Raw genomic sequence first — 115,343 nt, 5'->3', positions numbered from 1 at the left:
GTGATTAATATCTTTTAAAACGGAAGTGGGACAGAAAGGTTCAATTAGTAACATTATTTCAATTCAGCCATCATTTCCGTAACAAAAACAAAGCAGCTTATAACGTAGCTCCTCTGTAATATGAGATTCTGAAACGTGCGGAATAACTTATCTTCGACAAGCATGGGTTGTAAGATTTGAATAGACAACAATAAAAAGTTCCCTGTCAACCCCTGCTCGTTTAAGTGTTCAAGGGATCACTTAAATGCTTAATGATAGCAGGACTTGTCCCGCCAAAGTTTACAAAAGTTGATGTATTGGTTCAGATGAGCGACGAACAAATGATGAACAACCCACCCCTACAGCACTTGTTGTCCAAAAGACGCCGGAACCCTTCTTGGTAGTAATCTCAACATTCGGTAAACGTAAATTCAAATACTTCGAAAACCACTGTAAGCTAACCTTCAAATGTTCCAAGCATGTTTCAGTACTAAAAATTAGTAAGAGCCTTTATATACTGCGCCTGTGCAGCCAAATCAAACCCGGCAAAATATTTTTCAGTTGTAGTAATACTTTGATGGCCGAGGGTCTGACTTGCAAGTTTTAGAGGTGCACCACTTCTCACCAGGATGGTGGCAAACGAATGTCGGGCAACATACGAGGTTAGCGCTAATTCAAAGCCAAGAGCTTTTCCTATTTTTTTGGTCAATCATTTGTAACATCAGTAAACTGTTTTATTTTCTTCCTTACAACTTCTTCCTGATCTGATTTGTCAACTATACCAAACAGGTATTCGTCCCGATCCAAAGTTTTCGTACCCCATTTCCTGATTATGTCATCTATATAAGGATTACGTATGACTGTAATTATAACGGGGTTTCCTCTTGTAGCTCTCTTCGTTTTTTCCCGTTTAAAAGTAATGTACTTTGCATGAACATCTCTTTGTTTAAGCTGTCCAATATCCATCATATTCATCCCGTTGCATAAATAACTGAATATCCAAAAATCCCTGGCTCTTTCCATCCCGATACCTTCGGTAACTTCATAGTCGAAAATTTGTTTTACCTGTTGGATATCCAATGCTTTTTTAACATTCAGTCCGGTAGGAAGAACATATTTCCTTCTTCCAAATGGATAAATATTTTCATTAAGAATTCCCTTTGCTTTTCCCAGGTTTATTACCGCCCTTAAAGTTCCGAGATATATTCCAACCGTTGTTATAGATTTACCCCTTGACAACATCCAGTTTTCAAAACCTTGTAAGAACTCAGGTGTGATATCCTCAAACTTTAGAAAGCTTTTATATTTTTTTAGAGAACTAATAGATGTCTTGTAACTGTCTATCGTTCCAAACTGCTTATTCATTTTTAATTGTTCAATATATAGGTCATATAGCTTCTCGACACTCTGGTAATGTGCTTTCTCGTTGAAAAAGTCAAATTCAAACTGGATAAAAGAAAAAGGCCGAATATGATCGCAACATTTTTGTGCCGCCGATTCTATTACCCCGATTTCATTTTTAATTTTTCTTAAAGGACCCTTTGCTTCTGCACTATTAATTACTTCCCACTCCCTGTCATCAGCATCTTAAGTGGTATAATAATATTTCCTAACTCCTTTGAAGGAAATTCTTAATTTTAAGGAGTATCTATTATTTTTTTTAGATTTGTGTGGTCAGGTACTACCTTTACACCGACTTTCTCTAGTTTTAAATATTACTTATTTGTAATTCTTCAATACCAAAAAAGAGACCATTTTTGCCAAAATGACTGCGACTAACCACAAGCAAGTTAAATAATTAATTTTTATAAAACAATATGAACCACAGAATTACTAATAAAACGACCTAACTGAAAGCAACTGAAACTGACAGTTTGGCGCTCATAATCAGGTGATCCTAGGTTCAAATCCTAGTGGCCCACTTCAAATAAGCACTTAGAAATTAAAAATCTAAGTGCTTATTTTTTTAAGGCATCTCTACGCGAATTTCTCCTTTTTACTGTTGTGGCTTCCGATGATAGTTCCCGTTTGGTGTTTAATTGTTACTCTAATTGTGCTCTTGAGGGGCGATAAAACTTTATCGGGTAATGACAGCGCCAATGAGGGCAGAATTACAAATATTAACTTTCGAGCGTTTACAATCCCGGTACACCTGTCATCAAAACCTTTCAGGGCAATTCGTTCTCCACTGGTGATCTCGATATTTAAGGCTCGCTTCCATAGCCACTCGTTACCATAGCGAAAGTTGATGTCCTTGCTGTAAATAATATTTTGCCTTTATATATCAAAGAGTTGTCAAAGCCAAATTTCATTTTGTCCATATCATTCAAATCCTGTGAAATTGCTCCTATTTTTTCTGCGTGAACATCTTTTAGCCGTGAAGTACTCTTTTCCGCGTTGTTTTGGAAAGTATTCATAGCTATCATAGGAATGCCTCCTTTTTCTTGTTTTTTCTTTTTCCCGGGCACCCAATTTCTGTTTTCTTTCCACTATTTCCCTTTCTATTTTTTCAATTATATTGTTGATGCATATGCTGATTTTGTCGCATTTACCACTCTAGAATGTCTTAATATCCTCTACGACACAACAATTGGAGGAGTAATTTTGCCCTAGCCTTGTTACAAAGCAACAAACCAAAAATTAAGAACTCAAAAAACCAGAACATGAATAACAACATTTTTCCCTGCCTGTGGTTTGACGGTAAGGCCAAAGAAGCAGCGGATTTTTATTGCACTATTTTCGGCAATTCAAAAATTACTACCGATACACCAATGGTGGTGCAGTTTGAGATTGAGGGTAAAAAGCTGATGGGCCTGAACGGCGGACCTATGTTTACCATTAACCCCTCCATCTCACTGTTTGTTACCTGCCACACAAATGAAGAAATAGACCGAATTTATAAAAAGCTTTTCGAAGGCGGCAGTGCTATGATGCCTTTAGATAAATATCCATGGAGTGAGAAGTATGCATGGGTCGTTGATAAATTCGGCATGACATGGCAACTGATGCTTGGTAATTTACCTGAAGACGCACAGAAGGTGGTCGCTTCTTTCCTGTTTGTCGGCCAACAATATGGTAAAGCACAAGATGCAATGAAACATTATACGTCTATATTTCCAAATTCTGCTATTTATCATTTAGAAACGTATAAAGCAGGTGAAGAACAGCCGGAAGGCAACTTGAAATTTGGACATTTTGCTCTGAATGGTGAAATGTTTGCAACGATGGATGGCGCCGGTAATCATAATTTTCAATTTAATGAAGGTGTTTCTTTGATGGTAGAATGTGAAACACAGCAAGAGATTGATCACTATTGGACTAAACTTACTGAAGGTGGGGCGGAATCAAGATGCGGATGGCTTAAAGATAAGTTCGGCATATCCTGGCAAATCGTACCCCAAGTCTTAAGTAACCTTATGAAGGACCCTGCAAAAGCGCAAAGAGTTATGGCAGAAGTGATGAAAATGAAAAAGCTGGACATACCAACTTTGGCAAATGCATAAAATGTAAACACTAAAACGGAGACATAGACATTAGATATAATAGCGTCTCAACTGTTTGAACTTTTATACAGGGAACGCTGGAAACATGCTGCAGCTAAGCCTTTTCTATTTCAACGTTCCCTGGTTAATGGTGCTTGTTAATTTGGAAAGCACAACCACCAACAAGATGCCCACAAAGCTTGTAGTCATCAAGCTGTTCCTTTATAAGGAGAACAATAAGATTTCTACTTCAACTTTACAAATTGTTGATACAAATTCATGTCGCCGTTTTGTACTTTAATAAAATATACTCCCTCTGCTAAAGACGAAATATCAATTTGTATAACATTGTTTGTGCTAGTTTGCATTGTTTTTATAACCGCTCCGCTATTAGATATAATTGATATGGTTGACTTTTTGTTTCGCATTCCTGTTAGACTGATAATTAAAATATCTCTGGCAGGATTAGGTTGAAGTCGTAACGTTTTCATTCCAACTATCTGCACGCCAGATGGTTTTCTACCATTAGAAATTGTTGCATTAGTTACGGTTATAGATATTGGGTCAGATACAGCAGAGAGACCTTTTGCATCATAAGCCTTTGCTACTATTTTGTATGTTCCTGGTTGTACATTTACCCAGTTATAAGCGTATGGATAAATGTATTCTGTTCTCAATAAGGACGTTCCATTATAAAACTCTACTTTACGTATCCGGTCATTTGCGTCATGCGCTTGAGCAACCAAACCGATAGTTGCAGGTCCGGTATAAGTTGTATCGTTTACAGGACTTACAATACTTACTACCGGAGCTACATTTGTATCTACGACTGAAACCTTGATATTGTTGGATGTTGTTACATTGCCACTATTGTCGTAAGCTTTTGCAGTAAGGGTGTAATTGCCTAAGGGAACATTATCCCATAAAAACCCATAAGGAGATACAGTTTCAGTATGAAGCAGAGTTGAGTCATTATAAAATCGCACTTTAATTATTTTACCGTCTTCATCTGTTGCTGTAGCATTGAGTTTAATTCTTGCTGGGGCAGCATATTTTGTAATATTGTAAGGGATGGAGAGACTTACAGTTGGAGGTTTATTTTTGTTTTCATTATCGAGTAAGTACCTAGCAACAATTCCGACAGAGGTGCTGTTTCCTCCGGAGTCTACAACTCCTCCAAAGCCTACACCATATAATGATTTTCCTGAAATGGCTATAGCATTGATTGAGTTGTATCCTGTACTTGCTTTCGTAACCTTTTTTCCGTACTCTCCAAAAGTGCTGTCTAAACTTCCATTTGTGTCTAACCTAAGAAGCGCAAAGTTCCCATCAGAATTTCCTGCGATTACAATCTTTCCATCATCTTGAAAAGCTACACTATTCGCTACATCATTTGACCCAAGTTGTTGTGAACTAAACCTATAATCACTAAAATTAATGACGGTCCCGTCAGTATTATAGCGGGCAAAGACAAAATCATTGTTATAATCCTCCTCAGTTGCGTGATAGACATAACCTACTGCTACAATCTTTCCATCATTTTGTATAGCGACAGATCTAGGATAACCATACTCAAACATACCAGATTTAGTAACTTCAATTCCATCATTTGAAAAAGTACTATCAAGGGTGCCATCCGCATTATAGCGGACAAGGACGAATGCAGCAAAACTAGCAGCATCATAAATGACAACATTGTAAAATTCTTCCCATGACACAGAGCCTGCCACTACAATCTTTCCATCACTTTGTATAGCTATTGCCGCTGAAGTAGCATTTACATCGTCTGCACGCGAATTTGGTAGAATGGGAGTTGTTTGCTTTCCAACCTGCGAGAAAGTAGAATCAATGGTGCCATCAGTGTTATACCGGGCGAGCGCAAAAACCTCACCTTCATCTGTGACGGCAGAACCTGCCACCACTATCTTTCCATTGCTTTGCACGGCTCCACACGAAACCCCGGCAGAGAAAAATGTTAAGCTTGATTTTGAAAATGTAGAATCACGGCTACCATCAGTATTATAACGGTCAAGAAAATTAGAGTCTTGGCGACCATAGACAATAATCTTTCCATCATTTTGTCTAGCGATAGGGTTTAAACTAACATTGCCACTGATGGACCCAATTGTCTTCCCATCGCCTGAGAAGGTAGTATCAAGGGTGCCATCAGTATTATACTTGGCAAGTGCGAGGTTTTCCCCAGTTTTGCCTATCACCTCAATTTTTTCATCTCCTTGTATCACTACCTGGGAATAACCGGTAGGAGTTCCGCCAAAACTTGTTCGAACTATTCCGCTATCACCAAAGGAAGCGGCAAGCCTGCCGGCTTGCGAATAACTAACTTTTAAGATGATAAAAAAAGGCGCAATTATTAGTATAAACTTTTTCATATGGAAAAGATTTAGAAAATATCGATTATTCTTAATGAGCCTTGAATATGTAATAAACTTATTTCCTCTATTCTATGCCATAAAGTTTGATAGTTAATAGCAGCTTTTTTATGACCGAAGCGAGAATGTATGATGATTTCGGTCAAAGTGCCTTATCCTCTAGATATTTATAACAGTTGAAAAAAACTATTGGGAGAGTGTTGACCTAACAATAGGGATAGTAGGTATAAGCTAAATCATTAGTAGTCATGCAAGTGAAAGCTTTAATAAATAAAGAATTTCACGAGCGACTTTTTATTTGGGAACTTTGATAGCAGTTAAAGATGCTGCCGACAATGCGGTGTAATCCTATCCTTTAGTTAACACTTCATTCATTGTTTAATACTGCCCTTTTTTAAGCACACTACTTTCCCAGCCAGTCTTTAAACTCAACCACTTTATCCAAACTTACAAATACATCTTCTTTCATGACCGGTATAAGATCCAATTTTATTTTACCCTTTGGAAATACGTGAATGTTGGCAATACCATTTAACCTGACTATCATCTGCCGGTTAACTCGATAATATTCTTTTGGGTTTAGCATCATTGACAGCCTGTCTAAGCTGTGATCTATGGGAAAGCGCTGGTTGTCTTTCGTGACCAGGAAAGTGATTTTTTCTGCACTGTAGAAATAATTGATTTCATTGGTTTCTATGGTTTTTAAACGAGAACCAATAGAAACCAGAAACCGGTCTTTGTACCCGGGTTCTTTCTTATGCAATGATTTCAATAACATCTCAACACTCTGATTTTCTTCATGAGGTTGCGCATGAATCCGCTTGTATTTTTCAATTGCCTGCACCAACTCATCATAATTCAAAGGCTTCATCAGGTAGTCAACACTATTGACCTTAAATGCCTGAATGGTGTATTCATCATACGCGGTTGTGAAAATTACCGGAATTTGAAGGTTAATATTTTCAAAGATGCTAAAGCTTTGACCATCTTCAAGATGAATATCCATAAAGACAAGGTCTGGGTCAGGATTATTTTTGAACCAGTCAATGGCTTCACTCACCGATGGAAGTTCAGCCAACACATCAATATCTGCATCATATCTTTTTAACATCCCCTGCAGCCTTTGTGCGGTTAAATGCTCATCTTCTACAATAACAACTTTCATTTCTTATGATTTTAATAATGGGATTGTTGCCCTGAAGTAGTCATCTGTTTTTTCAATAATTATTTTTTTATCAGTTACCATGGCATAACGGCTCCTGATATTTTCAAGTCCAATTCCTGTCGATGTTTCATTTTGGTCTCTTGTATTAATATTATTTTCCACCACAAGATTTTCTTCAACGGTTTTCACGGTTATTGTCAAAGGATGTGAAGCAGACATTTTGTTGTGCTTTACTGCATTTTCTATTAGCAATTGTAATGTCAGCGGTGGTAATTTATAGTTCTCAATGTCTATATTGATTTCCCGTATTAACTGCACTTTTTGCTCGAACCGGATTTGCAATAAAAAGAAATATGCATCAAGAAATTCCAATTCCTTTTTTAATGTTACCAGTTCGAGTTCTTTTTGGTCCAAAATATACCTGTAAGCGCGCGATAATTGAATAATAAATCGTTCTGACAATTCTGCATTGACGTGTACAAGAGAAGACAAAACGCTAAGGCTATTAAATAAAAAGTGAGGGTTTACCTGGCTTCTGAGAGCCTGTAAACGTACCTGCGCAAATTCCTTTTGTAGCTGCTCTGCCTGTGCCGCTTTTTGCTGCGCAAGTTTATAAAAATTAAGTCCTGATTGAAAAACAAAAATAAACACCGTTGCTATCATGAAAAGCCCGATATATTGTCTGAAAACCCATGTGTCGGTAGGAAAGGATTCGACATGGCGAACAGGAGCTTCGATTTTTTGAACTACAAAAATCAGCCACCAATAAGTAAAAAACCATATAACAGGCAATTCGAGAAAGTAGCGGATAGGATTGGTTTGATATCCTTTTATGAAAAAGTTAATGACCTGGATAACAGCGTACGCAATTATGGTAATGCCGCCAATTCGGAGTGGAGTAAAAAACAGTTCCCGCAGCAGTATCTGCCTTGTCATTTCATCATTGATATAAGCAAACAACAAGGGAAAAACAATACTGATGCTCAACATGACAATTAATGTCAGCTTCAGTGTAGAAACAGGTTTATATGACAGCGACAGATTATTCATTTTATAACAAAGGATAAAGTATTGTACTTGTTTCTCCGTGTGAAATGATTTGCATCGGTCGTTCAGGCAACAAGTAACTGTATCGTTCTTTTAGTGTCATCAATTGTTTTTCACTGTTGCCTTCTATTTGTGACTTTGCCTGGCAACAGTAGTTTATAAGTAAATCATTGTCTTCTGTGCTTAATTCTACGACAAGTGGTTTTGCTGCAGACATAGCGTTGTTGGCAATAATGTATTCCAAAGCAATCATCAACGAATGTGGTGGCAATTCTTTATTCAACTCCGTTTCATTTACCTGCACTTTAAATTGTAGCTTTTTGCCAAATCTTTGCTCCACCAGGTATTTATATCCTTCAAAAAACTCCATCTCCTTCTTCAGCGGCACCTTTTCTTTGTCCTTTTGCTCCAGTAGATAACGATAACTTTTCGACAATTTCCCAATAAATTCTTCAGCTTTATCAGCGTCAGTATACACAAGTGAAGTCAATATGCTAAGGCTGTTAAAAAGGAAATGCGGATTTAACTGGTTCTTCAATCCTTCAAACTGAGATTGCGTATATTCTCTTTGCCATTGTACCAGCTCAAGCTGCTTCTGCTGCAGGTATTGAAAAATGCGGAAGCTGGTGACCATCGCATAAATAACAAGCAGGAAAGTCATGCTCATCATTTGCAATTGTCTCAACTTGGGGTTAAGGGTAGCCGGGCTTTCAGCAACGACTGTATACTTAATGAACAAGAACCTAAAAATTTCCTGAACGATAAAACCAGCGATAGAGACAAACAGGATTTCCTGCAAAAAACGACTGATTGAGTTAGGGGCAGAAGCGTACTTTTTATTGAAGTAATTTACGGTGTAATAAACAAGGTAAAAAAGGGCAATAGTTTGTAAAATAATCGGCCACGCTTCCGTAAGGTATTGTCGCACAGCCACAAGTGGTAGCAATCGACCGTTGTTTATATAAACAAGGGTTTCGCCGAGAATGGTATTAACAGCAAGCCCTGCTAAGGGTATAGCTACATGTTTACTTTTATAGAAGGGTCTGGCTGTCATTTTAACGGGTGAAATAGTAAATATAAGTAACAACAGTGGTCTCTAAAGTAAGCGAATGGAGAATAGTATGTTCCAGGTTGGGTATTGGGTTATTTTTTATAGGTGGTAATACAATTATGGTTTCTTTAAATATTCGGTCATACGTTTTAATCCATTCTTCTGTTGGGTTAAACAAATAATGCTTCCACCAGTTCAGGTATTCGCCTGCTAGTAGAACAGGGTAAATAAAAAGAGAAGCGGTCACCATCCATTTTATTCTAAAAACCCATCCAATCACTGGCACTGCCATAATAACGCCATTAACAAAACATTCCAGTAATCTTTCTTTAATGGTATAGTTTCTTACATTATTAAAAGGATAAAAATTAACGAGAGTAGTAGCCTGATGAAACAAAAGCAGAACGAGTTGAAATACGATGACGATTATTTCCATAAACACTTAATTTTTTATCATTTATTATATGTATGCTGAAGCTTGAGTTTTGCCTGCAAATTAGAGTAACTAAAAAAATCGAGGGTTGGTTTTACTGATGAATGACGGTTTTCGCCCGATGAAAGACTAATAGTAAAAAGGCCTATAAAAGTTGTCTTTTATAACAATCGTCCGTCATTAAGAATTGTAGCTGAATAATAATTATAGTAAAATCGGTAAACGCTTCCAGGCTTTCGTCACCTCTAATCGGCACTCTTCTCCCTCTTTCAGTCATTCGTCTTTAATCATTTTCAAACGTTTTTGTTTTTATATCTCTTTGTTTCATCAAAATTAAAAATCAAAACAAACAGATATGAAACGCTTAACAACCTTTCTTGCCGCTGTTCTTTTGCTTGTTGCAACAGCTACAAAAGCCCAGGAAAATTTGACTCAGTTAAAAACTTCTACTACCGTTTTATCAGGCAATGTTACTGATGAAAATAGCAACGCGCTTACTTATGCTACCATTAGTCTTTTCAAGTTACAAGACTCTTCATTGGTAAAAACCACCATGACAGACTCTGTTGGAAATTATGGTTTTAAAAATGTTGCACCCGGCAAGTATTTGATTTCAGCAACAATGACAGGATATAATGAGCTAAAAAAATCAATAGCTGTAACTGACAACGCGGCCGAAATAAATGTGCCTTCAATAGTATTAAATGCAAATGCCAAAGCTTTAAAAGCAGTTACGGTTACAGCAAAGAAACCTTTTATCGAACGTAAGATAGACCGGACTGTACTCAATGTAGAAAACAGTACAATTTCTGCAGGTTCAACAGTTATGGAAGTTTTGGAAAAAGCTCCCGGAATTATTGTAGACAAAGATGGCAACATCTCAATGAATGGGAAAAGTGGCGTGTTAGTTATGATAGATGGTAAGCCAACCTATATGAGCAATAATGAACTCGCGCAGTTATTAAAAACGATGCAAAGCAACCAGGTAGAAAGCATTGAATTTATTACCAATCCATCTGCCAAATATGATGCCGCGGGTAATTCAGGTATCATTAATATTAAAACCAAAAAGAGTAAAACGGTAGGCACTAATGGTACAGCAACCATCGGTGGCGGATATGGAAATGATTATAAAAACAATACAGGCTTAACCTTAAATCATCGTAACGACAGGCTGAATGTTTTTGGCAACTATAACTATGGCAACAATCATACAGGCAGAACATTAAATATAAATAGAGTAACCCGCCTTTACAATCAAAACACTTATTTTTCCCAAAAACAGGTTGAAGACAGAAACTACAGCAACAACAACTTTAAAGCTGGTGCGGATTTCTTCATTAATTCGAAAAACACTTTGGGAATCCTGGTTAATGGTTATATAAACAATGGAAAGAACTTTTCTAAAAACCTTACTAAAATTGGCAATACAGAGAAGGGAACCGATTCGACAATTGATGTAATCGGCGACAACAACGGACATTACAGAAATATGGCTTATAACATTAATTATAAAGGGGTTTTAGACAGTTTAGGACAAGAGCTTACTATAGATGCAGATTATTCTCATAATACTTCGAGAGACTTTACTACTTATGATAACTATTTTCTTGACAATGCTGGTGAGACTTTTAAAGCTCCTTATTTAAACCGGAATACAACTCCATCTACAATTAATATTAAATCTATTAAAGCTGATTATGTTTACCCTGTTTCAAAAACTATAAAGGTGGAAGCAGGCTTAAAAAGCAGCATTGTTCGTACAGATAACGACCTGAACTTCGAAGAGCTTGAAAACGATAGCTGGAAAAATAATATCACCCGCAGCAACCATTTTGTTTATGATGAAACAATTCATGCAGGCTATCTAAATGCAAACAAGCAATTTAAAACCACTTCAATTCAATTTGGCGTTCGTGCAGAAAAAACCATTTCAAAAGGCAACTCTATTACAGAAAATAAAATCGTAAAAAGAAACTACTTCGATTTATTTCCGAGCTTATTTATCAACCAATCATTCAACGACAAACATAGCGCAACATTCTCTTACAGTCGCCGTATCGACCGTCCGAGTTATGATGCTTTAAATCCATTTGTTTACTATCTTGACCAGTACACTTTTCAAAAAGGTAATCCATTCCTTAATCCTCAATACACTCATTCTTTTGAACTTACCTACATGTTTAAAAGAAAATATACTGCTACTTTTGGCTATAGCTTGACCAAGGACATCATTACAGATGTTATCTTACCAGACACTTTAAGAAAGGGTCTTTATCAAACTTCTGCCAATGTAAAAAACGCAAACTTTTATAACCTTACCATTAATGCCCCTGTTACAATAAGCAAATGGTGGAGTGCTAATAATACAATTACTGCTTTCAACAACCAATATCATACAACAGGTCTTGAAGGGCTTGAATTGAAAGCGAACAAAACAAGCTTTTATTTCAGCAGCAATCACAACTTTACATTGCCCAAAGCATTTGCCGCTGAAGTATCAGGAAATTACAGGTCTTCCATGGTTTATGGAACATTGAATATAGGAAGTGAATATGGCGTAGACTTTGGATTAAATAAATCATTAGCAAACAAAAAGGCTAACATTAAATTTTCGGGGAGTGATATATTTAACACAAGACAACAAAAAATACACAGCACGCTAAGCAATGTAAATTATAACCTTTTACAAAAGCCTGAGACCCGCGTTTTCCGCCTGACTTTTACTTATCGTTTAGGAAGCAGCACTATTAAAGAAGCAAGAAATCGTTCAACTGGTTTAGAAAGTGAGCAAAGTAGAATTAAAAAATAAATGTTTCTGGTTTTGGTTTTGCCCCTTCAACAGGTGTACCTGTTAAGGGGTTTTTTATTAGAAGACAGATATATTTTATTAACTACCTTTTGACCGTAATAAACACATATTTTTTAATAAAAAAATAAGTATGCTTAAAAAAAGAGCGGAGATATTTTCTTTGTTATTGATCTTTTAACAACCATTTTTAAAAAATATAATTCTAGATGAATTACCTGATTTATATTTCATTTTGCAAAGTCGATCAAACGAACTTTTAAATATGCCGAAATTATTATTAGAATACAAAGGTGTGCCAGCAGTTTTAAACCATCGGTTTAAGAAAATTGACAACATTACATTTATCACTGTTTATACAACTGGCCAAAATGACTATAACCGGAAAGACTTTGAAGACTTAGAGCAAGCTATTGATTTTAATCCTGAAAGGGCAATTCTTAAATTAATGTTCGTTTATTTAAAATCTGTGAACAACGGTATTAATTATGTAATTTATCAGTCAGTCAATTTTGCAAACAATAAACTATTTATAAGCGATGTGTCAGAACTGTTGCACAAGGGGTTTAAATTTACTGTTGATTTTGGACTTGAATCTTTTCGCTTAAAAAAAATTAAATTATCTGTTGCTGCAACAAAGACCGGGGGTTATGAAATAAGTTATGTAAGACGCAAAACCATTAAAACAGACATAGGTAAAACGTATGAGTTGCTCGACTCTTTTTACGAGACGTTTCCACGTTTTGAAGACATTTTCCTGGAAACTCTTTTTATGTTAGATATAATGTCAACCAATTACCTGGTTGCAAACAAAGAGGAATTGGAGGCATACTTTTTACAAGGCAAAATAAGCATTGGTAAAAACAGAAAGGTCAGCATAGCGAAAACTAACTCTCAGTTAGCTGACATTAATGAACAATCGGAACAACAAATTGAACTATCTAACTTAATTGGTCTAAATACAATAAAACTCGAAATTCAAGAGCTAAAGAGTTTAGCTCAATTTAGAAAAAAAAGAATTGAATTCAAGTTACCTGTTACGCCTTCAACATTGCACCTTGTTTTTACGGGAAATCCCGGAACAGGCAAAACAACAGTAGCCAGGCTTTTAGGACAAATTTATTACGACATAGGTCTTTTGTCTTCAAACAAAGTAGTTGAAGTAAGCAGAGCTGATCTTGTTGGACAATATGTGGGACATACAGCGCCAAAAACACAAAGAGTTTTTGAAAGTGCCTTAGGAGGTATTCTTTTTATTGACGAAGCATATTCTCTTTTTAAAACCGGCAGTGATTTCGGTAACGAAGCAGTTGAAACCCTTTTAAAACTAATGGAAGATAACAGAGAAAAAATTGTAGTTATAATTGCTGGCTATCCTAAACAAATTGACGAATTGCTTTCTTCGAATCCCGGGCTAAAGTCAAGATTTTCCAAAACGTTGCACTTTCCAGATTATTCAAAAGAAGAGCTGAGTCAAATATTTCAAAAAATGTCAGCTGATTATCATAATCGATTATCTAAAGGCGCAAAACATAAAATAGAGTTCTTAATTGATAAGTATTACGAATCGGGCCTTTTCAACTCCAATGCAAGATCTGTAAGAAATATATTCGAGGAAACAATTAAAAGACAGTCATTCAGGGTTTCACAAATTGAAAATCTTACGCAAGATGAAATAACATGTTTTATTGATAAGGATATACCAGACAAGTTGCAATAGAAACAAGAGTATAGCATGATTTTGAATAAAGACGTGAGAATTTTATATAGGTTGCAAGATTAAATCAGTTATAGGCATAATGAAAGAACCTTTATAGCTCGCCGGTATTTAAATAAAAATATTTAATATTATTAAATATTTTTATCTTGTAATAGGGTTAGTCTTTTTAATATTTTATATGATAAATGTAACTAAACCGTTCTTACCTCCCAAAGAGGAGTATGACGAGTATTTAAAAGGTATTTGGAGTAGAGAATGGCTTACCAATAACGGTCCGTTGCTAAATGAGCTTGAACTACAACTAAAAAAATTTTTAGATGTACCGCATTTATTTTATGTTACTAATGGTACAATAGCTCTTCAGCTAGCAATCAAAGTTTTAGGACTAAAAGGCGAAATTATTACTACTCCTTTTTCTTTTGTAGCTACCAGCAGCAGTATTGTTTGGGAAGGATGTAAGCCTGTGTTTGTTGACATCGACCCTGCTACTTATAATATAAACCCCGCTTTAATTGAGGATGCAATTACCCCGCAAACGAGCGCCATTCTTGCAACTCATGTTTTTGGAAATCCTTGTGAGATAAAAGACATAGAAGCCATTGCTGACAAACATAATTTGAAGGTCATTTTCGATGGCGCACATGCATTTGGTTCAAGTTATAAAAATAGATCAGTATTTCATTATGGGGACATAAGCACCCTCAGTTTTCATGCCACTAAATTATTTCATACGATAGAAGGGGGAGCAATAGTTACTCATGATGCAGTTGTGGCCAAGGAAATTGCACACATGCGTAATTTTGGGTTTGCCGGACCGGATAATTTTCACGGTTTGGGAATAAATGGTAAAAACTGTGAGTTTCATGCTGCAATGGGCTTGTGCAACTTAAAATACATTAATCAAATTCTTGAACGCCGCCAACAGCTTTGGGAGCGGTATAATTATATGCTACTTTCTCTAAAAGTAGGTAAACCTATTCGTAATCCTTTGCCTGGCTTTAATTTCGCATATTATCCCGTTCTTTTTGAAAGTGAAGCAGTTCTGTTAAAAAATATCAGAGCTCTCCAGGGCATTTATGTTCACCCCAGAAGGTATTTTTACCCTTCCTTAGAAACTTTAAATTATATTCTTCCTAAACAAGAAGTAAAAATATCATCGGATGTGGCATCAAGAGTCTTATGTTTGCCCCTTTACCATGATTTATCAATGGAGGAAGTTGATATGATTTGCAGAGCATTATTACGCTCACAAAATTATTAATACTAATATAATAGCGATCCGCAAGTTAAAAGTTTAAACTGACTATTTCAGTAGCATAAATAAGCGAGACCTTCACTTCCTAAAATAAAACTTTACCAATATTTGAAAAACAATTAAAGCTTTTGTATATTAATAACTTGAATAGATTAAATGAATTGAATTTCTTTTTTTCAGATTGAATTGACAGAAATATGGATATAATTATTATGAAATTTTTTCTGTAAATAAATCCGTGGTGCTAGCTTTTCTGATAAAAATTTATTTAATATGAAAAAATTTAAAAGAGGGGTACTTATATTTTCGGGATTTAACCAAAGAGCCATAATTTCATTTTGTAGGATTTGTGATTTAAACAATATAAATATAAATATCATTGCCTCAAATGAAACAGATTGTATATTAAAGACTGTTTATAAAAGTAAGGTTATTTATATAAGGAAATCAAAGACATTTTCTTTAGAAGAATTTCAGGTTTTTAAAGAATTAGTTTTGAGTGAGGAAACACTAATAATACCTTCCACCGAGTATTTAAATCGTTTTTTAATAAACTACAGAAGTGATATTGAAGATTTAGGTTTTATTGTGCCGCTGTGCAAAAAGGAATTGTACGAAGAAGTTTCAAATAAATACAGCTTCGGCAAATTATGCAATCAAAATAATATTAAAACTCCCATCGAGTTGACTCTATCCAATAAGTTTTCAGTTCCGTTTGTGGCAAAACCTAAAAGCTATACTGCAAAGTCGGGTTCGATTCACAAGCCATCGCTGGTTTATAACTCAAACGTATTTTATAAAAACAGAGATAAATTCGATTCTGACGATTTTTACTTCCAGGAATTTATCGGAGGTAATAGTTACTACTTATTATTTTATTTCCCACGAAAAGGAGATGTTTCTACCTACTCGCAGGAGAATTTAATACAACAATCTAACGGACGTTCAATAATTGCTGCTAAATCGTCAGATATTCATGAAAATAAGATAGCTGGTGATTTTATTGAGTTATTTGTAAAAAGAGGCTTTACAGGTTTGGTAATGGTAGAAGTAAAATTTAGTAATGACCAATTCTATATGATAGAAGCAAACCCCAGGCTGTGGGGCCCATCCCAACTTATACTAGATGCACAGATGGATTTGTTTCACAAATTTCTTTATGACTATGGGTTAATAGAGAATAATTTTAAATTTGAATATAGACCTAATATAAAATACTTTTGGTCAGGTGGAATTATTGAAGATCAAGTTCAAAAAAATAAAATAGCTTTTCATAACTATTCAAAAAAGGAATTTTTTGATGAATATTATTCATTAATTGCAAATGATATTTACGCGCGTCCAGATACTTTCGAAATTTTTGAGCATGAAAAGGAAATAAGTAAAAATGGAAAATAAAATCGATAAATTAAGACAACTTTATGCTAATACAAGCAAACATTCAAACTATCAAATTTTAGCGAGAAACTTAAAAAGGCTGATTGGCAATAACGATATTGTTGTTAAATCCCGTTTTGAAGAAGAGCGTTTGAATTATATCTTGTCGCTAGTGCATCCAGAGGGTAAAAAAATACTTGATGTTGGAGGTAATACTGGGTTTTTTTCATTTGAGATGATTAATAAAGGGGCATCATCTGTTGTTTTCTATGAAGGAAATAAAGAACATGCAGAATTTGTTAAAGAAGCATCGTCACTTTTGAAATATGACGACAAAATTACTGTCTTTGACAGATACCTGTCTTTTGAAAGTGAGCTGGAAAATGAATGGTTCGACATTATCCTGCTTTTAAACGTTCTTCATCATGTAGGTGACGATTACGGTGATAAAAGCCTATCAATAGATAAAGCAAAAGAAGAAATTTTAAATACTTTAAATTATTTAGCATCAAAAACAAAATACTTGTTCTTTCAATTAGGGTTTTGTTGGAGAGGAGATAGAGAAAAGCTTTTGTTTAAGGATGGTACAAAAAAAGAAATGATAGATTTTGTAGTTAATGGTACTAATGATGTTTGGGAGATTGTAGATATTGCCGTACCAGAATCAGTAGATGGGAAAATTAGTTATCAGAGTTTAAGTAATAGTAACATAGTAAGAAATGATTCATTAGGAGAATTCTTAAATAGACCCATTTTTACGTTACAGACAAAATTGCATAATTAGAAACATTCGTAAGTCAACAGCTGAAAAAGTCTCAATCTCCGTATAAGTAACTATAGGTACTTTGACATTTTAAAAGATTTTAAAGATTAGTATTTGAAATTTTAAGTCAATTTGAATGAATTAAGTGAACTACTCTAAAAAGAATTTCTTACACGAAAGCTAAAAAAATGCATGCAGTTCCTCTAGTGAGTATTATATGTATAACCTATAATCATGAAAAATATATTTCACTCGCCATTGAAGGCTTTCTAATGCAAAAGACTTCATTCCCTTTTGAAATTTTAATTCATGATGATTGTTCGACTGATAGTACGGCTTCTATTATAAAGTCTTATGCAGATAAATACCCTGATTTAATTAGACCTATTTATCAAACAGTCAACCAGTTTTCTTTAGGAAAAAAAATAGCACCCATTGTATTTCCTTATTGTAGAGGGAAATATCTCGCTCTGTGTGAGGGCGATGATTATTGGATTGACCCGAATAAATTACAAAAGCAGGTTGATTTTCTTGAAGGACATCCAGATTACGTAATGTGCTTTACCAATGGTTGCATAGTTGACTCTTCTGGGGTTGTAATACAGGAAAAACAGCTTAGAGGAGAAACCAAGGACACTTATACTTTTGAGGATGCTCCCTTTCAGGCACCTACTCATACACGTGTTTTTAGAAAATTTGATTACAAAACCTTACCCGAATCATTTAAAAAAGCGAGAGGATTGGATACATATTTAGCTGTTTGGCAATCGCAGTTTGGCAAAGTAAAATTTCTAGATTATGTATCGAGTACTTATCGACATCATAGCGGCGGGATATTCAGTTCGCTCTCAAATACCGAAAAGATAATACACATTACTCAAACCCGCTATGTTTTGTTGGAGTTATTTCCTGGACATGATAACATTCAAAAGGAACTGGTGAAGGTTCTTAATGGAGGAGGTGATCATATAAAGTCACTAAACGACTTTAGTTTTTATACTAAAACATATTTTGAAATTTTAAAGAAAGTTCAAATAAAGTATTCATTTTTATTAACTGCTCACTTTGTATCAGGTCTATTTAAATGCTGCCTTTTTGTTGTCACAGGTAATTTACCTTCAAAGGGATTAAGACGAGTTAGACGATAATAAATACAAACGTTAGTATTTTCCCATGTGGTGTTTTATTTAATCTTTCTGCTGCATTTCCATTGGGTTCCTGGATGTTATATGTGTAGTAGATTTGCTTTAGTTTAAAAAATTCCCGCTTCTATAAATTAAGCAAACGTTGTTTTAACACCACTCATTAAGGCTAATTGTATTTCATTTGGACATCAGAAGAAAATGCAATTGATCGTCAAAAAAGAGGGGCTGAGATAGAAATGCCACCGTGATTTTTACCATTTCGAAAAACCAAGAGTGAATATTATTAAAGTCTACTACTTCTTACAACATCAATGCAGTAATAACATAATCTAATGCCAGTATTGCAACGCAGCTTACCACAACCGCTTTTGTGGATGCTTTGCCGATTTCAAGCGATCCTCCTTTAACAAAGTAACCGTTGTAACAGCTTATGGCAGAGATGGAAAATGAAAAAGCAACTGCTTTTACGATAGCAACTGTAACGGTAAAACCTTCAAATCCATTTATCAATCCTTGTTTATAAATGTTAATAGGAACAATGTCTGCCAGCGTTCCGGCAATTATACCTCCTATCAGAGAAAGACTGATTGATATAATAATTAAAGCAGGAACCATAAGAACAGAGGCAACGATTTTTGGCAAAACAAGGTAAGCTTTTGTATTAATACCCATTATTTCTAGCGCATCTATCTGTTCTGTTACCCGCATATTTCCCAATTCTGAAGCTATTCTAGAACCAACTACCCCTGCAAGTACAATACTTATAACCGTTGGAGAAAGTTCTAAGATGACTGAGTCTCTTACCACGCCGGCAATAATTGTTTTCGGCACCAGCGGACTTACTAACTGATAAGCCGTTTGTATGGTCATTACCATTCCTAAAAAGATTGATATAATAGCTACGATAGGCAATGAGCCTAAGCCTATGGAAGTGCATTCAACCATAAACTGTTTCCAATAAAGCTTCGCATTTTCGGGTTTTGTAAAAGAACCATAGAGCATTAGAATTATGGAACCAAGGGTGTTAAAAAAATTGCCAAACATAAAAGTTGGATTTTTATTTCACAAGTTTATTGAAGGTGTAAATGACTGTTCATTTTTTCATTAACAGCATTTGAAAAAAAGATTTAGGCGACAATGGATCAATATTAAAAGAGGCTGTCCTGATACATAGGAGACAGCCTCTTTTATTACTTCAAAATAATTGGATTACGTGTAGTTATAGGCTCAAAATACTTCACACCGATTTCAGCATATTCACATTACTTCTTGGTTAATTTATAATTATTTTTCTTCATTTCCTACTATCGCTTAAAATCTATCCTCATTTGGCTCGAATAGTCCTATATAAAAAAGCCGCCCCAACGAAATCAGGACGGCTTTTTTAATTTATATATCAATAGTGAATTAAGCCTCTACTATCAAGCTTGATTTTGTTTCTCCCTGCATTAATTCTACACTTCTGTTGATAAAAGAAGTAAGTGCATTTCCTTTTAATAATCCCTGGCCTAATAAAGCAAGGTCCGCCAAGTTGCGAACTTGTTTCTCCTGCATCTGCGTGTTGTTTTCCTGTAGTAGGGTTTGATAAATCTTATGATTGCCGTTTACAGTTAGTGTAACCTCATCGGGCATATTAGCATACCAGCTTGCCATTCCTCCACCCATAGCGCCCATGTCCTTCATACGGCGCATAAATTCGGGTCTTGTAGCAACAACAGGAGGTGCATCAGCACTTAAGCCTTTCACCTCTACCGTAACATGCAATTCTGGTATTTGAACCCCAAATAGATTTTTTAGTTTTTCTTCTTCATCTTTATTTAAAACACTTGACTGCTCCTCATTCTTATCAATGAGATTATCAGTAATATCAGCATCTACACGAGTAAACTGTACATTTTCCCATTTCATTTCCATCTGGTTAATGAATGCAGCATCTACCAAAGTCTCCATCTTAACAACTTTATATCCTTTTGCCTGTGCTGCCTGCACATAAGCATCTTGCTGTATGGGGTCAGTCGTATAAATTATTACCAGTTTGCCATCTTTATTTTTTTGTAAACCTTCTGCTGCTGTACGGTATTCTTCGAGGGTATAAAATTTCTTTGCACCTTCATTTACGGCAGCATCTTCCATTATCAAAAACTTATTTGCTTTTTCCAGAAACTTATCGTCTGTCATCATGCCATACTTAACAAATAAGCCTAAGCTTTCCCATTTTTCCTCAAAAGAGTTTCTTTCGTTTCTAAATATTTCTTCAAGCTTATCAGCAACCTTACGTGTTATGTGAGCGTTTATCTTTTTAACATTGGGATCACCTTGCAAATAGCTGCGACTTACATTCAAAGGGATGTCAGGGCTATCAATTACACCGTGCAGTAACATTAAAAACTCCGGTACTACGTCTTTTACCTCGTCTGTTACAAATACCTGGTTGCTGTACAGTTGTATTTTGTCTTTCTGTATTTCATAGCTCTGCTTGATTTTTGGAAAATACAAAATACCGGTGAGGTTAAACGGATAATCTACATTAAGATGTATCCAGAATAGCGGTGTTTCGCTAAAAGGATATAATTCTTTATAAAAGTTTTCGTAATCTTCTTTGGTTAATTCTGAGGGCTTTTTGGTCCAGGCGGGAGAAGTATTATTAATAGGTTTTTCTTCCTCTTTTTCTTGGTCTTTTTTGTCTTCTGCAGAAGCGCCTTTATCAATAAAATAAATAGGAATGGGCAGAAACCGGCAGAATTTTTCAAGAATTGCTTTTATTCTGGAGGCGTCTAAAAACTCCTTGCTTTCTTCATTTATATGTAGTACTATTTTAGTTCCCCTGTCAGGTTTTTCTATTGAATACAATTCAAATTCGGGACTTCCGTCACAACTCCAGTAAGTTGCAGGCTCATCTTTATAACTTTTTGTGTAAACTTCCACCCTTTCACTTACCATGAAAGCGCTATAGAAACCCAAGCCGAATTTTCCAATAATATTTTCTTCGTTCTGACCTTTATATTTCTTTACAAATTCTTCAGCACCACTAAAAGCAACCTGGTTAAGGTATTTGTCAACCTCTTCCTGTGTCATACCAACTCCACGATCAATAATGCTTATTGTCTTTTCTTTTGCATCCAGTTCAACATCAATACGCAAATCACCTATATTGCCCTTAGCCTCACCTATTGATGTAAGTGTTTTTAGCTTTTGGCTGGCATCTACAGCGTTACTTACCAATTCACGAATAAAGATTTCATGATCGCTGTATAAAAATTTTTTGATGATGGGGAAAATATTCTCAGTATGTACTCTTATCTGACCTTTTTGCATATAGAAAGTTTTTATCACTTTTGTCAAATAAAATACCAAATAGAGTTGTACTGACAGGTTGACAAGCTTTACAATATTCTATTTTTATCTTATAAAGCGCTTATAAAAACTCTTGCTACAGAGATTAAACAAAAACATCGCACAATGTAATTACTACAAAGTGCGATGTGAATTAAAAAAAGTGAAGTAAAAGAAAGTGATAGAAAAATCTGGAAACATGTTTTTTGTTTCCAAATAAATAACACTTGCTACGCTGAAAACTTGTTTTTTGGGTAGGCAAAATAACCTCTGTTTCCTAATTTGCTTTCCTGTTTTTCTTCTTCCTTATGTTGATTAAATTTAGAAGAATGATTTTCAGGCCATGCTACATATCCTGCTTTTCTATAAGTGGTTTGTGTACCGATATCAAATACAAGCGGAGCATGATAAACCGGGTAAAAATTCTTTAAGACCCGTTCTCTTATTTTGCGAATAATATTATAATTGTTGTTCATTTTTTTAAATTTTAATTGTGTAACTAAACAGTTTTTATTTTAGCCGCCAGGAATGTTGTTCCAAATCCCAGCACGGCTATAAGGGCAAATGACAATCGTAAGCCAGCAGTTTGGGCAATAAAACCGATAAGTGGAGGCCCGATTAAAAAACCTAAAAATCCGATGGTGGATACAGCAGCTAACGCCGTACTAGCTGACATGGTAGTTGATTTGCCCGCAAGGCCATATACAATAGGTACCACTGAAGAGACACCAAAACCTACGAGTAAAAAACCGGTAGTTGCTGATATAAGATTAGGAAATATAACTGCTACCAGTAATCCTGTTGTGATGATACTACCACTTAATTGCAGCATACGCTTTACGCCAAACCGTGTTACGAGCCAATCGCCGGCAAAACGACCCGTAGCCATAGTTGCGGTAAATGCAACATATCCTATGGTTGTAAATCGAGCAGGTGTCTCTACAACTTTTTGAAAATACACTCCGCTCCAGTCTGCCATAGCACCTTCGCAGACCATGCAGGAAAAGGCGATAAGTCCGAGTATTAAAATTCCTCTGTCAGGTTTTACAAATATTGGCTTCGCGTCTTCTTTACTTGTCTCATTGGGTAAGGTGCTTTTATAGGATGATAGCACTATCAAACTTGCTACAGCGCAAATGATTGAAAAGTGTACTAGTGGAGTAAGGCCAACTGATACAAAGAAGCTGCCTAGTACTGCACCCGTAAAACCTGCAAGGCTCCACAAGCCGTGAAAAGAAGCCATAATTGATCTGCCATATATGCTTTCAACACCTACTGCTTGTGTATTCATAGCAATATTGATCATGTTTGCCCATAACCCAAATAGAAATAGGGCAAGAATCAATTGAAAAGCGCTTGTTGTGCTTGCCAGCAGCACCAGTGTAAGCGGGTATAGCACCGAGGCAAGAAGCATGACTGACCTGGTGCCAAATTTTGAGGATAACCAGGCTGACAGAGGCAGGCTTAAAAGCTGCCCTACTGGCAATGCAAAGAGTACCATACCTAAGCCGGCCTCTGATAGATGCAGAGCTGTTTTAATATCAGGTATCCGGCTTGCCCATGTAGCAAAGGTTAATCCTGCCAAAAAGAAAAACGCACTGACTGCTATTCTATATATCCTTGGTTGTATTGTTAACGTTGTATTCATAATTATTTTTTTGTTCTGAATATTTCTACCTCATTTTCACACTTTATGCTATGTTCAAACTATCGTTCAACTGCTAATAACGCAGGGGAATGTGAAGCTGAAATAAAAAATTTCTTATGGCATGCTCAATATCGATAGGTTGTAATACTGATATAAAAACAGTATTGCAATTCATAATAGCAGAAATCGAATGATCATTTTAAAGATCGAGTTTTAAAATCTCTCAGAACTCTTTCTGTTGCTTACAATCATTGCGGGAAGAAAAAATTACATATCGGATATAACAAAAATAAGACCTATTGGAAGAGTAAGGGTTTAATTAATAGTATTATTAACAATTTATTAATATGTCATTTTTTGGATAATTAATAAAAAAGTACTAACAAACGTTCGGGAGTTGAAGGGTAATTATAGCAACGATAGTAAAGATGTTTAGACAGTCCGCAAGATGTAGGTGTCTGCAGCATTAATTGTAAACAATCTAAAGAACTTGAAAATAAGCAACCAAATTTCTGTTAGGAGGAACAATAAAATTTTGAAACGTAAAGGTTGACTTTTAAGGAGTTACGATACAAATAAAAAAAACAGAATCATCCAATAGCAAAATCGATTAGCCTTTTTTGCAAATTCTGCCTTCGACAACAGAATTAATTATGCAAGTGATTTCTTCAATAAGAGAATACGGTAATAAGCAAAACGACGAGGATCTTATAGCGATGTGGGCCGGACAATCCTCGACAAAAGCACTTACAAAAGGGCTCCTCCGAAAATTTTTCGTACACTGATTGATCAGGCACAAAAAATTAATTTCTATTCAAATATTTCTTTGCCCTCTTTGACAACTTTATCTTTTAGATCTGCTGATTTTTTTACAAATTCGTCTGCTGATTTTTTAGTTTTTTTCCAAAGCTTTTTGCCTTTTTTTGATAGGTTTTCCCTTGTTTTTGATCCTTCATCCGGTGCAATCATAAGACCGGTAACTGTGCCAGCAGCAAAACCGGCAAAAAAAGCAATTAAGATTTTAGATGAATTATTCATAATGTAAGGATTAAAGTTTAGTAGTCTTAAAAAACTTCGCTATTACTTTTATACGTAGGTATAGCAAATATACTTCGATTATGAAGGAAAAAAAAGTACTTGTCTATAAAAGAAAGGTATTAAAAAGAAAATAGGGCTTAAGCTTTAGATTATTAAAAATATAAGATTTTGCTTATAACTATTTAAACTTAACCTTACTATTTCTTGCTGCATCGATGCAAGGGCTTTTAAATCTAAAAAATTAAGACGGTTTGTAACCTTCTACAAAAACCGGTTCTCCATTCATGTTTCCTTCTAAGGCTTCAAGATATGCCTCGGCAGCTTTGGCAGCGTTTGGCCATGGTGTGGCATCCATGCCCAGTTTAGCAGCAGTTTCTGCAATCCATGGCGGATGTACGATAACTATCCGTCGGCCGTCTGTTAAATCGAGTGCTGCTGCCTTCGCAAATCCTTCCAGGCCCGCATTAACCGTTGTAATTATTGAAGTTTGTGGCCACGGTGTGTAAGCAAGCATACCGCCTGTTATTACAAATACACCATTAGGTCGCACATTTGATAATCCTTTACGTACCATGTTTACCTGCCCTAAAAGTTTGCTGTTTATTGAAAGTTGAATTTGCTCATTAGTGAGCTTATCAAGCGGAGCTGCTGCAGCATCTCCTGCGGCACAAATAATAGCATCAACTTCACCTAAACTGCTGTAAAAATTTTCAATAGATGAAGAGTCCATTATATTAACGCCAGGTTTAGTGGAGCGGGAAACTTCAACAACCTCGTGCCCTTTATCTTTCAGTAGTTGTGTTACTGCTTTACCAATCGTTCCGGAAGAGCCTACTACTACAACTTTCATATTTTAGGTTTTTGTCAGTTAAAAGAATCCTCGTAAAGATAAGTGAAACTATTAACCTGTATACGTAGCTTTTGTAAATTCAGTGTTGGTATTTGTTGCTCTAAAAACTTACTTCACTTCCTGCATATCTACCAATCTTTTATAAATTCCTCCTCGAGCCAATAATTCTGTATGCGTTCCTCGTTCGGCAATTTCACCTTTTTGCATAACAATAATTTCATCAGCATGACGAATTGTGCTTAGCCTATGGGCAATGACGATGGAAGTGCGATTCTGCATCATATTATTTATTGCATCCTGTACCAGCTTTTCACTTTCAGTATCGAGGGACGAAGTGGCTTCATCTAAAATTAAGATCGGTGGATTTTTGAGAACAGCTCTTGCAATGGTTAGTCTTTGCCTTTCTCCGCCGCTAAGTTTACCACCTCTGTCTCCTATGTTCGTTTTATATGCCACTTCTTTTTGTTGTATATAATTATGGGCATTAGCAATTTTGGCTGCTGTTTCAATTTGATCGTCGGTAGCGTTTTCCATTCCTAAAGCTATATTAGCTGCTATGGTATCATTAAATAAAATGGGCTCCTGTGTTACAATTCCCATTTGTTTTCTTACAGAATACAATGAATAATCTTTGATATTTATTCCATCGATTAATATTTCCCCAGCTGTAACATCATGAAAGCGTGGAATGAGATCAGCTAAAGTGCTTTTGCCGGCACCTGAAGAGCCAACCAGTGCAATTGTCTTTCCTTTTTCAATTCTAAGATTAATATTATGTAATACTATTTTATCTTCATAAGAAAAACTGACGTTCTTAAACTCTATAGCTTTACTAAAAGATGTAAGTTTTAATCCGTTTACATTTTCATCTACTTTTACGGGCGCATTCAGTATTTCCTCTATTCTCGTAATAGCTGCACTTCCCCGTTGCATGTTATAAAACGAAGAAGAAAGCGCCTTGGCAGGATTGATTATTTGAGTAAAGATGCCAACATACATTATAAATGCTTCAGCTTTAAGACCCGATTGACCACCCAGAACTAAACGGCCGCCAAACCATAGAATACCACATAAAACCATGACGCCCAAGACTTCGCTTAAAGGAGAGGCTAGGTCACGGCGATACTGCATTCGATTGCGCAAATGAAACAGATCATTATTGGTTGTATTAAATTTTGTTTGCAACAGCTTTTCCGCATTAAAGGCTTTAATCACCCGTAACCCACCGAGCGTTTCGTCTAACACTGATAAAGCCTCGCCCAACATAATTGCTGCTGCATTAGACTGTTTTTTTAGTGACCGGCTAACACGGCCTATTATTATGCCTGTAAGCGGAAGAAAAATTAATAGGAACAACGAAAGCTGGGGACTGATGAAAATAAGGGTTCCCAGAATGATGAGTATATTCAAAGGATCTTTTATAAATCCTTCCATTGTGCCCACGACAGAACCTTCCAGTTCACCTATGTCATTTGTCATCCGGCTCATAACATCACCTTTTCTTTGTTCTGTAAAAAAACCAATTGGCAATTGAAGTAATTTATCATACAATTCTTCTCTCAATCTTGTCATTATCGAATTTTTCATTGGAGCCAATACATAGAAAGAAAGATACAGGAACAAATTTTTTAGTAACACTGATACAATGACAACGAGGCATATTATGGCGAGTGCTAAAACAGGGCCGCGACTTCCGTTTGAAACTATTATATTACTTATTTGATAGTTAACATAATTAATAACGTCGGCAGAGCCATGTATGGCTGCCGGTTTTTGCAGTACCAGTTTTTCGGTAGAGAATATTAACCGTAAGAAAAAAGGAAGCGTACCTAATGAAATCAGTGAAAAAATGATTGACAGAATTGTAAATAGAAAGTACAGAATAATGTTTCCCTTAAAAAAACGCAGATATTTAAAAAGACGCGAATATTTTCTCATTAGTGTTATAAATCGTTCAAATAGCTACAAAGTAACTAATTTTACAGCCATAAACAGTAGAATAGATGCAGGAAGGAAAACGACAAAAACAGGTGGCCGCAGTAATTCAACAAGAGTTGAACGATATATTTATGCGGCTGGGACTAAATATGATAGACGGAGGAATGGTCTCTATTTCAACAGTTAAAATTACTCCCGACTTATTGGAGGCAAGAATATATATAAGTTTGTTTAAGGTACAGGATACTCAGGCAGCACTAAAAAAAATACAGGCACAAGCGTGGGAAATCAAAAAGGAACTGAGCGAGAGGGTAAAACACCAATTGAGAAGAATACCTCTTTTGCAGTTTTACCTGGATGATACGCTGGACTATGTTTTTAAAATGGAAGATATTTTTAAAAAGCTACATAACGAGGAAGAAGAAAATAAGAAACCTGATTAATTAAATCTTTTTGCCTGTTACCGGAAACTTCCCGATAGATGACAATTTTATTTGCCTGGAGATATTTTAAGGGGAAAAAGACAACAAACGCCATCAACCTCATTGCCTGGATAAGTATTCTGGCCATTGCAGTTGGTGCGGCTGCGCTGATATTAGTGTTAAGTGTGTTTAATGGTTTTGAAGACCTTGTAAAAGGTTTATATGCCGATTTTTATACTGATATCAGAATAGCACCTGCAAAAGGAAAATTTCTTACCCTTTCAACTGCACAGTTGCAGCGCATTAAACGGACCGATGGCGTAAGACAGATAAGCACAATTGCAGAAGAAAAAGCTGTGTTGGTAAATGATGAATTCCAAAGTATAATATACTTAAAAGGAGTTGATGATCAATATACACAGGTCAGCGGTTTAAGCAAACACATGTTTAAAGGCAAATTCGACAGGGGCACAACTGATCGTCCATTACTTATTTTGGGGGCAGGTATTGAAAATGCCGTTGGAGTTGAACCCGGCATGAATGTTACTCCTCTTACTGTTTATCTGCCCAATTTTAAAGCTAAAAACTTCTCTGGCTTAGACGCATTAAATTCATACAATGCAAATGTTAGTGGCAGTTTTATCCTTCAGCAAGACTTTGATAACAAGTATGCCATAACAAATATCGATTTCGTAAAGTACATGCTTGACCTTCGGCCTGATCAGTTTAGTGCAGTTGAGGTTGCCTTAGATAGTACTGCCGAAGCAGACGTTGTAAAAGAAAGCTTACAGAAGTTGATGGGAAGCACTGTAAAGGTAGAATCACGATATCAGCAAAATCAAAGTCTTTATACTGTAATGCAGGTAGAGAAGTGGGTTATATATGGTATTTTGTCACTCATACTTGTTGTAGCAGCTTTTAATATGATTGGAGCCCTCACAATGCTGGTTCTCGAGAAGCAAAAAGACATTGCTGTGCTAAAGGCAATGGGTGCAGATAACGGCTATATTCAACGAATTTTTTTAAATGAAGGTTTTGTCCTGGCGGCATTTGGAGGCACAGCAGGTATGATTTTGGCTATATTATTGTGTGTGTTGCAGATGAAATACAAACTTTTAAAATTATCAGGAGGAAGTTTTATAATTGATTATTATCCGGTAAAGATGGTTTTTTCTGACTTTGTTCTTGTTATCGGCACTATTGTATTTATTTCCACATTAGCTGCCTGGATACCATCAAAAAAAGCAAGTTTACAACAGTATTCATTAAAAAGTTAGCTGATAAATGCAGCGCTTTTTTGTTTTTTTTTAATATTAATAATTATTGCGGTTTAGTTGAATAATTGACTGAAATGCATAAAATGTTGAATATTATGAGCAGCCAAAAAAGCTTTTTTCTTGTCAAAGACAAAATAATTTTGAAAGTTTTGCCATCATTTTTTCTAGAAAACTTGTCTGAGAATTACATATTATAATTAAAAAGCACTTTATTTGCCATGATTTAGAGTAGCTACCATCACCCAAAAATGAAGCTAATGGAAAGAATTATTGCCGGTGGGTTAATAGCTTTTCTGATAACATTTACTGTTATACCTGCTATAATAACTGTCGCCAAAGTAAAAAAGCTATATGATGAACCGGACGATAAGCGAAAACTACATAAAGAACCGATACCTTCATTAGGAGGATTGGGAATGTTTATAGGATTCATTTTCAGCATTCTGTTAACTGTTAGTTTTTCATCAGAAGCTCCCGAGTTTCAATATTATTTTGCTGCGTTTCTTATTATATTTTTCTTAGGAATGAAGGATGATATTATAATTATATCACCCATAAAAAAATTCTTAGGTCAAATTATTGCTGCTGGTATTCTTATATATAAAGCAAAGCTTGTTATAACGAATATGCATGGTCTGTTTGGTATTTACCAGATTAATACAGCATTTAGTTATATACTAACCGCATTTTCTTTGGTAGTAATTATCAACGCTTTTAATTTAATTGATGGTGTCGATGGTCTCGCGGGCAGTCTTGGTCTTATTTCGTCAGCGGTATTTGGTACGTTCTTTTTGATAAACGGAAATATTCCTTACGCTGTACTGTCGTTTACTTTTGCGGGAAGCCTGGTAGCTTTTTTAATTTATAACTTTCACCCGGCAAAGATTTTTATGGGCGACACAGGTTCTCTTATAATTGGCCTCATAAATAGCATACTTGTCATAAAATTCATCGAAACCGGAAGCACCTATTCTTTTTATCCTGTTACCGCTTCTCCTGCTATTGGCTTTGGTATCTTGCTAATACCCCTGTTAGATACTTTGCGTGTGTTTTCTATAAGAATAATGAATGGAAATTCGCCCTTTAAGCCTGACAGAAATCATATACATCATTTATTATTAAATAATGGCTATAATCATAAAACCGTAACTTTTACGTGTATTATTGTCACAATCCTGATAACCGGCCTCTCTTTTATCTTTCAAAAGATTGGTATTGGTTTTTTAATTGCCGGACAAACTTTGTTATTTTTCTCTCTTGTATATTTCTTGAAAATTAAAACTTCAACATACAAATTTCATGTGGTAAAAGGAGAAGCCAAATCACCTGTACCGCAGGAAGAAAAAGTAAGGTTGCTGCCTGTATATGATAAGGCAGCTGTGGTTGAGGAAGATTAAAAACCTCAAAAAAATGTAAAAGTGGTATCCTAAACACTTTTTATATCTATCGAAGATTCAACTTAGTATTGGTCTATTGCTTAGATTTGCCATGAAAATTTTGTTGAAATGACTGAAGAACTGGAATTGATAATTGATGATGCTGAATCATCTATGAAAAAGGCGATAGGTTTTCTGGAAGCTGAACTGGTAAAAATACGCGCCGGAAAAGCAAACCCAAATATGCTCGATGGTATCATGGTAGAATATTACGGTTCTCCAACACCTATAAGCCAAGTTGCTAACATAAATATTATGGATGCCCGTACAATCAGCATTCAGCCTTGGGAGAAAAAAACACTTCAGTTGATAGAAAAAGCGATTATGGCTGCTAATATTGGCATGAATCCACAAAATGACGGTCAGAACATCCGTCTTTTTTTACCACCACTGACTGAAGAGAGAAGAAGGGAGCTTGTAAAAAGATCAGCAGCAGAAGCTGAACAATCGAAAATTGCCATACGAAACATCAGACGCGAAGCAATAGAAGAAGTAAAGAGGCTTCAGAAAGAAGGCCTTAGCGAAGATATTGTAAAAGATTCCGAAAAAGAGATACAAGATGTTACTGACCGGTATATTGTACTGGTCGATAAATTATTGGCCGCTAAGGAAAAAGATGTAATGTCTATATAAATTTAAAATCCAATTCTGAGAAGCCCAATGATAATAATTGAATAGAAATCACACAATGTGTATTTATTGTCAGTTTCTTATTTTAGCTACTTGTTGATTTCTCTATCTATTGAATATATTTGTAAGTCCATATATAGTTTATATATGGACTTAATTTATTACAAAGTTTTAAATGTCACATTCTGAAACATATCAAATCAAGCTTCCGCAGTTTGAAGGACCTTTTGATCTCTTGTTATTTTTTATAGAAAGAGACGAATTAGATATTTATAATATTCCTATTACCAGGATTACAAATGATTTTCTTACCTATATCCATTCGCAGGATTCGCTAAATATCGAATTAAGTAGCGAGTTTATTCTTTTTGTGTCAACGCTCATGAGAATAAAAGCCCGGCTGTTGTTGCCAAGAAAGGAAATTGATGCGCATGGAAATGAAATAGATCCGAGGCAGGAGTTGATAGATAAAATTTTGGAATACAAAAGATTTAAACAGGCTGCAGCCCAGATGGCGGAAATGGAAGAACTTAGAATGTTGATGGTTAAAAGAGGTAACCTTCAAAAAGAATTGAACCTGGTAGGAGAGTTGTCAGGAGAAGGAACAGAGATACAAAATATTACTTTGTTTAAACTCATGAAGTCTTTTGAAAAAGTAATGCAGAAAGTGCATGACCGGCAAAATAAACCTGTGCATACTGTAGTAAGATACGATTATACGATGGAACAGAGCCGGGAATTTGTATTTAACATGGCAAGTAAAGAAAAGACAGTTTCATTTGAAAGGATTTTTGAAGAGTGCGACGATCGTATTCATGCTATTTTTATTTTCTTATCGATGCTTGAGTTAATTCAGCTGCATTTTATGAGCATCATGGTCGGAGAAGGAAAAAATAATTTTATAGTAGAATGGAATGAAAACAGGGTAGGACTTCCAGGTGAATTTGAAAGTCCTCCTTTTTCCACTATTTTAAATTAGCCAAGTAAAGTAACATTTAACCCTTTTTGCTTAAAACCTTACTGACGGACATTTTATATCTTTTGATTTGTCAATTAATCCTTGTTTAACAATTGACATTTCATAGGCGCCACGGCTTTGGTTATAGTTTCTTAACGCAGACGAAGTAGCATCGTAACTAAATGTAAACTTATAACCACTTTTTTGAACGCCTACGACAGGTATAAAAGCATCACTTACGCGATAATATCCCCCCAATATTAACTGGGTGTTTCCATTTCCACTAAGGTCGCGTTGAGCAGTACCTCCAGCTACAACTTCCAATGCAGTGGTCATCCTGCTTACGTATATATTCGGATTTACAATCCAGGCATCACTGGTTCTGAAGCTGCCGTTGAGAAAGGTCGTCAACCGTGTAGCAACACGGGTATCAACCAGTCCATCTGTAAAAAACGATTCTTTTGGTCTGTTAATGTTTGAAGCACTAAAACCGATATTGAAATAGGTATTTGCATTTGGATAGTAAGCGTAGTTTACGCCAGCCTGTAAAGTAAAATAGTTTACCTGGTTGGTTGCAAAAGGCTCTCCACTGGGTGCCGATATGTCAAAGAACTTCCCGTTCCACTGATTATCAAAAGTAAGTTTTGTAAAGTCAATTCTCTTATTAACGTACCCGATGTTAAAACCCGCACTTACAAGGCTTCCTAAACCAATAGCCTGGTGATAGGCAATCGATCCAAATGCTCGGGTAGTGGTTAAATCCCCTGATCCGGCCACGTCTCTTAATAATGCACCTCCAATTCCTACCCATCCATTTTCAAACCTCTCCCCAAAAAACTGGCCATCGCCAAAAACGCTAAATGTTTTATATGGATTGCCAATATTCGCCCACTGGTTTCTGTAATTTAGACCAAAGCGGTGATCCCCCTCGGGAATAAAACCAGTATTTGCAGGATTGACCAATAAAGGTGAGTTGAAATACTGTGAAAAATGTAAATCCTGGGCTGTTGTACTAATCTGCCATCCAAAGCATATCATTAAAAGTAGGCAATAGTTTAATTTCTTTTTCATTCTCTTCTGTTTTCATTCATCTTAATAATGTTATATCACCTTTTTTCTCATATTTTGTATTGTCAGAATATTGAACTGATAAAATATAGTGGTAAACTTCTTTAGGTTGCATGCTTCCCTTATAAGTTCCGTCCCAGCCCGCTGTTCTGTCATTTGTTTCAAAAACCATCTGGCCCCATCGGTTGTAAATCCTCCACGTCATTTTACTTATACCAAATCCCCGCACAAAGACTTTATCGTTGATTCCATCTCCGTTAGGAGTAAAAGCATTAGGTACATCAAGTAGGGGTATTACACGAGCCACAATGTTTTGGCAGGTGGTATCCTCGCAACCAAAATTATTTATTGCAATAAGGCACGAATTAAACGTTCCTGTCAGGTTATATATGTGTGAGACAGTGGCTTGTGACGTAGTTGCCAAAGTTTCGCCATCACCAAAATCCCATACATATCGTGTTGCTGCGATTGAACTATTTGCAAAAGCCACCGGCGTATTTTCCTGTGGAGGATTTGGTGTAAAGGTATATGCGGCAGTTGGCTTATCACTAACGATTATTGCGGTACCCGTTGTGTCTATCTTATTGCATGTTCCGGAGTCAACTGCTTCTAATTTAATTTTGTACGTTCCCGGAACAGAATATAAATGTGTAGGGCTAACCTCTGTCGAAGTTCCTCCGTCTCCAAAGTCCCAATAAAACTGCTGGCCACCTTCGGAAAGATTATTAAATACTGCATTGTATGGAGCGCATCCACTTGCAGGAGTCTCAAATTGCGCTTTTAAATTTGAAGCTATTCTTAAAGCAATTTCAATAGAGTCAGGTGCATTACAAAAAGAGGTATCTGTTAATACTAATTTTACGTTATACACCCCCACTCCCGGAAATGCGTGGGTAACAGGATTAGTACCGGCAGCGACAGGTGGGGTATTATCTCCAAAATACCACGTAAAAGAGGTGTTGGTAAAGGGTCTGCCGGAAGGCGTTACAAATGAAGTATTTAAAAACTGGTAGTTGGCAGACTCGCAGGGCAATAATTTCTTAGGTGTAAAACCGAGTGAAACTTTATCGGTTCTAACCCTGATGTGCGTATATGCCGAATCTGCAATATTGCATTTTGAGCTATCAATCGAAATAAGTCTAACCTGGTAATTTCCCACTTTATTATAAGTATGACTTGTAGTCGGGTCCATTGTTTTTACTTCAGCAGACCCATCTCCAAAATCCCAAATATACATTTTGCCAAGCGCAAGGGTGTCAGCAAAGTCTACCGTTAAGGGTACACAGCCTGAAGTGTCTCGCACTACACCATTAATAGAAGCCCTTACACTACCGGCAACACCGGCAAGGTTAAAGGCTATTTTAACTGCAGCAAGGTTACATTCTGCCGAACCATTTGAGGGCGACCATACTCCCGGGGTAGTAGGGAAAGAAACATCACGCCCACAATTGGCACACAATGCCTGGTAAATAACTCCATTTCGATCGAAGCGGCTTGTTCCTCCATCTACATGTTCACCAAAGCCTCCACTTTGCCCAAAAAAACTACCATACAACTGGGCTGTGGCATTTCTTTCTAGTACAAAAAAATAAAAGTCACTGTTATCGGTTCTGGATTGTATTGCGTCTGGTGTAACAGATAATCCGCTTGTTCCGGCAGATGCATATCCTCCTCTCGTATCCACCGATCCTCCCCAACCTGACACATAAACATTCTCACACCTGTCTACCAAAAAGGCAATAGGTGAAATATTTGGTTCCTTACTGCCACTGCCAAAGACAGTAGAATATTCATAAGCCGACAAATCAGGTTTTAGCTTTGCAATAAATTGCTTGCCTTTGCTCTGAGAGAAAGCTGCATTGACCACTGGCCAACTGTCACTCGTAGTTGTTCCCATGATATAAGGGAAGCTAAATTTATCGAACTGAATGCCATAAAGCATATCAACACCTTGGGTTCCTATGTAAGTCGTTTTTAGCAAAGTCCTGCCGTCGGGCGATATAATAGAAACAAAACCATCTGTGCCTCCACCCTGGTATGTCGGGTGTAATACATTTGTTTTGTCACCGGGCAAATTTGTGCTGTCTGTATTGCCACCGACATAAATATTATTATCAGTAGGGTTTATGGCTAATACAAAAGCAGCATCATTTCCACTTCCTCCTAAAAAGGTACTGAAAAGAATATTGCTAAGATCAGGAGTTAGTTTTATGATAACACCATCTTGTTTACCGGCAAAAGTTTTTTGAAAAGCCCCGGCGCTTACCGGAAAATCTGGAGACTGAGTATTAGAGGCAACAAGAATGTCGCCGCTATTATCAATTATTACTTCACTTCTTGCATCGTCACCGTAATTTCTGCGAATACTTTGAATGGTTGCGCTTAATGGATACTTGGGCCTGATGTTTACCCCGTCCCATTCACTGCCACCTATTTTTCTTGAACCTACTAATGCAGAACCTGCCGCATTTAGCTTAGTGAGAATGATATCATATTTTCCTCCCGGCCGGTCAGTAACAGTTGTAGGATAGTTTGCTGAATTTGTGCGTCCGGCTATTACTAATTCACCCTGGCCATCAACCACAAGGCTGTGCGGTTGTTCATTTCCACTTCCACCGAGATATGTGGCATAAGTGCGATTATCACCATTAGGGGTGAATTTTATAATACCAATATCATAGCCGCCAATTCCTTCATCATCATTTGTTCCACTATTATAAGTAGTATTGAATGCGCCGGGGTTTGTGGGAAAACCTGCCGCAAATACAATTCCGCCTGCATAAAAACTACCATCAGGACCATAGGTAGCAGTATATCCCCAATTGTCAGCATTGCTGCCACTGAACGTTGAAAAAATCAGTGTAGGATCTATAATTAAATCAGAAGATTTTGAATAACCGTTTATTGCAAATTGAACTGTTTTTCCGGCTACTTTAAACCGGCAGCCTACTTCTTTTTTAACACCAGCTACTACCTGGTAGGCGTATGGCGCAAGTTCACGTGTTTCACCTACAGATGTTTTAATAACCAATTGTTCGTTTTTTACCTGCAAACCATCCACACCATCATACTTCATTGCCAAACGGGAAAGATCTGCACCGGCATGAACAACAATATCATACTTCAGTTTTTGCTCATTTGTATAATACCTGATGTCAATGCCCGGGTATATATTTTGATAAGTGATTGCCTGGTATATACGACAATTGCCTTTCCATTTAGAAGGATCGTTGCCGATGATATAATTATTATAGGTGCTAAGTGGCTTATCGGCAACAATGACAGGAGTTTGAGCATTTATAAACTGCACATCGTATACATGTGAGTGCACAGTTATTCTATCTTTATCGTTAGAAGGAATAATTGACCTCGCCTCCATTTTCTTAGTAGATTCATAAGAAACACCGTGATAAAAAGCCATTTTCTGAAGATCTTCAGGATTACTCTGCAAAACTCTAAAACCTTTTTCTTTCAGGAAGAAAGCCCCGTTATTCATAACCCCTTTAAATTTCACGCTTTCATCCCACTGCCCTTTATTTTCTACAAACTCAAGGTTTGCATATTGACAGTAAGATGATATACTGCTAAAAAGCAAAGCAGTGATAGTTACAATTGAAACAGGTCTTTTCAATTCGGTTTGAAATTTTTTTAAAAGTTACAAATAATCTACGAGATAAAGCTATGTACCGGATAAATGATTTTTTGTTAAAACTAGCTGAACAGGACATTAAGATATCTTACTCCAGACTGTTTTACCTTTCTGAACAAGGAGATAATTTTTTAAATTTAAATTATAGTGAGATGAAAGACTTTCATCAGCAGTAAGTAGAACTTCAGACTCTTTTTTTGCAACTTCCAATATTTCTTTATCGTTAACTAAATTGGCCAGTTTGAAAAGTAAAGCGCCACTTTGCCTTGTGCCCTCAATATCTCCCGGGCCTCTCAGTTCCAAATCCTTTTCTGCAATTTTAAACCCATCATTTGTGGCACACATTGTTTTTATTCTTTCACGCGAATCGTTGTTTAATTTGCTTGTTAGTAGTATGCAAAAACTTTTTTCACTTCCCCGACCTACTCTGCCTCTTAGCTGGTGTAATTGAGACAAACCAAATTTTTCTGCATTTTCGATAACCATGATAGAAGCGTTTGGTACATTCACGCCTACTTCTATTACCGTTGTGCTGACCATTATTTGTGTATCCCCTTTTACAAAGCGATGCATGTTGCTTGCTTTTATATCAGCAGGTTGCCGGCCATGTACCATGCTTATCCAATACTTTGGCTCGGGAAAAAAGGCTTTTACATGTTCATAGCCATCCATCAGGTTTTCATAATCGAGTTTCTCACTCTCTTCTATCAAAGGAAAAATAATGTATGCCTGTCGTCCTTTATCAATTTCATTGCGTATAAAGTCAATAACCTTTACCCTATGCATTTCGTTTCTATGTACTGTTGTTACCGGTTTTCTTCCAGGTGGCAGCTCATCCATAACACTATAATCCAAATCTCCATAAGCCGTCATAGCAAGGGTTCGGGGTATAGGAGTAGCTGTCATTACCAGCACATGCGGATGAATCTCTGCTTTTGCCCATAGCCTGGCCCTTTGAGCTACACCAAACCGATGCTGCTCATCAATGATAGACAGGCCAAGGTTTTTAAATATCACTGGGTCTTCGATAAGGGCATGTGTACCAATTATCATATGCAAAGACCCTTCTGCCAGCTCACGCAGTATTCCTTTTCGCTCTGCCGTTTTGGTACTTCCCGTTAACAGACGAAGGTTAACCGGCATATCTTGTAATAACTCGCTTAATCCTTTATAATGTTGATGGGCCAAAATTTCGGTAGGCGCCATTAAGCAACTCTGATAGCCGTTGTCTGCAGCCAGTAACATGGTCAGTAATGCTACAATCGTTTTGCCGCTGCCCACGTCTCCTTGCAGTAGCCTGTTCATTTGCCTTCCACGGCCGGTATCTGCACGTATTTCTTTTATTACTCTTTTTTGAGCACCTGTTAATTCAAAAGGTAAATAATGGCTATAAAAAGTATTGAACAATTCTCCTACTTTTTCAAATACAACTCCTTTGCTGCTTTTATGCCTGCTCAATCTTGTTAAACCTAAACGTACTTGTGAAATGAAAAACTCCTCAAACTTTAACCGATATAGGGCTGCGTCGTAATCTTGTTTTTTTTTAGGAAAATGGATAGAACAGTATGCATCAAATCTGCCCATTAATTTCAATTTTGAAATAATTGGCTCAGGTATATTTTCCTGGATTTCTTTCGGAGAAATCATTTCCATTAATGATGCAGTTAGTTTGCCTATCTGTCTTCCATTAAGGCCTTTTGCTTTCAGTTTTTCTGTGGTCGGGTAAACAGGTTCTAAAAAGTCTTTTCCTTCTGCCATCGAAGGCGACCACAATTCTATTTCGGGATGTGTTATTTGTGGTTTTCCATTAAAAAAACCTGCTTTTCCAAAAACAAGATAAGGCCTGCCAGAATGAATATTTTTTTCTATCCAGTTTATTCCCTGGAACCAGCAAAGCTCGAGAGTCCCGGTTTTGTCTTTTAACCGGGCAACTAATCTTTTACTTCTTTTCTCACCTAATATAACCAGGTCATCCACCGTACCTGCTACCTGAATGTAGTCTGTAGTTGCGGAAATGTCTGCTATGGTATTGATAGTAGTTTTATCAATATGTCGCAGGGGAAAATGCTCCAGTAAATCTCCGAAGGTAAAAAGCGCTAGTTCTTTTTTTAGCAAATCAGCTTTGAGCGGACCTACACCTTTAAGGTATTCAATAGGGTTATCTAATATGGAAGGAGAGGGAATAATACTTTTGTTTATAACAAAAATAAAGGGATTTATAATTGTTATTTGTTAATCCCAGATGTTAGTGCTGACAGCGGCTTTTTTTAGTTAAAAATTAAACCTGGTCCTTATTGATAAATGAATGTAAGGGTATCTTTCTGGCACTGTGTTTAAATATTTTAAAGCCCGTGTAGCCAAGCGCAATTATCAAAAAGTATATTCCTGCAAGTTTTAGGTTAAAGATGGTGATGGAGACAAATGAAATAACAGCAATCAGCAAAGCGACAATGGGAAATGCCGGGTATAAAGGCACCTTAAACGGCCGTTCTAATAGTGGCTCTTTTTTTCTTAACTGTAGTAATGCCACCATTGATAGAATGTACAATGTCAATGCACCAAAAACAGAAATAGTTATTATTTCTGATGTTTTTCCTGTAAGTAATGCAATAATTCCAATAGCCATATTTACCAGCAGCGCATTAGCAGGTGTTTGAAACTTTGAATGAATTTTCCCCAAAAAAGCGGGAGCAAATTGTACCCTCCCAAATTCAAAACTTGCCCTGCCGGCAGCCAGAATGATTCCATGAAATGATGCTACCAATCCAAATAATCCAACTGTTATAAGCAGGTGATATAATAAATTATTACTTCCTACAATATGCCCCAAAGCTAGCGGCAAAGGAGAGTCTGAAGTAGTGCCATCAGCTTTGTATACAATAGCTTCCCACCCTGCAACACCAATAGAACCTGCGAACGTGAGCACACAAAGCACAACTAAAGTAAGTATTGCAGAGCCAAAACCAATTAAAATGGTACGTTTTGGATTTATCGCTTCTTCCGCAACATTGGCTACACCTTCAATAGCCAGAAAAAACCAGATGGCAAATGGAATGGATGCGAATACTCCCCACCAACCATGCGGTAGAGCGTTCTTTTGCAAATTTTTTATTTCAATATAAGGAAGCGTTATTCCTGCAAACAATAACAGTTCTGCGACTGCAAGAATGGTAATGACAAGCTCAAACAAAGCGGCCGCTTTTACGCCATATATATTTAAGGCTGTAAATATTATATATCCAAAAATGGCAATGGCTAATATTGGAATCTGCGGAAAAAACAAATTAAAATACGCTCCGATGGCAAATGCTATGGCAGGTGGTGCAAAGATGAATTCTATATTTTGGGCCATACCTGTGATAAAGCCAATATCTTTTCCCAGTGCACGCGTAGCATAATCAAATGCTCCGCCTGCCTTAGGTATAGCACAAGCAAGTTCTGTATAACTGAAGGTAAACGTAACATACATGATGATGATGAAAAAAGTAGCGATAGCTAAACCCAATGTGCCACCTTGCTCAAGGCCAAGATTCCAGCCAAAGTACATGCCTGATATGACATATCCTACGCCTAACCCCCAGAGCATAGTTGCGGTAAGAGTTCGTTTGAGCGAATTTGGGTGAGGTGAAGACAAAAAGGGATTTTTAATTTTATAATCTAAATATCGGTATTTAAATTATTAACCCTAAAATAATAGTTTTTTGTTTTTTGAGAATGAAAAACAATGGCCACAAGAAAGTAGATTTTTCCCAGAAATCCACTTATTGAAATTGTTGCTGGTTAAGAACTATACAAACATTTGAAAACATATATCTTTAATGAAAGAAGATTTATGAAAAAGGTATATTCTATCCTGATAATACTATCTGCCGTGTACCACTGTGGGGCGCAACAAACAGCAATTCAGCAAGTCACAAGTCTCACTCCGGATTTTGATCTTCTGATTGATAAAAATGCTAAAATAGAAATTCTTGCAGACAGTTTTGTGTGGGCTGAAGGACCTGTATGGGTAAAAGATAGCAATTACCTTATTTTCTCCGACGTAAAAAGAAACACCATTTTTAAATGGAAAGAAGGTGAAGGCCTTTCAGAATTCTTGAAGCCATCAGGTTATACAGGCAGAATGACTTATAGTGACGAACCGGGAAGCAACGGGCTCACTATAAACAAACAGGGATATTTGGTTGCATGCGAGCATGGAGACAGAAGAGTATCAACAATGCCATTAGCTGGCGGTGGAAAAAGAACATTAGCGGATAATTATCGTGGTAAAGCTTTTAATAGCCCAAATGATATTATACAAAAATCAAATGGAGATTATTATTTTACCGATCCTGCTTATGGGCTGCCTAAAGATTCTGCTGCATCAGCTAAAGTGCTGGGTATATATCGAATTTCTAAAAATGGAGTAGTTACACTTCTTGTTGACAATATGACACCAAATGGCCTCGCTTTTTCACCAGATGAAAAAGTTCTGTATGTGGCTCAGTCTCTCGCGAAAAAACCTGTTATCATGTCATTTCCTGTAAAGCAAGATGGAACCTTGGGGCAGGGAAAAGTATTTTTTGATGCAAGTGAGATGCTAAAAGAACGGCCGCAAGACTTGCCGGACGGATTGAAAACAGATGTACATGGTAATCTCTTTGCAACAGGGCCTGGTGGAGTGCTGGTAATTTCTCCCCAAGGTAAATTATTGGGAAAAATAGCAACTCCTGAACGTGCGGCAAATTGTGCATGGGGAGATGATGGCTCCACTTTATATATAACCGCAAGCAGTTTACTCTGCCGTATAAAAACCAAAACAAAGGGAATTGGTTTTTAAAAATCAAGACTTAATTAAACAAAGATTAGTAAGAAGACTTTGTTATAATCAAATAAGTTAGCTTGTATTCTTCTTACGAAAAATCCTGTCCGTTCATTTTTATACTAACTGCGTTAGAATTGAGAAAGACGGGTAAGGAAGTAATAAAAGATTATAAGCTTATTAATAGTTATTAGCAAAAGGTAATCATTAGTGTAAGCCATCTGATACTCAAATAGGAACTGAATAGCCACACATAATAAACATACTTATTTTAAATAAAAAGTATGGTTTATGTTATTAGTAGCTTCTGATCAATAATATGAGTCGACTTATTTATTTGAAGGTGGTGCCGATAATAATAGTTGAAGTTGCTTTTATTTATTTTTCATCCTGATGAGTTTGTAAACCCTGATGGCGCTCATTAATAAAACAATAAACACAATTAGGCCAATTAATCCCCATACAAAACTCAAACTTTGTTTTACAACAGCTAACAGTACTATAGAGATTAAGAAAACTGTCGCTACTTCATTCCATATTCTAAGTTGTTGAGAAGTGTATTTAAAATTTCCCTCAACCTCCTGTTTAAAAATTTTGTGAAGCGTGAAATGATATATATATAATCCCGCTACAAAACACAATTTCACCAATAGCCATCTTCCCTCGGGCTCTAATAAAACTTTGTTCCAACTACCTTTAAACATAACTATAAAGCCAAAAACTAAAGTAAGAATTGCAGACGGCCAGGTGATACCATACCACAACCTTTTCATCATTATACTAAATTGGTCGTGCAATACCTTGCGAATAGCCTCTGGCTTTTCTTTTGCCTCAGTGTTATATATAAAAAGTCGCGGCATGTAAAACATACCGCTAAACCAGGTTACAACAAAAATGATATGGAGCGCTTTTATATATAAATACATCTAAATCAAATAAGGTGTTTTAAAAAAAGTGGAATGTTTACTCTGTTGCAAATTCCATTTTGATGGTAATAGAACCGGTTTTATTTTTCTGGGAAGTGTTGAAAGCCCCTCCATAACTATAATTCTCGTTACTATTCTTGCCAGTTATCTGGAAGACACCCATATTGGCCTTTCTTAAACTTGCGAGTTTGCTTCCCGCATTCTTAGCAATTGTTTCGGCACGCGCTCTGGCATCGCTGCTAGCTTTACCTAGTAAATCTATTTTTACATCTGACAGTTTTGAGTAGTAATAAGCCGGCGGTGATGAGTTAAATTCTATACCACTTTCAATCAATTCCGTAACTTCTCTTGAAATTTTTTCAATTTTATCTACATTGCCTGATTCAACTTTTACTACCTGAATTAAATTATAACCTGTAAACTCCTGCCCAAGATGCCGCCCGTTTGCAACTATTTTAGGATTAAATTCTTTATTTATTTCTACAGAAGAAAAAACCATTTCTTTATCAGAAATTCCTTTTCCAGTCAAATATTTCCTTATTGCATTTTCATCTTGTTTTAAAGCTGCGTAAGCAGTTTTCAAATCGAGTGATTTGCGGGAGTAAGAGCCGTTCCAAACGATAAGGTCACTCACAAAATCTTTTTCTGCAAGGCCTGTTACAACAATTGTCTCCGAAGACTTTGAACGGTATTTCACTGCAGTAGAGGCAATCCAAACTGCAATAATAAAAGCTAAACCGAATATAAGAGAAGCTGTTACAATTTTCATGGCAGTTGTAGTTTCATGGGTGCTAAAAGTCGGATCTTCAGATAAAATTATAAAACATTGACAACTGAAATGAACATTTTACAACACTTCTTTCAATATCATTTCTTTTCTGCCTTCAGCAAAATCTTTTATCCATGTTGCCAGTGATTGTACCCAAAGCGGATGTACATTTAAACAAGGGATTACAGTAAAACTTTCGCCGCCGGAATGAAGGAAGCTCTCTTTACCCGCCATTGCGATCTCTTCTAAAGTTTCAAGGCAGTCGCTTACAAAGGCCGGGCAAAGTATAACCAGCTTTTTTACTCCTTCTTTTGGTAACTCCTGCAGACGCAACGCAGTATATGGTTTCAACCATTCTTCCTGTCCTAATCTTGATTGAAAAGAAAAACCAACTTTATTTGCCGGTATGTTTAGGTTGGCTGCTAATAATTGTGTTGTCGTCCAGCATTGATGTCGGTAACATGTTGCGTGCGCCGGTGATGCCACTTCGCAGCAATTTTCCACTTTTAAACAATGACTCTTTGTTGGGTCCGCCTTTTTCATGTGGCGCTGCGGCAAGCCATGGTAGCTAAACAATACCTGGTCATACTCCTGCTGTAAATAAGGTTTTATGCTTTCAGTAAGTGCGTGTATGTAATGGGGTTCGTTGTAAAATGGTTTTACGAACGACAAAGAAAAAGTGTACTTTTTCTTTTTATGCACTGCCTTTGCATGCTCAACTGCTGTCTCGTATGAAGACATTGCATAATGCGGATATAAAGGAATCGCTATTACTTCTTCAAGACCCGGTTCTCTTTCTATTAACTTATCAAATGCAGATTCCATTGTTGGGTTTCCATATCTCATTGCCATTTCTACTGGTTCTTCGACCCTTGCCTGAAGAGCTTGCTGCAGATGATGTGTTAGTACAATAAGTGGTGAGCCTTCTTTGGTCCAAACTGATTTATATGCTTCTGCAGATTTGGGAGCACGAAATGGAGCAATGATTCCACCAACAAGTAGCAATCTTAAAATATACGGATAATCAATAACTCTTTCATCCATCAAAAATTGCATCAGGTATTTTTTTACATCTTTCACCTCTGTAGAATCCGGTGAGCCTAGATTCAATAATACAATTCCTCTTTTTGCCATAACTTTTATTATATAGTTGCAAATGTAAACGGCGAAAATGAAAGAAAAGTTCAAAAAGAGATTATAAAGAATTATTAGAAGAAAAGATATTTATAATAGAAATGAACAGCAGTTGTGGCAACGAAGATAATACGATTGTAAAAGCGTCCCTATTTTTTAGGCAGCTTATTCCATCAATAAGTTGTAAAATAAAAAAGCATGGTAGCAATAACTACCATGCGGAAATTTTGGTCTTGATGCCCTTTAATTTTCATATGCAATCGTAGAAAGGGCAATTTCAATATGACAAAAAGCAACTTCAACAAGCAAAAACAATCGTAGAAAATATCATACAGCAAAAACAATCTATATAGCAATCATTCGTTAGAGGCGTTTTGTTGTAAGGCAGCTCAAAGAAAGCAAAATTATTTTAAACTAACAAACGTTAGTTCACTTTTTTTTAATTTTTTTTAAAAAGGCAATGTTTTAAAAACATTTGCAACAGGATTATTGCAAAACAACAATAATGACGTAACTCATTATTGTTGTTTTGCAAGTAGCTCTATAAATAATTAGAAATATAAAAATAATTGATAACTGATAAAAATCATGTTTTATTATGACGAATACATGACAGAACAATTCGGTCACTCTTTTTGCTGCAATTACCTTTGCCCTATCGAAATTTAAGAACTCTAATGGTAGCGAATCAACAGAACAATATATCGAAATTTTTTATAGCCGGAATAAATTATAAAAAAACAGAAGCTGCGGTAAGAGGGCAATTTGCTATTGATAGTGAACAATATGCAAGTATTTTAGAAACAGCTCCTTCTTTTGGTCTTTCTGAACTTTTCATTCTTTCTACCTGCAATAGAACAGAAATTTATGGATTTGCAGACAGCGCTTCTCAACTTATAAACATCCTCTGTTCGCAGACCACTGGTACTAAAGAAACGTTTAAAGAGTTGTGTTACGTAAAACAGGGAGTGGAGGCTGTTCAGCATTTGTTTGAAGTGGGCGCAGGTTTAGAGTCGCAGATTTTGGGTGACTATGAAATAATAGGACAAATAAAATGTGCCGTAAAATTTTCAAAAGAACGAGGCTTTGTAAGTGCTTTTACCGAAAGGCTTGTAAACAGTGCGATACAGTCTACTAAAGTTGTAAAAAACCAGACGGCACTAAGCGGTGGAACAGTTTCGGTTTCGTTTGCAGCAGTACAGTATATTAAAAAGAATGTAAGCAAGATTGCCAATAAAAATATTTTACTCCTGGGCATAGGAAAGATTGGGCGCAACACATGTAAAAACCTGGTTGACTATTTACATACAAAAAAAATAACTTTAATAAACAGGTCAGAAGAAAAAGCAAAGGAGCTTGCGACAGAACTAGGTCTTAAACATGCTACTATAAATGAACTGCCTGCTTATATACAATCTTCTGACATTATATTGGTAGCTACCAATAGCAATGAACCTACTATTCTTAAATCTTATCTAGAAAATTTTGGCGACAAACTTATTATAGACTTATCCATTCCATATAATGTGGAAAAGGAAGCGCAGGAACTGCCGAATGTAACTTTGGTGAATGTTGACCAACTGTCAAAATTAAAAGATGAAACATTGCAAAAACGCATGGCAGAAGTGCCTAAAGCCAAAGCAATCATTTCTGAACATATTGCCGAATTTTTAGAGTGGAATGACATGCGGAAAAATGTTCCTTTTATAAAAGCGGTAAAGCAAAAGCTGCATGATATGCACAGTTGCGAATTATATTTATCTTCCTACACTACTTATACATCTGATACAACCTCTGTTTCGCCTATTAACGTAAGTGCTATACAAAAAGTTATAAAAAACATGGCTGTTAAAATGCGTAGCAAGCACCAGCCCGGGTGCTCATACATTGAAGCCATCAACGATTTTATAACTACACATAGAAATTAGACATGGATAGCAAGGTTTTAAGAATTGGAACCCGGGAAAGCCAACTTGCAGTATGGCAGGCAAATCGTGTAAAAGAATTACTTTCCCAGCAAGGATACTCATCAGAATTGGTATGCATAAAAAGCGAAGGAGACATAGACCTTAAAACTCCCCTTTACGAAATTGGCGTTCAGGGAATTTTTACCCGCAGTCTTGACATTGCTTTGTTAAACAATCGCATTGACCTTGCTGTACACAGCATGAAAGATGTGCCTACACAGTTGCCAAAAGGAATTGTACAATCAGCGGTTTTAAAAAGAGCATCTTATAAAGATCTTTTCGTTTATAAAGATGAAGCGTTTATTGAAAAATGGCAATTAAATAGTAACTTTCTTAATTCTCCTTTACAAGTTACAGGTTCCATTGCAACCAGCAGCATTCGCAGAAAAGCTCAATGGCTTAACCGCTATCCCAATCATACTGTCGAAAATTTACGAGGGAATGTAAATACGCGGTTACGAAAAGTAGCAGAAAGCGAGTGGGATGGGGCGATATTCGCAGCCGCAGGTCTTGAAAGAATTGATTTACGTCCTGAAAAATCAATAGAGCTTGATTGGATGATACCTGCTCCGGCACAAGGCGCAATCGTAGTAGTATGTCGTGGTGAAGATGTTTTTTCCCTTGAAGCATGTACACCTTTTAACGATGCTAACACTGCATTGTGCACAAAAATTGAAAAGGATTTCCTAAGAAAATTGCTTGGCGGATGCTCAACACCTATAAGTGCGTTGGCCGAAATTGACAATGAAATGCTTTATTTTAAAGGAAATATTTTTGCTGTAGACGGAAGTGAAAGAGCAGATGTAGAAAAAGCCGTTAACATAAAAGATGCGGCAAACTTAGGCGAAATAGCAGCACTTGAAGTTTTAGCCAATGGAGGACAGGTAATAGCTGATAGCATTCATCATGAAAGATAACATTACTACTCTTTTAAGTACACGACCACTTGATGAAACCCTGGTAAATGAAGCACTTACAAAACATGTTGTAATTGAGAGCATTTCGTTTATAAAAACAGGAAATATAATAGATAGAAATATTTCAGAAGAAATTAATGAATTAGCATCCAAAACAATTACTGCAATTTTTACAAGTATGAATGCAGCTGAAGCAGTAATTGAAAGTTTACAAAAGAGTAACGCATTGCAACCCCAATGGAACATCTACTGCATTGGAGGTGCTACGGAGTCTTTAATAAGGAGCTATTTTAATTTAGCAGCCATTGCCGGAAATGGAAGAAATGCAATAGAGTTAGCGGAAGCTGTTATCAGCAATAATGTAAAAGAAGTTGTTTTCTTTTGCGGCAACCAGCGTCGTGATGAATTACCTGAATATTTGCGGAAAAGAAACATTTTACTAAAGGAAATTGTGGTATATGAAACGAATGAAATACCTGTAAAAATTGACAAAGAATATAATGGGATACTTTTTTTTAGTCCAAGTGCCGTTAAAAGTTTCTTTTCAGTGAACAGTATTCCTTCGGATACTGTTTTGTTTTCTATAGGAAATACCACAGCTGAGGCTATTAGAAATAATTCTGATAACAAAATTATTATTTCAGATTTTCCTTCAAAAGAAAAATTAGTAGATATAGCAATAAGCTATTTTGATAAAACAAATAAACCCAATGACTGAACTTAAAAATGACCTGGTATTAAGAGCACTTCGTGGAGAAAAAACTGAACGGGTACCGGTTTGGATGATGAGGCAGGCAGGTCGTTACCTACCAGATTATCTTAAGTTAAAAGCCAAATACGATTTCTTTACCAGGGTTCAAACACCTGAACTTGCTACAGAGATAACACTGCAACCTGTTGACCAGGTTGGTGTGGATGCTGCAATCATTTTTTCAGACATATTGGTCATTCCGCAGGCAATGGGTTTAGAAGTGTTGATGGAAGAGGGTAAAGGTCCTTCATTACCACAGACGATGAAGACACAGGAGGATATCAATTGCTTAATAACTGAGGGTGTTGAAGAAAGTTTAAAATATGTAACCGATGCTTTATCACTTACTAAAAAAGAATTGAATGGGCGTGTCCCTTTAATTGGATTCGCAGGAGCCCCATGGACGATTTTATGCTATATGGTGGAAGGCAAAGGAAGTAAGACATGGGATAAGGCAAAACAGTTTGCTTATACCCAGCCGCAACTTGCACATCAATTATTACAAAAGATTACCGATATAACTATTAATTATTTAAAAGCACAGGTAAAGGCCGGTGCAGATATGGTGCAGGTGTTTGACAGCTGGGCAGGAGCTTTAAGCCCGGCAGACTTTAAAATGTATGCTCAGCCTTATCTTGTTCAGATTGCAGATGCATTAAAAGATGATGCACCTGTCATACTTTTTCCAAAAGGAACATGGTATGCTTTAGAAGATTTAAGTAAAACCAGCGCCGCGGGATTAGGTTTGGATTGGTGTATTTCACCTCAAATGGCAAGACAATTTACAGGTAACCGCATTACCCTCCAGGGAAATTTTGACCCTTCAAAATTGCTTGCTCCGATACCTGAAATTAAGAGAAGTGTAAAGGAAATGATTGACGGCTTCGGCACTCAACGATATATTGCTAACCTTGGTCATGGTATCATGCCTAATGTTCCCGTTGACCATGCAAAAGCTTTTGTTGATGCAGTGAAGGAGTACAATCATGAATAATGGCTCGTGAATTATCAGTATGAATATTTTAAGTATTTAAGAGATAAAATCTGTATTTATATAAAAGCTCATACAACATTTCACATTTAATGTGCATCGTCAAAAACACAAAAATTGACACTCACAAAATATGAGTATTAAAGAAAATTGGGTTCATTTCATACTTCAGCTTCAAAATGATATTTGTCATGCATTAGAAAAATGTGATGGCAAAGCAAAGTTTATAGAAGATGCATGGGACCGGCCTGAAGGTGGCGGTGGAAAGACCAGGGTGATTGCAAATGGCAATGTATTTGAGAAAGGAGGTGTAAATACTTCTATTGTTTATGGAGACGTAACTGCTGCAATGCGCACTCAATTAAAAATTGAGGGTGCGACCTGGTTTGCATGTGGCCTTTCATTAGTCATTCATCCTTTTAACCCTTTTGTGCCCACAGTTCATGCCAATTATCGCATGTTTGAACTGTATAATGAGAAAGAAGAAGTAATTGACAGATGGTTTGGTGGAGGTACAGACCTTACCCCTTACTACTTGTTTGAAGAAGATGCAATACATTTTCATCAAACGTATAAAAATGTCTGTGATGATTTTGATACCTCCTTTTATGCACAGTTCAAAGCAGAGTGTGATGACTACTTTGTAAACTGGCACCGTAATAAAGAGCGTCGCGGTATTGGCGGAATTTTTTATGATTATAAAAGACCCGACGACGATAAAGATGTACACTTCTGGATGAACTTTGCAAGGTCATGCGGCTATGCATTTATCGATGCATACATTCCTATTGTTGAAAAAAGAAAAAATATTCCTTTCAATGCTGAGCACAAGCATTGGCAGGAGATTCGCCGGGGCAGATATACTGAATTTAATTTAGTTCATGACAGAGGTACTTTATTTGGCCTGAAAACAAATGGAAGAATTGAAAGTATTCTCATGAGTTTGCCGCCAACTGTACGGTTTGAATACAATTACCATCCAAAGGAGGGAAGTGAAGAAGATAAATTATTACAGGCTTGTCTGCATCCAAGAGATTGGGTGTAATGTATGATTTATGATGTCAGATGTTAGGATTTGAAAAATATGGAATATGGATAGAAAAGCACTACAAGAGAGAACGAAACGATTTCATATTGACGTAATAAAACTTTGTGAAGAGTTACCGCGAAATGCAGCAGGTTTTGAAATAGCTAAGCAACTAATTAGGGCAGCGGGTTCTGTAGGAGCAAATTACAGAGGGACTGTAAGAGCAAAGTCGAAGGCAGATTTTATTTATAAAATTGAAATTGTTTTGGAAGAGGCGGATGAATGTCATTACTGGTTAGAAATAATTAGGGATGCGGAATTGAAGAAAGGAATTGATGTGGATAAATTAATCTACGAAGCAAATGAATTAACAGCAATTTTTGCAGCAACTGATAAAACTGCAAAGTCAAATAAAGCAGGCAATAATAATGTCTGAATTAAATCAGACATCCAAAAATCAGAAATCAAAAAATGTATTTACAAAAAAGAAACAGGATATTAAGAGCAACTCCTGCAATACGTTCACTCGTTGCAGAAACAACACTTTCTCCCAATGACTTTATTGTGCCACTGTTTATAGATGAAGGAGAAAGTGTTGAGATGGAAATAGCATCAATGCCTAACTATTATCGCAGAAGTTTAGACCTAACTATAAAGGAAGTAAAGGAACTTTGGAGCCTGGGTATTAAAAGTGTGTTATTGTTTATTAAATGCAAAGATGAACTAAAAGATAATACAGGTAAGGAAGCCTGGAACAAAGAAGGATTGATGCAAAGAAGCATCAAGGCTATTAAAGATGCAGTTCCTGGTATGTACATAATGACCGATGTTGCGCTTGACCCTTATTCATCATATGGCCACGATGGAATTGTAGAAAATGGAGAAATCGTAAATGACCCTACAGTGGAGGCTTTGGTAAAAATGAGCGTAAGCCATGCGGAAGCAGGCGTAGATATGGTAGCTCCGAGCGATATGATGGATGGCCGCATTGGCGCTATCAGGGAAGGCCTGGAAGAAAATGGATTTAATAAAGTGGGTATTATGGCTTATAGCGCTAAATTTGCCTCTTGCTTTTATGGTCCCTTCAGGGATGCTCTTGACAGTGCTCCCGGATTTGGAGACAAAAAGACCTACCAGATGGATTATTCGAATAGAATTGAAGCTATCAAAGAAACTTTGATGGACATAGAAGAAGGTGCAGATATCGTGATGGTAAAACCAGGATTACCATATCTAGACATTGTTCGTGAAGTTAAAGACGCTGTTGATGTTCCGGTAAGCGTTTATAATATAAGTGGCGAATACGCAATGATTAAAGCAGCAGCAAAAATGGGTTGGATAAATGAAGAAAAAGCAATCATTGAAACACTGACAGGTTTTAAAAGAGCAGGCGCAGATTTAATTGCAACGTATTTTGCAAAAGACGCGGCCAGGTTATTAAATTCTTAGCCACTAACAGTTAGTGCTCAAAGACACCCGGAGACAACTTTGTGTTACTCTGCGTCTTTGAGCATTATGGCAAAAAATGAATCATGATAGAACAAAGCAAGCAACTATTTGACCGCGCTCAGAAAAGTATACCGGGTGGAGTAAATTCGCCGGTAAGAGCATTTAAAAGCGTGGGCGGAACGCCAATATTTATAGATAAAGCCAAAGGTGCATATTTATATGACGCCGACGGCAACAGATATATCGACTATATTTCTTCATGGGGCCCCATGATTTTAGGTCATGCTTATGAACCTGTTGTAAATGCAATTTGTGAACACGCAGCTTACTCAACCTCTTATGGTGCCCCAACGAAATTGGAAGTTGAGATGGCTGAGTTGATTATAAGCATGGTGCCAAACGTCGATTTAATAAGAATGGTTAGTAGCGGAACCGAAGCTTGTATGAGCGCTTTGCGTTTAGCCAGGGGATTTACCGGAAGAAATAAGGTTATAAAATTTGAAGGTCATTATCATGGTCACGCTGACAGCTTTTTAGTAAAAGCAGGTAGTGGGCTGGCAACTTTTAGTATTCAGCAGGTTCCGGGAATTACAGCTGGTGTTGCAAATGACACACTAGTCGCTTCATATAATAACCTGGAACAGGTTAGAGCATTGGTTTCAGAAAACAAAGGTGAAGTAGCATGTATTATTACTGAGCCAGTTGCCGGAAATATGGGATGTGTTTTACCTGAAGCGGGATTTCTGGAAGGTCTGAGACAAATATGTGATGAAGAAGGTATTGTTTTAATAATGGATGAAGTCATGACTGGCTTTAGGTTGGCGCCGGGTGGAGCCCAGGAAAAATTAGGTATAAAGGCTGACCTTGTTACCTATGGAAAAGTAATTGGCGGAGGTATGCCTGTTGGTGCATTTGGTGGTAAACTCGAAATAATGGAGCATATAGCTCCTCTTGGAAATGTATACCAGGCAGGAACATTAAGCGGTAACCCAATTGCCATGATAGCAGGGTATATTACTTTACAAACTTTAAAAGAAAACCCATCGATTTATACAGAATTAAATGAAAAAACTGTTTACCTCAAAAACGGGTTAGATAAAGTTTTAAAAGCATGGGAACAACCTTTTATAATTAATCAATTCGGTTCTATGATCAGTATTCACTTTAGCGATCACCCTGTTACTGATTTCACGAGTGCAGCTTCAGCTAATAATAAAATCTTCAATAAATTTTTTCATTCCATGCTCGATAGAGGCATTTATTTACCTCCATCTGCATTTGAAAGCTGGTTTTTAAATAATGCACTTTCGTACGAAGATTTAGATGAAACTATTAAGGCTGTCGAAGAAAGTTTAAAGACGATAAATTGATTAGAAAATAACTCGCAATAATAACCAGATATACGGCGGCTTTTCTAAATTTTTTTGATTATTGGTATGAATATCATTGAGTAACCAGTTCTTTTAAACACGCCAAAAAAGTTCTTTTAATAAATTCCTTAACTGTTACTGCCGTAGGGACTTAATAATTCGCAAGGTTTTAAACCAGTATGTTTTTTAAAAGCTGTAGAAAAGTGTGAAATTGAAGAATAACCTAAAATAGCAGAAACATCAGTTACACTTAATCCCTTTTCGTACAACAGGTACTTCGCATGTTCCATTCGTTGCTGCTGATAAAAATCAAAAATAGTAGTGCCAAAAATTTCCTTAAAGCCTTTTTTTAAATAACATTCATTAATAGCTACTTTCCTGCTTAATTCTTTGATCGTAATTGGCTCCCCAATATGCTGCAACAGTACTTCCCTGGCATGTAAGATCTTTTCACGGTCAAGGTCGTTCGCAAGAAATTTACAAGAAAATCCCTCCTCTTTTTCATCTACCAGGCATTCGAGACTATATAATAAAAGTTCATGAATTTTTGCGTTTACAAATATATTTTCCAGTGAGCCACTATAGCTATGGTTAAGCAGAGAGTCAAGAACTATTCGCTTGCGGTTGCAAACAGGGAAAATTTTCGAAAAAGATGAAGGATGCTTAAAGGCTAAAACTTCATCTTTTCTATTGCTGAGCTTTATATTTTGCGTAAACTGGCTAAGAAATGTGTGGGTAAAATGAAAGGTGAAAACATCTGCAGTATATATCTTTCCCCTGCAATTATTTGTTGGTAATTCACTGCATTTTGTACAACTTTTTTCCTCACAATATCTATTGCCTGTGCAGCAGTACTTTAATTCAAGGTAGTTTTTGTTAGGATCATTAACATGATAATGATAAACCATCAAACCGGTGTCATCCGTTGTGACAGGATGATGCGCATAATAACGCTTAATGGAATACTCAATAGACCCTGGAATGTTTTGCTCTTTTTGGTAAAGCAAATCCATATCAGAGGCAATGGTAGTTTGATTAGCAACTTTCAAAACGTCGCGGGTATTTAACATACAGACGCAAAAATAATGTATTTGCTTTATTGCGTCTATAAAGTAAATGTCTTGAGCAAGTCATATTAAATTTTATACGGTTTTTTGCTTCTTATATATAAATTACAGGTAATCGCCATCAAATTTCCATTTACCTTTATTTACTTTTTATTTACAAATCCGTTGCTATCTTTCCATTTTATGCTGCTTTTCTATTAATGGGAATTCTGTGTAAATAAACATGCGGTCTTGGACATCGTAATTTATTTTTCCTGAAACTCAATACAGTAAAGGGTTTCCGGTTTTTTTTTGTTTTTTTACAACTGTAAAAGCATAATAATATTATTGGCTTTTAGCCGGATTACAATTTTAAATTTGATAAAATAGAGTTAAGGAAGAGAATATTAAAAAGTTAAGAAATTATTAATAGAAGGTTTTTGCAGCTATTAACAATGATTTTTTGAACGATTGATAGGCAAAAAAATGCCCGCCAGCTACAAAAGAGCTAATAATTCATTAACGACTATTTTAAAACGATTGCCTGCCATTGCTAATTAGTTTAGTGTACTTTAAGCCAGTATTTTTTTATTTTTTAAACCTTATCGATTTATGACAGGTACCGGGTTATACTCTTCCGACTACGAACAAGATTCATGTGGAATTGGGTTTGTAGCTAATATAAAAAACAATAAATCTCACCAAACTGTTTCGGATGCTCTTACTGTATTAGAAAATATGGAGCATCGTGGTGCCTGTGGGTGCGAAAATAATACAGGTGATGGTGCAGGTATTACCATTCAGACCCCACATGAGTTCTTTTTTGACGAGTGTTTAAAAAGCGGTGTTCACCTGCCTTCTTTTGGAAGGTATGCAGCCGGAGTTATTTTTTTCCCAAAAGATGTAGCATTAAGAGAAGAGTGCCGTAATATTTTTAACAGGTCTGCTGAAAAGCTTGGACTTGAGATTTTGCATTACCGGAAAGTACCGGTAAATCCTGACGGAATAGGACAGTCAGCTTTATCTGTAGAGCCAGAAATGGAGCAGGTTTTTATTTCCTGTCCTGATAACATTTCTAACCCCGAAGATTTTGAACGTAAGTTGTTTGTATTGCGTAACTACGCAAGCCATACAATAAATAATTCCGTTAAAAAAGACGAAATCGGTTTTTATATCGCGTCTCTTTCATATAAAACTGTTATTTACAAAGGTCAGTTTACCAGTTCTCAATTAAGACATTATTTTCCTGATCTTAACGATCGCAGAGTAGTATCTGCCTTTGCTTTAGTGCATGCGAGATTTGCCACAAATACTTTTCCTTCCTGGAAACTTGCGCAGCCATTCAGGTATATGGCTCATAACGGTGAAATAAATACTTTGCAGGGAAACCTGAATTGGTTAAAAACCAGTGAAAAAGGTTTCACTACTCCTTATTTTACGCCAGAAGAAATGGAAATGATATTGCCGGTTATAACAGCCGGCCAGTCTGATTCTGCCTGCCTCGATAACGTTATTGAATTACTTGCCCTGACCGGCCGTTCTCTTCCCCATGTAATGATGATGCTAATTCCGGAAGCCTGGGATGGCAATGAATTAATGGACCCGGTAAAAAAGGCATTTTATGAATTTCATGCAAGCTTCATGGCTCCGTGGGATGGTCCCGCATCTATTTCTTTCACTGATGGTAAAATGATAGGAGCTACACTTGACAGAAACGGATTACGTCCTTCGAGATATGTTGTTACCCATGATGACAGGGTAATTATGGCCTCTGAAACAGGTGTTCTTCCTGTTGATCCTGCGCTGGTAAAAGAAAAAGGGAGATTGCAGCCCGGTAAAATGTTTGTTGTAGATCTTGAGAATGGAAGAATTATCAGTGATGATGAACTGAAAAAAACGATTTGTTCTCAAAAACCTTATGGAGAATGGTTGAATAAATATAAAATAAGGCTTGAAGAACTACCTGAGCCCAGAGTTCTGTTTACTAATCTTGAGCATGACCAGATTTTTAAATACCAGAAAAGCTTTGGTTACTCTTCAGAAGATGTTGAAACCACTATAGCGCCAATGGCTTTAGATGGAAAAGAGCCAATAGGTTCGATGGGAACTGATGTGCCATTAGCTATTTTAAGTGATCGTCCTCAACATTTAAGCAGTTACTTCAAACAACTTTTCGCGCAGGTAACTAATCCACCCATCGATCCTATCAGGGAGAAATTGGTGATGTCTTTGGCCACCTTTGCAGGTAGTAATGGCAATTTTTTAATTGAAGATCCGCTTGCTTGTCATAGTGTTGCTTTAGATCAGCCAATTCTTACCAACCACCAACTTGAAAAGATCCGCAGTATTGATACTGGAATGTTTCATGGGAAAACATTACAGACATATTTCCGGGCAGATGGTAAACCCGGTTCTATGCAAAAAGGGCTTGACAGGCTTTGCCGTTATGCTCTCGATGCTGTGGCAGATGGCTATAAACTACTTATTTTATCTGACAGGGCAATAGACTCTGGTCATGCCCCCATTCCATCTTTACTTGCAATTTCCGCCGTTCATCATTTTCTCATTCGCAAAGGGTGTCGTGGCCAGGTAGGTATTGTAGTAGAAGCCGGGGATATTTGGGAAGTGCATCATTTTGCCTGCCTTATCGGGTTTGGTGCCACTGCAATTAACCCTTACCTCGCTTTCGCGACTATTCACGATTTAAACGAAAGGGGAAAAATTCAAACGCAACTCGACGATAAGCAGTTAGCTAAAAATTATATCAAGGCTGTTAATGATGGGTTGTTGAAGGTATTCTCTAAAATGGGTATCTCAACACTTCAGTCATACCAGGGAGCACAAATATTTGAAATAATCGGTATCAATAAATCAGTTGTTGATTTATATTTTACAGGAGCACCTTCACGTATTGAGGGAATAGGTTTAGATGAGATAGCAAAAGAAACATTAGCGAAACATTTTGTAGCGTTTAAAAAGAAAGCTGAACCTTTTGAAAGGTTAGCAGAAGGTGGAGTGTACGAGTGGAGAAAAAATGGCGAATTTCATCTTTTCAATCCTCAAACTGTTCACTTGTTGCAATATTCAACAAAGATGAATGATTACAAAACCTTCAAAAAATACTCGAAACACGTAAATGATCAAAGTGAGAAAGCTTGTACGCTAAGAAGCTTGTTTCAGTTTAAACCCAGTCGCCCGTCTATTTCAGTTGACGAGGTAGAGCCTGCAGAAAACATCTACAAGCGATTTGCCACAGGAGCAATGAGTTTCGGCTCTATTTCACATGAAGCGCATTCTACTCTTGCTATCGCTATGAACCGCCTGGGAGGTAAAAGTAATACTGGTGAAGGCGGTGAAGATGAAATAAGATATGATCCTCTTCCCAATGGAGATTCCCTGAGATCTGCTATTAAGCAGGTCGCATCCGCGAGGTTTGGCGTTACCAGCTATTACCTTACAATGGCAGAGGAACTGCAGATAAAAATGGCACAGGGGGCTAAGCCGGGAGAAGGCGGACAATTGCCGGGTCATAAAGTAGACGAATGGATCGGAAGAGTTCGCCATGCTACACCTGGTGTTGGCTTAATTTCTCCACCTCCCCATCACGATATATATTCTATTGAGGATTTGGCGCAGTTGATTTTTGACTTAAAAAATGCTAATCGTGCTGCTCGAATAAGTGTAAAACTGGTATCAAAAGCAGGAGTAGGTACTATTGCTGCAGGTGTTGCTAAGGCTAAGGCAGACTCTATATTAATTTCTGGGCACGATGGTGGCACCGGTGCTTCACCTGTTACATCTATAAAACATGCAGGTTTGCCATGGGAATTAGGATTGGCTGAAACTCACCAGACTTTGGTAAAGAATAAATTGCGTAGCCGCGTAGTTGTGCAAACAGACGGCCAGTTAAAAACCGGCAGAGACGTAGCCATAGCAACGCTGTTAGGTGCGGAAGAATGGGGTATTGCTACAGCGGCGCTTATTGTCGAAGGTTGTATAATGATGCGTAAGTGTCATCTAAATACATGTCCTGTAGGGGTTGCCACACAAGATCTGGAATTGAGAAAGCGATTTACCGGTGATGCAGAACACGTCATCAATTTCTTTAAATTTATTACGCAGGAATTAAGAGAAATAATGGCCGAACTTGGTTTTAGAACTGTTAATGAAATGGTTGGCCAGGCAGATTGCCTTGAAGCAAAAACTGATGTGCACCATTGGAAATATGGAAAACTGGATGTTTCTAAAATATTATATAAAGAACCTGCAAGTGCAGAAACAGGATTATACAAACAGGAGGAACAGGATCATGGCCTGGAAAATGTGTTAGACTGGAAACTGCTGGAAGTAGCGCAACCTGCTTTGGAAAATGGCGAAAAGGTGTATGGTTCGTTTGAAATAATAAATACAGACAGAACTGCAGGAACTATTGTATCCAATGAAATATCAAAAAGGTATCGGTCTAAAGGTTTACCGGAGGATACCATTCACTATAAATTTACCGGTACCGCAGGTCAAAGCTTTGGTGCATTTAATACAAACGGGGTAACTCTTGAATTAGAAGGTGATGCCAATGACCACTTTGGAAAAGGATTGTCAGGAGCAAAACTGATAGTATACCCTTCAAAACAGGCAACGTTTGTGCCTGAAGATAATATCATAATCGGAAATGTTGCGTTCTATGGTGCGACTTCGGGAGCAGCATATATAAGAGGTAAAGCCGGTGAACGTTTCGGGGTTCGTAACTCAGGAGTTAATGCAGTAGTAGAAGGTGTAGGGGATCATGGATGTGAATATATGACCGGTGGCCGCGTAGTGGTTTTGGGAGATACGGGAAGAAATTTTGCTGCAGGCATGAGTGGAGGTATTGCATACGTGTATGATGTAAAAAATGCTTTTTCGACTCTTTGCAATAAAGAAATGGTTGATCTTGACCCGGTAGATGGAGACGATACAGCCGAATTGAGAACTATGATAGAAGATCATTACAGGTACACTGATAGTAGTGTTGCAAAGTTTGTTCTTGAGGATTTTGACAATCAATTGAAAAACTTCATTAAAGTATTTCCAAAAGATTATAAGAAGGCACTCGCTGATGCAAAACATAAGCAAATGGTGAAAATTGATAATAATTTTTAAACAAGCAGAAAAGTCTTATACCAACAACGTTGTATCATTTGTTGTAACAGCACCAAGAATTTAACTAATAAAACCATCTGTATTTTGTAAATAAAATACTTGCATGACAAGTTCAAGTGAGTTGCAATGTACAAGTGTGCGACGCAAGAAAAGTTGATAAGAGAGAAAAGGTTTGGTGCAAAAAATTTAATATTAGTAAAATACGAATAATGGGAAAACCAACAGGTTTTTTAGAATTTACAAGAGAGCTTCCTAAGAAAAGGCCGGTAGAAGAGAGAATACATGATTTTAATGAATTTGTACATCTTTATGAGGAGGAGAGGCTCAATCAACAAGCTTCTCGTTGTATGGATTGCGGTATTCCATTTTGTCATAATGGTTGTCCTGTAGGGAATCTTATACCTGATTTTAATGATGCCGTTTATCGCAGAAATTGGAAAGAAGCTTATGAAATTCTTTCTGCAACCAATAATTTTCCTGAGTTCACAGGAAGAATTTGTCCGGCCCCGTGTGAGAGTTCTTGTGTGCTTGGTATAAACCAACCAGCAATAACAATAGAGGAAATAGAAAAACATATTATTGAAATTGCTTTTCAAAAAGGATATGTTCAGCCATTTAAAGGCATTGTAAGAACCGGTAAAAAAGTAGCGGTTGTGGGATCTGGTCCTGCAGGACTTGCAGCAGCAGCCCAACTGAATTATGCAGGACATTCTGTGACTGTGTATGAAAGAGATGATGAGCCTGGAGGATTATTACGATATGGAATTCCTGATTTCAAACTTGAAAAATGGGTGGTGGAACGGCGTATAAAATTGTTAGAGGAAGAAGGAGTCATATTTAAATGTAATGCAGAAGTTGGAGTAAATGTAAATATGAATGATCTGCTAAGAAACAATCATGCAATTGTATTAGCTGGTGGTTCTACTATCCCCAGGGACCTAAAAATTCCGGGAAGGCATTTAAAAGGAGTTGCATTTGCAATGGATTTTCTCAAACTTCAAAATAAGAAAGTTAGCAACAAACCAATAGGAGAGGATTTTGTAGCCACTGGAAAAAATGTTGTAGTAATTGGTGGAGGAGATACAGGAAGTGATTGTGTCGGAACCTCTAACCGTCAGGGTGCTATTTCTGTTACCCAGTTCGAATTGCTGCCCAAACCTCCCCAGGACCGTAATGATTATATGCCTTGGCCTACTTATCCAATGGTTTTAAAAACCACCTCTTCACACGAAGAAGGAGTAGATCGCAAATGGGCTGTTTCTACAAAAGAATTTATTGGCGATGAAGACGGAAACCTAAAAGCTTTAAAAATCGTTGATCTTGAATGGAAGTTGACTGAAGACGGAAGACCTGCGCAATTTGTGGAAGTGCCGGGTAGTGAGCGGGAAATACCTTGCGAAGTAGCATTATTGGCAATGGGATTTTTACATCCACAACACCAAGGGTTATTAATTGAGCTTGGCGTTGATCTTGATGAGAGAGGTAATGTAAAAGCAAATGACAAACATTATCAGACAAATATTGAAAAGATTTTTTCTGCAGGCGATATGCGGAGAGGACAGTCACTTGTAGTTTGGGCCATAAATGAGGGAAGACAATGTGCTGCTAGAGTAGATGAATATTTGAGCGGTGTTTTTTCGAAATAATTTTTTCTAATAATTATAAAAAAGAGTTGCTGAAAAGCAGCTCTTTTTTTTTAATGTAATATTAATGAAACTACGGAGTGAATATATTAATAATAAAAATATCTATGTTTTTTTTCAAGAAAGTTTTAAAAAAACGGTTACTACTTCAAATATTTAGTATTAATTTAGTAAAAATTTACTTTTTTTTATTTCAAATTAATACAATAGCAGACATGAAAAAACTTCATCTTAAAAAAATTATTCCATTTTTATTATTGGGTTTTGTGGCGATTGCATCTATTTTCATCCCTTCGCTACCTTCATTTAACGACGCGGGAAAATATAATACTGCTGATATTGCCTGGATTATTGTTGCAACAGCTTTTGTATTTTTAATGACACCAGGTTTAGCCTTTTTTTATGGTGGAATGGTGCATCGAAAAAATGTTCTGTCGACAATGATGAAAAGTGTAGCGGCAGCAGGTGTAGTAAGTGTGCTATGGGTAGTGGTAGGTTTTAGTCTTTGTTTTGGTGACTCTGTCCACGGTTTAATTGGAAATCCTTCAACTTACTTTTTCTTTAAAGGCGTTACATCTGGTGCTCCCTGGAGTTTGGCCCCTACTATTCCTTTGCTATTGTTTTCCTTATTTCAGCTCATGTTTGCCATCATTACTCCGGGTCTTGTTGTGGGAGCCGTTGCGGAAAGAATAAGATTTACTTCCTACATATTATTTATTGCACTTTTTAGTTTGTTGGTGTATGCTCCTATAGCGCACTGGACCTGGCATCCTGATGGTTTTTTATTTAAAATGGGTGCTCTTGATTTTGCAGGAGGCACAGTGGTTCATATTTCTGCAGGATGTGCTGCATTGGCCGGCGCCCTGGTTTTAAAGCGCAGACAGGTACACCTTGATCATAAAGAAATCCCTCCTGCCAATATTCCTTATGTTTTAATTGGAACAGGACTATTATGGTTTGGCTGGTTTGGTTTTAATGCCGGTTCTGCCTTAGGTGCTAATGCTCTTTCAGTGTCTGCTTTTGCCACAACTAATATAGCTGCTGCATCCGCCGGTCTTTCATGGATGTTTTTTGATGCCGTTCGTGGAAAAAAACCTTCTGTTCTTGGTTTCTGCATCGGTGCAGTTGTTGGCCTGGTTGCTATTACTCCTGCCGCAGGATTTGTAGCTATACCTCAAAGTATATTTATAGGTTTTGTAGCTGCTATTATTTCCAATACGGCAGTTTATTACAAGCAAAAATCAAGGTTGGATGATACACTTGATGTATTTCCTTGTCACGGTCTCGGCGGAATAGTGGGTATGATTATGACAGGTATTTTTGCAACTACTACTGTTAACAGCGCAGGTGCCAACGGTTTATTATACGGTAATTCTTCTTTTCTTCTTACTCAATTAAAAGCCCTGACTATTGTGGTTGCTTACAGCTTTATAGTTTCTTATGCAATATTTAAATTCATCAATTACATTCTTCCTCTTAGGGTGACTTCTGAAGAAGAAGAATTAGGTTTAGATGCAAGCCAGCACGATGAGAAGTATATGCAGGGAACATTACTCATTCATAATAATGGCGTGCTTCGTGAAGAATTGATCGAAGAGTAAAAAAAGATGCAGGATATTATAAAAAAAGGTACGGCTGTGCAATAAGCTTCGGCAAAAGCTTAAAAGCCGTACTCTTCTTTAATCACCAAAACCCAAACACAATGTTACACAAATTTTTGTTGACATGTGGAGCTATGAGTGCTTTTTTAGCTACGTATTCACAGGATTCAGCAAAGGCATCGCCTGCCTTTAAACTATCCGGCTCCGCTGATGTTTATTACCGGTACAATTTTAATAATCCCACCGAAGCTCCTTACAACAATTTTACAAGCTTTACCAATTCTCAGAATTCATTCGAACTTGGTATGGCTTCTCTAAAGGCCGAACACTCTTTTGGAAAAGCATCTGTTACCGCAGATTTAGGTTTTGGTAAAAGGGCAGAAGAATTTTCATACAACGATGCATCAGGAAATAAAGGATTTTCATTATCTAACCTGAAGCAATTGTTCGTTACTTATGCGGTATCAGATAAATTGAAACTTACCATGGGTAAGTGGGCGACGCATGTTGGGTATGAATTGGTAGATGCTTACCTAAATAGAAACTACAGCATGTCTTACATGTTTTCTTATGGACCGTTTTTTCACACAGGTTTAAAAGCTGATATCTCGTTAGGCGGTAAAAGCGCCTTAATGGTTGGAGTAGCTAACCCTACAGATTATTCTACCACCACTTCGGCAACAAAGTTTGCAATAGCTCAGTTTAGCACAGCCACCAGCAACAATAAAGTAAAAGCATATGTAAACTACCAGGGAGGTAAAGTTGTGCCCGGAGTTTCTTTAAACCAAGGCGATGTTGTGATAACCGGAGCCGTATCTAATAAATTTAGTATTGGTTATAATGGAACAATTCAATTTCGTAAACCTTCCGGAAAATCCGGGGATAGCTGGTGGGGATCAGCTCTATATTTTAACGTCGATCCCTCTTCCTTCTTCGGCTTAACCCTGCGAACAGAATATTTTAGCGATAAGAAATCGGTTGTAGGCGTTGGAAGTAGTGTTTTTGAAAACACCCTTTCTGCGAATTTTAAAGTTAGCAATCTTACTATAATTCCAGAGGTTAGGTTAGACAATGCATCTGCAGGTATCTTCAGAAAAAACAACAGTGATGTAACTAAAAGTACAGCTTCAGCTATTGTAGCTGCTGTTTATAGTTTTTAATAAACGACAAGTGACACTCCTTGTAATTTTTCTTTAAAATGTTTTAATTTTTTAATCAACCTTAAAAACTATTAAAATGGAACAAGTTGATCGACTCACTACTTATGTGAAAAGCAAAGGCAGTTTATCAGAAAATTCCGATCATCCTACTATGAAAAAAAGTGTTACTGCAATACCTTTTATACTGGTTACAATTTTTGCTGTAATATCGATTTTTATACCATTGGCTAAAGATTTTGATGGTGCTTCAACATATAATTTTGCTGACATCGCCTGGCTTCTGATTGCCTCTGCGCTTGTATTACTCATGACCCCGGGTTTATCATTTTTCTATGGAGGTATGGTGAGTAAGAAAAATGTCATATCTACAATGTTGCAAAGTTTTATTGCTACCGGATTGATTAGTGCAATATGGGTAGCATTTGGTTTTAGCCTGGCTTTTGGAAAATCTATTCATGGCTTTATTGGAGATCCGTCGGAGTTTTTCTTTATGCGAGGTATCAACTCTCATGCTCCGTGGACCCTTGGCCCCACTATCCCGCTTTTGTTATTTGCATTGTTTCAAATGAAGTTCGCAATTATTACCCCTGCTTTAGTTGTGGGTGCAACCGCCGAGCGAATTAGGTTTACTTCCTACGTTTTATTTATGTTGCTTTTTAGCATTTTTATTTATGCTCCTCTTGCCCACTGGACCTGGCACCCGGACGGCATTTTGTTTAAGATGGGTGTATTGGATTTTGCAGGAGGCACTGTTGTTCATATTTCCGCCGGTTGTGCAGCATTAGCGGGAGCTATTGTTCTAAAAAGGCGGGCAGTTCACATAAGACGGGAAGACACTAAGCCTGCACGCGTGCCTTATGTATTATTGGGCACCGGCTTGTTGTGGTTTGGGTGGTTTGGATTTAATGCAGGATCAGCCTTGGCAGCAAATAGCCTTGCTGTCAGCGCTTTCGCAACAACAAATACTGCGTCTGCTGTTGCCGGTCTTACCTGGATATTTTTTGATGCATTAAAGGGTAGAAAACCCTCTGCACTTGGTTTTTGTATTGGTGCCGTGGTTGGGCTTGTTGCAATTACTCCGGCTGCCGGATTTGTCGGTGTGCCGCAAAGTTTCTTTATTGGTTTTATAGCCGCCATCTGTTCAAACATGGCTGTTCATTGGAAAGGAAAAACTACAATAGATGATACGTTAGATGTTTTTCCGTGTCACGGAATTGGCGGCATTGTAGGTATGATAATGACCGGTGTGTTTGCCAATAAAAAAATAAATGCAGCAGGAAACGACGGGCTGATATATGGGGGAACCGAGTTTTTCTTACACCAGGTATTAGGGTGTATAATAGTGGTTGTTTTTGCTACCGTTATGGGATTTATTCTTTTTAAATTGGTCGACATAATTCATCCGATGCGTGTGACTGACGTAGAAGAGCAAACCGGATTAGACATAACTCAACATGACGAATCTCTTTGATTGATTGGTTTATTTTTAGAACGGCGTAGCAAAATTTAATTTATATAAAATAAAAATACTTTCGTTGAGCTAGAAATTGCCTAGCAATCAGTAGGCTATCATTTAAATTTTAGAAGGTTTTCTTAAAGGTTTCTTCCTTTATGTACGCGTGTTTGAAATCTATATCTATTTCACTTATACAACGATGAGGTATAAAAAAAGAGGCTCTGGTGTGAGCCTCTTTTTTTATACCTGCATATGGAATAAATTATCTTAAAAAGAGCATTTCCCTGTATTTAGGCAATGTCCATTCTTCATCTGCTACCAGTAATTCCAGTTTATCAAGGTTGTAACGAATCTTATCAAAATACTTTTCTTTAACGTCAGTACAATATCTTATTGCTTTTTCACGGCTGTCGGGTATGTTATTACAAACTTTACGTGCCTCAATCATATTGGTTACGTCCTCGCTTACCGCTCCAATCAAGTCTGAGATTCTTTGCAGTACTTTCTGTTGACTTTTATAAGAATTCTCTCCTAAGCCTAATTCTTTTAATCCCCGAATATTATTGATTATAGTGTTTTGATATTTAATTGCAGAAGGCAAAACATAGTTTGTAGTTATTTCTCCCATCACGCGGGCTTCTATCTGCACCTTTTTTATATATTTTTCTAATTCTATTTCATGCCGGGCTTCCAATTCATCGTGCTGGTAAACACCATTGCGTTCAAAAAGTGCCTTCGCCTTGTCTGATATCATTGCGTCTAATGCAAGAGGTGTTGTTTTTACATTGGGCAGACCCCGTCTCTCGGCTTCCTGTGCCCATTCTTCGCTATAGCCGTCACCTTCGAATAATACGTTTTTACTATCAACAATATAGCGTTGAATGGTGTGCATTAACGCGACTTCTCGTTTGTCACCTTTTTCAACCAGGCTATCTACTTCTTTTTTAAAGTTTCTTAGGGTTTCTGCCATAATTGTGTTTAGCACTGTCATAGCATTTGCACAGTTGGCAGATGAACCTACTGCGCGAAACTCAAATTTATTACCGGTAAACGCAAACGGAGAAGTACGGTTGCGATCAGTATTATCTAAAAGTAGTTCCGGAATACTTCTATGTAGATCAAGTTTTAAAATCGCTTCATCCTGTTCATCAAATTTTTCACCTACTCTTCCCTCAACCTCATTTAATACTTTAGTTAAATAATTTCCTATAAATACTGAAATAATTGCAGGTGGGGCCTCATTAGCGCCAAGTCTGAAATCATTTCCAGCGCTTGCTATAGAAGCTCGCATAAGGTCTGCATAATCATGCACCGCTTTTATAGTATTTACAAAAAAAGTAAGGAACATCAAATTCGTCTTAGGCGTTTTACCAGGTGCAAGCAGGTTTACGCCTGTGTCAGTGGCCATGCTCCAATTATTATGTTTGCCACTTCCATTTATGCCGGCAAAGGGCTTTTCATGCAGCAATACGCGCAAGCCATGACGTTTTGCTACCCTCGTCATTATATCTGTCAGCAATGTATTATGATCTACTGCAAGATTTACCTCTTCAAATATTGGCGCACATTCAAATTGGCTGGGTGCTACCTCATTATGCCGTGTTCGTAAAGGAATACCAAGTTTATAACTTTCTGTTTCAAAATCGCGCATAAAAGCGTAAACTCTTTCAGGTATGGATCCAAAATAGTGGTCTTCCAACTGCTGTCCTTTGGCAGGAGAGGCGCCGAATACAGTACGGTCGCAAAGTACCAGGTCGGGCCTTGCGTTGGCAAGAGATGCATCAATTACAAAGTATTCCTGTTCCCAGCCAAGCGTGGGTGTTACTTTACTTACATTTCTATCAAAATAATGACATACTTCAACCGCAGCTTTATCGAGAGCAGCAAGCGCTTTCAATAGTGGCGCTTTATAATCGAGGCTCTGGCCGGTATATGCTACAAAAATTGTAGGTATACACAGTGTAAGACCATTTCCTATTTCCATTATAAAAGCAGGAGAGGAAGGATCCCATGCGGTGTAACCTCGTGCTTCGAAAGTTGCTCTTAAGCCGCCACTCGGAAACGATGATGCATCAGGTTCCTGTTGGATTAATGCCCCTCCGTCAAACTCCTCTATAGCCGTTCCGTCACCTTTAAGAGTAAAAAAAGTGTCGTGCTTTTCTGCGGTTGTACCGGTTAAGGGCTGAAACCAGTGCGTAAAATGAGTAACCCCTTTGCTTTCTGCCCATGACCTAATGCCATTAGCTATCTGGCTGGCTACAGCTCTGTCTATTTTTTTACCTCCCTTGATGCTCGAGGCAAGACTTTTAAAAGCCTCGTCACTTAAGTATTCACGAGCACTTTTAAGAGTAAAAACATTCTCACCAAAAATGGCGGTAATTTTTTTACTCGGTTTTAAGGCAAAGTCACTTTCTGATAATTTATTTAAATTTTCAAGAGCAGCAAATCTTAATGACATATTCAATTACTTTTTAATTATTCTGTTTATATAAGATTCTTCAAAGAAACTGAGAATTTTTAAAATTAATTCATTTTATTGTCTTAATGCACATTCCGCTGTGAATGGGAAATATTTTTTGACAACAAATTGCCTTAAAAGAAATATAACCAGGTAGAAAAATACATATTAAAACAAATTATTGTTTATAACGTTAATAATTCAATTTCTTCTACCCATTCTTTGCTAAAGGTGTTTCTCGTTTTTTTTGATAATTCTTTTCTAAGAAAAAGGCTGTCAATACTGACAGCCTTTTTACACTTCTAATTAAAGACAATAATCTAATTACTATTGAAAGTTATGCTATAATCATTAAATACTAATATTTAAACTACAGCAGATTTAACAGTTTTAATGATACGCGCTGCTACTTTATATGGATCTGCAGCAGAGTTTGGACGACGATCTTCAAGGTAACCATTCCAGCCTCTTTCGACTGTAACAAGTGGAATACGGATAGATGCTCCACGATCTGAAACACCATAAGAAAAATCATGAATAGACGCAGTTTCATGTTTACCGGTAAGGCGTAAATGATTATCAGCGCCATATACTTCAATATGTTCTTTCACTACCGGGCGGAAAGCTTCACAAATTTTATCATATACTTCTTTGCTTCCTGCGGTTCTTAAAACTCCATTAGAAAAATTAGCATGCATACCAGAGCCATTCCAATCCAGAGTACCCAAAGGTTTGCAATGCCAGTTCACCGAAATACCATATTTTTCACCAATTCTTTCAAGCAAATATCGGCCAATCCAAATCTGGTCACCCGCTTCTTTAGCACCTTTGGCGAAAATCTGGAATTCCCATTGTCCAGCAGCAACTTCAGCATTAATCCCTTCTACGTTAAGGCCTGCATCAATACATGCATCAAGGTGTTCTTCAACAATATGTCTTCCAAAAGCATTGTTAGCACCAACACCACAGTAGTAAGGGCCTTGTGGCGCTGGGTAACCGCCGTCAGGAAAACCAAGAGGTTTATTGGTAGCAGTATCCCAGAGGAAATATTCCTGCTCAAATCCAAACCAAAAATCATTATCATCATCATTAATAAGCGCACGACCATTACTTGGGTGAGGTGTATGATCTGCGCTTAATACTTCGCACATTACCAAATACGCATTTTTGCGCTGAGGATCTTTTGTAATAAAGACAGGCTTTAATACACAATCAGAAGAACCTCCCGGAGCTTGCTCTGTAGATGAACCATCAAAAGACCAGTATGGCAAATCTTCTAGTTTGCCGCTAAAATCTTTTTCAATTTTTGTTTTACTACGCAGGCTTTGTGTTGGCTTGTAACCATCAAGCCATATGTACTCAAGTTTTGCTACTGACATAAGCAGTTTAAATTATGAATTTGATAATTTTACACGATTGTGGTGCAAAACTATATAAAAAAAGAATTATCAGTAAAAAATTATTCTTAAAGGTTATTTTTTTAAGGTTATTATAAGAAGATTATAGATATTTAAAATAAAATAATGTGTTTGTTTCGTTAATGAAATTAATTTTCAAAACAAATAAAAACAAAGTAGTGACATGGAAATATAAAGACGCCTATGCAATAATTGAACGACTAATAAAATCAGGTATAATTCCCGAAGAATTAATTTGATTTTCTGCATTATCTTCCCTGGTATTTCCCGATAGAACAAGAGTTGTTTTCACGCCAAATTTATTGCCCCCCAATATGTCAGTATTGAGGTTATCACCAACCATTAAAATGTCTTTTTTAGTAATTGGACCGATCCGCTGCTTCAACCTGTTATAAGCGTATGTAAACATCTGGGTGTCGGGCTTGCCGAAATGAATGAACTTTCTATTCATCATACTTTCTACAAGCCTTGCAATACCGCCTGCTGCAACAGCTACATCATTTTTTGAGACGGGGTATAGTTTATCGGAATTGGCAACAATAACAGGAATGTTTTTACGCCGAAGAAGGTTGATTGTCTTATTAATATCTATATTCCAGTCAAAGCCTTCATCATCTAAAAAAACAAAAGCAGAAACATCTGCAATGTTATCAAGATCAATATCTCGCACTGCAATATGTTGCAAACCAGACTGAAGTATATAGTGAGCAGAGTTTTCGGTACCGAGATAAGCTATTTTTCCTTCAGTTATTTTAGACTGAAGAAAGTGCTTTGCCATCATGCCGGAGGTAATAACTTCATGAGTTTCAAATCCATCCAATCCCAGCCGTGCAAAACTTTCAATTTGCTGTTCCTGGCTGCGCGATGCATCGTTGGTAAGGATGCGAATGGCAACACCTTTTTCTCTTAAGCTGGCTATTGTATCCTGCACTCCGTCAATAAGTCCTTTGTAATTTTTCAGTACGCCGTAGGAGTCTAAAAAAACTGCTCTGAATTTTTGGGCAAGAGGTAAAAAAGGTTGCAATTCCATAGGTAAGTTAAAGGTTCAATGCTTTTAAAATAATATCAGGATTAAATTGTTTTTCGATTGACGGAAGGTAAATTTCAAAAGCTTCTTTTTGTAATTTGGTAGCAAATAATTCGTGAAAGAAAAATCTTCCGTCTTTAACAACATAATTAAGAATAAAAAAGCGGTAAGCTTCTTTCAAAAATCTTATTTCCGGTTCTGTCAGCGGGTATACGCTATGATAAGACTTAAGGAAAAGTAAAAATCGCTCCTCCATTAAAGGCGTAATATAGTAACTAAAAACGGTTCTGTCTCCAACATCGGAAACAACACGGCTTAAAAAATAAAAGTCTAACATTCTCGATGCCATTCTAAACCAGTCGTAATCCCATCTTGAAAATAATTTAAAAGAAGAAGTAACCGAAAAATTACCAATGTTCCAGTCAATAAAAACTGGCAGTCTTTCAAATTCGGACTCTTTCAGTTTCTCACAGTTTTCAAGAAACAAATCCGACTGCTTCTTTATTTCGTCAGTGTGCAATCTATGTTCAAACTGGCCATAGTCTGTTTGAATTATCCGAAGTAAATGATCTATATCTGTTTTAAGTGTTTTTGAAGAGGGAGGGAGAGTATTTCGAGTGTAATGACACGCCTTGTGAAAAAGGGCAATCTGTTCGCCCAACTTTATTATTTGACCCTCTTCAAGTCGTTTTGGTAAACGTTTTTTTATTGCAATGGGCCTGTAAAACACTACCCATGCATCTAATATCTTATTTTGATAACGATATACAAATAATTGATTTCCCTTAACCAATGAGCGAGCCAGGAAGTTTTCAAATGGTGCCGGCAAATTGTTTGAAAGGGTGTCTATAATACTATGATCCTCCACAAAATGCTCAAACTCCCCAAAGTAAGAAAGCTTTGCAATAATGAAATTGCCATCTACAAATGTAATCCGATACACATGGTTAGTAGAAACCATGGCGCTTATGTCAACTATCCTCGCTATTTCCCTGGTGTTGTCATATGCTATCCAGGCTTCTTTTACTATGGCTGTAAAATCGATAAAAGGCATATTTAATAATTCACGCCCGGTAACGTCATTGAATGTTTTTACCATCTATTGTTCATTTAGCAATCGTATTCGTTTTCTACTTTTCCTGCTTTTTTGTTTGTTAATTTCCCAATCCTGTTTTTCAAATGTCACGGATAAATACATATGAGAAAAACCTTTTGCGAAGGTTGCATCACAAATAATATTTAAAGTTTTGCTTTTATATTATTGCCCTCATGATTTACCAGAATTTAAAATAACTACAAATTACATTAATAATTTACTGCAAAACTGACTTCATTTCTATTCGTTCCATTTTATTGCGTGGATAAAAATATTCAACGTTCTTTACTGCAGCTTTTTATGGTGGTTTTGCTTTTCTTAAACGTTTTTATCTATTCTTTATTATTAAGATTTACATTTTTACCCAATCAAAAATTTAAAGATAAAAGATTTTCTAAGCCAATTAAATCTACAAAATTTCTTACTTTAATTTGACCTTCTGTTTTATTCTTCCCTTTTTCAAATAATTTTTGCAGAAAAGGCTTTATCATAAGACAGCAGTATAAACCACTCCAGATCTGTTTGAGGGCTCTCTAAAATCGTGTGGTTACGAGGAAATTTGTTTGTATTACAACAAATAGCGAAAATATGAGAGCGGCCTCCTAATTTTTATATAGTTGATGATAAAAGTTTTCACTTACCTTAGCGGCGAAAATTCTATTGTTGGGACAAGCACCTGCACATATTAATTATTTTAAAACCGCTGGTATAACTTCAGGTTATGCACCTGTTAGCATTATTACCATTACTACAACCCTTTAGGGGTTGTACATTACTATATTACCTCCGGGCTTCTTAGCTGCAAAAAACCAAAAGGTTTTTTCACTCACAATTCAATTTATTTAAAACAAGGTTCATGCAAGTATTAAAATTTGGTGGAAGTTCTGTAGCGAATGCAGAAAACATCGAAAAGGTTGTTAACATTATTCAGCAAAGGTCAGCAGGAAAAAAAACGATTGTAGTTGTATCTGCCCTTGGTGGTATTACAGATATTTTACTGCAATGCGGTTCTATGGCTGCTTCAGGAAATGAGGAGTACAAAAACAAATTGCAATATATAGAAGCGAGACACATAGAAACGGTAAAAGCATTAATTCCCGTAACACAGCAAAGCAGAATTCTGAGCCATGTTAAAACACAATGCAACGAGCTTGAAGATATATTTAATGGTATCTTTTTACTGAGAGAATTGTCGTTAACTACAAAAGACCGTATAGTAAGTTATGGTGAACTTTTGTCTTCTCAAATTCTTGTATCGCGACTTTTATCTTTAAATATGGATGCCGTATGGAAAGACGCGAGAGACATTATCACAACCGATAGCAGCCATACTTCTGCTGCAGTAGATTTTGCCATCACCAATAAGCAGATTTATGAATATTTTTCCGTCGATGATTATGCAATAACAGTAGTTCCGGGTTTTATTGCTTATGATGCAAATAAAAGAACTACTACTCTCGGAAGAGGAGGTTCTGATTATACTGCAGCAATTATAGCAGCAGCGATTAACGCCGAAAACTTAGAAATATGGACAGACGTATCAGGCATGATGACTGCTGACCCGCGTCTTGTTCCGACTGCAAAAGCAATTCCGCGTATTTCTTACCAGGAAGCCATGGAGCTTTCTCACTTTGGCGCTAAAGTTATTTATCCTCCTACCATTCAGCCCGTAATGAAAAAACAAATTGCCGTATGGATAAAAAATACTTTTAGCCTGGAAGATGAAGGAACATTAATAGAAAATATTTCTCTACGCAACGGCAAAAATATTAGAGGAATTTCAAGTGTAAACGAAATTGTACTGTTAAGTCTTGAAGGCAGCGGAATGATAGGAATTCCGGGTTTTTCAAAACGACTTTTTGAGGCACTGGCACAGGAAAAAATAAATGTTATTCTTATTACGCAAAGCTCATCTGAACATTCCATATGTGTGGGTATCGATCAGAAGAATGCTGTTATTGCTAAACAATCAATAGACAGAATTTTTGCACATGAAATTGAGACAGGGAGGGTTGAGCCCCTTGTTGTAGAGGAAAACTTATCCATTATTGCACTGGTGGGCGACAACATGAAAAATCATCCGGGCATTAGTGGTAAAATGTTTGGCGCATTAGGACGAAATGGTGTAAATGTTCGCGCTATTGCACAAGGTTCTTCAGAAAGAAACATTTCAGCTGTTATTTCGAGAAATGATGTAAAAAAAGCTATTAACGTTTTACACGAAGAATTTTTTGAAACCACGTACAAAGAAATTCATTTATTTGTAGTAGGTGTCGGAAATGTTGGAAGCAAATTATTGGCGCAGCTCAACCAGCAACAAGCCTATCTGCAGGAGCACCTGCGACTTAAAATAAAAGTAGTTGGTATTGCAAATAGCCGGAAAATGTATTTTGACGATGAAGGGATAAACCTGATGACATGGAAAGACAAAATACAGCAAGGCGAAGCGATGCAGATAGACACTTTTATCGAAAACATTCAATCTAAAAACCTCCGTAATACTGTTTTTGCAGATGTGACTGCCAATGAACAAATAGCTCATTCGTACACTCATCTTTTGGAACGCAGTGTTTCTATTGTTGCCTGCAACAAGATCGCCTGCTCTTCTCCCTACCAATATTACAAGAAACTAAAAGATCTTGCAAAAGAGTATAATGCACAATTTCTTTTTGAGACCAATGTAGGAGCTGGTTTGCCGGTAATAGGAAGCCTGAATGACCTGTTGAGAAGTGGCGACCAGGTTAACAGAATTGAAGCTGTTCTTAGCGGTACTCTAAACTTTGTTTTCAATCATTACAACGGTACAAAGTCATTTGCAGAAGTGGTGCGGCAGGCACAAGACGAAGGTTACACCGAACCTGATCCGCGATTAGACCTAAGCGGAACAGATGTAATGCGTAAAATTATGATTCTTGCAAGAGAGTCAGGTGAAAAGCTTGAAATGGAAGATATTACCAATAATTCCTTCATGCCGCCATCATGTATGAAGGGAAGTGTAGAAGATTTCTACAAAGAAATGGCTAACCATGAAGAGCATTTTCATGCACTATACCAGGAAGCGGCTAAGGCTGGCAACAAATTGAAATTTGTTGCGACATACGATAATGGAAAAGCCTCTGTAGGTTTACAGCAAATACCACCTCAGCACGATTTGTATCATTTATATGGAAAAGATAATGTCGTGTTGTTTTATACAAATCGTTACTCAGAACAACCACTTGTAGTGAAAGGTGCAGGTGCTGGCGCTGAAGTCACAGCGTCTGGTGTTTTTGCAGACATCATTCGTGCAGGCAGATAGAAGAAGAATTTTTTGAAAACTGGACTAAAGGGATTAAACATTCTTGCGACGTAGTACTTGCATCGGCTGATACTTGAATTAGTGTTTTTAAAAGAGAAGTAGCACCGGTAAAACAATGAATATATTTGAAAAATGGAATTAGAAAAAAAGAAAAGTATTTCTTCATTTGCTGAAAAACAGGTGACAGTACACGCACCCGGAACTGTAGCAAACCTTGTTTGCGGTTTTGATGTATTGGGAATGTGTTTAGAAGAACCATATGACGTAATGCAGGTAAGACTGCTCGACGAAAAGAAAATAACTATTATAAGTAAAGATGGGTATCAACTTCCGTCAGACCCTGCTCTAAATACAGCAGGCGCTCCATTGATTGAAATGTTGGATGAAATTGAAAATAATATAGGTTTTGAAGTTACTATTCAAAAAAATATAAAACCTGGTAGTGGAATTGGGTCGAGCGCAGCAAGCGCGGCCGGAGCAGTGGTTGGTGCAAATTATCTGCTCGGAAACATTTTTTCAAAAGAAGACCTTGTGCGTTTTGCCATGTTCGGCGAGAAAGTGGCCAGCGGTGTAAAGCATGCTGATAATATTGCACCCTGTATTTATGGCAGTATTACGCTAATCCGTTCCATATTTCCTTTAGACATTATTAGCATTCCGGCTCCTGATTTTTATGTAACCCTGGTTCATCCTCAGATTGAAGTAAGAACTTCAGATGCGCGTCAAATTTTGAGAAAAGAAGTGCAGCTAAAAGATGCTATTAAGCAATGGGGAAACATTGCAGGTTTGGTAGCAGGTTTATTGCAAAAAGATCTCGCCTTGGTAGGCCGTTCGTTGGAAGATGTGATAATAGAACCTGTGAGAAGTATTCTAATTCCTGGTTTTGATGAGGTTAAAAGCAAGTGTAAGAGCGCAGGTGCATTAGGTGGAGGAATTTCCGGCTCGGGTCCATCCATCTTTATGTTAAGCGCCGATAAAGCTACAGCACAGCATGTAGAGAATGTGATGAAAGAAGTGTTCGAAAAAATAGGAATCAGTTATCATACTTATGTTACCACTATTAGTAAAACTGGTGTACAGATAATAAAAGAATAAAGAAGTTTTTAAAAACCCCGGATCTACCCGTTATAAAATATTTTCATGCTTTACTACAGTACTAACAAACAATCCGCAAAGGCAGATTTTAAAGAAGCCACTATAAAAGGCCAGGCACCCGATAAAGGGTTATATTTTCCTGAAACGCTTCCGCAACTACCGGCTGGATTTATTGAAAATATTAATGATCTTTCTAAAGAAGAAATTGCTTTTACAGCAATAAAACCATTTGTAGGAAATACCATTCCATCAGATGTTTTAAAATTGATTGTTGCAGAAACAATCAATTTTGATTTTCCGCTGGTTAAAATAAAAGACAATCTTTATTCACTTGAATTGTTTCATGGCCCTACTCTTGCCTTTAAAGATGTAGGAGCAAGGTTTATGAGTCGTTGCCTTGGATATTTTGTGCAGGACATAATTAAACCTGTGACTGTACTTGTCGCTACGTCCGGAGATACGGGGGGAGCTGTAGCAAGTGGCTTCTACGGTGTTGAAGGTGTAAATGTTGTTATTCTCTATCCGTCAGGCAAAGTAAGCAGCGTACAGGAACTGCAGTTGACAACATTGGGCAAAAACATAACAGCTATAGAGATTGATGGTAATTTTGATGATTGCCAGCAAATGGTAAAGCAAGCTTTTGCAGACGAAAAATTAAATGAAGAATTATTCCTCACTTCAGCTAATTCTATAAATGTTGCCAGGTGGCTGCCGCAGCAGTTCTATTATTTCTATGCGTACCAGCAATGGGCAGATAAAAACAATCCTCCTGTCGTATGTGTGCCGAGTGGAAATTTTGGAAATATATGTGCGGGCTTGGTGGCGTACCTGTCCGGATTGCCTGTAAAACATTTTATAGCAGCTGTCAATGCTAATGATTCAGTTTACAAGTATCTTCAAACAGGTAATTATCAAATTCAACAAGCTGTCCCTACACTTTCAAACGCTATGGATGTTGGCAATCCGAGTAATTTTATCAGGATATTAGAGTTATTCAAACATGAATATCCACAAATAAAAAATGCAGTAAGTAGCTATGCTATCACCGATGAAGAAACTAAGCTTACGCTTAAAGATACTCTTAGTCAATACAATTACCTCCTTGACCCACATGGTGCTGTAGCATTCGCAGGTTTGGAAAAATATCTTCAGCAACACACCCAGGAAAAAGGTATTATTCTCGAAACTGCCCACCCGGTAAAATTTTATGATGTAGTCGAACTTATTACCGGGCAACCTGTTGAAAGGCCTGCAAGCATACAAACTATTTTACATAAGAAAAAAGAAAGTGTAAAAATGATACCTCAGTATAAAGTATTTAAAGACTTTTTGCTTTCGTAGAATTTAAAAATGATCTGAATCAGTACAAGTTTAGATGTTTGAAGTTGCTTTATCCATTAACTGAGAGCAAAGTACATTAGTTGTCTTAGGATCTGCGAAGAAAGGAGAAAATTTTTTTCGTCTTACTTTTCTAATTAAATAAGGCTAGAATCAACCTTTTAAATATTCACTTTTAAAAAAGCTATTTTTTAGGTGGATTTATCCAGCCTTTCTATCATATATTTAATTAATCCTAATTTTCTAAACTCATATGTGCATGAAGAAAAATCCATTGTATCTTATCATTTTGCTGATGAGCACGTTTGCTGCTTGTAAAAAAGATCTCAACTTTAGAGATGAACAAGGTAGTCTTTCAACAGAAGCCGCAGGCAGGCCCGGCCAGTTATCGCCAGATGCGGTTGTACCAAACGAGCTTTTGGTAAAATTTAAAAAAGGGACTGCCGCTAATGTAAGAGCCGCAGTTTTGGCAAGAGTAAGTGGTAATGTCTCAGAAAAAGTTCTAACCAAAGCTATGCAACAAGCAGGCGATGATGAAGGATTTCTTGTTGTGAAAACTCCTCTACAAGCTCTCGAGGCAGTTGGCAAAGTAAAAGGCCTTGACGACGTTCAATTTGCAGAACCAAATTATATTTATACGCACGATATTGTCTCTGGCGATCCCTATTTTACAAACGGTTCCTTATGGGGAATGTATGGAGATGCAAGCAGTCCTACTAATCAATATGGAAGCCGGGCAGCAGAAGCGTGGGGAGCAGGACATACCGGTTCTGCCTCAGTCGTAGTAGGTGTTATAGACGAAGGTATTCAGTTTACTCATCCTGATCTTTCCGGGCAGGTGTGGACTAATCCTTATGATCCCGTGAATGGCGTAGACGACGACCATAATGGTTATATAGACGATATTCACGGGTGGGATTTTGATGGTAACAATAATACTATTTACGATGGTGGTACAAATGGAGGTCTCGACGATCACGGTACACACGTATCTGGTACTATTGGCGCTAAAAATAATGGTAGCGGGGTTGTCGGTGTAAACTGGAAGGTAACTCTTATTTCCTGCAAATTTCTTGGTCGCAGAGGTGGTACTACTGCTAATGCAGTAAAAGCGGTAGACTATCTTAGCGATTTAAAAACTCGTCATGAAATGAATATAGTCGCAAGCAACAATTCATGGGGCGGCGGAGGATTTTCCCAGGCTTTATATGATGCAGTAAATAGAGCCAATTCAAAAAATATTTTATTCATTGCCGCTGCCGGTAATGGTGGAAGTGATGGAGTTGGCGATAATAATGATGTGACCCCAAGCTATCCTTCTAATATGGATTTGCCTAATGTAATAGCGGTAGCTGCTATTACATCAACCGGAGATAAAGCATCCTTTTCTAATTTTGGAGCTACAACGGTTGATATAGGTGCTCCCGGCCAGGGTATTTATTCTACAACTGCTTACAATTCTTACGAATCTTACAGCGGTACTTCAATGGCTACACCTCATGTTACCGGTGCAGCAGCATTGTACGCTGCTTCTCATCCTGGCTCTGCTGCGGCTACAATCAAAAACGCAATACTGAGCAGTGCCGTGCCTACCCCTTCACTCGCGCGAAAATGTGTTACTGGTGGCAGGCTAAATGTAAGCGGTTTCTAATTTTTTTAATTTACGTTCTATAAAAGAGGTTGCTGTAATGGTGACCTCTTTTTATTATGAAAGTTTATTCGTCTCACTTGTTCTTAAAATCAAATGATAGTATTTAGTGGTTATTGACCAAACAGCCTACAATAATGCCTGCTGCCACTGCGGCATTTAAAGACTCTGCACCACCAACTTTCGGTATAGTAACGGGGTCAGTTATTATTGATAGAAGAGGTTCTCTTATACCCTTCGATTCATTGCCAATTACTACCAGTCCCTCCTGTGTTTTTCCTACAGTATAAATATTTTTTCCATTTAGCAAGGCACCAAAAACCGGCACGTCTATTTTCTTTACCCATTCGTTAAGATCTTTGTACCAGCAGCTAACCCTGGTTATGCTTCCCATTGTAGACTGAACAACTTTGGGGTTGTAAATTTCAACACAGTCATTGCTGCAGATAATTTGTTGTACACCAAACCAATCGGCTATCCTTAAAATAGTACCCATATTTCCCGGATCCTGTAAACCGTCAAGAACTATTGTAAGCCTTCCTTTTAATAGAGGCTCATTTTGATGTACCGCCTGGTGGGCAATTGCTAATACTTCATGTGGTGTTTGCAGATTGCTTATCCTGCTCAATTCGATCTCTGAGATTTCTGTTAAAGGCACTTTTGTGTCAGGGTTATTCTGCAACCACTTATTTGTCGCATACACATGTTTTACAACATATGTACTATTTACCAGTTCATGTACTAATTTTGGTCCTTCTGCTACAAACAGCTTGTCTTCATCCCTTTGTTTTTTGTGGAATAAAGATTGAATATATTTGATTTCATTTTTAGTCAGCATATTATATGTTTCATTTGAACAGGGCAGCAAATAACCTCTTTCTATATACTTTTATTGCAATAGTGATGCTCGCCTCGTGTACAGTTGTCAGAAATCATCCTAAATACAAGCCCTTCGTTTTTGCTAATAAAATCACTGTAAAAGGCGAGGTATCCAAAGATGAGAAAAAAAGACTGCAAACCGAACTTTATAATTATTGGGATGACAGCCTAAAAGTGAATTCGATCCTTCAGTTTGGTATTCGCACCGTTATAAAAAATCCGACTGTATTTGATAGTTCAGCTATTTCACGAAGTATTGCCTTTATGGATTCCTATCTTATTTCTCAGGGATATTATAACCCGGTAATTACACCTGCACCAACTAAAATTGATACAGTAAGAGATCAATACCGTACGACGGTGCAAATGGACATTAATGTAAATAAAAATTTAAAAATCGACTCTGTTACCTATGATTCTTTAATAACGCCCGAGTTAAAACAACTTGCTATAAAGAACAAAAAAGAAAGTCTTTTAGCAACAGATAAACCTTTTACAAAGCAATTAATTTCAAGCGAGTTAGACAGGCTGACAGCCTTGTTTCGTAATAATGGTTTTTATAAATTTACCAGGGAAAACATTTATGCTGAAGTAGATACTACTGATGTTGCTCTTTTAGAAATTACGCTTGATCCTTTTGAACAGGCAAGAAAAATTGCTGAAGCAGAATCAAGGAGAAAAGAAAATCCACGGGTAAATGTTGTTATAAAACAGCGTGCCTCGGCAGATAGTAATGCATTTTCAAAATTCTACGTAGGGAAGATATTTTATTACCCCGAAACCCTAATTAATCAGACACCAGACTCTTTAATGAAGGAAAAATTTTCAGTGGTTACGACACAAAGAGAGTTTACATTGAAGCAGAATTATCCTGACATACGCATGCGTCCATTGCGTGAACATACCTATCTGAAAGAAGGAACGATGTATGATGATCAGAATTATTTTAAAACGGTAAATGCATTTTCCCAATTAGGTCCCTGGAACCAGGTAGATGTTAGAACAGTATACAGGCAAGATTCTGTAAACATTCTTGACTTTCATTTTTTTTTGACACCGGCTCCAAAATATTCGTTTGGATATGATATAGAAGTAAGCCGAAATAGTGGAAGCATTATTTCCGGAAATCTTTTAGGTATTACAAATGTGCTTACGCTACGTAACCGAAACGTTTGGAAACATGCGGTACAATCAAGCACCAACATTCGTGCTGGTGTCGAGCTTGGCTTTTCTGATACAGTTTTACAGACTTTGCAGGCTAGTGTATCACAAACTTATAGCATTCCCCGTTTTATAACTCCATGGCGGATACGGGGTGTAAAAAAACTGGATGATTATAAAACAGTAATAGGTCTAAATGCTGCCTATACAGACAGAAGAAATTTTTTTAGATTAAGGTCGGCAGTGGCCTCATTTGGATATGAGTGGAAAAGACGCAATCATGTATGGCTTTACAGGCCTGTTAATATTGAGCTTTACAGTCTTGACACTTTGAATGGGCTGCTTAAAGCATTTGAAACAAATCCCTTTTTACGAACAGCTTTTAATACTGGTTATGTAATAGGCCAAAACCTGACCTATAGTGTGACATTTGGAGCCCAAAGGCATCCTAACGTTACAAATAACTTACGTATCTCAGGGGAAGAGGCTGGTGCCCTTTTAGGGAGGTTCAGAGGTCTGGCAGACAAGATTTATGAATACATAAAAGTCGAAGGTGAATTCAGGCAGGTTACGCAATGGAGAAAAACTTCTTTTGCATACAGGCTTTTCGCCGGCATTGGTATTAACTATAGCAACGATCCAGTTATAGGTCAGTCTCTTCCCTTTTTCAAACAATTTGTAGCGGGTGGCCCATATAGTATGCGCGCATGGGGCGTGCGTCAACTCGGCTTGGGTTCTTCGCTGGTAAGTGATACTTCAACTGTTTTTCGTGACCGGTACGGAGATATTCAACTCGAAGCTAATCTTGAGTACCGTTATCCTTTAGCAGTAATTGGTGGCGTAAGGGTTAATAGCGCCCTTTTTGTCGACATGGGTAATATCTGGAACCTGAAAAATAATGTAAACAATCCCAACAGTAAACTTGCATTGAACAGGCTGCTTACTGATATTGCTGTAGGTGCGGGAACAGGACTGCGTTTTGACTTTAATTATTTTCTTGTCCGGTTCGACTTCGCCTATAAAGTAAAAGACCCCGCGCGTATAAGCAATAATGGCTGGATGAGTATTAAAAACTTTGAATGGAGAAACAGGGAATTTGAAAGAAAAGACCAGCACGGAAGGGTAATTTTGAAAAGAAATAATTTCGCTTTTCAGCTAGGAATTGGATTGCCTTTTTGACAAGGTCTCTTTTTTTATTTGCTCGGTAAAATCTTCGATTCCAAGCGCCTGTTCTGTTGAGAAGTTTCCTATACGTGTCCGTCTCAGGCTACTTAAGTAGGCGCCGGTGCCTAATTCTTTTCCATAATCATTAGCCAGGCTTCTTATATACGTTCCCGTAGTGCATACTACTCTAAAGTGCACGATAGGCAATTCTATCTTTTCTATGGTAAAATTGTTGATTGTAATTGTTCTCGGTTCAAGTTGTAAATCAATGCCTTTTCTTGCAAGCAGGTATACCGGCTTTCCCTCTTTTTTTACTGCAGAATGCATAGGTGGCACCTGTTGAATTTCACCTGTAAACTGTTCTGTCGCTTTATGAATTTGTTCTTCTGTTATTGTGGAAATATCTTTTATATCTTCAGGCTGACTCTCCAGATCGTATGTAGGTGTAACGGCGCCTAAAGTGAAGGTGCCCGTATATTCCTTTTCCATTCCCATGTATTCATTAATCTTTTTTGTAAATTTTCCTGTACAAACAATTAATAAGCCTGTTGCTAAGGGGTCTAAAGTGCCTGCATGACCAACCTTTTTTATTTTTACAAGAGAACGAATTTTTCTTACTATGTCAAATGATGTCCAATAAAGGGGCTTGTCTATCAATATAACCTGTCCTGCCTCATACTTGTTGAAATCTTTTTCCAATATCTTTTTTGGCAAATGTATTAAACGTGGGTGAGAGCATAAAGGAAGAGAAGAATGCAACAACCAATTTCTTATATACTTTTATTATTAATAATTAACTTGCTGACTTCATTTATTAAATTAAACCCGTTAAAATGAAAAAAATTGCTCTTGCCTTTTTAAGTTTTATTTGCGTTATTGCTCTCACGCAATGTAATAATCCGGAGACTAAGACAGACACGAAAGCGGATACAACAACAGCCGCGTCATCTGCAGCTGGAAGTAATGTAACTGATGACTGGAAAATTGGAGTGCAGACATGGACGTTTAGAATGTTCACATTTGCAGAAGCTTTGGATAAAGTAGACAGTGCCGGAGTTAAATATATTGAAGCATTCTGGGGCCAGCCTTTAGGTGCGGGAATGAAAGATAGTTTCGGTATCAGAATGTCGCCCGATAGTCGCGCCAAGGTAAAAGACCTTTTGCAGAAAAAAGGAATAAGTATTGTAGCTATGGGTGTAATCACACCTGGCACAAGAGAAGAATGGCAAAAGGCTTTTGAACTTGCAAAAGAATTTGGCCTTAGTTATATAACTTCAGAACCAAGAAAAGACCAATGGAATATGATTGACAGCATGGCGGGTAATTATGGTATAAAAATAGCCATACATGATCATCCGAAACCTAATGCTTTCTGGAGTCCTGACTCTGTATTGGCTGCTATACAGGGACATTCAAATATTGGTTCATGTGCAGATGTTGGCCATTGGGCAAGAAATGGTTTAAATCCCGTTGATTGCCTTAAGAAATTGGAGGGACATATATATGGAGTGCATTTGAAAGACATCAAGAAGTTTAATGACACTCATGCTGAAGATACTATAGTCGGGAAAGGTGTAATTGATTTTCCTGCAATATTCCAGGAGTTGAAGCGTCAGAATTTTAAAGGGATGCTTTCTATCGAACACGAATCAAACTGGTATCACAATTTGCCTGATGTAAAAGAGATTGTTCAATACTACAGAGACCAGGTAGCTAAGCTTAAATAATAAAAGTTTTTTACGTAAAAAAAGCTGCAACAAGTTGTACTTGTTGCAGCTTTTTTCGCTTGTCTGGCAGGTATTTAAATTGTTGGAAAACACTTTCTAAGTAAAATCCTTATAATCCTATATCACTTAGCCCTTTCCTGATTCTTGCAATTGTTTCTTCTTTTCCTATCAGTGCTGCAATATCAAAAACAGTTGGTCCGAATTTTCCACCGACAAGCATAATTCTAAAAGGTAATTGTAATTCACCCATTTTTATTCCTTTTTCTGTTGCGGTTTCTTTAAACAATGCTTCGATGGCTGTTGCATTCCATTCTTCCAAAGTTGTCAGCTTTTCTGAAAGAATATCAAAAAACATCGATTTATCTTCATTCCATTTTGGTTTTACTGAAGCAACGTCTAATGCTTCCGGAGCTTTGAAGAAGAAAGAAGCCTGGGTGAAAAAATCAGTCAATAACGTGCAGCGGTCTTTGACCAGTTCTAAAACCCTAATAAACTTTTCTTCATCTTTTATAATAATTCCGTTCTTTTCAAACTCTTTTCTTACTGTGGATTGCCATCTGTCAACCGGGAGTTTTTTTATCCATTCATGGTTAAACCATTTTGCTTTTTCATAATTGAATTTTGCTCCGCCTTTATGCACGTTTTCTAATGAGAATTTGTTAACCAGTTCTTCAAGTGAAAATAATTCCTGTTCCGTTCCATCGTTCCATCCAAGTACGGCAAGCATATTTATAAAAGCTTCAGGTAAAAAACCTAATTCACGAAAACCATGGGTTAATTCTTCGTTTCTCGGATCTTTCCAATTCATAGCAAAAACAGGAAATCCGAGGCGGTCTCCATCGCGTTTGCTTAATTTGCCATGTCCATCAGGCTTTAATATTAACGGAAAATGAGCCCATTGAGGCATTTCCTGTTCCCAACCTAAATATTTCCATAACAGAAGATGCACGGGTGCGCTAGGCAGCCATTCTTCCCCACGAAATGCATGGGTTATTTTCATTGAATAATCATCTATTACTACAGCAAGATGGTATGTAGGCATCCCATCTGCTTTTAGCAGTACCTTATCATCAACAAGGGAAGAATTGAAATGTACTTCGCCACGAATTATATCTGTGAAAGTAAGGGTTTCGTTTTCGGGCATTTTTATCCTGATGACATGCGGAGTTCCTTCTTTCAATAACCGGCTTACTTCGTCTTCACTCATAGTTAATGAGTTTCGCATTCTTCCCCTTAGGCTGTGGTTATATTGAGGTGAAGGATTTTCTTCTGTCCTGAATTTTTCGCGCATCGCTTCAAGTTCCGCTGGCGTATCGAAAGCATAATAAGCATTGCCTTGTTTAACCAGTTGCTCTGCATATTGCCTGTACATTTCCTTTCGCTCGCTCTGACGGTAAGGCGCATAAGGGCCGCCATGTAGCGGGCTTTCATCAGGCTCAAGACCTACCCATTTCAAACATTCAAAAATATATTCTTCAGCGCCTGGCACATAGCGGTTCTGGTCTGTATCTTCTATGCGTAAAACAAAATCACCACCATGTTGCTTTGCAAATAAATAGTTGTATAAAACTGTTCTGACTCCGCCAAGATGTAAACCACCTGTAGGTGAAGGAGCGAAACGAACTCTTACTTTTTTTTCCATAATAGTGGCAAAGATAAAATGCGGAAATGCTTTATTAGCAAAATTTTGAATCGATGTGTCAACGGCTTTGGCAGCAAGACCATCTATGCAACTTTTAGTTTCCTCATGTCTTTTAATTTTTGCTCACCAGCGTTACCTCAGTAAAAGTGTGCGACGCAAGAGAAGTCAGATAGAAATTCTAGTGTCGGTTACACAAAAAAGTTTTGTAAGAGGAAAGTTTTAAAAATAAAAAAAGCACATTTTAAATCATTGTGGCTTTTGTAAAATGAGCGGAAATGATTACAAAAGAAAAAAATAATGGGATATCATTATTCAGCTTTTTTGTTGCTTTGCATATGTATTTAGTAAAAACTCCCTGGCTGTTAAGAAAAATGTTTTCTTCTGCACTTAGATGGAAAATTTCTGTACAGGAAAATGAAATATTTCTAACGTTTGATGACGGGCCTCATCCCACAATAACTCCATTTGTTCTTAATAATTTACGAAAATACAATGCTAAGGCAACTTTTTTTTGTATAGGAAAAAACGTGCTGAAGCATCCTGCCATATTCCGGCAAATTTTGGATGAAGGGCATCGGATAGGCAATCACACACACAATCATCTTAATGGCTGGAAAACAAGTGATTCAAAATATCTTGAAAACGTTATGCTGGCCAGAAAATATATAGACAGTAATCTTTTTCGTCCGCCGTACGGAAGAATAACAAGGTTCCAGGCACAACAATTAAAAGCAATGTTTGACATAATTATGTGGGATGTATTAAGCGGAGACTTTGATGTAAATCTGTCGCCACAAAAATGTCTTCAAAATGTTGTTTCTAATACAAAGCCGGGTTCAATAATTGTTTTTCACGACAGTGAAAAAGCTTTTCCGCGCCTTGAATATGCTTTACCAAAAGCATTGCAATTTTTTGCAGAAAAGGGCTGTACGATGAAAGCGATTAAAATAAACAGCCGAGATAACAGCAAATAGCAAGCAAGTGCAGTAATGTGGTAAAGAAAAAGTTTGTTGTTGGTTAAGAGATAACTTTAAAAAAAATGGGGCCGGGGTAAAAAACCCAGCCCGTTTTTAATCCGTACCCTATGAAAACAAATTTTGAATTAATTTTTAAATACTGTCTTTCCCTTATCTGGTGATTTTATTGGCAGACATTTATATAAACGCACTTCGTGAAACTTTATTTTTAATAACAGAAAAAAAATTTGAAATTATTTACTGCCTTTTTAAAGATAGATGCAGGTTCTTGTATTTCTGCTGTAAGTAATGGTTAAAAAAAATTAATTTTTATGAGATTAATAGATACGCACACACATTTTTATTCACCGGAATTTGAAGAAGATTTTGAAAAGGCATTACAAAGAGCCCGAAGTGCAGGTGTAACAAAATTTTATCTTCCATCTATTGACAGCACAGTGATAGATGATATGCTGCAATTGGAAAAGCTTTACCCGCAGGAATTCTTTCCTATGATGGGCCTTCATCCCTGTTCGGTAAAAGAAAATTACTTACAAGAATTGGAAATAATAGAAGACTATTTATCTAAAAGAAAGTTTGTAGCGGTAGGGGAGATAGGCCTTGATTTTTATTGGGACACCACTTTTAAAAATGAACAATTTGAAGCATTTAACAAGCAAATGGAAATGGCTTTGAAACATAACCTGCCTATTGTGATTCACACGAGAAACGCGATGAGAGAAACAATAGAAGCTGTAAGGCCTTATGCAGCTAAAGGACTGAAAGGCATTTTTCATTGCTTTGGCGATAACAATGAAACAGCGAAAGAGATTATAAATCTCGGTTTTTATCTAGGCATCGGTGGGGTATTGACGTATAAAAATTCCAAACTGGGGGAGGCTATAAAAGACATTCCTTTGGAATATATTGTTTTAGAAACTGATGCACCTTATCTCACCCCGGTTCCATTTAGAGGGAAGCGCAATGAAAGTAGCTACTTAACTTATATAGCAGAAAAATTGGCAGAAATAAAAAGTGTTCCGGTGCAGGACATTGCAGAAATAACTTCAGCTAATGCAGAAAAAATATTCGGACACTAACTTTCAAATCTTATTTTTGCCAAGTTAAAGTTGGAGACGTGTCCGAGTGGTTGAAGGAGCACGCCTGGAAAGTGTGTATACGGGAAACTGTATCGCGAGTTCGAATCTCGCCGTCTCCGCCGATAAGAGTTTCAAAATCATTCAAAACGCTATAAACAATTGATTTATAGCGTTTTTTATTTTTAGTACATTTTCAATTCTTTCATTTTTTCGCATACTTCAGGTGACCTATTGGTGACCTGGCACTTTAAATTTTTACAGGTCACCAGAAACCTTATAAGGAACTGATAAACAAGTAGTTCAATAATTGAACATCTTGTCTTGCACTTTTTGACAAACTACATTTATAACCAGTAAAAGAAAAAGTGTATGAACCGGGTTAGTGTCCTTTTTTATCTCAAAAAATCCAAAATGGTTGCAGATGGAACAGCTCCACTGTATATGCGGGTAACAGTCGATGAACTTCGAATTGAGTTATCAGCAAAATATTTTATCGATCCAGTAAAATGGAGCCAAGGCGCAGGTAAAGTTATTGGTAATACTGAAGAAGCAAGAAAACTCAATACTTATGTCAGAAATATGGAGCAGGAAGTCTATGAGGCGCACAGGCAGTTGATACAGGAAGGTAAAGTAATCACTGCCGAAACTCTTAAAAATAAGCTATTAGGTAAAAAAGAACCAATACGTTCATTGATAGCTATCTTTCAAGAACATAACATGCAGGTAGCTACACTGGTAGGGCAAGAATATGCACCTTCCACCTTAACAAGATACAAAACCACTTTAAAACATTGTATGGAATTCCTGAAATGGAAATTTCACGTGAAGGATATCGATGTAAAAGACATCAACCATGAATTTATAACTTCTTTCGAGTTCTATCTTCGATCTGTTCGCAAATGCTGCAATAATTCTGCAGTTAAGTATATAAAAAACTTCAAAAAAGTTATCAGGATCTGTATAGCTAATAGCTGGATAAATAAAGATCCTTTTGTCAATTACAAATCTAAAGTAAGAGAGGTTAAAAGAGATTATCTAAGTGAAGAAGAATTGGAAAAAATCTCTCAAAAAAGATTTGTTTCAGACAGGTTAAACCAGGTAAGGGATATTTTTCTCTTTAGTTGTTTTACCGGCCTTGCCTATGCAGATGTAAAAAAATTAAAACGTTCTGAAATAAATGTCGGTGTTGATGGGGGTAAATGGATATTTACAAGCAGGCAAAAAACAGAAACAGCATCAAGAATACCCCTACTTCCATTTACATTACAGCTTTTAGAGCGATACAAGGATCATCCTCAGTGCGTTATAAAGGACCGAGTGCTTCCTGTACCTTCTAACCAGAAGATGAATGCATACCTAAAAGAGATTGCAGACATTTGCGGCATTACTAAACAGTTTACTTTTCATATAGCCCGCCACACTTTTGCCACAACCGTAACCTTGAGCAATGGAGTTCCTATCGAATCAGTAAGTAAAATGCTTGGTCATACTAATCTGCGAACTACTCAGCATTATGCAAAAATCCTGGACAAGAAAGTAGGGGATGACATGAAAATATTACATGATAAATTCTCTTCATTCAATTCTGTGACGTCGGAAACCCCAAAAAAAATGCTATAAACAAATCATAAGGTGAATAAAGAAAATATCTTTCTGGCCCCTTAATAAATTTTCTTTTCATTGGCTCACTTGAAGAATTATTAAAAATCTTTTCAACAAAAATGCGTGGAAATTTTAAAGACAAATACTAAGGAAGTTGCTAAGAATTTGCAACTGGCAAGATGTTCAATTGTCATACAATTGGGAAATCTTGCACCCTTTAGCCTCGGAACTCGGCGGGTGAAAAAAAAGAAAAACAAAGAATTTCCGCATCAAAAATTTTATGGAAAAAGTAAAAAAAAGCAGAAAAATTTAGTTCAGAAAAAGATGAACGGCTATAAGAAATTTACCCCTTCCGTCCCCTACAATAGGGGACACGGTTTTTTTAGGATATTGTTCTTTAACACAAAAAACTGCAAGAATTTTTACTTTTTTTATCAAAAATGGAAATATAAAAATTGATTATGATGCGTTAATTTTTAAAATAATTTCACCGTAGCATCTTCCTACAACAATTCCTGTCTGATAAGCCGCTTCAATAAATAGTACAGTAACGAGAACTTTAAAACGGTTTAAATAAAGCATGTGCCGGAAGCTTTATCGAGGCGCGTGCTAATTATAAAAGCTTTACAAGCCACTTTTGTAGAAGTAAAGGTACATGCGCTCACCAACCAGTTAAAAGTAAACAGGGTTGTATCTACGATCGATGTGGGTAAAATCATGAATATGAAAACAATCCCCGTAACCAGGTCCACATATATGGTTCGGTTACTATCTAAAGCAACAACATTAAATTACGAAAAATTTGACTGCCTATGTTGTTACCCCTCACACTAATTTGTAGCAAGTAAGAGTCGCGGTCAATACATAGAATGTATTTAAAAAGAGCTATGATGTAGAAATGTTGTAGTAGCAGTTAATCGAATTTACAGGTGGATAACTAGTTTTGGCGACCCCATACACAATGATTTTCCTCAAACAATTGCCTCTCTAATTTAAATTATAATTATTGCCATATGAAGTTTGTATGTTTTCTTCTTGTATTTGCTTTTTACAACGTATCCTTCGCTCAAAGTAATAGTATAGGAATTTTTGAAAAAGCAGAGGATATAGGGCACCCTAAAAATGCTGGTTCGTCAAGATATGATGCCGCTACTCAAACTTATACCATGAGAGGCTCAGGTTCTAATATTTGGTTCAACAGGGATGAATTTCAATATCTCTACAAGAAGATCAGTGGAGATTTTCTTCTCACTGCAGACTTTGAATTTGTCAGTCCTAAAGGCAATGGTCACAGAAAAATCGGGTGGATGCTAAGAGAATCTCCCGATGAAGGGGCGGCAAGCGTTAATGGGGTAATTCATGGCGATGGCCTTACTGTATTACAATGGAGACCTCTCAGGGGTGCATATATGCGAGATCCTGAAGACGAAGTTTTTTATGCAAAAAAAACTGTTTTTCGAACCGTTCAGATGGAACGTAAAGGCAAAAGTATCACAATGAGAGTAGCGAACTGGGGTGAGCCTCTCCAGGAAGTTACGACGCAGGAAATGCCGTATACGAAAGACTCGGTATTGGTAGGCTTATTCATTTCTTCTCATGACTCAGATAAAGTAGAAGAAGCGAGAATTTGGAATGTTCGCATTGATCGGCCCGTTCCGGAAACCTATCATCCTAATCCTCAAATAAAACTGCCGCCTTTGCAGGGAGTGGTCGGATGCCGATTGGAAACCATGAATGTATTTGATGGAAAAAGGATGGTTATAAGGGAGTCTTTAGGAAAATTTGAGGCTCCAAACTGGATGCCTGACGGAGAAAGACTACTATTTAATGAAGAAGGCTCGTTGTACACAATTCCTATTAACGGTGGAACTCCTGAAAAAGTAAAAACTGGTTTCGCAGACAATATAAATAATGATCATGGCATTTCTTCCAATGGAAAGATGCTTGCTATCAGTCATCAAATAGAAGGCAAACCTGGTGGAGGCTCTACAGTATATGTACTGCCACTTGCAGGCGGTACACCCAAACAGGTTACAGAACAAACTCCCTCATATTGGCATGGTTGGTCTCCTAACAATAAAGATGTGGCAATTGTAGGCAAAAGAAACGGGAGTGATGTTTACAATCTTTACAAAGTAGATGTAAATACAAGGGCTGAGACGGCTTTAACATCAAATACAACAGGTCATGTAGACGGACCAGAATATTCTCCTGACGGAAAATATGTGTATTACAATGCTAACCCTACTGGTACTATGCAAATATGGCGAATGAAAGCTAATGGTACTGATAAAGAACAACTGACTTTTGATGAATATCATAGCTGGTTTCCGCACATTTCTCCAGACGGAAAATGGATGACTATGATCTCCTTTCCTACTGATATTGAACCTAATTCTCATCCGTCGTATAAAAAGGTAATGCTAAGACTAATGCCTGTGTCCGGGGGGGCACCCAGAGTAATAGCTTACCTCTATGGCGGACAGGGAACTATTAACGTTAATTCATGGGCTCCGGATAGCAAAAGAATCGCTTTTGTAAGTAATTCTGAGAAGAAATAATTTTCGAAGGATTACAAAACTGAAATCCAAACCAAATAAAGAGTCCATACCAAATAAATAGGTAGAACTCTTTTCGACTAGCATGTTTTGCAATAAGTAACTCGCTGTTTCTTACGGAGGGTTTATGTAGGTCTCCTTTTTTTCAAATGAGCAGAATGATAAAAATCAATCTTTAGAACTGATTAATCAGACTGATAAGGAGCAGGTAACTAAATAGCAAAAGCGTCGGATGTAAAAAAAATTAACAGAAATGGCTGTTTTTTACTGTTTTACAATACGTGATGTAGTGTTGTAGTAGTAGAAAACAGGTATGAAAGGGGGTATCTCCTTTAGTTTTGAAGAGATTAATCACAGTTAGTTTTGATGATATAATCACAAGTTAGAAAGGCCTTTTATTCCTTTCATTTTTCCTTAAACTCTTTTTTTAAATCTAAATGACTGCTTTTTTATGAAATTTTACAAGATGATTAGAGTGGGCTTTGTCTTTTTATGCATTCTGATTTCTTCCCATCTCTTTGCACAATCAATAGTTACCGGGAAGGTTTTTAATAATGACAAACAAGCTGTCGCAGACGCAACCGTACAGGTAAAAGGCACTCAAATAGCCACTAAAACGGCAAATGACGGTAGTTTTTCCGTAAATGTTCCCCATAACAATGATATATTGGTCATATCATATGTTGGGTTTCAAACAATAGAAATTCCTGTATCAGGGCGAACAAGTATTGGAAGTATAACTTTTACAGGTGTTTCTTCAAGTTTAAATGAAGTGGTGGTAACAGGATATTCTGCACAGCGGAAAAAAGATATCACCGGGTCCGTTGCTGTTGTTAATGTTTCCAATTTAAAATCTGTTCCTTCCGGTACTACTGAGTCATTATTGCAAGGACAAGCTGCCGGAGTAACTGTTATCAATACGGGTGCCCCCGGCGGTAATAGTAATGTAAGAATTAGGGGAATTACTGGTGTCGGAAGCTCAGATCCTCTTGTAATAATAGATGGAACTCCCGGCAGTTTGCATGATTTAAATGTAAATGACATACAATCTATGCAAGTGTTGAAAGATGCCGGAGCTGCCGCAATTTACGGGGTGAGAGGTTCTAATGGAGTAATAATTATTACTACCAAAAGAGGCAGACCGGGAAAACCTGTTGTTACTTACGATGCTTATTATGGTACACAACAACCATTAAGCGGCAACGTTTGGCACATAGCTAATCCACAAGAAACTGCTGATGCTATTTGGAAAACATATACTAATATTGGCCTCACGCCTTCCCACAAGCAATACGGTAGCGGGCCTACCCCTGTTCTTCCTGATTATATTACGCCTACAGGCGCAAAGGAAGGAGATCCGGGAACTGATCCATCAACTTATGCACTTTATACTAACCAGATTACCAAGGCTAATAAAACAGGCACTGACTGGTTTCATGAAATATTTAAACCCGCACATATACAAAGCCATAATCTTTCAGTAAGTGGTGGTGGAGAAAAAGCTACTTACCTGTTTTCCTTCAATTATTTTGACCAGCCCGGAACTTTAATCAACACGTATTTAAAACGTTACTCTACACGGATTAATACAACATTTACTATTAAAGATCATATCCGGATAGGAGAAAATGCTTATGTTTTGTATAAACAAAATCCTAGCTATACAGGTCTTCCAGGAGTAAATAGCACCAATTCTATCAACGCAGCCTTTAGAATGCCCAGTATTATACCAGTACATGATATAAAGGGAAACTATGCGGGTGGTGCCTCTCAAAGTTTAGGTAATGCACCTAATCCCGTTGCCATAATGGACCGTACCAAAAATTACCAGGGAAATGAATGGCAGATACAGGGTAATCTTTTTGCAGAAGTGGATTTTTTAAAACATTTTACCGTAAGAAGCTCTTTTGGGGGAACTGTTGATAATTTTTACAGGAATTTTTTCGTCTTTACAGCCTATGAAAATGCAGAAAACAGCACAAATCCCAACAGTTATATTGAAAACTATGGCTATAGCAGCAGTTGGACGTGGACCAATACACTCAGGTATTCAAATATCATAGGAAAACACAATATAACGGTTTTGGCAGGACAGGAAGCTATTGAAAACGGAGGAAAAGCAGCAGGCGCATCAAGAGGTAGCTATTTTATAACCAATTTAAGCAACCTCACTGTTGATCCTAATTTGTGGACGCTAAATTTTGGCAGCCCAGGTAGCCAGACCAATTCCAACATCGTAGGTCTTAACGGCATCCAAACTCCTTACCAAAGTTCCATCTATTCTTTGTTCGGAAGAGTGGATTATAATTATAATGACAAATATTTGTTAAGTGGTACTATACGCAGAGATGGCGCATCAGTATTTGATCCAACCCACCGCTTCGGTATATTTCCCTCTGTGACGGCAGGATGGAGAATTTCCAGGGAAGATTTTTTTAAGGATGTCTCCTGGATAAACGATCTTAAAATCCGTGGCGGTTGGGGCAAGTTAGGTTCTATCAGTAACATTAATCCTACTAACGCTTATACTTTGTATAGCCAGTCCGCTGTTCAGTCTTATTATGATGTGGGTGGAACAAGTAACGCACCGGCTCAGGGAATTTATAACAGCCAGTACGGAAATCCAAACACTACATGGGAGGAAGACGTTATCACTAACATTGGTCTCGATCTGACTATACTTAAAAATAAGATAGATATATCTGCAGAATGGTATGAAAAAGCTATTAGTGGTTTGCTGTTTCCACAAAGTTTACCTGCCATCGGTGGTCCGGCAACCGCACCTTTTGTTAACTCAGGAAATATACAGAACAAGGGAGTTGATATCGCTGTAACCTACCATGGGGCCATAAAGCGCGATCTTCGATTTGATATAACAGGAACTTTTACAACATATAATAATAAAGTAGTAGGCCTTCCTCCCGGGGTTCAATACATTGATTATGGCCGTTCCAGGATGCAACCGGGATATGCGCTGGGCGCTTTTTACGGTTATAAGGTTCTTGGTCTTTTTAAAAGTGCCGAAGATGTGGCTAAATCTCCAAAACAAGATGCTGCTGCGCCGGGTCGTTTTAAGTATGCAGACATAAACGGAGATGGCGAGATTACTGATGCAGACAGAACACACTTTGGTAATCCAAATCCAAAATTCACTTCCGGGTTGAACATAAGCGCTAGTTACAAAAACTTTGACTTATTTATGTTTCTCTACGCGTCTGTCGGTAATGATGTTCTTAATACAGTACGTCTCTCTACAGATTTCCCCCAATCATTTGATGTAGCCATCAGTAAAGATGCGGTTTACAACTCATGGACCCCCCAAAATCTAAATGCAAAGGTGCCCATACTTGAGCGTACAGGGAACTTTAGCAATGGTACCGGTGCTTTTAATTCTTATGCTATGGAGAACGGATCTTTTTTAAGATGCAAAACCCTGTCGCTTGGTTATACAATACCTGTAGTGCACCTTAAAAGCCTTGGAATAGATAGATTTAGATTGTATGGACAGGTGGCTAATCTATTTACCATTACTAAATACACAGGAGCCGATCCAGAACTACCTGGCTCCAATGTAAACTTTGGTATTGATGGAGGTTCTTATCCCAATAACCAAAAAATATACACTTTTGGTGTAAGTCTTAGTTTTTAACTATTAGTTACTTTATTTCAATCAAAATTTATTATGAAAAAGAAACAATATAAAGTATATATTCCTGCTTGCCTGTTGATCCTATTTATTGCTTTTGGCTGTAAGAAAAGCTTTTTAGACAAACAACCTTTAGGCTCTTTGTCAGAAACCAACATTACTAACAAAGCAGGTGTTCAAACCTTATTAATAGGAGCTTATTCTTTGTTAGACGGCGAAGTGGGACTAACGAACGGTTCTGGAGGATTTGATTATGGCAGTGCTGGTTCAAATTGGGTATATGGCAGTATGGCTGCGGACGACTCTTACAAAGGTTCTGTTCCCGGCGATCAGCCTGAAGCAGTTTTAATTGAAAGCTGGTCCGTTTCATCAGCCTCAACAAATTTTTTGAATCTTAAATGGACCGCCCTCTATAATGGTATCCAGCGTTCTAACGAAGTATTACGCATTTTGAAAAATGCTACAGATCTTACAGATGCAGAAAAAATTGATATAAGAGCCGAAGCAAGGTTTTTAAGGGGTTTTTATCATCTCGATGCAAAGAAAATGTGGAACAATATTCCTTATGTGGATGAAAACATCACCTATATCAATAACAACTTAAACGCTCCCAATATTGATGCTTCGGGTAATTTTGTAGACATCTGGCCAAATATTGAAGCAGACCTTAAAGCTGCTGCTGACAGTTTGCCCGAAACTCAACCACAGGCAGGAAGGATAAACAAATGGGGCGCAATGGCTTTTCTCGCCAAAGCATACATGTTCGAACATAAATATATTGATGCAAAGCCTTTATTAGAGGCGCTCATCGCTAATGGGGTTACCGCCAACGGTCAGAAATATGCTCTGGTAAATTTTGAAAATAATTTCAATGCCGCTACTAAAAACAGCCCAGAGTCTGTCTTTGCCTGTCAGTCTTCCGTAAACGATGGATCTGCTTTAAACGGTAATTATGGTGATGTTTTGAACTTTCCTAACGGAGCAGGTGCACCCGGTGGTTGCTGTGGTTTTAACAATCCTTCTTATAATCTTGCGAATGCATACAAAACGGATCCTGCGACAGGTTTGCCTCTCCTTGATACCTGGAACAGCGGTCCTGTTGTTAATGACGATACCAATCCATATACTGGTACCTTAGACCCAAGAATAGACCTGACTATGGGCCGTCCCGGTATTCCTTATCTTGATTGGGGTATTGACCCAGTAACAAAAGATTGGATCCGCGACCCAAATACCAATGGGGTTTTTAGTCCCAGGAAAAATGTATATGCCAAAAGTCAGTTCGGTACTTACTCTTCTAACGAGACAAGTTTTTGGGGAGCTACCCAAATCAACTCAAATAATTACACTTTCATCCGCTTTGCAGATATCATATTATGGGCAGCAGAGTGTGAAACAGAAATAGGAAGTCCGGACAAGGCACAGGATTATGTAAACCAGATAAGAAGCAGGGCCGCAGATCCAACGGGATGGGTGTATAAAAATGCAACCTATAGCGCGAGCACTTCAAAATATTCTCCTCAAACGACGCCGGCTGACAATTATAAGATTGGCTTATATGCTCCCGGTACGTTTTCATCCAAGGGACAAGATTACGCCAGAAAAGCAGTTCGTTTCGAAAGAAGATTGGAGCTTGCTATGGAAGGTCACCGTTTCTTTGATTTGCAGCGCTGGGACAGTGGCACAGGGTATATGTCAAATGTTTTAAACACTTACCAGGCTGTAGAAAAAACGAGGAAGTCTTTCTATGCTACAAACCCAAATGCAACTTTTCATAAAGGTGTGAATGAATATTATGCAATACCACAGAAGCAGATAGATATAGAAAATTCGGGAGGTAAGGTAAATCTGAAACAAAATCCGGGATACAATTAATTGCGCCAAATGATGTTAAAAGTAAGGTTTGATGAGCCTTACTTTTATAACATTCATTAACTTGTTTGACGAAATATTTTACACATGAATAAATATTTTCTTTTCATTTTTGTAACCTCGATACTTGCAATTAAAAGCACTTTTTCTTATGCTGCCGGTGAACATAAAACTTTAGAAATAGGGGCGCAAGCTCCTGATTTTAAATTAAAAGGTATTGACGGAAAAATGTACTCTTTGTCTTCATTTAAAAATTCGAATATTTTAGCAATTGCTTTTACATGCAATCATTGCCCCACTGCGCAGGCTTACGAAGACAGAATTATACAATTGTCGAAAGATTATAGTAAAAAAGGAATGGCGTTAATTGCTGTTATGCCAAATGATCCAAAATCTGTTCAGTTGAGTGAACTTGGTTATGCTGATTTAGGAGATTCATTTGAGGAAATGAAACTTCGTGCTAAAAGAAAAAATTTTAATTTTCCTTATTTATTTGATGGTGAAACGGAAGCTATGTCTAAAGAGTATGGCCCGGTGGCAACTCCTCACATTTTTATTTTTGACAAAGAAAGAAAACTTCGTTACCAAGGTCGAATAGACGATGTAGAAAAGCCTCCCGGAACTCCAAAGAATCTTGATGCAAAAAATGCAATTGAAGCTCTGTTAGCGAATAAAGAAGTGCTCGTAAAAACGACTAAAGTTTTCGGATGCTCTATCAAATGGGCTGAAAAAGAAGACATGGTAGCTAAAGCCGATGCTGAATGGGCAAAACAACCAGTCAGTCTTGATACAATTGATGAAGCAGGATTAAAAGATTTATTGAAAAATACCTCTGATAAACTTCGATTAATAAACGTTTGGGCGACATGGTGCGGACCTTGTGTAACAGAATTTCCTTCTTTCGTAACCATAAACCGAATGTACAGGGCGAGGGATTTTGAATTTATCAGCATAAGTGCAGACAATCCGGAGAAAAAAGATAAGGTTTTGAAATTTCTGCAAAAACAACATGCGGCAAGTCCCAATTACTTGTTTAGTGTAGATGATAAATATAAATTAATAGAAGCTATAGATCCTAAGTGGCAAGGTGCACTTCCATATACGGTTTTAGTAGAGCCGGGAGGTAAAATTGTTTATGCTAAACAGGGAACCATTGACCCTGCAGAAATGAAAACAATGATTGTAGATAATCATCTCATAGGAAGGTTTTATTAAGCCCGTTGTTTTATTTATAACCTATTCTTTTTGTGCAGGTGAAGCGTGGAGGAACAGACCATCAGAGATATGTAGAGGAGCAACTAAATAAACCGCGAGAGTTGTAAAGAATAGGCATTCCTTTTTGTTATCATAACCATGCTTTTAGGTGCATAGCTAGGAGGCTAATCTGTCTTCTTCATATACCTGTGAAATGAGACCGACCAAGATTTGGTAAAAATTGAATAGATCTTGTTGCATAAGTAAAGCGAAGTTTACAGAGGTACGAAACGGTACAATTCACTTTAAGAGAATATTTGCACAGGCAAAGAAAGCAAGGATGAAATACTTTTTTGTATAACAAGATAAAACTCCGGGAGAGCCTGTTGAAAGCATTACTAAAAGTATCGAGTATATAAAGAATAGATGTTGTGTTAAGATATTTTAAATCTTTTTAAACCCCTTATTTTAATTTGGAAGTGGAAAAATCTAAAAGAAATTCATAGAGATTAGTTTCGGTGGAAATCTGAAGTTTTTTTCGTAACCGGTAACGGCTAATTTCTACTCCTCGTACTGAAATATTCATGAGTTGGGCTATTTCTTTTGTTGAGAGGTTCATAAATAAATAAGTACATAACTTTAGCTCATTAGGCGTTAGATTTGGATAAGCATCTTTGATAAACTTTAAAAAGTCTCTATGAACATTATCAAAATGGCCTGCAAATTGATCCCATTCTTCGTCCATTTTATCTTCTTCTTTCAATGCCCGTATAAGCTTTTTAAAGTCATCTGAAACATTTTCTGCATTTGACGCCTTTCTTATCCGAACCAGTTCCTCCTTTATTTTTGATAAAATGTCTCCTTTATGTACTAATCGCATGGCAACAGAAGCAAGTTCTGAATTTTTACCTTCAATTTCAACCTTCAGCTTTTCATTTTTTAATTTTACTATTTCCTTTTCAGAGTTTTCAAGTTCTAATTGATGTAAATATTGCAAGCGTTTCTGTTCTGCTTCGTGTTTTTGCTGCTGACGCAACAAGATCTTTTTCTGCCACAGAAATAGGAGATATAATAAAGCACAGAACAGCAAACTGTAAATTGTATATGCTACGTTTGTCTTGTACCATGGAGGAAGTATTGTAAAGCTATAACTGTTTATTGTTGACTCGTTTCCTAAATTATTCCTTGCTTTCACCTGAAAAGTAAAAGTGCCTGGAGGCAGATTAGTATAATCTTTTTCTGATTTTTTTAACCACGCCGACCATTTTTTGTCATATCCTTTTAAAAGGTAGCTGTACTCAACGTTTGATTGATGCCCGTAAGAGGGAGATGAGTATTCAAAATGAAAAGAATTCCAGCTACTTTCCATTTTCGGAGTTACTTCATTCAACTGTTTTAAAACACCATCTTTATTTGCATAATAACCTTCAAACAACAAACTATCTCTTAACCCGATTGATTTGACTAAGGTTATTTTAATTGGAATTGCCTTATTGTTTTGTAGATAATTAAACAGGTTTATATGAAAAAAACCTTTTTCAGAACCAACAAATATATTGTAACGATCATAGGGATAAATATATTCAAATCCACTTACTAATTTCCCATTCAATTCAGGAAAATAAATGGTTTGAGGTTTTGGATCTAAAAATGAAAGAAGGCCTAAATTTTTTCCTTCTATAAACCATATATTGCCATTCGCATCTTCTTTTAGGTATCGGATATCTTTTTCATCGAAGTAGTTTCTGAAATAGGTGGACTTTTCAAATACATCTTTAGTTTCATTATACTCATATACACCTCGCTGAGTCGCAACAACAATTTTGTTTTTTACTTTAAATACCCTGTTTCTTGATAAGGATGGCAGGCCGTTCTTATCCGTATATAGCTTGTAATTGGATATTTTCCCTCCCGCCATTTGTATTTTATAAACACCCTTGAATGAAGTTCCTGCCCAAACTGTATTATTATTATCGATTGCTATAGAACGGAGAGAGGCATTAATACCCGGTAAATTGCCAGACGAAGTAAAAGTATTGTTTTGAAATGTCAGCAGGCCTGCACCGTTATAGTTTCCAGCAATTATTAAAGAAGAGGAGTCCTTACTTAAAGGTGAAAAATTCCAGTAACCTGTTTGGCTATTAATCGGAAAAGCAGTGCCATTTTTTATTAAAAAAGAGCCGTCATGATGGCCCATCAATAAGTTGTCATTCACTACCGACAAGTTCCATACAGAACCTACTGTGTTAGGCACTAAAGCAAAAGACTTATTTATAAAGCTTTGATCATTGATTTCTGAAACAGGTACCTGATAAAGACCGTTGGACGTACCTATGTAAAGTTGTTTTTTGTATATAAGGGAGGTATAACCTACTCCTTCATTTAGTTTTTCAGGATAAATGTGCTTAATAGTATTGCCATACCCTATGAAATCTATACCGTTATCAAGCCCTAACCACAAATTGTTTCTTTTGTCAAGAAACATACTTACAACTGTGTTGTTTTGCACACCTTCTTTCCGGGAAAGGTTTTGAATAATTTCTCCTTTCTTATTGACAATATAGCAACCTTTTAAATTAGTACCTATAGCAAACCAATCGTCAGTAAGCGGAATGGCACTTAAAATAAGATCATTGCCAAAAGAATTTGTAGCCGCAAATTTAAATTTAGAAACCTTATCGCTACATAATATATAAAGTCCGGATTTTAGAGTCGTAATTAATGAACTGTCTCTTCCAAAGGGAATTATGGAAGTTACTAAATAATCTGGAGGAAGCTGGCTCTCTCTTAAAAATGAAACCCATTTACCATTCTTAAACTGTAAGAAGCCTGCTTTTAAATTTTCTGCGATTAATTTATTATTATGTAAGCCTAAAAATCTCCATTCGGAATCAGTCTTGTAAATTTTTATGGTCTTATGATTATATTGAAAAATTCTGTCCTTTGTTTTAAAAAAAATGTCATTACCGACTGAAACCACGTCCCAAACATCAGAAAATGAATAATCATTGGGTAATAGTAAATTTTTTAAAGATGTAAAAGCCAACCTTCCATTTCTGTCGGGAGAGAAGTAGCCTATTTCATTTTGTCCTCCTGCGTATATTCTTTTGTCTTTACCTATTACAATAGAACGTAAAATACTCTTATTAGGAAGTTGATAAAGTTTCCAGCTAATTCCGTCAAATCTTAAAAGCCCTTCGTTATTTGCACAATAAATATAATTATTGTCATCTTGTACTACGTCCCAGTTCTGGGTTCCTGCATTATAAGTGCCTGTCGAATAATTGATAATATCAGGTATTCCGATTGTATTTTGACAAAAGGAGTCAATAGCGGAACCTGATAAAAACAACAATAGCAAGCACAACTTCATTATTAGAATAATTTGAATACGAAAGTACATCTTTCAATTATATATCAAGTCGGCAATTGATGTAGTTAGGGATGTGACTTTTAATTCATTTTTTCTTTTTTTTCCTGCTGATGTAGTATTGATGTAGTAACTATTTTAAAAGAATAAAACTTTCAGGTATAGTTTTACCGGGACTGCATTTTGCCAGTCCGCCCTTGACGTTATAACTATTATTTTAACTCAGTCTAATTAAATTATGCTATTGAAACTTACTTCTTCCTGGTCTGTTTTTTCACAACCTTTCTTTACCTGCTGGAGGTTTTATTTATCCAATTCATACAATTATAAAATGATAAAAAACAATTTTCGAGCTTTCTTAACCCTTTCTTGCCTGTTTATTTTTTCTGCCTCGGTCATGTCACAAAAAGTCGGAATTTTTGACGGTCACGGAGACGTAGGAAGTAATGTGAAGCCAGGTTCGGCCACTTACATCCCACAAACACAGCAGTACGTTATTTCTGGAGCAGGCGCTAATGTGTGGGCAGACCACGACGAGTTTCAGTTTGTATGGAAAAAGCTGAAAGGTGACTTTATCCTCTATACAAGAGCTGAATTCCTTGGCAATTGGGTGGATTATCATCGTAAGGTCGGCTGGATGATTCGTAAAAGCCTTGATGGAAATTCGCCACATGTAAATGCGGTTGAACATGGTGATGGCCTTACCTCCCTCCAGTTTAGAAGAGCAGCAGGTGCCCAGACAGAAGAGCATAAAATGAAAATAACAAAAGCAAATATTCTTCAGCTTGAAAGAAAAGGTAATACCTATATTATGCGAACTGCTGCTTATGGGCAACTGTTTACAGTCGATTCCATATCCGGCCTTGAGCTGGGTGATGAAGTGTATGCAGGTTTGTTTGTGGGCTCACATAATGCTGATGTACTGGAAACAGGCGTGTTTAGCAATGTACGTATTTCCGTTCCTGCGCCTGCGACTTTAGTGCCTTATAAGCAGTACTTAGGCAGTAATCTGGAACTGTTGGACGTTGCTTCTGGTAACAGGGAGATTATTTATTCAGTGCCAAATTCTATCCAGGCTCCCAACTGGACGCCCGATGGTAAAAACTTAATTTATAACAGCGAGGGCTCGATTTACACATTCGACCTGGCCAACCGTACACCTCAAGTATTAAACACAGGTGATGTAAAAAACAATAACAATGACCATGTTATTTCTTTTGATGGTAAAATGCTGGGTTTGAGCAGCGGTGTTCAAAGCTTAGGGGGTTCTATTGTTTATACCGTACCTATCACCGGAGGTGTACCCAAACAAATTACTCCTATAGGTCCTTCGTACACCCATGGATGGTCACCGGACGGACAGAATCTCGTGTTTACAGGTCAGCGTAATAAAGAGTTTGATATTTACAGGGTTCCTTCAAAAGGAGGAAAAGAAGTTCGATTAACTACTTCGCCAGGGCTTGATGATGGACCGGAATACACACCTGACGGAAAATATATTTATTTCAACTCTGTACGTTCAGGCTTAATGCAAGTCTGGCGAATGAAAGCAGATGGAAGCGAGCAGGAACAAGTAACCAAAGACAGTTTAGACAACTGGTTCCCGCATGTATCGCCAGATGGAAAGTGGATTGTTTTTATATCTTTTCTTCCAACCGAAGTAAGGCCGGATGATCACCCATTCTATAAACACGTATATTTAAGACTAATGCCAATAACTGGCGGAGAGCCCAAAGTAATAGCTTACGTATATGGTGGCCAGGGTACTATTAATACGCCTTCCTGGTCGCCTGACAGTAAAAGGATTGCTTTTATAAGTAATACCGATATAATTAAATAATAACTCCAGTGAAGCAATTAATTCTAATGAAAAGAGTAAAATAATGGACTGGTTTGGCGAAATGATATAAAAAGCCCCACACATTTTTATGCTCCTTTTCCCGGCCAGGTAAGTGTACCGGATTTTATAAAGTTTTATAATAATCCATATACTTTATTTGAAAAAGACCTTAAAAACATTTACAACGCAAAAAAGTTTCTTGGAATCTTTTAATCGAAGCGATATAATTCATACTCATTCCTAATAAATTATAATAATCATTAATGAAAGGTTTTAAATTTTTTATTCTACTTCTTGTGGCTCAGGCCTGTATGTATTTATCAGGTACAGCGCAAAAGCAATTCAAGGCATTGATAGTGACAACTACAAACGGCTGGCATCACGAATCACTGCATTCAGGTGTTATAGCTATTAAGGAATTAGCTGCCCGCAATTTTTTTGATGCCGTTTTGTTTGAAGACCCCAATAGTTTTAATGATAAATTTTTAGAACAATTCCAGGTAATAATATTTTTAAATACAACTGGCGATATTTTTAAACCTGAGCAGCAAAAAGCGATGGAGAAGTTTATCCAATCGGGAAAAGGCTTTGTAGGCATTCATAGCGCATCAGATACAGAATATGATTGGGAGTGGTACACCAAACTCGTCGGGCGAATGTTCAAGATACATCCTGCCGTTCAAACGGCTAAGCTCCAGGTTCTTGATTCCACTTTCCCAGGTTTACAGGGTTTCGAACATGGAAGATTATGGACAGATGAATGGTATGAATTCAGCGATGCAAAAACCAACGACCTAAAAAATATCCTCGCAGTAGATGAAACAACTTATAATGCAAAAGTGGATTGGGGTGCAAAAAAAGGGGAGGGCATGGGTAAAGTTCATCCTGTGTCGTGGTATCATAATTACGATGGAGGTCGGTCTTTTTATACCGCACTTGGTCATATACCCTCTATTTTCAGTAACGATGCATTTTTGAATCATCTTTATGCCGGTATTTTATGGGCAGCCACCGGTAAAAAATAATACTCAAAAATCAGCCATATTGTAAGGACGCAACAAACCAATTTTGTTCACATTTTTACTTAAATAATAATTTTCGCCAAAATTTATCAAAGTGAAAATTGCCTCTTCTAATCATATTTTTTGTTTCATAAATAAATATAGCGTAAGATGAAAATACTTTTAAAGCCAAAAAACAAACAGAATAATCATTTTTATAGACACGCAGGTTCCATAACTAATGTCTTCACTCTTTTTCTTACTGCCTTGTTATTGTGTATAAAATCATATGATACATCTGCACAAACAGCATCATCAAAAGTTGTAGTTCCTGATTGGGCTCTGCCTGGTTCTGCTACACATAAGCAAGTACCGCCCCCGTTAGACTTTCACCGACCTGCCCGGACAGATAATATGCCTATAGGCATATTTGAAGGCCAGAGCGATGTGGGGGCTGCACTGGTACCTGGTTCATCAAGTTACAACCCTGCTACCAAACAATACACTATTAACTCTGCCGGTTATAATATCTGGTATACCCGTGATGAATTTCGTTATCTCTGGAAGAAAATGTCTGGCGATGTATCACTCGCTGCTGACGTTACCTTTCCTGATACCACAGGCTATGCCGACCGGAAGGCGGTAGTTATCATTCGCCAGAGCCTTGATGATGATTCCAAAGAAGCCATGGTAGCCCTTCATGGAGCTGGCCTCATGCATCTTGCCTGGCGACCCGAGAAGAACCAAAGCCTGAAGGAAATGCGTATTAATGAGAAGGCCGCTCGTCGCATCGGTATAGAAAAACGTGGTGATGCCTATGCGATTTTCGTAAGCATGGCCGGAGAACCAATGCACCAATTAGGCGAGCCAATTCAACTACATATTAAGGAGCCATTTTATGTTGGTATCGGCTTCTGCTCACATTCACCAACTGAAGTGAATACTGGTATACTTTCTAACGTAATTCTTAAGAATGCAGCCGGAAAGGTCAGGTAAGGTGCTATAATGGCGCCGTGCCTAGCTTTGAATAAAATGATTAATTTATATTCATTGAATGAATAATTGTTAACGTGAGTAGAATAAAGCGTGTTCTTTTGCCTGTACTTTATTAGGTAATGCTGATGACTGTGGTGCTCTACCAGATGGCAACAGAGATATCTTCAGTACTTCAATGGCTAACATGTTTTAAAACGTTGATGCAGGAAGCTAAATTCTGACAAATAAATCAAAATCATCTCCCACTCATAATCACTACAATTTTAATAATTGCCTTGATGCTACATTGTTTCTACAAGCTCGTTTTAGAGGACATATTTCGTATCAGTAATGATATATCGAGCTTAACTGTTTGACCTGTATTGTTGCTTTCATCATTTTAAGTGCTACTCCAGAAGCTAGCTTCAAAAAAGATTTAGTTTTAAATTGGCCAATTCAATGTTCAAAACCCATCTGCCAGAAAGGAAGCCGTTTATTTTCTTCTTCTGTTTTTGTTTTGCCTTTAAGTGTTTATGCAATCCAATATTTTCAATAAGTTTAAACTTTGAAAGTCGTCTCTATGGTTTTTAAAAAATTATTCTTTTTTCTTTGTTTTTGCTTGCCACATTATTTACATGCGGAAAGGCAAACGGCCTTTCGGCTATCTTCTATGTTTAGTGAGAACATGGTATTACAGCAAGGTATTAAAGTACCTGTATGGGGAGTTGCTCCTGCAATGTCAAAAGTTACTATTCGGCTAAATTGCAAAACTATCGTTACAAAAGCAGATACTACCGGGAAATGGCTGGTTAAACTTCCTGTGCAAAAAATCGGAGGACCCTACACAATGCTGTTTATAAATGGAAGCGACTCAATTGCTTTAGACAATGTTATGGTAGGTGAAGTATGGGTGTGTTCAGGTCAGTCAAACATGGAAATGCCAATCGGCGATTGGGGTAAAATTAATAACTATCAAAAGGAAATTGCTACTGCCAATTTCCCAGCTATTAGGCTGATGCACCTTAAAAAAAGCGCTTCAAATACTCCGGAAGAAGAACCGGAACTTTACGACAAAGAAAAATGGCAGAAATGTTCTCCTGCAACTGTTTCGCGGTTTTCTGCAGCAGCATATTTTTTTGCAAAAAACATCTATACCCGTCATCACGTTCCAATTGGTTTGATTCAAGCTACCTATGGAGGAACAGTTGCAGAGGCCTGGGTTAGCGGAAGTTCCTTAAAAGCGATACCGGAATTTGCAGCCGGGGTACACGAAATAGAAATGCATCCGCAGAGGGATTTGATGCAGCAATACAACTCGAAATTGCACCAGTGGTTACCTGAGGTAGACTCACGTGATTCGGGATATCAACAGCACCGACCTGTTTGGGCAGATAATAATATTGATGTTTCTTCGTGGCACACTATGACTCTTCCAGCCTACTTCGACGAGGCGGGACTTCCCGAATTCTATGGGGTGGTTTGGTTTAGGAAAAAGATAATTGTTGGAGAAAAAGAAAACAAAGGGTTGAAAATTAACATAGGATCAATGGGCGATGAGGATATCACATATTTTAATGGGCAAGAAGTCGGAAGATCAAAACTAGCTGGCCAACGTCTGTATTATGTCCCGTCGAAACTTGTTAAAAAAGGAGAAAATTTTCTAACTATTCGCCTGATTGTGTATAGGAAGTATGCAAGCGTATATGGTGAAAGGGAGAGGTTTTCTATTACCTCAGAGTCAGGAGCCAGCATCTCGCTGGCAGGCGAATGGTACTATAAAATCGGTTATACTAACTCTTCACTGTTGCCCCCTGATGCTCCCGATGAACCCAACAGACCCACTGTTTTATATAATGCCATGATAAATCCCATCATACCTTATGGTATTCGTGGTGTAATTTGGTACCAGGGTGAATATAACGTCGGACGGGCTTTACAATACAAAACTTTGTTTCCGATGCTTATTACTGATTGGAGAAAACATTGGAACCAGGAAAACTTTCCTTTTTATTTTGTTCAATTGGCTAATTACAATGCAATTGACAGTTTGCCAAAGGAATCATCGTGGGCGGAACTACGAGAGGCACAAACCTGGGCCCTGAAATTGACAAACACTGCAATGGCTGTAGCGATAGACCTGGGTGAAGCAAAGGATATACACCCAAAAAAGAAACAGGAGGTTGGTGAGAGGTTGGCTTTGATTGCAAGAGCCAAAATATACGGGGAGAAAGTTGTATACGCCGGACCAAAATACCGCTCACATGGCATTACAGGTAAAACGATAGAAATTCAATTTACAAATGCAGCAGGCGGATTAACGACCCAAGGAGATACTTTAGTAAGAGGCTTTTCAATTGCCGGAGAAGATCATGTATTTCATGGGGCAAAGGGAACTATAAAAGGCAATGTAGTAATAGTGTCTAGTCCTGAAGTTGCAAACCCTGAAGCCGTAAGGTATGCCTGGGCAGATAATCCTGTTTGTAATTTATATAATCAATATGGTTTGCCCGCGGAGCCTTTCAAAATTGGTAGATAATATTTTAGAAAACTGATGAAATTGAAAAGGTAAAGCTAAAATTAGGCGTCCTATATTTTCAGCTTCTGCTACAACTAAACAACGATCATGCTAGCCTTTATAAAGGCAGGAAACGCTGCATTAAGCGAAGATAAAGTGATGATGGAGACCCTTAGAAAGGAAAAAGCTATTCATACAACCACGGCGAAGCCGTTTTCAATGCCCCCAATTTGCTTCATTTTGCTGGATTACTATCCCAATACAAATTCACCAATTCAGTATTTACTTTAATCGCTGCTTTAATTTGAGAAGCTTGTATTGTATTCCTTAAAGCTGAGTAAAAATAAGTAAGGATTACATGTCTGTAATCCTTACTTCAGACGTCCAGGGGGATTCAATAAACGAGCAATATTCTCTTTATAAAAATCACTTAAAGGAAAGTCTTTCTAACAGTTGAGTCTCCAGGATTTTTTAAGTCAGTCAGCCGACGAGACGCACCGCTAAGAAAAAGTCCGGCTGATAAAAAAATACCTGCCGCAACGGCGCTGATAGGTCGATCGCCACGGGGCAAAAGAAATCAAGCCTGCCGGAATCAGCAGAATGAAAAATACCGGTGGAATTTCAGGGTAAGGATGTCCTGAAATAATCTGAAGCACAACTCCGGCAGCAGCAACAATTAAACAAGCTATTGTTATCTTTTCTTCGAGAGATAGCCTCCACTTTCTTTTCATGAACTGAATGTTTTTTAAATGTGACTTAAATCAAATGCATACGAATGTATTCAGTAATGAAAGCTTTTTTGCAGTAGGAGTAGGCATCACAGTAAAATGTGTAGACAAGATGGGAAATTGCTTCAATTGGAGATAAGTAAAGACAATTTGTTATGATACTTCGGACAAATGAAATCTCGGCGTCTAATTTTTCAAAAAAGTTCTTTTACAGTCTTAGTTCACCATTAAAGTGTGAAGTTCCTTGCCACAGGAAAATTGGTACTAGTAGCTGGTGCAGCCGTCACTCCTGATGTCCCATAATATACTAGTCCCAAGTAAACTTTTGGCAAAGGTTATCAACACTCTAAAATAAAACTGCATCATCTTTTGCTATTTTATTGAAGCTGTTTCTAGTCTAAAATTTACTAATTTCGATTTTGCAAACAGTTCGTTTAAAGTTAGCGTGTAAATGATTGATTTTGCAGGGGACTTATTAGTGACCTGTAAAAATTATTAAAGTGTAAGAAGCTTTGCGTCAAGCCAGTAAGACGGTAAATGCAATTCTCGCCGTCTCCGCAACTTCGAAAAACGTTTTTAGGTCCTTCATAATTTGAAGGACTTTTCTTTTTCCGGTCCTCAGGACGGATTTGAATCAGGATTTTTTTATTCACAATTATTATAGCTCTATTGCATTTTTTAAAAATCGATTGTAATTTTCTTGTCTAATTTCTTTTTGCTATTCTCTGGTTTATAAGTTTAATAAAGGCGTATAATGTAAAGCTGTTTTACTGCGAAGAAGTATACAACCAATTCATTTTAATTGATTGTACGATAGGGAAGAAAGATGTGAAATGCCTACAATAAGTATTTAAATTAGTGCTAACCTTCTGACACTATATCTTCTGAAAAACAAGAATTCTGACAGCTGCATTAACTAAAGGTCACAAAAAGTTTCTGTAGTTATTTGCTTTCAAAATTCTGTTGTTGAAAAAGCCTATACTACACCGCCTGATTTCTCTTCTCTTTATTTACATAGAATATTTATGGGTTACTGAAAGGGTATCATTTAACTAATCTATTCATTCAATTAAAATAGGAGGTTATTATGAAGACAAAAATTACGTGGCATTTTGCAGTAATAACTGCCACAGCTCTGCTATTAACATCATGTCACAAACAACTTGAATGCGACAGTAATGCTCCTTTAGCAACCGTGAAATTGTTCGCGACAGGACTAAACAATCCAAGGGGTTTGAAATTTGGGCCTGATGGAAATCTTTATGTAGCAGAGGGAGGCATTGGAGGTACATCTTCCTCTGGCAAACAATGCATGCAAGTTCCCGCTCCTGTTGGCCCTTATAAGGGAAGTACAACAGGAGGTCGTATTTCCTGGATCAATTCAAATGGAGAGCGCAAAACGCTATCTGATCAATTCCCGTCAAGTATCAATAACCTCGGTGACATCAGTGGGGTTGGAGATGTAGCTTTTATAGACAATTCCCTTTATGCACTTATAACAGGAGCCGGATGTTCTCATGGAGTACCAAAAATACCAAATGGGATTGTTAGGGTGAATGCCAATGGAAAATTGACCTCGATAGCAAATCTTAGTAAGTTTATACAGGATCATCCCGTAAAACATCCGGAGGCTGATGATTTCGAACCAGACGGAGATTGGTATAGCATGATTAATGTGGAAGGAAATTTTTATGCTATAGAAGCAAATCATGGTGAGTTAGATAAAATTACACCGGATGGAAATATTAGCCGCATTATAGATATATCTGCCAGCCAGGGACATATTGTTCCTACTGTTGTCACATATCACAAAGGCAATTTTTATGTAGGCAATCTCCATCCATTTCCAATTAAAGATGGCAGTTCAAGTATTTATAAGATTACACCATCGGGAAATATAAGTGTTTGGGCGACCGGCTTTACCACAATACTTGGAATCGCTTTTGACAAACAAGACAGGTTATATGTACTTCAAAATACTACAGGCAATCAATTTCCAACTCCCGGAGCAGGTAGTATCGTACGTTTAAATCCTTCCGGTGCAAAAGAAATAATTACTTCATCACTTTCCCTGCCTACTGGTTTAACCATTGGCCCCGATGACAAATTATATGTATCTAATATTGGTTTTGGACCAATTGCTATCGGCGGAGGAGAAATCTTGCAAATTAGTTTAAGAAATTGTTTGTGTGATACAAATTTCAAATTAGATGGATTAAAATAGAAGGAGCGAAATTTGAACTTTTTGAAATTTCTACATCTCTTTCATTCAAAGATAGTTTAGCAAATTTTTTAGCTATTATTTCTTGAATATATATAAGAATAAAAATGCTCCCTGTTTTTGGGAGCATTTTTATTAGCAGTTCAAAAACCTTATTAGTTTTAATGTCTCTTTCAACTTAGGCTTTTAATGAATATCCATCTCTGTATTGTCGTCTTACAAACTGGTTGGCTTCATCAAAATTGGTAATTTTCATATTTGCAGCATCCCATAACAATTTCTTTCTTCCTGGAAACAACTTTCCTGCAGCATCTTTCAAATTCCAGCTACGTAGGGCAAGGTTTGCAAAAAGCACTGTTTCTGTAAGCGGACCCGCGTAGTCGAAATGAGAGCTTGTTTTTCCTTTGCCATATCCTGCAATACATGCGTTTACCCATTGTGCATAGTGACCTTCCTGTCCGCCAGGCACCCTTTCAACTGTTTTAGGAACATTTCCCACTTCTTTGGTTTTTGATGTAGGTAACAATGTCGGATTTTCTCCATAACATCCACACATCATTTTTCCTTTCGTTCCTTCTATTATGGCACCGCCGTCGGCATTTCCCATTTCTTCATCCGCTCCCAGTTCTTCCGGACGCTCTGGTCTTATGTTTCCATCCATCCATGTAAGTTTTACATCAGGCTTTCCATTTTTTCCTGGAAACTTCATTTTGATAGATGAAGCAGGCGGGCAACTTTCAGGATGGTAAGCGGGAGTCCACATCTGCTCGTAAATATCTGCAACACTACATTCTACTTCTGATGGATAACCAAGACCGACCACTTTAAACGCAGGGTCAATGATATGACAACCCATATCGCCTAAAGCCCCGGTTCCGAAATCCCAGTAACCTCGCCAGTTAAAAGGAACAAAGGCCGTGTGATACTCATGAAATTGAGTTGGTCCAAGCCATAAGTTCCAATCTAGTTCCGCCGGTATTGGGTCTTTTGTTTTTGGATATCCATTGCCTTGTGGCCATACCGGGCGGTTGGTCCAGCATCTGACTGTATGAGCATCTCCTATTAATCCTGCATTATACCAATCCTGCATTAAGCGCACTCCATCTCCTGAAGATCCCTGGTTACCCATTTGGGTTACTACTTTGTATTTACGGGCAGCTTCAGTTAATACTCTTGCTTCAAAAATGTCATGCGTTAATGGTTTTTGTACGTATACATGTTTACCCATTTGCATAGCCATCAATGCAGGAACAGCATGGGCATGGTCTGGAATAGAAACAGAAACAGCATCAATATTCTTGCCTTCTTTCTGAAGCATTTCCCTGAAATCTTTGTAATATTTTGCTTTAGGAAAAGCTTCCCTGGTTTTTTTTGATGAACGATCATCAACATCGCACAATGCAATAATATTTGCATTTCCTGATTTGTAAAAATTCGCTATATCGCTTTCACCTTTGCCTCCGGCCCCTATAGAGCCAATATTTAATTTGTCGCTTGGAGCAACAAATCCCCGTCCTAATACATGGCGAGGTACAATAAAAAATCCGGTAGCCGCCAAAGAGGTGTCACGGATAAAATTTCTTCTCGAAGAATTTTCTGGTAAGCTCTCATTCATAGAGGAATGTCTTTTTAAAAAATGAAATAGAAAATAATTTTGTGTAATTAAATGATTTTTATTGAAGTTTTGAATTTTTATATTGGTAATTGTACAAATATGGCTAAAATTTAGTTGAAGATGCTTTGTAATTAACGGTAAAGGTATATCTGCAAGGTAAATGTTATGGCAAATGCAAGAGGATATCAACGGATAGGCAGGTATTTAAAGAAAAGTAATTTTTCAAGTAGTAAAAATTTTATAATTTCCTGTTTTTTACTTTAACTATCTGCAATAGAAAAAACAAATGTCAATTCCTTTACTTGATCTTGCTCCTATTACCCGTCATTTAAGAGCTAAAGCCAGCTCTCATCTTTTAGTCGCTGCTGTTCACCATCTTGGTGTTTTCGAAGAATTAAGTAAAGGCCCTACCTCAATAGATGAATTGAGGCAAAGGCTGCAATTAAAAGATAGGCCTGCAATGGTTTTGTTTCCTGCTCTTTGTGCTATGGATATGATAGAATATAATGCAGAAGGACAATTGCAACTTACTGAACTGGGAAAGTATTTAACTGCGACTCACCCCTCAAACCTGACTGGCTACACGGGCTTAGAAAAACATGATACGGGTGTATTGCAAATAAGCGAGTGGTTACGAAACGATGGTCCTGAAAATGCTTCTGAAGGTTTTTCGTATGTAAAAGATGAAGAGGCCCCTTCACCAATGGATGATCCTGATGCAGCACGTTTTTTTACGTTGGCACTGGCGGGACGTGCTCGTTATCTTTCCCCAGTAGTGGCGGCTAAAATAACTAAACGGGAAGGGCATTTTCTCGACATTGCAGGCGGAACAGGATTTTATACTTATGAGTGGCTCGCCGCAAATCCATTGTCATATGCCACCATCTTTGACCGTCCCGAGGTATTGAAAGTGGCTGCAGAGCTACTGGAGGATTTTTGTAATAATGGAGGTAATGAAGTTAAGACGATAAAAGATCGGGTGAAGTTCATGCCTGGGGATATGCTTACTGATGATCTCCCGCGTGCAGACCTTTTGCTGGCTGCGAGTGTTTTTCACGATTGGCCAACAAAGACGTGTGAATTTCTCGCTAAAAAATTTGCAGCAGCCCTTAACCCTGCCGGCGAGTTATGGATTCATGATGCTTTTCTTAATGATACGCTTGATGGTCCGCTTGCTGTAACAGATTATTCTGCCATACTTTTTTTAGGAACAAAGGGCAGGGCATACAGCAGACACGAGTATCGAACATGGCTTTCCCGGGCAGGCCTTGTTTGTTCATCCGAAAATATTCCTACTCTGATGGATTACGGACTTATATACGCAAGTAAACCCAGATACTAAAGCGAGAAATAAAGATTATAATCTTTATGTTTTACAAAATATAGGTTTATTTAGTGAAAGACTATGTGGTCTACCAACTGTTGTTCAAATTGTAAAAGATAAGTATCCATAGTTAATCTATAATTTACAACAAAGAGATTTTTTTGACCTGTAAAGTTTATGGAAGTATAAAACTTTTTTGATGGCATTAGAAAGGGCACCAAAGTGAACTCAGATATAGTAAGTGGCCACCAAAGTACGTTACTTGTGCAACTAGGTAATATTACTTTGCGTTCGGGACATACTTTACATATCGATCCCCAAAACGGGCATATTTTAAATGATAATGAAGCAATGAAATACTGGAGTCCCGAGTATCAGCCAGGTTGGGAGACGAAGGTGTAATTCTCCCAACCTGGCTGATACTGAAAAAGTAACGACAGGTAAACGTTAAAGTCAAATGATGAAATTAATATTCAGCAGTAACTCCTACGTAATTTTGGGGAGTTATATTTTTTAATTCATCTTTTATTGTTGCACTTATATTCAGTGTTTCAATAAACCGTTGTATATCTTCTTTTGTTATTGAAGTTTTACCTCTTGTTAATTCTTTTAATGCTTCATAGGGCTGAGGGTAATTCTCCCGGCGTAAAATAGTTTGTATCGCCTCAGCCACAACTGCCCAATTGTTTTCAAGATCCTCATTTATCTTAGTCTCGTTTAATAACAACTTTTCCAAGCCTTTTTCTATAGATTTTATAGCTATGAGCGTATGGGCAACAGGTACGCCAAGATTTCGTAAAACAGTACTGTCCGTTAAATCTCTTTGCAATCGGCTTACTGGTAATTTTGCAGAAAGATGTTCTAATAAAGCATTTGCAACTCCAAGATTTCCTTCTGCATTTTCAAAATCTATTGGGTTTACCTTATGAGGCATTGCGCTGCTGCCAACTTCTCCTTTTTTAGTTTTTTGTTTAAAATATTCCATACTGATATAAGTCCAGACATCGCGGCAAAAATCTATTAGAATATTGTTGATGCGTTTTATACAGTCGAAATGAGCTGCAAGATTATCATAATGTTCTATTTGGGTAGTGAATTGCATACGTTGAAGACCTAGAATACCTTCAACAAAATTATTAGCCAGCATAATCCAATCTTTTGAGGGAAATGCGACGGCATGCGCGTTAAGGTTGCCGGTAGCGCCCCCAAATTTTGCCGAATAAGGAACGTAAGAAAATAAATCAACTTGGTTTTGAAGCCTTTCTACAAATACCATTATCTCTTTGCCTAAAGTTGTTGGCGATGCAGGTTGGCCATGGGTTTTAGCAAGCATGGAAATATTTTTCCATTGAACCGCAAAATCCTGCAAATGTTTTTTAAGGTTTATTACAGACGGCAGGTATTCGTTTTCCATACAATCTTTCCAGCTTAGCGGGATAGAAGTATTATTAATATCCTGCGAAGTAAGACCAAAATGTATCCATTCCTTTACATCATTTACACCCGCATTTTCAAGTTGCTCCTTTAAAAAATATTCAACCGCTTTTACATCGTGATTTGTGATCGCCTCGATCTTTTTTATTTGTTGGGCATCTTCAGCAGAAAACTTATCTGCAACTTTTAGCAGCACCTGGCGACATTTATTATCTGCAGTAAAAAACTTGTTATCGGCCAAAAAGAAAAAGTATTTTATTTCTACCAACACCCGGTATTTTATAAGTGCGTATTCACTGAAGTATTCATCAAGAAACGCAATTTGCTTTCTGTATCGTCCGTCAATAGGAGATATGGCTGTAAGATTAGTTAGTTCCATGTATGTGTATTTCCTTTATTGCTACATTTTATTTTAAAATAATCGCCAA

At 37.2% G+C, this 115,343-nt stretch carries 81 protein-coding genes, 1 tRNA gene and 1 pseudogene; 48 read left to right on the top strand and 35 right to left on the bottom strand.

The features are described from left to right. Positions 1 to 469 precede the first annotated feature (469 nt). The 3 genes from B154_RS0126110 to B154_RS0126100 all read right to left on the bottom strand — a co-directional run bounded on the left by B154_RS0126110 (position 470) and on the right by B154_RS0126100 (position 2,447). The gene (locus tag B154_RS0126110; protein WP_018617311.1) at positions 470 to 688 is read right to left on the bottom strand and encodes a tyrosine-type recombinase/integrase; all 219 of its coding nucleotides are present in this window, start codon (positions 686 to 688) and stop codon (positions 470 to 472) included. Continuing rightward, a complete protein-coding gene (locus B154_RS0126105) occupies positions 685 to 1,431 on the bottom strand; it encodes a tyrosine-type recombinase/integrase (RefSeq protein ID WP_281166915.1) in 747 nt (248 codons plus the stop codon). Before B154_RS0126105 ends, B154_RS0126110 begins: the two co-directional genes overlap by 4 nt. Positions 1,432 to 2,183: 752 nt before the next feature. After that, a complete protein-coding gene (locus tag B154_RS0126100; protein WP_026260461.1) occupies positions 2,184 to 2,447 on the bottom strand; it encodes a hypothetical protein in 264 nt (87 codons plus the stop codon). A 195-nt stretch (positions 2,448 to 2,642) separates the two neighbouring features. Between B154_RS0126100 and B154_RS0126095 the strand changes: the two genes are divergently transcribed. Next, positions 2,643 to 3,482, top strand: a complete 840-nt coding sequence (locus B154_RS0126095) for a VOC family protein (protein WP_018617309.1) — start codon at positions 2,643 to 2,645, stop codon at positions 3,480 to 3,482. Between the two features lie 224 nt (positions 3,483 to 3,706). Here B154_RS0126095 and B154_RS31130 read toward each other — a convergent pair whose 3' ends face one another. From B154_RS31130 to B154_RS0126070, 5 genes are all read right to left on the bottom strand, one after another. After that, positions 3,707 to 5,851: an Ig-like domain-containing protein gene (locus B154_RS31130; RefSeq protein WP_018617308.1), complete on the bottom strand. Its 2,145-nt coding sequence runs from the start codon at positions 5,849 to 5,851 to the stop codon at positions 3,707 to 3,709. 403 nt (positions 5,852 to 6,254) lie between these two features. Next, a complete protein-coding gene (locus tag B154_RS0126085; protein ID WP_018617307.1) occupies positions 6,255 to 7,016 on the bottom strand; it encodes a LytR/AlgR family response regulator transcription factor in 762 nt (253 codons plus the stop codon). Positions 7,017 to 7,019: 3 nt separating this feature from the next. Further along, entirely contained in the window at positions 7,020 to 8,066 is a 1,047-nt protein-coding gene (locus tag B154_RS31125; protein ID WP_018617306.1) for a sensor histidine kinase, read from the bottom strand. A gap of 1 nt (position 8,067) precedes the next feature. Next, the gene (locus B154_RS31120) at positions 8,068 to 9,117 is read right to left on the bottom strand and encodes a sensor histidine kinase (protein WP_018617305.1); all 1,050 of its coding nucleotides are present in this window, start codon (positions 9,115 to 9,117) and stop codon (positions 8,068 to 8,070) included. Position 9,118: 1 nt separating this feature from the next. Beyond that, positions 9,119 to 9,550 carry a hypothetical protein gene (locus B154_RS0126070; RefSeq protein ID WP_018617304.1) on the bottom strand — a complete coding sequence of 144 codons (432 nt, stop codon included), beginning with the start codon at positions 9,548 to 9,550 and terminating at the stop codon, positions 9,119 to 9,121. Positions 9,551 to 9,902: 352 nt separating this feature from the next. On the opposite strand from B154_RS0126070, the gene B154_RS0126060 reads away from it, so the two are divergent. From B154_RS0126060 to B154_RS29825, 6 genes are all read left to right on the top strand, one after another. Next, on the top strand, positions 9,903 to 12,359 hold the full coding sequence (locus B154_RS0126060; RefSeq protein ID WP_018617302.1) for an outer membrane beta-barrel protein: 2,457 nt from the start codon (positions 9,903 to 9,905) through the stop codon (positions 12,357 to 12,359). Positions 12,360 to 12,621: 262 nt separating this feature from the next. Then, positions 12,622 to 14,076 carry an AAA family ATPase gene (locus B154_RS32045; protein ID WP_018617300.1) on the top strand — a complete coding sequence of 485 codons (1,455 nt, stop codon included), beginning with the start codon at positions 12,622 to 12,624 and terminating at the stop codon, positions 14,074 to 14,076. Between the two features lie 178 nt (positions 14,077 to 14,254). Continuing rightward, positions 14,255 to 15,337, top strand: coding sequence for a DegT/DnrJ/EryC1/StrS family aminotransferase (locus B154_RS0126045; RefSeq protein WP_018617299.1), 1,083 nt, complete (start codon positions 14,255 to 14,257; stop codon positions 15,335 to 15,337). A 267-nt stretch (positions 15,338 to 15,604) separates the two neighbouring features. Next, entirely contained in the window at positions 15,605 to 16,729 is a 1,125-nt protein-coding gene (locus B154_RS0126040; RefSeq protein WP_018617298.1) for an ATP-grasp domain-containing protein, read from the top strand. Then, complete coding sequence (locus tag B154_RS0126035) at positions 16,719 to 17,492, top strand: class I SAM-dependent methyltransferase (protein WP_018617297.1); 774 nt, start codon at positions 16,719 to 16,721, stop codon at positions 17,490 to 17,492. The genes B154_RS0126040 and B154_RS0126035 overlap by 11 nt, the downstream gene beginning before the upstream one ends. A gap of 167 nt (positions 17,493 to 17,659) precedes the next feature. Then, complete coding sequence (locus B154_RS29825) at positions 17,660 to 18,619, top strand: glycosyltransferase family 2 protein (RefSeq protein WP_018617296.1); 960 nt, start codon at positions 17,660 to 17,662, stop codon at positions 18,617 to 18,619. Between the two features lie 280 nt (positions 18,620 to 18,899). On the opposite strand, the gene B154_RS34085 is transcribed toward B154_RS29825, so the two are convergent. From B154_RS34085 to B154_RS0125990, 8 genes and pseudogenes are all read right to left on the bottom strand, one after another. After that, the gene (locus B154_RS34085; protein ID WP_483826381.1) at positions 18,900 to 18,968 is read right to left on the bottom strand and encodes a hypothetical protein; all 69 of its coding nucleotides are present in this window, start codon (positions 18,966 to 18,968) and stop codon (positions 18,900 to 18,902) included. After that, positions 18,938 to 19,561: pseudogene (locus tag B154_RS0126025) on the bottom strand (MlaE family ABC transporter permease); the annotation flags it as partial. The pseudogene B154_RS0126025 and the gene B154_RS34085, both read right to left, overlap by 31 nt. 462 nt (positions 19,562 to 20,023) lie before the next feature. After that, positions 20,024 to 21,931: a molecular chaperone HtpG gene (gene htpG, locus B154_RS0126020; protein WP_018617294.1), complete on the bottom strand. Its 1,908-nt coding sequence runs from the start codon at positions 21,929 to 21,931 to the stop codon at positions 20,024 to 20,026. Between the two features lie 248 nt (positions 21,932 to 22,179). After that, positions 22,180 to 22,425, bottom strand: a complete 246-nt coding sequence (locus tag B154_RS0126015) for a hypothetical protein (protein ID WP_018617293.1) — start codon at positions 22,423 to 22,425, stop codon at positions 22,180 to 22,182. Between the two features lie 23 nt (positions 22,426 to 22,448). Continuing rightward, the gene (locus tag B154_RS0126010) at positions 22,449 to 23,597 is read right to left on the bottom strand and encodes an MFS transporter (protein WP_018617292.1); all 1,149 of its coding nucleotides are present in this window, start codon (positions 23,595 to 23,597) and stop codon (positions 22,449 to 22,451) included. Positions 23,598 to 24,407: 810 nt separating this feature from the next. Next, on the bottom strand, positions 24,408 to 24,635 hold the full coding sequence (locus B154_RS0126000; protein WP_018617290.1) for a YtxH domain-containing protein: 228 nt from the start codon (positions 24,633 to 24,635) through the stop codon (positions 24,408 to 24,410). Positions 24,636 to 24,876: 241 nt separating this feature from the next. Beyond that, positions 24,877 to 25,485, bottom strand: a complete 609-nt coding sequence (locus B154_RS0125995; protein WP_018617289.1) for a short chain dehydrogenase — start codon at positions 25,483 to 25,485, stop codon at positions 24,877 to 24,879. A 108-nt stretch (positions 25,486 to 25,593) separates the two neighbouring features. Continuing rightward, on the bottom strand, positions 25,594 to 27,423 hold the full coding sequence (locus B154_RS0125990; RefSeq protein ID WP_018617288.1) for an ABC transporter ATP-binding protein: 1,830 nt from the start codon (positions 27,421 to 27,423) through the stop codon (positions 25,594 to 25,596). A gap of 65 nt (positions 27,424 to 27,488) precedes the next feature. Here B154_RS0125990 and rbfA point away from each other — a divergent pair, with 65 nt between their 5' ends. From rbfA to B154_RS0125965, 5 genes are all read left to right on the top strand, one after another. After that, positions 27,489 to 27,866 carry a 30S ribosome-binding factor RbfA gene (rbfA, locus tag B154_RS0125985; RefSeq protein ID WP_018617287.1) on the top strand — a complete coding sequence of 126 codons (378 nt, stop codon included), beginning with the start codon at positions 27,489 to 27,491 and terminating at the stop codon, positions 27,864 to 27,866. Positions 27,867 to 27,904: 38 nt separating this feature from the next. Then, positions 27,905 to 29,122 carry an FtsX-like permease family protein gene (locus B154_RS0125980; RefSeq protein WP_018617286.1) on the top strand — a complete coding sequence of 406 codons (1,218 nt, stop codon included), beginning with the start codon at positions 27,905 to 27,907 and terminating at the stop codon, positions 29,120 to 29,122. A 257-nt stretch (positions 29,123 to 29,379) separates the two neighbouring features. Next, positions 29,380 to 30,519: an MraY family glycosyltransferase gene (locus B154_RS0125975; protein ID WP_018617285.1), complete on the top strand. Its 1,140-nt coding sequence runs from the start codon at positions 29,380 to 29,382 to the stop codon at positions 30,517 to 30,519. 108 nt (positions 30,520 to 30,627) lie between these two features. After that, entirely contained in the window at positions 30,628 to 31,191 is a 564-nt protein-coding gene (gene frr, locus B154_RS0125970) for a ribosome recycling factor (protein WP_018617284.1), read from the top strand. Positions 31,192 to 31,363: 172 nt separating this feature from the next. Beyond that, on the top strand, positions 31,364 to 32,167 hold the full coding sequence (locus B154_RS0125965) for a segregation and condensation protein A (protein ID WP_018617283.1): 804 nt from the start codon (positions 31,364 to 31,366) through the stop codon (positions 32,165 to 32,167). A 30-nt stretch (positions 32,168 to 32,197) separates the two neighbouring features. Here B154_RS0125965 and B154_RS29820 read toward each other — a convergent pair whose 3' ends face one another. The 4 genes from B154_RS29820 to eat all read right to left on the bottom strand — a co-directional run bounded on the left by B154_RS29820 (position 32,198) and on the right by eat (position 40,497). Beyond that, positions 32,198 to 33,217: a PorP/SprF family type IX secretion system membrane protein gene (locus tag B154_RS29820; protein WP_071595330.1), complete on the bottom strand. Its 1,020-nt coding sequence runs from the start codon at positions 33,215 to 33,217 to the stop codon at positions 32,198 to 32,200. A 16-nt stretch (positions 33,218 to 33,233) separates the two neighbouring features. Next, positions 33,234 to 36,845 carry a T9SS C-terminal target domain-containing protein gene (locus B154_RS0125955; protein ID WP_018617281.1) on the bottom strand — a complete coding sequence of 1,204 codons (3,612 nt, stop codon included), beginning with the start codon at positions 36,843 to 36,845 and terminating at the stop codon, positions 33,234 to 33,236. 96 nt (positions 36,846 to 36,941) lie between these two features. Next, on the bottom strand, positions 36,942 to 39,032 hold the full coding sequence (gene recG, locus B154_RS0125950; protein WP_051084356.1) for an ATP-dependent DNA helicase RecG: 2,091 nt from the start codon (positions 39,030 to 39,032) through the stop codon (positions 36,942 to 36,944). 109 nt (positions 39,033 to 39,141) lie between these two features. Further along, positions 39,142 to 40,497 carry an ethanolamine permease gene (eat, locus tag B154_RS29815; protein WP_245542657.1) on the bottom strand — a complete coding sequence of 452 codons (1,356 nt, stop codon included), beginning with the start codon at positions 40,495 to 40,497 and terminating at the stop codon, positions 39,142 to 39,144. Between the two features lie 198 nt (positions 40,498 to 40,695). Here eat and B154_RS0125940 point away from each other — a divergent pair, with 198 nt between their 5' ends. After that, entirely contained in the window at positions 40,696 to 41,685 is a 990-nt protein-coding gene (locus B154_RS0125940) for an SMP-30/gluconolactonase/LRE family protein (protein ID WP_018617278.1), read from the top strand. 356 nt (positions 41,686 to 42,041) lie between these two features. Here the strand turns inward: B154_RS0125940 and B154_RS0125935 are convergent, their stop codons facing one another. The 3 genes from B154_RS0125935 to hemH form a co-directional block, all read right to left on the bottom strand. Continuing rightward, positions 42,042 to 42,593: a CopD family protein gene (locus tag B154_RS0125935; RefSeq protein ID WP_018617277.1), complete on the bottom strand. Its 552-nt coding sequence runs from the start codon at positions 42,591 to 42,593 to the stop codon at positions 42,042 to 42,044. 37 nt (positions 42,594 to 42,630) lie between these two features. Next, positions 42,631 to 43,362 (bottom strand): SIMPL domain-containing protein, encoded by a 732-nt coding sequence (locus B154_RS0125930; protein WP_018617276.1) that lies wholly within the window; start codon positions 43,360 to 43,362, stop codon positions 42,631 to 42,633. A gap of 78 nt (positions 43,363 to 43,440) precedes the next feature. Then, positions 43,441 to 44,496 carry a ferrochelatase gene (hemH, locus tag B154_RS29810; protein WP_018617275.1) on the bottom strand — a complete coding sequence of 352 codons (1,056 nt, stop codon included), beginning with the start codon at positions 44,494 to 44,496 and terminating at the stop codon, positions 43,441 to 43,443. Between the two features lie 677 nt (positions 44,497 to 45,173). On the opposite strand from hemH, the gene hemA reads away from it, so the two are divergent. From hemA to hemL, 8 genes are all read left to right on the top strand, one after another. Then, positions 45,174 to 46,424 (top strand): glutamyl-tRNA reductase, encoded by a 1,251-nt coding sequence (gene hemA, locus B154_RS0125920; protein WP_018617274.1) that lies wholly within the window; start codon positions 45,174 to 45,176, stop codon positions 46,422 to 46,424. Between the two features lie 2 nt (positions 46,425 to 46,426). Further along, positions 46,427 to 47,380 carry a hydroxymethylbilane synthase gene (gene hemC, locus B154_RS0125915; RefSeq protein WP_018617273.1) on the top strand — a complete coding sequence of 318 codons (954 nt, stop codon included), beginning with the start codon at positions 46,427 to 46,429 and terminating at the stop codon, positions 47,378 to 47,380. Beyond that, positions 47,370 to 48,098 (top strand): uroporphyrinogen-III synthase, encoded by a 729-nt coding sequence (locus B154_RS29805; protein ID WP_018617272.1) that lies wholly within the window; start codon positions 47,370 to 47,372, stop codon positions 48,096 to 48,098. The genes hemC and B154_RS29805 overlap by 11 nt, the downstream gene beginning before the upstream one ends. Continuing rightward, positions 48,091 to 49,125, top strand: a complete 1,035-nt coding sequence (gene hemE, locus B154_RS0125905) for a uroporphyrinogen decarboxylase (protein ID WP_018617271.1) — start codon at positions 48,091 to 48,093, stop codon at positions 49,123 to 49,125. The genes B154_RS29805 and hemE overlap by 8 nt, the downstream gene beginning before the upstream one ends. A 130-nt stretch (positions 49,126 to 49,255) precedes the next feature. Then, on the top strand, positions 49,256 to 50,167 hold the full coding sequence (hemF, locus tag B154_RS0125900; RefSeq protein ID WP_018617270.1) for an oxygen-dependent coproporphyrinogen oxidase: 912 nt from the start codon (positions 49,256 to 49,258) through the stop codon (positions 50,165 to 50,167). Between the two features lie 46 nt (positions 50,168 to 50,213). Beyond that, a complete protein-coding gene (locus B154_RS0125895; RefSeq protein ID WP_018617269.1) occupies positions 50,214 to 50,585 on the top strand; it encodes a four helix bundle protein in 372 nt (123 codons plus the stop codon). Between the two features lie 35 nt (positions 50,586 to 50,620). Then, positions 50,621 to 51,598, top strand: a complete 978-nt coding sequence (gene hemB / locus B154_RS0125890) for a porphobilinogen synthase (protein WP_018617268.1) — start codon at positions 50,621 to 50,623, stop codon at positions 51,596 to 51,598. Positions 51,599 to 51,681: 83 nt separating this feature from the next. Then, entirely contained in the window at positions 51,682 to 52,968 is a 1,287-nt protein-coding gene (gene hemL, locus B154_RS0125885) for a glutamate-1-semialdehyde 2,1-aminomutase (RefSeq protein WP_018617267.1), read from the top strand. A 128-nt stretch (positions 52,969 to 53,096) separates the two neighbouring features. Here the strand turns inward: hemL and B154_RS0125880 are convergent, their stop codons facing one another. Further along, positions 53,097 to 54,038 carry a helix-turn-helix domain-containing protein gene (locus tag B154_RS0125880; RefSeq protein WP_018617266.1) on the bottom strand — a complete coding sequence of 314 codons (942 nt, stop codon included), beginning with the start codon at positions 54,036 to 54,038 and terminating at the stop codon, positions 53,097 to 53,099. 588 nt (positions 54,039 to 54,626) lie between these two features. Between B154_RS0125880 and gltB the strand changes: the two genes are divergently transcribed. From gltB to B154_RS0125855, 5 genes are all read left to right on the top strand, one after another. After that, positions 54,627 to 59,153 carry a glutamate synthase large subunit gene (gene gltB / locus B154_RS0125875; RefSeq protein WP_018617265.1) on the top strand — a complete coding sequence of 1,509 codons (4,527 nt, stop codon included), beginning with the start codon at positions 54,627 to 54,629 and terminating at the stop codon, positions 59,151 to 59,153. Positions 59,154 to 59,362: 209 nt separating this feature from the next. After that, on the top strand, positions 59,363 to 60,799 hold the full coding sequence (locus B154_RS0125870; protein ID WP_018617264.1) for a glutamate synthase subunit beta: 1,437 nt from the start codon (positions 59,363 to 59,365) through the stop codon (positions 60,797 to 60,799). Positions 60,800 to 61,011: 212 nt separating this feature from the next. Beyond that, positions 61,012 to 62,397 carry an ammonium transporter gene (locus B154_RS0125865; protein WP_033412739.1) on the top strand — a complete coding sequence of 462 codons (1,386 nt, stop codon included), beginning with the start codon at positions 61,012 to 61,014 and terminating at the stop codon, positions 62,395 to 62,397. A gap of 101 nt (positions 62,398 to 62,498) precedes the next feature. Beyond that, on the top strand, positions 62,499 to 63,557 hold the full coding sequence (locus B154_RS0125860) for an outer membrane beta-barrel protein (protein ID WP_018617262.1): 1,059 nt from the start codon (positions 62,499 to 62,501) through the stop codon (positions 63,555 to 63,557). A gap of 76 nt (positions 63,558 to 63,633) precedes the next feature. Further along, positions 63,634 to 65,028 (top strand): ammonium transporter, encoded by a 1,395-nt coding sequence (locus tag B154_RS0125855; RefSeq protein WP_018617261.1) that lies wholly within the window; start codon positions 63,634 to 63,636, stop codon positions 65,026 to 65,028. Positions 65,029 to 65,275: 247 nt separating this feature from the next. Here B154_RS0125855 and B154_RS0125850 read toward each other — a convergent pair whose 3' ends face one another. The 4 genes from B154_RS0125850 to B154_RS0125835 all read right to left on the bottom strand — a co-directional run bounded on the left by B154_RS0125850 (position 65,276) and on the right by B154_RS0125835 (position 71,015). Continuing rightward, a complete protein-coding gene (locus B154_RS0125850) occupies positions 65,276 to 67,471 on the bottom strand; it encodes a glutamine synthetase III family protein (RefSeq protein ID WP_018617260.1) in 2,196 nt (731 codons plus the stop codon). 365 nt (positions 67,472 to 67,836) lie between these two features. After that, positions 67,837 to 68,850 (bottom strand): glutamine synthetase beta-grasp domain-containing protein, encoded by a 1,014-nt coding sequence (locus tag B154_RS0125845; protein ID WP_018617259.1) that lies wholly within the window; start codon positions 68,848 to 68,850, stop codon positions 67,837 to 67,839. Positions 68,851 to 69,070: 220 nt separating this feature from the next. Continuing rightward, positions 69,071 to 69,919, bottom strand: coding sequence for an HAD-IIA family hydrolase (locus tag B154_RS0125840; protein WP_018617258.1), 849 nt, complete (start codon positions 69,917 to 69,919; stop codon positions 69,071 to 69,073). 7 nt (positions 69,920 to 69,926) lie between these two features. Continuing rightward, the gene (locus B154_RS0125835) at positions 69,927 to 71,015 is read right to left on the bottom strand and encodes an aminoglycoside phosphotransferase/kinase family protein (RefSeq protein WP_018617257.1); all 1,089 of its coding nucleotides are present in this window, start codon (positions 71,013 to 71,015) and stop codon (positions 69,927 to 69,929) included. An 853-nt stretch (positions 71,016 to 71,868) separates the two neighbouring features. Here B154_RS0125835 and thrA point away from each other — a divergent pair. From thrA to B154_RS0125810, 4 genes are all read left to right on the top strand, one after another. Beyond that, positions 71,869 to 74,310: a bifunctional aspartate kinase/homoserine dehydrogenase I gene (thrA, locus tag B154_RS0125825; protein WP_018617255.1), complete on the top strand. Its 2,442-nt coding sequence runs from the start codon at positions 71,869 to 71,871 to the stop codon at positions 74,308 to 74,310. A 132-nt stretch (positions 74,311 to 74,442) separates the two neighbouring features. Next, on the top strand, positions 74,443 to 75,405 hold the full coding sequence (locus tag B154_RS0125820; RefSeq protein WP_018617254.1) for a homoserine kinase: 963 nt from the start codon (positions 74,443 to 74,445) through the stop codon (positions 75,403 to 75,405). 45 nt (positions 75,406 to 75,450) lie between these two features. After that, positions 75,451 to 76,746, top strand: a complete 1,296-nt coding sequence (gene thrC / locus B154_RS0125815) for a threonine synthase (RefSeq protein WP_018617253.1) — start codon at positions 75,451 to 75,453, stop codon at positions 76,744 to 76,746. 256 nt (positions 76,747 to 77,002) lie between these two features. Next, a complete protein-coding gene (locus B154_RS0125810) occupies positions 77,003 to 78,394 on the top strand; it encodes a S8 family peptidase (protein ID WP_157580965.1) in 1,392 nt (463 codons plus the stop codon). Between the two features lie 103 nt (positions 78,395 to 78,497). On the opposite strand, the gene B154_RS0125805 is transcribed toward B154_RS0125810, so the two are convergent. Next, the gene (locus tag B154_RS0125805; protein ID WP_018617251.1) at positions 78,498 to 79,229 is read right to left on the bottom strand and encodes a TrmH family RNA methyltransferase; all 732 of its coding nucleotides are present in this window, start codon (positions 79,227 to 79,229) and stop codon (positions 78,498 to 78,500) included. 5 nt (positions 79,230 to 79,234) lie between these two features. Between B154_RS0125805 and B154_RS0125800 the strand changes: the two genes are divergently transcribed. Beyond that, positions 79,235 to 81,610, top strand: a complete 2,376-nt coding sequence (locus tag B154_RS0125800; RefSeq protein ID WP_018617250.1) for a BamA/TamA family outer membrane protein — start codon at positions 79,235 to 79,237, stop codon at positions 81,608 to 81,610. On the opposite strand, the gene truB is transcribed toward B154_RS0125800, so the two are convergent. Beyond that, positions 81,587 to 82,294, bottom strand: coding sequence for a tRNA pseudouridine(55) synthase TruB (gene truB / locus B154_RS0125795; RefSeq protein WP_018617249.1), 708 nt, complete (start codon positions 82,292 to 82,294; stop codon positions 81,587 to 81,589). The genes B154_RS0125800 and truB overlap by 24 nt on opposite strands. Positions 82,295 to 82,428: 134 nt before the next feature. On the opposite strand from truB, the gene B154_RS29800 reads away from it, so the two are divergent. Continuing rightward, complete coding sequence (locus B154_RS29800; protein ID WP_018617248.1) at positions 82,429 to 83,322, top strand: sugar phosphate isomerase/epimerase family protein; 894 nt, start codon at positions 82,429 to 82,431, stop codon at positions 83,320 to 83,322. A gap of 109 nt (positions 83,323 to 83,431) precedes the next feature. Here B154_RS29800 and gltX read toward each other — a convergent pair whose 3' ends face one another. Next, the gene (gltX, locus tag B154_RS0125785) at positions 83,432 to 84,964 is read right to left on the bottom strand and encodes a glutamate--tRNA ligase (protein ID WP_018617247.1); all 1,533 of its coding nucleotides are present in this window, start codon (positions 84,962 to 84,964) and stop codon (positions 83,432 to 83,434) included. Positions 84,965 to 85,239: 275 nt separating this feature from the next. On the opposite strand from gltX, the gene B154_RS0125780 reads away from it, so the two are divergent. From B154_RS0125780 to B154_RS0125735, 8 genes are all read left to right on the top strand, one after another. Further along, positions 85,240 to 85,938, top strand: coding sequence for a polysaccharide deacetylase family protein (locus B154_RS0125780; protein WP_018617246.1), 699 nt, complete (start codon positions 85,240 to 85,242; stop codon positions 85,936 to 85,938). Positions 85,939 to 86,252: 314 nt separating this feature from the next. Next, the gene (locus tag B154_RS0125775) at positions 86,253 to 87,020 is read left to right on the top strand and encodes a TatD family hydrolase (protein ID WP_018617245.1); all 768 of its coding nucleotides are present in this window, start codon (positions 86,253 to 86,255) and stop codon (positions 87,018 to 87,020) included. 32 nt (positions 87,021 to 87,052) lie between these two features. Beyond that, a tRNA-Ser gene (locus B154_RS0125770) sits at positions 87,053 to 87,139 on the top strand. 250 nt (positions 87,140 to 87,389) lie between these two features. After that, positions 87,390 to 88,640, top strand: coding sequence for a site-specific integrase (locus B154_RS29795; protein WP_033412695.1), 1,251 nt, complete (start codon positions 87,390 to 87,392; stop codon positions 88,638 to 88,640). A gap of 995 nt (positions 88,641 to 89,635) precedes the next feature. Then, on the top strand, positions 89,636 to 91,183 hold the full coding sequence (locus tag B154_RS0125750) for a TolB family protein (RefSeq protein ID WP_018617241.1): 1,548 nt from the start codon (positions 89,636 to 89,638) through the stop codon (positions 91,181 to 91,183). Positions 91,184 to 91,631: 448 nt separating this feature from the next. Continuing rightward, a complete protein-coding gene (locus B154_RS0125745; RefSeq protein ID WP_018617240.1) occupies positions 91,632 to 94,829 on the top strand; it encodes a SusC/RagA family TonB-linked outer membrane protein in 3,198 nt (1,065 codons plus the stop codon). A 33-nt stretch (positions 94,830 to 94,862) separates the two neighbouring features. After that, complete coding sequence (locus B154_RS0125740; RefSeq protein ID WP_018617239.1) at positions 94,863 to 96,701, top strand: RagB/SusD family nutrient uptake outer membrane protein; 1,839 nt, start codon at positions 94,863 to 94,865, stop codon at positions 96,699 to 96,701. A gap of 84 nt (positions 96,702 to 96,785) precedes the next feature. Beyond that, entirely contained in the window at positions 96,786 to 97,913 is a 1,128-nt protein-coding gene (locus B154_RS0125735) for a redoxin family protein (protein WP_018617238.1), read from the top strand. 442 nt (positions 97,914 to 98,355) lie between these two features. Here B154_RS0125735 and B154_RS0125730 read toward each other — a convergent pair whose 3' ends face one another. Further along, the gene (locus B154_RS0125730; RefSeq protein ID WP_018617237.1) at positions 98,356 to 101,265 is read right to left on the bottom strand and encodes a ligand-binding sensor domain-containing protein; all 2,910 of its coding nucleotides are present in this window, start codon (positions 101,263 to 101,265) and stop codon (positions 98,356 to 98,358) included. Between the two features lie 394 nt (positions 101,266 to 101,659). Between B154_RS0125730 and B154_RS0125725 the strand changes: the two genes are divergently transcribed. From B154_RS0125725 to B154_RS0125705, 5 genes are all read left to right on the top strand, one after another. Further along, positions 101,660 to 103,102: a TolB family protein gene (locus tag B154_RS0125725; protein ID WP_245542656.1), complete on the top strand. Its 1,443-nt coding sequence runs from the start codon at positions 101,660 to 101,662 to the stop codon at positions 103,100 to 103,102. A gap of 263 nt (positions 103,103 to 103,365) precedes the next feature. After that, positions 103,366 to 104,127: a ThuA domain-containing protein gene (locus B154_RS0125720; protein ID WP_018617235.1), complete on the top strand. Its 762-nt coding sequence runs from the start codon at positions 103,366 to 103,368 to the stop codon at positions 104,125 to 104,127. 147 nt (positions 104,128 to 104,274) lie between these two features. Next, positions 104,275 to 105,099 carry a hypothetical protein gene (locus tag B154_RS33530; protein ID WP_018617234.1) on the top strand — a complete coding sequence of 275 codons (825 nt, stop codon included), beginning with the start codon at positions 104,275 to 104,277 and terminating at the stop codon, positions 105,097 to 105,099. 664 nt (positions 105,100 to 105,763) lie between these two features. Beyond that, the gene (locus B154_RS0125710; protein WP_018617233.1) at positions 105,764 to 107,614 is read left to right on the top strand and encodes a sialate O-acetylesterase; all 1,851 of its coding nucleotides are present in this window, start codon (positions 105,764 to 105,766) and stop codon (positions 107,612 to 107,614) included. An 87-nt stretch (positions 107,615 to 107,701) separates the two neighbouring features. Continuing rightward, positions 107,702 to 107,884: a hypothetical protein gene (locus tag B154_RS0125705; RefSeq protein WP_018617232.1), complete on the top strand. Its 183-nt coding sequence runs from the start codon at positions 107,702 to 107,704 to the stop codon at positions 107,882 to 107,884. Between the two features lie 209 nt (positions 107,885 to 108,093). On the opposite strand, the gene B154_RS0125700 is transcribed toward B154_RS0125705, so the two are convergent. Beyond that, entirely contained in the window at positions 108,094 to 108,324 is a 231-nt protein-coding gene (locus B154_RS0125700) for a hypothetical protein (RefSeq protein WP_018617231.1), read from the bottom strand. 1,084 nt (positions 108,325 to 109,408) lie between these two features. On the opposite strand from B154_RS0125700, the gene B154_RS0125695 reads away from it, so the two are divergent. Beyond that, positions 109,409 to 110,545: a ScyD/ScyE family protein gene (locus tag B154_RS0125695; protein WP_018617230.1), complete on the top strand. Its 1,137-nt coding sequence runs from the start codon at positions 109,409 to 109,411 to the stop codon at positions 110,543 to 110,545. A 175-nt stretch (positions 110,546 to 110,720) separates the two neighbouring features. Here B154_RS0125695 and B154_RS0125685 read toward each other — a convergent pair whose 3' ends face one another. After that, complete coding sequence (locus tag B154_RS0125685; RefSeq protein WP_018617228.1) at positions 110,721 to 112,157, bottom strand: Gfo/Idh/MocA family protein; 1,437 nt, start codon at positions 112,155 to 112,157, stop codon at positions 110,721 to 110,723. A 286-nt stretch (positions 112,158 to 112,443) separates the two neighbouring features. Between B154_RS0125685 and B154_RS0125680 the strand changes: the two genes are divergently transcribed. Beyond that, positions 112,444 to 113,499 carry a methyltransferase gene (locus B154_RS0125680; protein ID WP_018617227.1) on the top strand — a complete coding sequence of 352 codons (1,056 nt, stop codon included), beginning with the start codon at positions 112,444 to 112,446 and terminating at the stop codon, positions 113,497 to 113,499. 186 nt (positions 113,500 to 113,685) lie between these two features. Continuing rightward, positions 113,686 to 113,883, top strand: coding sequence for a hypothetical protein (locus B154_RS32650; protein WP_281166914.1), 198 nt, complete (start codon positions 113,686 to 113,688; stop codon positions 113,881 to 113,883). 64 nt (positions 113,884 to 113,947) lie between these two features. Here the strand turns inward: B154_RS32650 and purB are convergent, their stop codons facing one another. Then, positions 113,948 to 115,294: an adenylosuccinate lyase gene (purB, locus tag B154_RS0125675; RefSeq protein WP_018617226.1), complete on the bottom strand. Its 1,347-nt coding sequence runs from the start codon at positions 115,292 to 115,294 to the stop codon at positions 113,948 to 113,950. Between the last annotated feature and the right edge of the window lie 49 nt (positions 115,295 to 115,343).

Origin of the sequence: Segetibacter koreensis DSM 18137 (genome assembly GCF_000374045.1) — a bacterium.
In the GTDB taxonomy this organism is placed as follows: domain Bacteria; phylum Bacteroidota; class Bacteroidia; order Chitinophagales; family Chitinophagaceae; genus Segetibacter; species Segetibacter koreensis.
The sequence above is the reverse complement of the archived record's forward strand: the minus strand, read 5'-3'. Positions and strand labels throughout refer to the sequence as shown.

What these genes read in the sequence shown, in the direction of transcription:
- B154_RS0126095 (WP_018617309.1), top strand. Translation starts at nt 2,643, where the DNA reads ATGAATAACAACATTTTTCCCTGCCTGTGGTTTGACGGTAAGGCCAAA.
- B154_RS31130 (WP_018617308.1), bottom strand. Translation starts at nt 5,851, where the DNA reads ATGAAAAAGTTTATACTAATAATTGCGCCTTTTTTTATCATCTTAAAA.
- B154_RS0126085 (WP_018617307.1), bottom strand. Translation starts at nt 7,016, where the DNA reads ATGAAAGTTGTTATTGTAGAAGATGAGCATTTAACCGCACAAAGGCTG.
- B154_RS31125 (WP_018617306.1), bottom strand. Translation starts at nt 8,066, where the DNA reads ATGAATAATCTGTCGCTGTCATATAAACCTGTTTCTACACTGAAGCTG.
- B154_RS31120 (WP_018617305.1), bottom strand. Translation starts at nt 9,117, where the DNA reads ATGACAGCCAGACCCTTCTATAAAAGTAAACATGTAGCTATACCCTTA.
- B154_RS0126070 (WP_018617304.1), bottom strand. Translation starts at nt 9,550, where the DNA reads ATGGAAATAATCGTCATCGTATTTCAACTCGTTCTGCTTTTGTTTCAT.
- B154_RS0126060 (WP_018617302.1), top strand. Translation starts at nt 9,903, where the DNA reads ATGAAACGCTTAACAACCTTTCTTGCCGCTGTTCTTTTGCTTGTTGCA.
- B154_RS32045 (WP_018617300.1), top strand. Translation starts at nt 12,622, where the DNA reads ATGCCGAAATTATTATTAGAATACAAAGGTGTGCCAGCAGTTTTAAAC.
- B154_RS0126045 (WP_018617299.1), top strand. Translation starts at nt 14,255, where the DNA reads ATGATAAATGTAACTAAACCGTTCTTACCTCCCAAAGAGGAGTATGAC.
- B154_RS0126040 (WP_018617298.1), top strand. Translation starts at nt 15,605, where the DNA reads ATGAAAAAATTTAAAAGAGGGGTACTTATATTTTCGGGATTTAACCAA.
- B154_RS0126035 (WP_018617297.1), top strand. Translation starts at nt 16,719, where the DNA reads ATGGAAAATAAAATCGATAAATTAAGACAACTTTATGCTAATACAAGC.
- B154_RS29825 (WP_018617296.1), top strand. Translation starts at nt 17,660, where the DNA reads ATGCATGCAGTTCCTCTAGTGAGTATTATATGTATAACCTATAATCAT.
- htpG (WP_018617294.1), bottom strand. Translation starts at nt 21,931, where the DNA reads ATGCAAAAAGGTCAGATAAGAGTACATACTGAGAATATTTTCCCCATC.
- B154_RS0126015 (WP_018617293.1), bottom strand. Translation starts at nt 22,425, where the DNA reads ATGAACAACAATTATAATATTATTCGCAAAATAAGAGAACGGGTCTTA.
- B154_RS0126010 (WP_018617292.1), bottom strand. Translation starts at nt 23,597, where the DNA reads ATGAATACAACGTTAACAATACAACCAAGGATATATAGAATAGCAGTC.
- B154_RS0126000 (WP_018617290.1), bottom strand. Translation starts at nt 24,635, where the DNA reads ATGAATAATTCATCTAAAATCTTAATTGCTTTTTTTGCCGGTTTTGCT.
- B154_RS0125995 (WP_018617289.1), bottom strand. Translation starts at nt 25,485, where the DNA reads ATGAAAGTTGTAGTAGTAGGCTCTTCCGGAACGATTGGTAAAGCAGTA.
- B154_RS0125990 (WP_018617288.1), bottom strand. Translation starts at nt 27,423, where the DNA reads ATGAGAAAATATTCGCGTCTTTTTAAATATCTGCGTTTTTTTAAGGGA.
- rbfA (WP_018617287.1), top strand. Translation starts at nt 27,489, where the DNA reads ATGCAGGAAGGAAAACGACAAAAACAGGTGGCCGCAGTAATTCAACAA.
- B154_RS0125980 (WP_018617286.1), top strand. Translation starts at nt 27,905, where the DNA reads ATGACAATTTTATTTGCCTGGAGATATTTTAAGGGGAAAAAGACAACA.
- B154_RS0125975 (WP_018617285.1), top strand. Translation starts at nt 29,380, where the DNA reads ATGGAAAGAATTATTGCCGGTGGGTTAATAGCTTTTCTGATAACATTT.
- frr (WP_018617284.1), top strand. Translation starts at nt 30,628, where the DNA reads ATGACTGAAGAACTGGAATTGATAATTGATGATGCTGAATCATCTATG.
- B154_RS0125965 (WP_018617283.1), top strand. Translation starts at nt 31,364, where the DNA reads ATGTCACATTCTGAAACATATCAAATCAAGCTTCCGCAGTTTGAAGGA.
- B154_RS29820 (WP_071595330.1), bottom strand. Translation starts at nt 33,217, where the DNA reads ATGAAAAAGAAATTAAACTATTGCCTACTTTTAATGATATGCTTTGGA.
- B154_RS0125940 (WP_018617278.1), top strand. Translation starts at nt 40,696, where the DNA reads ATGAAAAAGGTATATTCTATCCTGATAATACTATCTGCCGTGTACCAC.
- B154_RS0125935 (WP_018617277.1), bottom strand. Translation starts at nt 42,593, where the DNA reads ATGTATTTATATATAAAAGCGCTCCATATCATTTTTGTTGTAACCTGG.
- B154_RS0125930 (WP_018617276.1), bottom strand. Translation starts at nt 43,362, where the DNA reads ATGAAAATTGTAACAGCTTCTCTTATATTCGGTTTAGCTTTTATTATT.
- hemH (WP_018617275.1), bottom strand. Translation starts at nt 44,496, where the DNA reads ATGGCAAAAAGAGGAATTGTATTATTGAATCTAGGCTCACCGGATTCT.
- hemA (WP_018617274.1), top strand. Translation starts at nt 45,174, where the DNA reads ATGGTAGCGAATCAACAGAACAATATATCGAAATTTTTTATAGCCGGA.
- hemC (WP_018617273.1), top strand. Translation starts at nt 46,427, where the DNA reads ATGGATAGCAAGGTTTTAAGAATTGGAACCCGGGAAAGCCAACTTGCA.
- B154_RS29805 (WP_018617272.1), top strand. Translation starts at nt 47,370, where the DNA reads ATGAAAGATAACATTACTACTCTTTTAAGTACACGACCACTTGATGAA.
- hemE (WP_018617271.1), top strand. Translation starts at nt 48,091, where the DNA reads ATGACTGAACTTAAAAATGACCTGGTATTAAGAGCACTTCGTGGAGAA.
- hemF (WP_018617270.1), top strand. Translation starts at nt 49,256, where the DNA reads ATGAGTATTAAAGAAAATTGGGTTCATTTCATACTTCAGCTTCAAAAT.
- B154_RS0125895 (WP_018617269.1), top strand. Translation starts at nt 50,214, where the DNA reads ATGGATAGAAAAGCACTACAAGAGAGAACGAAACGATTTCATATTGAC.
- hemB (WP_018617268.1), top strand. Translation starts at nt 50,621, where the DNA reads ATGTATTTACAAAAAAGAAACAGGATATTAAGAGCAACTCCTGCAATA.
- hemL (WP_018617267.1), top strand. Translation starts at nt 51,682, where the DNA reads ATGATAGAACAAAGCAAGCAACTATTTGACCGCGCTCAGAAAAGTATA.
- B154_RS0125880 (WP_018617266.1), bottom strand. Translation starts at nt 54,038, where the DNA reads ATGTTAAATACCCGCGACGTTTTGAAAGTTGCTAATCAAACTACCATT.
- gltB (WP_018617265.1), top strand. Translation starts at nt 54,627, where the DNA reads ATGACAGGTACCGGGTTATACTCTTCCGACTACGAACAAGATTCATGT.
- B154_RS0125870 (WP_018617264.1), top strand. Translation starts at nt 59,363, where the DNA reads ATGGGAAAACCAACAGGTTTTTTAGAATTTACAAGAGAGCTTCCTAAG.
- B154_RS0125865 (WP_033412739.1), top strand. Translation starts at nt 61,012, where the DNA reads ATGAAAAAACTTCATCTTAAAAAAATTATTCCATTTTTATTATTGGGT.
- B154_RS0125860 (WP_018617262.1), top strand. Translation starts at nt 62,499, where the DNA reads ATGTTACACAAATTTTTGTTGACATGTGGAGCTATGAGTGCTTTTTTA.
- B154_RS0125855 (WP_018617261.1), top strand. Translation starts at nt 63,634, where the DNA reads ATGGAACAAGTTGATCGACTCACTACTTATGTGAAAAGCAAAGGCAGT.
- B154_RS0125850 (WP_018617260.1), bottom strand. Translation starts at nt 67,471, where the DNA reads ATGTCATTAAGATTTGCTGCTCTTGAAAATTTAAATAAATTATCAGAA.
- B154_RS0125845 (WP_018617259.1), bottom strand. Translation starts at nt 68,850, where the DNA reads ATGTCAGTAGCAAAACTTGAGTACATATGGCTTGATGGTTACAAGCCA.
- B154_RS0125840 (WP_018617258.1), bottom strand. Translation starts at nt 69,919, where the DNA reads ATGGAATTGCAACCTTTTTTACCTCTTGCCCAAAAATTCAGAGCAGTT.
- B154_RS0125835 (WP_018617257.1), bottom strand. Translation starts at nt 71,015, where the DNA reads ATGGTAAAAACATTCAATGACGTTACCGGGCGTGAATTATTAAATATG.
- thrA (WP_018617255.1), top strand. Translation starts at nt 71,869, where the DNA reads ATGCAAGTATTAAAATTTGGTGGAAGTTCTGTAGCGAATGCAGAAAAC.
- B154_RS0125820 (WP_018617254.1), top strand. Translation starts at nt 74,443, where the DNA reads ATGGAATTAGAAAAAAAGAAAAGTATTTCTTCATTTGCTGAAAAACAG.
- thrC (WP_018617253.1), top strand. Translation starts at nt 75,451, where the DNA reads ATGCTTTACTACAGTACTAACAAACAATCCGCAAAGGCAGATTTTAAA.
- B154_RS0125810 (WP_157580965.1), top strand. Translation starts at nt 77,003, where the DNA reads ATGAAGAAAAATCCATTGTATCTTATCATTTTGCTGATGAGCACGTTT.
- B154_RS0125805 (WP_018617251.1), bottom strand. Translation starts at nt 79,229, where the DNA reads ATGCTGACTAAAAATGAAATCAAATATATTCAATCTTTATTCCACAAA.
- B154_RS0125800 (WP_018617250.1), top strand. Translation starts at nt 79,235, where the DNA reads ATGTTTCATTTGAACAGGGCAGCAAATAACCTCTTTCTATATACTTTT.
- B154_RS29800 (WP_018617248.1), top strand. Translation starts at nt 82,429, where the DNA reads ATGAAAAAAATTGCTCTTGCCTTTTTAAGTTTTATTTGCGTTATTGCT.
- gltX (WP_018617247.1), bottom strand. Translation starts at nt 84,964, where the DNA reads ATGGAAAAAAAAGTAAGAGTTCGTTTCGCTCCTTCACCTACAGGTGGT.
- B154_RS0125780 (WP_018617246.1), top strand. Translation starts at nt 85,240, where the DNA reads ATGATTACAAAAGAAAAAAATAATGGGATATCATTATTCAGCTTTTTT.
- B154_RS0125775 (WP_018617245.1), top strand. Translation starts at nt 86,253, where the DNA reads ATGAGATTAATAGATACGCACACACATTTTTATTCACCGGAATTTGAA.
- B154_RS29795 (WP_033412695.1), top strand. Translation starts at nt 87,390, where the DNA reads ATGAACCGGGTTAGTGTCCTTTTTTATCTCAAAAAATCCAAAATGGTT.
- B154_RS0125750 (WP_018617241.1), top strand. Translation starts at nt 89,636, where the DNA reads ATGAAGTTTGTATGTTTTCTTCTTGTATTTGCTTTTTACAACGTATCC.
- B154_RS0125745 (WP_018617240.1), top strand. Translation starts at nt 91,632, where the DNA reads ATGAAATTTTACAAGATGATTAGAGTGGGCTTTGTCTTTTTATGCATT.
- B154_RS0125740 (WP_018617239.1), top strand. Translation starts at nt 94,863, where the DNA reads ATGAAAAAGAAACAATATAAAGTATATATTCCTGCTTGCCTGTTGATC.
- B154_RS0125735 (WP_018617238.1), top strand. Translation starts at nt 96,786, where the DNA reads ATGAATAAATATTTTCTTTTCATTTTTGTAACCTCGATACTTGCAATT.
- B154_RS0125730 (WP_018617237.1), bottom strand. Translation starts at nt 101,265, where the DNA reads ATGAAGTTGTGCTTGCTATTGTTGTTTTTATCAGGTTCCGCTATTGAC.
- B154_RS0125725 (WP_245542656.1), top strand. Translation starts at nt 101,660, where the DNA reads ATGTCACAAAAAGTCGGAATTTTTGACGGTCACGGAGACGTAGGAAGT.
- B154_RS0125720 (WP_018617235.1), top strand. Translation starts at nt 103,366, where the DNA reads ATGAAAGGTTTTAAATTTTTTATTCTACTTCTTGTGGCTCAGGCCTGT.
- B154_RS33530 (WP_018617234.1), top strand. Translation starts at nt 104,275, where the DNA reads ATGAAAATACTTTTAAAGCCAAAAAACAAACAGAATAATCATTTTTAT.
- B154_RS0125710 (WP_018617233.1), top strand. Translation starts at nt 105,764, where the DNA reads ATGGTATTACAGCAAGGTATTAAAGTACCTGTATGGGGAGTTGCTCCT.
- B154_RS0125705 (WP_018617232.1), top strand. Translation starts at nt 107,702, where the DNA reads ATGCTAGCCTTTATAAAGGCAGGAAACGCTGCATTAAGCGAAGATAAA.
- B154_RS0125700 (WP_018617231.1), bottom strand. Translation starts at nt 108,324, where the DNA reads ATGAAAAGAAAGTGGAGGCTATCTCTCGAAGAAAAGATAACAATAGCT.
- B154_RS0125695 (WP_018617230.1), top strand. Translation starts at nt 109,409, where the DNA reads ATGAAGACAAAAATTACGTGGCATTTTGCAGTAATAACTGCCACAGCT.
- B154_RS0125685 (WP_018617228.1), bottom strand. Translation starts at nt 112,157, where the DNA reads ATGAATGAGAGCTTACCAGAAAATTCTTCGAGAAGAAATTTTATCCGT.
- B154_RS0125680 (WP_018617227.1), top strand. Translation starts at nt 112,444, where the DNA reads ATGTCAATTCCTTTACTTGATCTTGCTCCTATTACCCGTCATTTAAGA.
- purB (WP_018617226.1), bottom strand. Translation starts at nt 115,294, where the DNA reads ATGGAACTAACTAATCTTACAGCCATATCTCCTATTGACGGACGATAC.